The 111,557-nt window shown below is 73.2% G+C and carries 102 protein-coding genes (2 of these 102 cut by a window edge); 44 read left to right on the top strand and 58 right to left on the bottom strand.

From position 1 onward, the window contains the following. On the top strand, positions 1 to 152 hold the 3' portion of the coding sequence (locus ACZ6ZI_RS25360; protein WP_469524414.1) for a Uma2 family endonuclease. Its footprint begins 448 nt before the window's first position; only the last 152 of its 600 coding nucleotides appear in the window; the start codon falls outside the window, past its left edge; it ends in the stop codon at positions 150 to 152. Positions 153 to 219: 67 nt separating this feature from the next. On the opposite strand, the gene nuoN is transcribed toward ACZ6ZI_RS25360, so the two are convergent. From nuoN to ACZ6ZI_RS25290, 14 genes are read right to left on the bottom strand one after another with little or no spacing between them, the layout of a single operon-like run. Then, positions 220 to 1,878, bottom strand: a complete 1,659-nt coding sequence (gene nuoN / locus ACZ6ZI_RS25355; protein WP_469524413.1) for an NADH-quinone oxidoreductase subunit NuoN — start codon at positions 1,876 to 1,878, stop codon at positions 220 to 222. Next, a complete protein-coding gene (locus tag ACZ6ZI_RS25350; RefSeq protein WP_363060532.1) occupies positions 1,875 to 3,467 on the bottom strand; it encodes an NADH-quinone oxidoreductase subunit M in 1,593 nt (530 codons plus the stop codon). The genes nuoN and ACZ6ZI_RS25350 overlap by 4 nt, the downstream gene beginning before the upstream one ends. A 1-nt stretch (position 3,468) precedes the next feature. Then, positions 3,469 to 5,364, bottom strand: a complete 1,896-nt coding sequence (nuoL, locus tag ACZ6ZI_RS25345; RefSeq protein ID WP_469524410.1) for an NADH-quinone oxidoreductase subunit L — start codon at positions 5,362 to 5,364, stop codon at positions 3,469 to 3,471. 10 nt (positions 5,365 to 5,374) lie between these two features. After that, entirely contained in the window at positions 5,375 to 5,674 is a 300-nt protein-coding gene (gene nuoK / locus ACZ6ZI_RS25340) for an NADH-quinone oxidoreductase subunit NuoK (protein ID WP_030864698.1), read from the bottom strand. Continuing rightward, on the bottom strand, positions 5,671 to 6,486 hold the full coding sequence (locus tag ACZ6ZI_RS25335) for an NADH-quinone oxidoreductase subunit J (protein WP_363060528.1): 816 nt from the start codon (positions 6,484 to 6,486) through the stop codon (positions 5,671 to 5,673). Before ACZ6ZI_RS25335 ends, nuoK begins: the two co-directional genes overlap by 4 nt. Next, positions 6,483 to 7,031, bottom strand: coding sequence for an NADH-quinone oxidoreductase subunit NuoI (gene nuoI / locus ACZ6ZI_RS25330; protein WP_469524477.1), 549 nt, complete (start codon positions 7,029 to 7,031; stop codon positions 6,483 to 6,485). Before nuoI ends, ACZ6ZI_RS25335 begins: the two co-directional genes overlap by 4 nt. Before the next feature lie 60 nt (positions 7,032 to 7,091). After that, the gene (nuoH, locus tag ACZ6ZI_RS25325) at positions 7,092 to 8,450 is read right to left on the bottom strand and encodes an NADH-quinone oxidoreductase subunit NuoH (RefSeq protein ID WP_469524408.1); all 1,359 of its coding nucleotides are present in this window, start codon (positions 8,448 to 8,450) and stop codon (positions 7,092 to 7,094) included. Beyond that, entirely contained in the window at positions 8,447 to 10,957 is a 2,511-nt protein-coding gene (locus ACZ6ZI_RS25320) for an NADH-quinone oxidoreductase subunit G (protein WP_469524406.1), read from the bottom strand. The genes nuoH and ACZ6ZI_RS25320 overlap by 4 nt, the downstream gene beginning before the upstream one ends. Continuing rightward, complete coding sequence (gene nuoF, locus ACZ6ZI_RS25315; protein ID WP_469524404.1) at positions 10,954 to 12,303, bottom strand: NADH-quinone oxidoreductase subunit NuoF; 1,350 nt, start codon at positions 12,301 to 12,303, stop codon at positions 10,954 to 10,956. Before nuoF ends, ACZ6ZI_RS25320 begins: the two co-directional genes overlap by 4 nt. Then, on the bottom strand, positions 12,303 to 13,070 hold the full coding sequence (nuoE, locus tag ACZ6ZI_RS25310) for an NADH-quinone oxidoreductase subunit NuoE (protein ID WP_469524403.1): 768 nt from the start codon (positions 13,068 to 13,070) through the stop codon (positions 12,303 to 12,305). Before nuoE ends, nuoF begins: the two co-directional genes overlap by 1 nt. Next, positions 13,067 to 14,401 carry an NADH-quinone oxidoreductase subunit D gene (locus ACZ6ZI_RS25305; RefSeq protein ID WP_469524401.1) on the bottom strand — a complete coding sequence of 445 codons (1,335 nt, stop codon included), beginning with the start codon at positions 14,399 to 14,401 and terminating at the stop codon, positions 13,067 to 13,069. Before ACZ6ZI_RS25305 ends, nuoE begins: the two co-directional genes overlap by 4 nt. Further along, positions 14,401 to 15,123 (bottom strand): NADH-quinone oxidoreductase subunit C, encoded by a 723-nt coding sequence (locus ACZ6ZI_RS25300; RefSeq protein WP_469524399.1) that lies wholly within the window; start codon positions 15,121 to 15,123, stop codon positions 14,401 to 14,403. Before ACZ6ZI_RS25300 ends, ACZ6ZI_RS25305 begins: the two co-directional genes overlap by 1 nt. After that, entirely contained in the window at positions 15,120 to 15,674 is a 555-nt protein-coding gene (locus ACZ6ZI_RS25295; protein WP_030162005.1) for a NuoB/complex I 20 kDa subunit family protein, read from the bottom strand. The genes ACZ6ZI_RS25300 and ACZ6ZI_RS25295 overlap by 4 nt, the downstream gene beginning before the upstream one ends. 15 nt (positions 15,675 to 15,689) lie before the next feature. Further along, on the bottom strand, positions 15,690 to 16,049 hold the full coding sequence (locus ACZ6ZI_RS25290) for an NADH-quinone oxidoreductase subunit A (protein WP_249767272.1): 360 nt from the start codon (positions 16,047 to 16,049) through the stop codon (positions 15,690 to 15,692). An 859-nt stretch (positions 16,050 to 16,908) separates the two neighbouring features. Between ACZ6ZI_RS25290 and ACZ6ZI_RS25285 the strand changes: the two genes are divergently transcribed. After that, positions 16,909 to 17,784 (top strand): C40 family peptidase, encoded by an 876-nt coding sequence (locus ACZ6ZI_RS25285; RefSeq protein WP_363060511.1) that lies wholly within the window; start codon positions 16,909 to 16,911, stop codon positions 17,782 to 17,784. 311 nt (positions 17,785 to 18,095) lie between these two features. Then, on the top strand, positions 18,096 to 18,392 hold the full coding sequence (locus ACZ6ZI_RS25280) for a hypothetical protein (protein ID WP_469524398.1): 297 nt from the start codon (positions 18,096 to 18,098) through the stop codon (positions 18,390 to 18,392). 104 nt (positions 18,393 to 18,496) lie between these two features. Here ACZ6ZI_RS25280 and ACZ6ZI_RS25275 read toward each other — a convergent pair whose 3' ends face one another. Further along, a complete protein-coding gene (locus tag ACZ6ZI_RS25275; RefSeq protein WP_363060507.1) occupies positions 18,497 to 19,780 on the bottom strand; it encodes a geranylgeranyl reductase family protein in 1,284 nt (427 codons plus the stop codon). A gap of 99 nt (positions 19,781 to 19,879) precedes the next feature. Between ACZ6ZI_RS25275 and ACZ6ZI_RS25270 the strand changes: the two genes are divergently transcribed. Further along, positions 19,880 to 20,404 (top strand): GNAT family N-acetyltransferase, encoded by a 525-nt coding sequence (locus ACZ6ZI_RS25270; protein WP_469524396.1) that lies wholly within the window; start codon positions 19,880 to 19,882, stop codon positions 20,402 to 20,404. 165 nt (positions 20,405 to 20,569) lie between these two features. Here the strand turns inward: ACZ6ZI_RS25270 and ACZ6ZI_RS25265 are convergent, their stop codons facing one another. Together ACZ6ZI_RS25265 and ACZ6ZI_RS25260 are read right to left on the bottom strand one after the other, a co-directional pair. Beyond that, positions 20,570 to 21,481 carry a glutaminase gene (locus ACZ6ZI_RS25265; protein WP_469524394.1) on the bottom strand — a complete coding sequence of 304 codons (912 nt, stop codon included), beginning with the start codon at positions 21,479 to 21,481 and terminating at the stop codon, positions 20,570 to 20,572. Positions 21,482 to 21,486: 5 nt separating this feature from the next. Beyond that, on the bottom strand, positions 21,487 to 22,179 hold the full coding sequence (locus tag ACZ6ZI_RS25260) for a demethylmenaquinone methyltransferase (protein ID WP_363060502.1): 693 nt from the start codon (positions 22,177 to 22,179) through the stop codon (positions 21,487 to 21,489). 226 nt (positions 22,180 to 22,405) lie between these two features. On the opposite strand from ACZ6ZI_RS25260, the gene ACZ6ZI_RS25255 reads away from it, so the two are divergent. Beyond that, entirely contained in the window at positions 22,406 to 23,176 is a 771-nt protein-coding gene (locus ACZ6ZI_RS25255) for a DUF3152 domain-containing protein (RefSeq protein ID WP_469524392.1), read from the top strand. Positions 23,177 to 23,239: 63 nt separating this feature from the next. On the opposite strand, the gene ACZ6ZI_RS25250 is transcribed toward ACZ6ZI_RS25255, so the two are convergent. From ACZ6ZI_RS25250 to ACZ6ZI_RS25235, 4 genes are all read right to left on the bottom strand, one after another. Continuing rightward, positions 23,240 to 23,884, bottom strand: coding sequence for an imidazolonepropionase-like domain-containing protein (locus tag ACZ6ZI_RS25250; protein WP_469524391.1), 645 nt, complete (start codon positions 23,882 to 23,884; stop codon positions 23,240 to 23,242). 16 nt (positions 23,885 to 23,900) lie between these two features. Beyond that, positions 23,901 to 25,100 (bottom strand): cyclic dehypoxanthinyl futalosine synthase, encoded by a 1,200-nt coding sequence (gene mqnC, locus ACZ6ZI_RS25245; RefSeq protein ID WP_363060496.1) that lies wholly within the window; start codon positions 25,098 to 25,100, stop codon positions 23,901 to 23,903. Between the two features lie 106 nt (positions 25,101 to 25,206). Next, complete coding sequence (locus tag ACZ6ZI_RS25240; protein ID WP_469524388.1) at positions 25,207 to 27,033, bottom strand: serine/threonine-protein kinase; 1,827 nt, start codon at positions 27,031 to 27,033, stop codon at positions 25,207 to 25,209. 280 nt (positions 27,034 to 27,313) lie between these two features. Continuing rightward, on the bottom strand, positions 27,314 to 28,177 hold the full coding sequence (locus tag ACZ6ZI_RS25235) for a menaquinone biosynthetic enzyme MqnA/MqnD family protein (RefSeq protein WP_363060492.1): 864 nt from the start codon (positions 28,175 to 28,177) through the stop codon (positions 27,314 to 27,316). 237 nt (positions 28,178 to 28,414) lie between these two features. On the opposite strand from ACZ6ZI_RS25235, the gene ACZ6ZI_RS25230 reads away from it, so the two are divergent. Beyond that, a complete protein-coding gene (locus ACZ6ZI_RS25230) occupies positions 28,415 to 28,618 on the top strand; it encodes a cold-shock protein (RefSeq protein WP_007265804.1) in 204 nt (67 codons plus the stop codon). 330 nt (positions 28,619 to 28,948) lie between these two features. Here ACZ6ZI_RS25230 and ACZ6ZI_RS25225 read toward each other — a convergent pair whose 3' ends face one another. Next, complete coding sequence (locus ACZ6ZI_RS25225) at positions 28,949 to 30,673, bottom strand: lytic transglycosylase domain-containing protein (RefSeq protein WP_469524386.1); 1,725 nt, start codon at positions 30,671 to 30,673, stop codon at positions 28,949 to 28,951. Positions 30,674 to 30,962: 289 nt separating this feature from the next. Between ACZ6ZI_RS25225 and ACZ6ZI_RS25220 the strand changes: the two genes are divergently transcribed. From ACZ6ZI_RS25220 to ACZ6ZI_RS25205, 4 genes are all read left to right on the top strand, one after another. Continuing rightward, positions 30,963 to 31,766, top strand: coding sequence for a thioredoxin domain-containing protein (locus ACZ6ZI_RS25220; protein WP_469524384.1), 804 nt, complete (start codon positions 30,963 to 30,965; stop codon positions 31,764 to 31,766). A gap of 90 nt (positions 31,767 to 31,856) precedes the next feature. After that, entirely contained in the window at positions 31,857 to 32,579 is a 723-nt protein-coding gene (locus ACZ6ZI_RS25215) for a hypothetical protein (RefSeq protein ID WP_469524383.1), read from the top strand. A 216-nt stretch (positions 32,580 to 32,795) separates the two neighbouring features. Next, complete coding sequence (locus ACZ6ZI_RS25210; RefSeq protein ID WP_469524381.1) at positions 32,796 to 33,581, top strand: SDR family oxidoreductase; 786 nt, start codon at positions 32,796 to 32,798, stop codon at positions 33,579 to 33,581. A 40-nt stretch (positions 33,582 to 33,621) separates the two neighbouring features. Next, positions 33,622 to 36,198 carry a bifunctional FO biosynthesis protein CofGH gene (locus tag ACZ6ZI_RS25205; RefSeq protein ID WP_469524379.1) on the top strand — a complete coding sequence of 859 codons (2,577 nt, stop codon included), beginning with the start codon at positions 33,622 to 33,624 and terminating at the stop codon, positions 36,196 to 36,198. A gap of 60 nt (positions 36,199 to 36,258) precedes the next feature. Here the strand turns inward: ACZ6ZI_RS25205 and ACZ6ZI_RS25200 are convergent, their stop codons facing one another. Continuing rightward, a complete protein-coding gene (locus ACZ6ZI_RS25200; RefSeq protein WP_469524377.1) occupies positions 36,259 to 37,320 on the bottom strand; it encodes a tyrosine-protein phosphatase in 1,062 nt (353 codons plus the stop codon). Between the two features lie 657 nt (positions 37,321 to 37,977). Here ACZ6ZI_RS25200 and ACZ6ZI_RS25195 point away from each other — a divergent pair. Then, positions 37,978 to 39,093: an ADP-ribosylglycohydrolase family protein gene (locus ACZ6ZI_RS25195; RefSeq protein ID WP_469524475.1), complete on the top strand. Its 1,116-nt coding sequence runs from the start codon at positions 37,978 to 37,980 to the stop codon at positions 39,091 to 39,093. Between the two features lie 139 nt (positions 39,094 to 39,232). Here ACZ6ZI_RS25195 and ACZ6ZI_RS25190 read toward each other — a convergent pair whose 3' ends face one another. After that, on the bottom strand, positions 39,233 to 39,982 hold the full coding sequence (locus ACZ6ZI_RS25190; RefSeq protein WP_469524375.1) for a PaaI family thioesterase: 750 nt from the start codon (positions 39,980 to 39,982) through the stop codon (positions 39,233 to 39,235). Between the two features lie 86 nt (positions 39,983 to 40,068). On the opposite strand from ACZ6ZI_RS25190, the gene ACZ6ZI_RS25185 reads away from it, so the two are divergent. Then, the gene (locus ACZ6ZI_RS25185) at positions 40,069 to 40,929 is read left to right on the top strand and encodes a TIGR03619 family F420-dependent LLM class oxidoreductase (protein WP_469524373.1); all 861 of its coding nucleotides are present in this window, start codon (positions 40,069 to 40,071) and stop codon (positions 40,927 to 40,929) included. A 126-nt stretch (positions 40,930 to 41,055) separates the two neighbouring features. Further along, the gene (locus ACZ6ZI_RS25180) at positions 41,056 to 41,520 is read left to right on the top strand and encodes a hypothetical protein (protein WP_469524371.1); all 465 of its coding nucleotides are present in this window, start codon (positions 41,056 to 41,058) and stop codon (positions 41,518 to 41,520) included. Positions 41,521 to 41,524: 4 nt separating this feature from the next. Here ACZ6ZI_RS25180 and ACZ6ZI_RS25175 read toward each other — a convergent pair whose 3' ends face one another. Then, a complete protein-coding gene (locus ACZ6ZI_RS25175) occupies positions 41,525 to 41,974 on the bottom strand; it encodes an ATP-binding protein (protein ID WP_469524369.1) in 450 nt (149 codons plus the stop codon). Positions 41,975 to 42,101: 127 nt separating this feature from the next. Between ACZ6ZI_RS25175 and ACZ6ZI_RS25170 the strand changes: the two genes are divergently transcribed. Together ACZ6ZI_RS25170 and ACZ6ZI_RS25165 are read left to right on the top strand one after the other, a co-directional pair. After that, a complete protein-coding gene (locus ACZ6ZI_RS25170; RefSeq protein ID WP_469524368.1) occupies positions 42,102 to 42,947 on the top strand; it encodes a helix-turn-helix domain-containing protein in 846 nt (281 codons plus the stop codon). After that, entirely contained in the window at positions 42,944 to 43,186 is a 243-nt protein-coding gene (locus ACZ6ZI_RS25165; protein ID WP_469524367.1) for a DUF397 domain-containing protein, read from the top strand. The genes ACZ6ZI_RS25170 and ACZ6ZI_RS25165 overlap by 4 nt, the downstream gene beginning before the upstream one ends. Before the next feature lie 8 nt (positions 43,187 to 43,194). Here ACZ6ZI_RS25165 and ACZ6ZI_RS25160 read toward each other — a convergent pair whose 3' ends face one another. Both ACZ6ZI_RS25160 and ACZ6ZI_RS25155 read right to left on the bottom strand, forming a co-directional pair. Next, the gene (locus ACZ6ZI_RS25160) at positions 43,195 to 43,533 is read right to left on the bottom strand and encodes a hypothetical protein (RefSeq protein WP_363060467.1); all 339 of its coding nucleotides are present in this window, start codon (positions 43,531 to 43,533) and stop codon (positions 43,195 to 43,197) included. A gap of 576 nt (positions 43,534 to 44,109) precedes the next feature. Then, positions 44,110 to 44,703 carry a dihydrofolate reductase family protein gene (locus ACZ6ZI_RS25155; RefSeq protein WP_469524365.1) on the bottom strand — a complete coding sequence of 198 codons (594 nt, stop codon included), beginning with the start codon at positions 44,701 to 44,703 and terminating at the stop codon, positions 44,110 to 44,112. A 621-nt stretch (positions 44,704 to 45,324) separates the two neighbouring features. On the opposite strand from ACZ6ZI_RS25155, the gene ACZ6ZI_RS25150 reads away from it, so the two are divergent. Then, positions 45,325 to 45,723, top strand: a complete 399-nt coding sequence (locus tag ACZ6ZI_RS25150; RefSeq protein WP_469524363.1) for a VOC family protein — start codon at positions 45,325 to 45,327, stop codon at positions 45,721 to 45,723. A gap of 45 nt (positions 45,724 to 45,768) precedes the next feature. On the opposite strand, the gene ACZ6ZI_RS25145 is transcribed toward ACZ6ZI_RS25150, so the two are convergent. From ACZ6ZI_RS25145 to ACZ6ZI_RS25100, 10 genes are all read right to left on the bottom strand, one after another. Continuing rightward, positions 45,769 to 46,062, bottom strand: coding sequence for a hypothetical protein (locus ACZ6ZI_RS25145; RefSeq protein ID WP_363060462.1), 294 nt, complete (start codon positions 46,060 to 46,062; stop codon positions 45,769 to 45,771). A gap of 122 nt (positions 46,063 to 46,184) precedes the next feature. Beyond that, the gene (locus ACZ6ZI_RS25140) at positions 46,185 to 47,744 is read right to left on the bottom strand and encodes an APC family permease (protein WP_469524361.1); all 1,560 of its coding nucleotides are present in this window, start codon (positions 47,742 to 47,744) and stop codon (positions 46,185 to 46,187) included. A gap of 299 nt (positions 47,745 to 48,043) precedes the next feature. Further along, complete coding sequence (locus ACZ6ZI_RS25135; RefSeq protein WP_469524359.1) at positions 48,044 to 49,513, bottom strand: aldehyde dehydrogenase family protein; 1,470 nt, start codon at positions 49,511 to 49,513, stop codon at positions 48,044 to 48,046. Next, complete coding sequence (locus ACZ6ZI_RS25130; RefSeq protein WP_469524357.1) at positions 49,510 to 51,249, bottom strand: N-acyl-D-amino-acid deacylase family protein; 1,740 nt, start codon at positions 51,247 to 51,249, stop codon at positions 49,510 to 49,512. The genes ACZ6ZI_RS25135 and ACZ6ZI_RS25130 overlap by 4 nt, the downstream gene beginning before the upstream one ends. Positions 51,250 to 51,486: 237 nt before the next feature. Continuing rightward, positions 51,487 to 52,608 carry an LLM class flavin-dependent oxidoreductase gene (locus ACZ6ZI_RS25125; protein ID WP_469524355.1) on the bottom strand — a complete coding sequence of 374 codons (1,122 nt, stop codon included), beginning with the start codon at positions 52,606 to 52,608 and terminating at the stop codon, positions 51,487 to 51,489. Positions 52,609 to 52,714: 106 nt separating this feature from the next. After that, positions 52,715 to 53,500: an SDR family NAD(P)-dependent oxidoreductase gene (locus ACZ6ZI_RS25120; protein ID WP_469524353.1), complete on the bottom strand. Its 786-nt coding sequence runs from the start codon at positions 53,498 to 53,500 to the stop codon at positions 52,715 to 52,717. A 13-nt stretch (positions 53,501 to 53,513) separates the two neighbouring features. After that, positions 53,514 to 54,461 carry an LLM class F420-dependent oxidoreductase gene (locus ACZ6ZI_RS25115; protein ID WP_469524351.1) on the bottom strand — a complete coding sequence of 316 codons (948 nt, stop codon included), beginning with the start codon at positions 54,459 to 54,461 and terminating at the stop codon, positions 53,514 to 53,516. 419 nt (positions 54,462 to 54,880) lie between these two features. Then, on the bottom strand, positions 54,881 to 55,735 hold the full coding sequence (locus ACZ6ZI_RS25110; RefSeq protein ID WP_469524350.1) for a L,D-transpeptidase family protein: 855 nt from the start codon (positions 55,733 to 55,735) through the stop codon (positions 54,881 to 54,883). A gap of 58 nt (positions 55,736 to 55,793) precedes the next feature. Then, complete coding sequence (locus tag ACZ6ZI_RS25105; protein WP_469524349.1) at positions 55,794 to 57,173, bottom strand: ATP-binding protein; 1,380 nt, start codon at positions 57,171 to 57,173, stop codon at positions 55,794 to 55,796. Further along, a complete protein-coding gene (locus ACZ6ZI_RS25100; protein WP_469524348.1) occupies positions 57,170 to 57,874 on the bottom strand; it encodes a response regulator transcription factor in 705 nt (234 codons plus the stop codon). The genes ACZ6ZI_RS25105 and ACZ6ZI_RS25100 overlap by 4 nt, the downstream gene beginning before the upstream one ends. An 89-nt stretch (positions 57,875 to 57,963) precedes the next feature. Here ACZ6ZI_RS25100 and ACZ6ZI_RS25095 point away from each other — a divergent pair, with 89 nt between their 5' ends. The 6 genes from ACZ6ZI_RS25095 to ACZ6ZI_RS25070 all read left to right on the top strand — a co-directional run bounded on the left by ACZ6ZI_RS25095 (position 57,964) and on the right by ACZ6ZI_RS25070 (position 62,764). Beyond that, positions 57,964 to 58,434 carry a hypothetical protein gene (locus ACZ6ZI_RS25095; RefSeq protein WP_363060442.1) on the top strand — a complete coding sequence of 157 codons (471 nt, stop codon included), beginning with the start codon at positions 57,964 to 57,966 and terminating at the stop codon, positions 58,432 to 58,434. Then, entirely contained in the window at positions 58,419 to 59,720 is a 1,302-nt protein-coding gene (locus ACZ6ZI_RS25090; RefSeq protein WP_469524346.1) for an efflux RND transporter periplasmic adaptor subunit, read from the top strand. The genes ACZ6ZI_RS25095 and ACZ6ZI_RS25090 overlap by 16 nt, the downstream gene beginning before the upstream one ends. After that, positions 59,717 to 60,424, top strand: coding sequence for an ABC transporter ATP-binding protein (locus tag ACZ6ZI_RS25085; protein ID WP_469524344.1), 708 nt, complete (start codon positions 59,717 to 59,719; stop codon positions 60,422 to 60,424). Before ACZ6ZI_RS25090 ends, ACZ6ZI_RS25085 begins: the two co-directional genes overlap by 4 nt. Before the next feature lie 116 nt (positions 60,425 to 60,540). Further along, positions 60,541 to 61,692 (top strand): ABC transporter permease, encoded by a 1,152-nt coding sequence (locus tag ACZ6ZI_RS25080; RefSeq protein WP_469524473.1) that lies wholly within the window; start codon positions 60,541 to 60,543, stop codon positions 61,690 to 61,692. Between the two features lie 177 nt (positions 61,693 to 61,869). Further along, positions 61,870 to 62,313, top strand: coding sequence for an NUDIX hydrolase (locus ACZ6ZI_RS25075; protein ID WP_363060436.1), 444 nt, complete (start codon positions 61,870 to 61,872; stop codon positions 62,311 to 62,313). A 49-nt stretch (positions 62,314 to 62,362) separates the two neighbouring features. Then, positions 62,363 to 62,764: a Cif family virulence factor gene (locus tag ACZ6ZI_RS25070; RefSeq protein WP_363060434.1), complete on the top strand. Its 402-nt coding sequence runs from the start codon at positions 62,363 to 62,365 to the stop codon at positions 62,762 to 62,764. 34 nt (positions 62,765 to 62,798) lie between these two features. Here the strand turns inward: ACZ6ZI_RS25070 and ACZ6ZI_RS25065 are convergent, their stop codons facing one another. Together ACZ6ZI_RS25065 and ACZ6ZI_RS25060 are read right to left on the bottom strand one after the other, a co-directional pair. Beyond that, positions 62,799 to 63,635: a trypsin-like serine peptidase gene (locus ACZ6ZI_RS25065; protein WP_469524342.1), complete on the bottom strand. Its 837-nt coding sequence runs from the start codon at positions 63,633 to 63,635 to the stop codon at positions 62,799 to 62,801. A 131-nt stretch (positions 63,636 to 63,766) separates the two neighbouring features. Next, the gene (locus ACZ6ZI_RS25060) at positions 63,767 to 64,987 is read right to left on the bottom strand and encodes an amidohydrolase family protein (RefSeq protein ID WP_469524341.1); all 1,221 of its coding nucleotides are present in this window, start codon (positions 64,985 to 64,987) and stop codon (positions 63,767 to 63,769) included. 273 nt (positions 64,988 to 65,260) lie between these two features. Between ACZ6ZI_RS25060 and afsR the strand changes: the two genes are divergently transcribed. The 3 genes from afsR (at position 65,261) to ACZ6ZI_RS25045 (ending at position 69,833) form a co-directional block, all read left to right on the top strand. Continuing rightward, complete coding sequence (gene afsR, locus ACZ6ZI_RS25055; protein ID WP_469524340.1) at positions 65,261 to 68,347, top strand: SARP-family global regulator AfsR; 3,087 nt, start codon at positions 65,261 to 65,263, stop codon at positions 68,345 to 68,347. Between the two features lie 191 nt (positions 68,348 to 68,538). Beyond that, a complete protein-coding gene (locus tag ACZ6ZI_RS25050; RefSeq protein WP_363060427.1) occupies positions 68,539 to 68,739 on the top strand; it encodes a hypothetical protein in 201 nt (66 codons plus the stop codon). A gap of 365 nt (positions 68,740 to 69,104) precedes the next feature. Continuing rightward, on the top strand, positions 69,105 to 69,833 hold the full coding sequence (locus tag ACZ6ZI_RS25045) for a class I SAM-dependent DNA methyltransferase (RefSeq protein WP_363060425.1): 729 nt from the start codon (positions 69,105 to 69,107) through the stop codon (positions 69,831 to 69,833). Positions 69,834 to 69,852: 19 nt separating this feature from the next. On the opposite strand, the gene ACZ6ZI_RS25040 is transcribed toward ACZ6ZI_RS25045, so the two are convergent. From ACZ6ZI_RS25040 to ACZ6ZI_RS25030, 3 genes are all read right to left on the bottom strand, one after another. Beyond that, positions 69,853 to 71,784 (bottom strand): exo-alpha-sialidase, encoded by a 1,932-nt coding sequence (locus tag ACZ6ZI_RS25040; RefSeq protein WP_469524339.1) that lies wholly within the window; start codon positions 71,782 to 71,784, stop codon positions 69,853 to 69,855. A gap of 72 nt (positions 71,785 to 71,856) precedes the next feature. Then, a complete protein-coding gene (locus tag ACZ6ZI_RS25035; protein WP_469524338.1) occupies positions 71,857 to 72,615 on the bottom strand; it encodes a hypothetical protein in 759 nt (252 codons plus the stop codon). 101 nt (positions 72,616 to 72,716) lie between these two features. Continuing rightward, positions 72,717 to 74,420, bottom strand: a complete 1,704-nt coding sequence (locus tag ACZ6ZI_RS25030) for a FadD3 family acyl-CoA ligase (protein WP_469524337.1) — start codon at positions 74,418 to 74,420, stop codon at positions 72,717 to 72,719. 96 nt (positions 74,421 to 74,516) lie between these two features. Between ACZ6ZI_RS25030 and ACZ6ZI_RS25025 the strand changes: the two genes are divergently transcribed. The 6 genes from ACZ6ZI_RS25025 (at position 74,517) to ACZ6ZI_RS25000 (ending at position 78,961) form a co-directional block, all read left to right on the top strand. Further along, the gene (locus ACZ6ZI_RS25025; protein WP_469524334.1) at positions 74,517 to 75,668 is read left to right on the top strand and encodes a lipid-transfer protein; all 1,152 of its coding nucleotides are present in this window, start codon (positions 74,517 to 74,519) and stop codon (positions 75,666 to 75,668) included. 109 nt (positions 75,669 to 75,777) lie between these two features. Further along, positions 75,778 to 76,203 carry a Zn-ribbon domain-containing OB-fold protein gene (locus ACZ6ZI_RS25020; RefSeq protein ID WP_469524472.1) on the top strand — a complete coding sequence of 142 codons (426 nt, stop codon included), beginning with the start codon at positions 75,778 to 75,780 and terminating at the stop codon, positions 76,201 to 76,203. Further along, on the top strand, positions 76,200 to 76,976 hold the full coding sequence (locus ACZ6ZI_RS25015) for an enoyl-CoA hydratase/isomerase family protein (RefSeq protein WP_469524333.1): 777 nt from the start codon (positions 76,200 to 76,202) through the stop codon (positions 76,974 to 76,976). Before ACZ6ZI_RS25020 ends, ACZ6ZI_RS25015 begins: the two co-directional genes overlap by 4 nt. 59 nt (positions 76,977 to 77,035) lie before the next feature. Continuing rightward, the gene (locus ACZ6ZI_RS25010; RefSeq protein WP_469524331.1) at positions 77,036 to 77,611 is read left to right on the top strand and encodes an NADPH-dependent FMN reductase; all 576 of its coding nucleotides are present in this window, start codon (positions 77,036 to 77,038) and stop codon (positions 77,609 to 77,611) included. A 311-nt stretch (positions 77,612 to 77,922) separates the two neighbouring features. Continuing rightward, the gene (locus tag ACZ6ZI_RS25005; protein ID WP_469524329.1) at positions 77,923 to 78,366 is read left to right on the top strand and encodes an SRPBCC family protein; all 444 of its coding nucleotides are present in this window, start codon (positions 77,923 to 77,925) and stop codon (positions 78,364 to 78,366) included. Between the two features lie 73 nt (positions 78,367 to 78,439). Beyond that, positions 78,440 to 78,961 (top strand): hypothetical protein, encoded by a 522-nt coding sequence (locus ACZ6ZI_RS25000; protein ID WP_469524327.1) that lies wholly within the window; start codon positions 78,440 to 78,442, stop codon positions 78,959 to 78,961. A 121-nt stretch (positions 78,962 to 79,082) separates the two neighbouring features. On the opposite strand, the gene ACZ6ZI_RS24995 is transcribed toward ACZ6ZI_RS25000, so the two are convergent. The 3 genes from ACZ6ZI_RS24995 to ACZ6ZI_RS24985 all read right to left on the bottom strand — a co-directional run bounded on the left by ACZ6ZI_RS24995 (position 79,083) and on the right by ACZ6ZI_RS24985 (position 83,142). Beyond that, entirely contained in the window at positions 79,083 to 79,589 is a 507-nt protein-coding gene (locus ACZ6ZI_RS24995; RefSeq protein WP_469524325.1) for a peptidylprolyl isomerase, read from the bottom strand. Between the two features lie 136 nt (positions 79,590 to 79,725). After that, positions 79,726 to 82,152, bottom strand: a complete 2,427-nt coding sequence (gene afsK / locus ACZ6ZI_RS24990) for a protein serine/threonine kinase AfsK (RefSeq protein ID WP_469524323.1) — start codon at positions 82,150 to 82,152, stop codon at positions 79,726 to 79,728. A 189-nt stretch (positions 82,153 to 82,341) separates the two neighbouring features. After that, positions 82,342 to 83,142, bottom strand: a complete 801-nt coding sequence (locus ACZ6ZI_RS24985; protein WP_469524322.1) for a VOC family protein — start codon at positions 83,140 to 83,142, stop codon at positions 82,342 to 82,344. A gap of 262 nt (positions 83,143 to 83,404) precedes the next feature. On the opposite strand from ACZ6ZI_RS24985, the gene ACZ6ZI_RS24980 reads away from it, so the two are divergent. Further along, positions 83,405 to 84,052 (top strand): TetR family transcriptional regulator, encoded by a 648-nt coding sequence (locus ACZ6ZI_RS24980; protein ID WP_363060402.1) that lies wholly within the window; start codon positions 83,405 to 83,407, stop codon positions 84,050 to 84,052. Between the two features lie 66 nt (positions 84,053 to 84,118). Here ACZ6ZI_RS24980 and ACZ6ZI_RS24975 read toward each other — a convergent pair whose 3' ends face one another. Together ACZ6ZI_RS24975 and ACZ6ZI_RS24970 are read right to left on the bottom strand one after the other, a co-directional pair. Next, positions 84,119 to 84,571 carry a nitroreductase family deazaflavin-dependent oxidoreductase gene (locus tag ACZ6ZI_RS24975; protein ID WP_363060571.1) on the bottom strand — a complete coding sequence of 151 codons (453 nt, stop codon included), beginning with the start codon at positions 84,569 to 84,571 and terminating at the stop codon, positions 84,119 to 84,121. A 74-nt stretch (positions 84,572 to 84,645) separates the two neighbouring features. Further along, on the bottom strand, positions 84,646 to 85,938 hold the full coding sequence (locus tag ACZ6ZI_RS24970) for an acyl-CoA dehydrogenase family protein (protein WP_469524320.1): 1,293 nt from the start codon (positions 85,936 to 85,938) through the stop codon (positions 84,646 to 84,648). Positions 85,939 to 86,108: 170 nt separating this feature from the next. Between ACZ6ZI_RS24970 and ACZ6ZI_RS24965 the strand changes: the two genes are divergently transcribed. From ACZ6ZI_RS24965 to ACZ6ZI_RS24955, 3 genes are all read left to right on the top strand, one after another. Then, on the top strand, positions 86,109 to 87,317 hold the full coding sequence (locus ACZ6ZI_RS24965) for a thiolase C-terminal domain-containing protein (RefSeq protein WP_469524319.1): 1,209 nt from the start codon (positions 86,109 to 86,111) through the stop codon (positions 87,315 to 87,317). Positions 87,318 to 87,919: 602 nt separating this feature from the next. Then, positions 87,920 to 88,291, top strand: coding sequence for a DUF3052 domain-containing protein (locus tag ACZ6ZI_RS24960; protein ID WP_469524469.1), 372 nt, complete (start codon positions 87,920 to 87,922; stop codon positions 88,289 to 88,291). Between the two features lie 473 nt (positions 88,292 to 88,764). Next, positions 88,765 to 89,424: a pyridoxine/pyridoxamine 5'-phosphate oxidase gene (locus tag ACZ6ZI_RS24955; RefSeq protein ID WP_469524317.1), complete on the top strand. Its 660-nt coding sequence runs from the start codon at positions 88,765 to 88,767 to the stop codon at positions 89,422 to 89,424. Here the strand turns inward: ACZ6ZI_RS24955 and ACZ6ZI_RS24950 are convergent. The 3 genes from ACZ6ZI_RS24950 to ACZ6ZI_RS24940 form a co-directional block, all read right to left on the bottom strand. Then, the gene (locus ACZ6ZI_RS24950) at positions 89,421 to 89,960 is read right to left on the bottom strand and encodes a Zn-ribbon domain-containing OB-fold protein (RefSeq protein WP_469524315.1); all 540 of its coding nucleotides are present in this window, start codon (positions 89,958 to 89,960) and stop codon (positions 89,421 to 89,423) included. The two genes, ACZ6ZI_RS24955 and ACZ6ZI_RS24950, sit on opposite strands and share 4 nt — an antisense overlap. Next, positions 89,915 to 90,367, bottom strand: a complete 453-nt coding sequence (locus tag ACZ6ZI_RS24945; RefSeq protein WP_469524313.1) for a DoxX family membrane protein — start codon at positions 90,365 to 90,367, stop codon at positions 89,915 to 89,917. The genes ACZ6ZI_RS24950 and ACZ6ZI_RS24945 overlap by 46 nt, the downstream gene beginning before the upstream one ends. A gap of 79 nt (positions 90,368 to 90,446) precedes the next feature. Further along, positions 90,447 to 91,214 (bottom strand): maleate cis-trans isomerase family protein, encoded by a 768-nt coding sequence (locus tag ACZ6ZI_RS24940; protein ID WP_469524312.1) that lies wholly within the window; start codon positions 91,212 to 91,214, stop codon positions 90,447 to 90,449. Positions 91,215 to 91,446: 232 nt separating this feature from the next. Between ACZ6ZI_RS24940 and ACZ6ZI_RS24935 the strand changes: the two genes are divergently transcribed. The 6 genes from ACZ6ZI_RS24935 to ACZ6ZI_RS24910 all read left to right on the top strand — a co-directional run bounded on the left by ACZ6ZI_RS24935 (position 91,447) and on the right by ACZ6ZI_RS24910 (position 102,227). Further along, on the top strand, positions 91,447 to 92,643 hold the full coding sequence (locus ACZ6ZI_RS24935; protein ID WP_469524311.1) for a flavin-containing monooxygenase: 1,197 nt from the start codon (positions 91,447 to 91,449) through the stop codon (positions 92,641 to 92,643). Positions 92,644 to 93,012: 369 nt separating this feature from the next. Then, positions 93,013 to 95,256 carry an acetate--CoA ligase family protein gene (locus ACZ6ZI_RS24930; RefSeq protein ID WP_469524309.1) on the top strand — a complete coding sequence of 748 codons (2,244 nt, stop codon included), beginning with the start codon at positions 93,013 to 93,015 and terminating at the stop codon, positions 95,254 to 95,256. Positions 95,257 to 95,327: 71 nt separating this feature from the next. Continuing rightward, a complete protein-coding gene (locus tag ACZ6ZI_RS24925; protein WP_469524307.1) occupies positions 95,328 to 96,170 on the top strand; it encodes an enoyl-CoA hydratase/isomerase family protein in 843 nt (280 codons plus the stop codon). A gap of 190 nt (positions 96,171 to 96,360) precedes the next feature. Next, positions 96,361 to 97,827 carry a DUF11 domain-containing protein gene (locus ACZ6ZI_RS24920; protein WP_469524305.1) on the top strand — a complete coding sequence of 489 codons (1,467 nt, stop codon included), beginning with the start codon at positions 96,361 to 96,363 and terminating at the stop codon, positions 97,825 to 97,827. A gap of 66 nt (positions 97,828 to 97,893) precedes the next feature. Next, positions 97,894 to 99,999 (top strand): hypothetical protein, encoded by a 2,106-nt coding sequence (locus ACZ6ZI_RS24915; RefSeq protein WP_469524303.1) that lies wholly within the window; start codon positions 97,894 to 97,896, stop codon positions 99,997 to 99,999. Between the two features lie 80 nt (positions 100,000 to 100,079). Next, entirely contained in the window at positions 100,080 to 102,227 is a 2,148-nt protein-coding gene (locus tag ACZ6ZI_RS24910) for a DUF11 domain-containing protein (protein ID WP_469524301.1), read from the top strand. Between the two features lie 52 nt (positions 102,228 to 102,279). Here ACZ6ZI_RS24910 and ACZ6ZI_RS24905 read toward each other — a convergent pair whose 3' ends face one another. Then, on the bottom strand, positions 102,280 to 103,068 hold the full coding sequence (locus tag ACZ6ZI_RS24905; RefSeq protein ID WP_469524468.1) for a VOC family protein: 789 nt from the start codon (positions 103,066 to 103,068) through the stop codon (positions 102,280 to 102,282). A gap of 234 nt (positions 103,069 to 103,302) precedes the next feature. Here ACZ6ZI_RS24905 and ACZ6ZI_RS24900 point away from each other — a divergent pair, with 234 nt between their 5' ends. Then, positions 103,303 to 103,923, top strand: coding sequence for a flavin reductase family protein (locus ACZ6ZI_RS24900; RefSeq protein ID WP_469524466.1), 621 nt, complete (start codon positions 103,303 to 103,305; stop codon positions 103,921 to 103,923). 81 nt (positions 103,924 to 104,004) lie between these two features. Here ACZ6ZI_RS24900 and ACZ6ZI_RS24895 read toward each other — a convergent pair whose 3' ends face one another. From ACZ6ZI_RS24895 to ACZ6ZI_RS24885, 3 genes are read right to left on the bottom strand one after another with little or no spacing between them, the layout of a single operon-like run. Next, a complete protein-coding gene (locus tag ACZ6ZI_RS24895; RefSeq protein ID WP_469524299.1) occupies positions 104,005 to 105,072 on the bottom strand; it encodes a Zn-dependent alcohol dehydrogenase in 1,068 nt (355 codons plus the stop codon). Next, positions 105,069 to 106,268 (bottom strand): acyl-CoA dehydrogenase family protein, encoded by a 1,200-nt coding sequence (locus ACZ6ZI_RS24890; protein ID WP_469524297.1) that lies wholly within the window; start codon positions 106,266 to 106,268, stop codon positions 105,069 to 105,071. The genes ACZ6ZI_RS24895 and ACZ6ZI_RS24890 overlap by 4 nt, the downstream gene beginning before the upstream one ends. A gap of 9 nt (positions 106,269 to 106,277) precedes the next feature. Then, entirely contained in the window at positions 106,278 to 107,189 is a 912-nt protein-coding gene (locus ACZ6ZI_RS24885) for an SDR family oxidoreductase (RefSeq protein WP_469524295.1), read from the bottom strand. A 141-nt stretch (positions 107,190 to 107,330) separates the two neighbouring features. On the opposite strand from ACZ6ZI_RS24885, the gene ACZ6ZI_RS24880 reads away from it, so the two are divergent. Further along, positions 107,331 to 108,257 carry a cyclase family protein gene (locus ACZ6ZI_RS24880; RefSeq protein WP_469524464.1) on the top strand — a complete coding sequence of 309 codons (927 nt, stop codon included), beginning with the start codon at positions 107,331 to 107,333 and terminating at the stop codon, positions 108,255 to 108,257. Between the two features lie 356 nt (positions 108,258 to 108,613). Beyond that, complete coding sequence (locus tag ACZ6ZI_RS24875; protein ID WP_469524293.1) at positions 108,614 to 109,132, top strand: hypothetical protein; 519 nt, start codon at positions 108,614 to 108,616, stop codon at positions 109,130 to 109,132. A 155-nt stretch (positions 109,133 to 109,287) separates the two neighbouring features. On the opposite strand, the gene ACZ6ZI_RS24870 is transcribed toward ACZ6ZI_RS24875, so the two are convergent. The 4 genes from ACZ6ZI_RS24870 to ACZ6ZI_RS24855 form a co-directional block, all read right to left on the bottom strand. Then, complete coding sequence (locus ACZ6ZI_RS24870; RefSeq protein ID WP_363055419.1) at positions 109,288 to 109,530, bottom strand: hypothetical protein; 243 nt, start codon at positions 109,528 to 109,530, stop codon at positions 109,288 to 109,290. A gap of 192 nt (positions 109,531 to 109,722) precedes the next feature. Then, complete coding sequence (locus ACZ6ZI_RS24865; protein WP_469524290.1) at positions 109,723 to 110,232, bottom strand: hypothetical protein; 510 nt, start codon at positions 110,230 to 110,232, stop codon at positions 109,723 to 109,725. Positions 110,233 to 110,471: 239 nt separating this feature from the next. Continuing rightward, the gene (locus tag ACZ6ZI_RS24860) at positions 110,472 to 110,957 is read right to left on the bottom strand and encodes an ATP-binding protein (protein WP_469524288.1); all 486 of its coding nucleotides are present in this window, start codon (positions 110,955 to 110,957) and stop codon (positions 110,472 to 110,474) included. 331 nt (positions 110,958 to 111,288) lie between these two features. Further along, positions 111,289 to 111,557: the 3' end of an acyl-CoA dehydrogenase family protein gene (locus ACZ6ZI_RS24855; protein ID WP_469524286.1), read on the bottom strand. 652 nt of this gene lie beyond the right edge of the window; 269 of the gene's 921 nt are visible here — the last part of the coding sequence; the start codon falls outside the window, past its right edge — the gene reads right to left on this strand; its stop codon occupies positions 111,289 to 111,291.

The following is a 111,557-nucleotide window of genomic DNA, read 5'->3' as shown; positions in this document are numbered from 1 at the left end:
GTCGGGCGGTCGTCTACGTCTTCGAGCGGGAACCGATCAGTCGTGCCTACGTCGCGACCGGCATCTTCCACGACCGGCTGAAGGTCTCCGTCCCCTTCCCCGTCGACCTGGACCTCTCCGCCATCACGGCCAAGCGGAACCAGCCGGAGTAGTCCCCTGACGCGACCGGGCCCGGCCCCCCTTTCGGGGGCCGGGCCCGGTCGCGCGTCCGCGGGACGGTCAGCGCACGAACGTGCTCGCCTGTCCCGCCAGTTCCAGGAAGTACTGCGGGGCCAGGCCGAGGACCAGGGTGACCGCGACGCCGACCGCGATGGTCGTCATCGTCAGCGGCGAGGGGACGGCCACCGTCGGGCCGTCGGCCTTCGGCTCGCTGAAGAACATCAGGACGATCACCCGGATGTAGAAGAACGCGGCGATCGCGGACGAGATGACGCCGACCACGACCAGCGCTCCCGCGCCGCCCTCCGCCGCCGCCTTGAACACGGCGAACTTGCCCGCGAAGCCGGAGGTCAGCGGAATGCCGGCGAAGGCCAGCAGGAACACCGCGAACACGGCCGCCGTCAGCGGGGAGCGCCGCCCCAGTCCCGCCCACTCGGACAGGTGCGTGGCCTCGCCGCCCGCGTCGCGCACCAGCGTGACCACGGCGAAGGCGCCGATCGTCACGAAGGAGTACGCGGCCAGGTAGAACAGCACGGACTGGACGCCCTCCGCGGAAGTGGCGATCACACCGGCCAGGATGAAGCCGGCGTGCGCGATCGAGGAGTAGGCCAGGAGACGCTTCACGTCGGTCTGCGTCACGGCGATCACGGCGCCCGCGAGCATCGTGACGATCGCGACGCCCCACATCACCGGCCGCCAGTCCCAGCGCAGGCCCGGCAGGACCACGTAGAGCAGGCGCAGCAGGGCGCCGAAGGCGGCCACCTTCGTCGCGGCCGCCATGAAGCCGGTGATCGGCGTCGGGGCGCCCTGGTAGACGTCCGGGGTCCACATGTGGAAGGGGACGGCGCCGACCTTGAACAGCAGGCCCATCAGGATCAGCGCGCCGCCGATGAGGAGCAGGACGTCGTTGCCCATGGTGGCCGCGAGGGCCGGGTCGATCTGGGTGACGGTGCCGTCGACCACGTCGGCGATCTTCGCGTACGAGACGGAGCCCGCGTAGCCGTAGAGCAGCGCGATGCCGAAGAGGAGGAAGGCGGAGGAGAAGGCGCCGAGCAGGAAGTACTTCACCGCGGCCTCCTGCGACAGCAGCCGCCGGCGGCGGGCGAGGGCGCAGAGCAGGTACAGCGGGAGGGAGAAGACCTCCAGCGCGATGAACAGGGTCAGCAGGTCGTTGGCGGCCGGGAAGATGAGCATGCCGGCCACCGCGAACAGGGCCAGCGGGAACACCTCGGTGGTGGTGAACCCGGCCTTGACGGCGGCCTTCTCGCTGTCGCTGCCCGGTACGGACGCCGCCTGGGCGGCGAAGGAGTCCACCCGGTTGCCGTGGGCGGCCGGGTCCAGGCGCCGTTCGGCGAAGGTGAACACGGCCACGATCGAGGCCAGCAGGATGGTGCCCTGGAGGAACAGCGCGGGGCCGTCGACGGCGATGGCGCCCATGGCCGCGATGTGCGCCTTGGTGCCCGCGTACCCGCCGGCCGCGAGGGCGACGACCGCCGCGAAGGCGGAGGCCAGGGCGGCCACCGAGAGGAACAGCTGGGCGTGGTAGCGGGCCTTGCGCCCGACGAAGGCCTCGACGAGGACTCCGAGGATGGCCGCGCCCACCACGATCAGCGTGGGCGCGAGCTGCGCGTATTCGATGTGCGGGGTCGGGATCCGGTCGACCGGCCCCTCGGCCGCCAGTGTCAGCAGGCTGTGGGCCGCAGCAGTGGCCGTACTCACTTGGCCGCCTCCCCGTTCTTGGCTTCGACGGCGACCTCGGGCTTCGGGTCGGTCTGCTTGACGTCCGACAGGGTGTGCTCCACCGCCGGGTTGACGATCTCGGTGAGCGGCTTCGGGTAGACGCCCAGGCCGATCAGCAGGGCGATCAGCGGGGCGACCACCAGGACCTCCCGCAGGCGCAGGTCCGGCATGGTGCGGACCTCCTCCTTCACGGGGCCGGTCATGGTCCGCTGGTAGAGCACCAGCGTGTAGAGGGCGGCCAGCACGATGCCGACGGTGGCGATGACGCCGACGACCGGGTAGCGGGCGAAGGTGCCGACCAGGACGAGGAACTCGCTGACGAAGGGCGCGAGGCCGGGCAGGGAGAGGGTGGCGAGGCCGCCGATGAGGAAGGTGCCGGCGAGGACCGGGGCCACCTTCTGCACGCCGCCGTAGTCGGCGATGAGCCGCGAGCCGCGCCGGGAGATCAGGAATCCGGCGACGAGCATCAGCGCCGCGGTCGAGATCCCGTGGTTGACCATGTACAGCGTGGCGCCGGACTGGCCCTGGGAGGTCATCGCGAAGATGCCCATGACGATGAAGCCGAAGTGCGAGATGGACGCGTAGGCGACCAGCCGCTTGATGTCGCGCTGCCCGACGGCGACGAGCGCCCCGTAGACGATGCTGATCAGCGCGAGGACGAGGATGACGGGCGTGGCCCACTTGCTGGCGTCGGGGAACAGCCCGAGGCAGAAGCGGAGCATCGCGAAGGTGCCGACCTTGTCGACGACCGCGGTGATCAGCACGGCGACGGGCGCGGTGGCCTCGCCCATGGCGTTCGGCAGCCAGGTGTGCAGCGGCCACAGCGGCGCCTTCACCGCGAAGGCGAAGAAGAAGCCGAGGAACAGCAGCCGTTCGGTGTTGGTCGCCATGTCGAGCGTGCCCGCGGCGCGGGCGGCGGCGATCTCCTGGAGGGAGAAGTTCCCGGCGACCACGTACAGCCCGATGACGGCGGCGAGCATGATCAGGCCGCCGACCAGGTTGTAGAGGAGGAACTTGACCGCCGCGTAGGAGCGCTGCGCGGCGGCGTTCTCGTCGCTGCCCGCGTGGGCGCGGTCCCCGAAGCCACCGATGAGGAAGTACATCGGGATGAGCATGGCTTCGAAGAAGATGTAGAAGAGGAAGACGTCGGTGGCCTCGAAGGAGATGATCACCATCGCCTCGACCAGCAGGATCAGGGCGAAGAAGCCCTGCGTCGGCCGCCAGCGCCGGGAGTTGGTCTCCAGCGGGTCGGCGTCGTTCCAGCCGGCCGCGATCACGAAGGGGATGAGCAGCGCCGTGAGCGCGATGAGCGCGACCCCGATGCCGTCGACGCCCAGTTCGTAGCGGACCCCGAAGTCGGCGATCCACGGGCGGGACTCGGTGAGCTGGTAGCGCTCGCCACCGGGTTCGAAGCGGACCGCGATGAGCACGGCCAGGGCCAGGGTGGCCAGGGAGAACAGCAGCGCGAGCCACTTGGCGACGGTCCGGCGGGCGGCCGGGACGGCCGCCGTGAGGATCGCGCCGACCGCGGGTACGGCCGCCGTCACCGTCAGAAGCGGGAAATTCATCTCACACCGCCCTCATCAGCAGGGTCGCGGCGATCAGGATCGCCGTGCCCCCGAACATCGAGACCGCGTAGCTGCGGGCGTAGCCGTTCTGCAGCTTGCGCAGTCGGCCGGAGAGCCCGCCGACGGACGCGGCCGTGCCGTTGACCATCCCGTCGACCAGGCTGTGGTCGACGTAGACGAGCGAACGCGTCAGGTGCTCGCCGCCGCGTACGAGGACCACGTGGTTGAAGTCGTCCTGGAACAGGTCGCGCCGGGCCGCCCGGGTGAGGAACGAGCCGCGCGGGGCGACGACCGGGACGGGCCTGCGGCCGTACATCGACCAGGCGATGGCGACGCCGGCGACGAGGACCACCATGGTGGACGCGGTGACCGTGAGGGCGCTGACCGGCGGGTGGCCGTGCTCGTAGCCGGTGACCGGCTCCAGCCACTTCAGGAAGCGCTCGCCGATCTCGAAGAACCCGCCGGCGAAGACCGAGCCGAACGCCAGGATGATCATCGGGATGGTCATGGACTTCGGGGACTCGTGCGGGTGCGGCGCGTGGCCCTGCGCGTCCGGCTGCCAGCGCTTCTCGCCGAAGAAGGTGAGGAGCATGACGCGGGTCATGTAGAAGGCGGTGATGCCGGCGCCCAGGAGGGCCACCCCGCCGAGGATCCAGCCCTGGGTGCCGCCCTTGGCGAAGGCCGCCTCGATGATCATGTCCTTGGAGAAGAAGCCGGACAGGCCCGGGAAACCGATGATCGCGAGGTAGCCGAGGCCGAAGGTGACGAAGGTGACCGGCATGTACTTCCGCAGGGCGCCGTACTTGCGCATGTCGACCTCGTCGTTCATGCCGTGCATGACCGAACCGGCGCCGAGGAAGAGGCCGGCCTTGAAGAAGCCGTGCGTCACCAGGTGCATGATCGCGAACACGTAGCCGATCGGGCCGAGGCCGGCGGCCAGGATCATGTAGCCGATCTGCGACATCGTCGAGCCCGCGAGGGCCTTCTTGATGTCGTCCTTCGCGCAACCGACGATCGCACCGAACAGGAGCGTGACGGCGCCGACGACGGTGGTGACCAACTGGGCGTCGGGCGCCCCGTTGAAGATGGCCCCGGAACGGACGATCAGGTAGACGCCGGCGGTGACCATGGTGGCGGCGTGGATGAGGGCCGAGACCGGGGTCGGGCCCTCCATCGCGTCACCGAGCCAGGACTGCAACGGCACCTGCGCCGACTTGCCGCAGGCGGCGAGGAGCAGCATCAGGCCGATCGCCGTCAGCGTGCCCTCGCTCGTCTCGCCGACGGAGGACAGGACCGGGCCGAAGGCGAAGGTCCCGAACGTCGTGAACATCAGCATGATCGCGATCGACAGGCCGATGTCGCCGACGCGGTTGACGAGGAAGGCCTTCTTCGCGGCGGTGGCCGCGCTGGGCTTGTGCTGCCAGAAGCCGATCAGGAGGTAGGAGGCGAGGCCCACGCCCTCCCAGCCGAAGTACAGCAGCAGGTAGTTGTCGGCGAGGACGAGCAGGAGCATCGCCGCGACGAACAGGTTGAGGTAGCCGAAGAAGCGGCGACGGCGCTCGTCGTGCTCCATGTACCCGATCGAGTACACGTGGATGAGCGTGCCGACCCCGGAGATCAGCAGGACGAAGGTCATCGACAGCTGGTCGAGCTGGAAGGCGATGTCCGCCTGGAAGCCCTCCACCGGGATCCAGCTGAACAGCCGCTGGTGCAGGGTGCGGTCCTCGGCCCCCCGACCGAGCATGTCGGCGAAGAGGACCACGCCGATCCCGAAGGAGGCGGCGGCGAGCAGGGTGCCGAGCCAGTGCCCGACCTTGTCGAGGCGCCGGCCGCCGCACAGCAGCACCACCGCTCCGAACAGGGGCGCCGCGATCAGCAGCGCGATCAGATTTTCCACGGAGCGCCCCTTACAGCTTCATCAGGCTGGCGTCGTCGACCGAAGCCGAGTGGCGGGTACGGAACAGCGACACGATGATCGCGAGGCCCACCACGACCTCCGCGGCGGCGACGACCATCGTGAAGAAGGCGATGATCTGGCCGTCGAGGTTGCCGTGCATCCGGGAGAACGCCACGAAGGCGAGGTTGCAGGCGTTGAGCATCAGCTCGACGCACATGAACAGCACGATCGCGTTCTTGCGGATCAGGACCCCGGCCGCGCCGATGGTGAACAGCAGGGCGGCCAGGTACAGGTAGTTGACCGGATTCACTTGGAGGCCTCCTCACGGCCGAGGCGCTCCGAGGAGGCCTGTTCCAGCGCCTTGAGGTCCTCCATGGCCTCGGTGGAGACGTCGCGGATCTGGCCGCGGGCGCGCAGCGTCTTGTTGACGGTCAGCTCGGACGGGGTGCCGTCGGGCAGCAGACCGGCGATGTCCACGGCGTTGTGCCGGGCGTAGACGCCGGGCGCCGGCAGCGGCGGGAGCTGCACGCCCTCGCGCACGCGCTTCTCGGCGAGTTCGCGCTGGGTGGCGGCCCGCTCGGTGCGCTCGCGGTGGGTGAGCACCATCGCGCCGACGGCCGCGGTGATCAGCAGGGCGCCGGTGAGCTCGAAGGCGAAGATGTAGCGGGTGAAGATCAGTTCGGCCAGGCCCTCGACGTGTCCGGCGGAGTTGATCCGGCCCAGGCCGTTGAAGTGGTTCAGCCCGGCGTTGCCGATGCCGGCGATCAGCAGGATGCCGAAGCCGAGCCCGCACAGGGCGGCCAGCCAGCGCTGCCCCTTGATCGTCTCCTTCAGGGAGTCCGCCGCCGTGACGCCGACGAGCATGACCACGAAGAGGAACAGCATCATGATGGCGCCGGTGTAGACGACGATCTGGACGACGCCCAGGAAGTACGCCCCGTTGGCGAGGTAGAACACCGCCAGGATGATCATCGTCCCGGCCAGGCACAGGGCACTGTGGACGGCCTTCTTCATCAGGATCGTGCACAGCGCCCCGATGACAGCGACGGTGCCCAGGATCCAGAACTGCACGGCCTCACCGGTGGAGGTCAGCGTCGCGGCGCCCGCCGCGAGGGCGCTCACGCGTCCACCCCTTCGGCCGGCTCGACGCTCTCGTCCCGCTTCTCGTGCTCGCCCTTGGAGACGGCGACCTGCCGGACCGTGCCCGGGGCGGCCCCGGTCACCAGCCCCCGGTAGTAGTCCTGTTCGTCCGTCCCCGGGAAGATCGAGTGCGGGGCCTCGACCATGCCCTCGGTCAGCCCCGCGAGGAGCTGCTCCTTGGTGTAGATCAGCGATTCGCGGCTGGAGTCGGCCAGCTCGAACTCGTTCGTCATGGTCAGCGCCCGGGTGGGGCAGGCCTCGACGCACAGCCCGCACAGGATGCAGCGGGCGTAGTTGATCTGGTAGACGCGGCCGTAGCGCTCACCGGGCGAGTACCGCTCCTCCTCGGTGTTGTCCGCGCCCTCCACGTAGATCGCGTCGGCGGGACAGGCCCAGGCGCACAGCTCGCAGCCGATGCACTTCTCCAGGCCGTCGGGGTGGCGGTTGAGCTGGTGGCGGCCGTGGAAGCGCGGAGCGGTCGTCTTCGGCTGCTCCGGGTACTGCTCGGTGAGGCGCTTCTTGAACATGGCCTTGAAGGTCACGCCGAAGCCGGCGACCGGGTTCTGCCACTTTTCGTCGGACACGTCTCAACCCTCCTCTCGGTCGCTGTCGTGGTTCGTGCCGCCGCTGGCGATCAGCTCGCGCTCCGCGCGGGGCCGCCTGCGCGGTACGGGGGCCAGGTGCTGGCCGGGCTTGGGCGGTACGGGGAAGCCGCCCGCCATCGGGTCGAAGGGCGCCGCCGCCTCGGCCCGCTCGGTCTCGGCGGCGGCCTGCTTCTCGCGCCGGTCGCGGAAGTGGTCGGCGACGAAGGACAACAGCAGGACGGCGATGACCCCGCTGCCGACGTAGAGGACGATCTCGCTGAAGTCGTAGCGCTCGTTGCGCAGCGCCCGGACGGAGGCGACCAGCATCAGCCAGACCACCGAGACCGGGATCAGCACCTTCCAGCCGAGCTTCATCAGCTGGTCGTAGCGCACGCGGGGCAGCGTGCCGCGCAGCCAGATGAAGAAGAACAACAGCAGCTGCACCTTCAGCACGAACCAGAGCATCGGCCACCAGCCGTGGTTCGCGCCCTCCCAGTACGTGGAGATCGGCGCCGGCGCCCGCCAGCCGCCCAGGAAGAGGGTGACCGACACCGCCGAGACGGTGACCATGTTGACGTACTCGGCCAGCATGAACAGGGCGAACTTGATGGAGGAGTACTCGGTGTTGAAGCCGCCGACGAGGTCGCCCTCGGACTCGGGCATGTCGAAGGGGGCGCGGTTCGTCTCGCCGACCATCGTGATGACGTAGATGATGAAGGAGACCGGCAGCAGGATGATGTACCAGCGGTCCGCCTGCGCCTCTACGATCGCCGACGTCGACATCGACCCGGAGTAGAGGAAGACCGAGGCGAACGCCGCGCCCATCGCGATCTCGTAGGAGATCATCTGCGCGCAGGAGCGCAGGCCGCCGAGGAGCGGGTACGTCGAGCCGGAGGACCAGCCCGCCAGGACGATGCCGTAGATCCCGACGGAGGCCACGGCGAGGACGTACAACATCGCGATGGGCAGGTCGGTGAGCTGCATCGTGGTGCGCTGGCCGAAGATCGAGACCTCGTTGCCGGCCGGCCCGAAGGGGATCACGGCGATGGCCATGAACGCCGGGATCGCGGCGATGATCGGCGCGAGGACGTAGACGACCTTGTCGGCCCGCTTGACGACGACGTCTTCCTTCAGCATCAGCTTGACGCCGTCGGCGAGCGACTGGAGCAGGCCCCAGGGGCCGTGCCGGTTGGGGCCGATGCGCAGCTGCATCCAGGCGACGACCTTGCGCTCCCACACGATGGAGAACAGCACGGTCACCATCAGGAAGGCGAAGCAGAACACCGCCTTGAGCAGGACGAGCCACCAGACGTCCCTGCCGAACAGGGAGAGGTCCTCGGCGGCCAGCTGTACCGCGTTCACGCGCCCACCTCCGCAGTGGTGTCGCCGGGGGTGGCGGCCGGGGTCGCCGGGCCGATGCCCACGAGGGTCCCGGGCCGGGCTCCGGTGTCGGCGAGGACACCCGAGCCGGTGGAGTTCAGCGGGAGCCACACGACCCGGTCGGGCATGTCGGTGACCCTCAGCGGGAGTTCGACCCGGCCGGCCGGGCCGGTGACGGCGAGGACGTCGCCGTCCTTGACGCCGCTCTCGGCGGCGGTGGCCGCCGACAGGCGGGCGCTCGCCTCGTGCCGGGTGCCGGCCAGGGCCTCGTCGCCCTGCTGGAGCAGGCCCAGGTCGAGCAGGAGCCGGTGTCCGGCGAGGACGGCCTCGCCCGTGCCGGGGCGCGGCAGCGGCACCGGGTCGGTGGAGTGCTCCGCGGCGAGTTCGCCCTCCCAGGCCCCGAGCCGCTCCAGTTCGCGGCGTACGGCGTGCACGTCGGGCAGGGCGATGGGCCGGTCGGCGGCGTCGGCCAGCATGTGCAGCACGCGGGCGTCGGCCGGGGCGAGGCGGCGGGTCATCTGGTCGGGCTTGAGGGCGGCCTCGAAGGGACGCACCCGGCCCTCCCAGTTGACGAACGCGCCGGCCTTCTCGGCGACGGCCGCCACCGGCAGCACCACGTCGGCGTGGTCGGTGACCTCGCCGGGCCGCAGTTCGAGGGAGACCACGAAGGCCTCCCGCAGGGCGGTCCGGGCCCGCCGCGGGTCGGGCAGGTCGCCCACCTCGACGCCCGCCACCAGCAGCGCGGCCAGCTCGCCCGTGGCGGCGGCCTCCACGATCTGCCCGGTGTCGCGGCCGTAGCGGTGCGGGAGTTCGTCCAGCCCCCAGGCGGTGGCGACCTCGTCGCGGGCCCGCGGGTCGGTGGCCGGACGGCCTCCGGGCAGCAGGGACGGCAGCGCGCCCGCCTCGACGGCGGCCCGCTCCCCGGCCCGGCGCGGGATCCACACCAGGCGGGCCCCGGTGGCGGTGGCCGCCCGTACGGCCGCGGACAGCGCGCCGGGCACCCCGGCGAGGCGCTCGCCGACGACGATGACGGCCCCGCTCTCGCGCAGCGCCTCCGCCGCGGCGGCTCCGCCCGCCTCCAGCCCGGTGCGGGAGGCCAGCGCGGACAGCCACTCGGGCTCGGTGCCCGGGGCCGCCGCCAGCAGGGTGCCGCCGGCCTTGGCGAGGCCGCGGGTGGCGAAGGGGGCCAGGGCGAAGGTCCGCTGGCGGTGCTTGCGGTGCGCCTTGCGCAACCGCAGGAACACCCCGGGGGCCTCCTCCTCGGCCTCGATGCCGACGAGCAGGACGGCGGGCGCCGCCTCCAGGGAGGCGTAGGTGACGCCCGTTCCGTCGAGGTCCTTGCCGGTGCCGGCGACGGAGGCGGCCAGGAAGTCGGCCTCCTCGGCGCTGTGCACGCGGGCCCGGAAGTCGATGTCGTTGGTGTCGAGCACGACGCGGGCGAACTTGGCGTACGCGTACGCGTCCTCGACGGTCAGCCGGCCGCCGGTCAGGACGCCGGCCCGGCCGCGCGCGGCGGCGAGCCCGGCGGCGGCGACCTCCAGGGCCTCGGGCCAGCTCGCCGGGGCGAGGATCCCGTCCGCCCCGCGCACCAGCGGGGTGGTGAGCCGGTCGGGGCGCTGCGCGTAGCGGAACCCGAAGCGGCCCTTGTCGCAGATCCACTCCTCGTTGACCTCGGGGTCCTCGGCGGCGAGCCGACGCAGGACCTTGCCGCGGCGGTGGTCGGTACGGGTCGCGCACCCGCCGGCGCAGTGCTCGCACACGCTCGGGGAGGAGACGAGGTCGAAGGGGCGGGAGCGGAACCGGTAGGCGGCCGAGGTGAGGGCGCCGACCGGGCAGATCTGGATGGTGTTGCCGGAGAAGTAGGACTGGAAGGGGTCGCCCTCGCCGGTGCCGACCTGCTGGAGGGCGCCGCGCTCGACCAGTTCGATCATCGGGTCGCCCGCGACCTGGTTGGAGAAGCGGGTGCAGCGCGCGCACAGCACGCACCGCTCGCGGTCCAGGAGCACCTGCGTGGAGATGGGGACGGGCTTCTCGTAGGTGCGCTTGTGGCCCTCGAAGCGGGACTCGGCGTTGCCGTGGGACATCGCCTGGTTCTGCAGGGGGCATTCGCCGCCCTTGTCGCAGACGGGGCAGTCCAGCGGGTGGTTGATGAGCAGCAGCTCCATCACCCCGCGCTGGGCCTTGTCTGCGACCTCGGAGGTCAGCTGCGTACGGACGACCATGCCGTCGGTGCAGGTGATGGTGCAGGAGGCCATCGGCTTGCGCTGGCCCTCGACCTCGACGATGCACTGGCGGCAGGCGCCGGCCGGGTCGAGGAGGGGGTGGTCGCAGAAGCGGGGGATCTCGATGCCGAGCTGTTCGGCGGCCCGGATGACGAGGGTCCCCTTGGGAACGGACAGTTCGACGCCGTCGATCGTCAGGGACACCAGGTCCTCGGGCGGGACGGCCGCCCCTCCGCCACCGGCCGGGGCGTTCGTGGTGACGGTCATGCGTTCACCTCCGTGTCGGCCCAGAGGGTCGACTTCCTGGGGTCGAAGGGGCAGCCCTTGCCCGTGACGTGCTGCTCGTACTCCGCCCGGAAGTACTTCAGCGAGGAGAAGATCGGGCTGGCCGCGCCGTCGCCGAGGGCGCAGAAGGACTTGCCGTTGATGTTGTCGGCGATGTCGTGGAGCTTGTCGAGGTCGGACATGACGCCCTTGCCGGCCTCGATGTCGCGGAGCAACTGGACGAGCCAGTACGTGCCCTCGCGGCAGGGGGTGCACTTGCCGCAGGACTCGTGGGCGTAGAACTCGGTCCAGCGGGTGACGGCGCGCACCACGCAGGTGGTCTCGTCGAAGCACTGGAGGGCCTTGGTGCCGAGCATGGAGCCGGCGGCGCCGACGCCCTCGTAGTCCAGGGGTACGTCGAGGTGCTCGTCGGTGAACATCGGGGTGGAGGAGCCGCCGGGGGTCCAGAACTTCAGCCGGTGGCCGGGACGCATGCCGCCGCTCATGTCGAGGAGCTGGCGCAGGGTGATGCCGAGGGGGGCCTCGTACTGGCCGGGGCCGGCGACGTGTCCGGACAGCGAGTAGAGGGTGAAGCCGGGGGACTTCTCCGTGCCCATCGCCTTGAACCAGTCCTTGCCCCGCTGGAGGATCGCGGGGACCGAGGCGATGGACTCGACGTTGTTGACGACGGTGGGGCAGGCGTAGAGGCCCTCGACGGCGGGGAACGGCGGGCGCAGTCGGGGCTGGCCGCGGCGGCCTTCGAGGGAGTCGAGCAGGGCCGTCTCCTCGCCGCAGATGTACGCGCCGGCGCCGGCGTGCACGGTGATGTCGAGGTTGCGTCCGCTGCCGTCGATGTCGCGGCCGAGGTAGCCCGCCGCGTACGCCTCGCGCACCGCCTCGTGCAGGCGCCGCAGTACCGGGACGGTCTCGCCGCGCAGGTAGATGAAGGCGTGCTCGGAGCGGATCGCGTAGCAGGCGATGATCATTCCCTCGATGAGGGAGTGCGGGTTGGCGAACAGGAGGGGGATGTCCTTGCAGGTTCCCGGCTCCGACTCGTCGGCGTTGACGACGAGGTAGTGGGGCTTGCCGTCGCCCTGCGGGATGAACTGCCACTTCATCCCGGTGGGGAAGCCGGCGCCGCCGCGACCGCGCAGTCCGGAGTCCTTGACGTAGGCGATGACCTCGTCGGGGGTCATCGCGAGGGCCTTGCGCAGGCCCTCGTAGCCCTCGTGGCGCCGGTAGGTCTCCAGCGTCCAGGACTCCGGGTCGTCCCAGAAGGCCGACAGGACGGGCGCGAGGAGCTTCTCCGGGCTGGTGCCGTTCTTGATCGGTTCCGTCGACACGGACATCACTCCCCTCCCTCGGTGGCGGAGCCGCCGCGGGCCTCGCCGCGTGGGTGCACGATCGGGGCGTGGGGGGCCTCGCCGCGGGCCAGGCGCAGGCCGATCAGCGAGGCCGGGCCGGCTCCGCCGGTGGCGGCGACGGCGCCCTCGCGCTCGTCGGGGAAGCCCGCCAGGATCCGGGCGGTCTCCTTGTAGGTGCACAGCGGGGCGCCGCGGGTGGGTTCGACGGGGCGGCCGGCGAGCAGGTCGTCGACCATGGCCTTGGCGGACTCGGGGGTCTGGTTGTCGAAGAACTCCCAGTTGACCATCACCACGGGGGCGTAGTCGCAGGCCGCGTTGCACTCGATGTGTTCGAGGGTGACCTTGCCGTCGGCGGTGGTCTCGTTGTTGCCGACCCCCAGGTGCTCCTTGAGCTCCTCGAAGATGGCGTCGCCGCCCATGACCGCGCACAGGGTGTTCGTGCAGACGCCGACCTGGTAGTCCCCGGAGGGCCGGCGCCGGTACATCGTGTAGAAGGTGGCGACGGCGGTGACCTCGGCGGTGGTCAGGCCGAGCACCTCGGCGCAGAAGCGGATGCCGGTGCGCGAGACGTGGCCCTCCTCTGACTGCGTCAGGTGCAGCAGCGGCAGCAGCGCGGAGCGGCTGTCGGGGTAGCGGGCGATGACCCGGGCCGCGTCCGCCTCCAGTCGGGCCCGGACCTCGGGCGGGAAGTCGGGGGCGGGCAGCCCGGGCATCCCCAGGTTGACCCCTCCGCTCGGCGAAGTGGCGGTCATCGGTCGACGCCTCCCATCACGGGGTCGATGGAGGCGACGGCGACGATGACGTCGGCGACCTGGCCGCCCTCGCACATCGCGGCCATGGCCTGCAGGTTGGTGAAGGACGGGTCGCGGAAGTGGACCCGGAAGGGGCGGGTGCCCCCGTCGGAGACGACGTGGACGCCGAGTTCGCCCTTGGGGGACTCGACGGCGGCGTACGCCTGGCCGGCCGGCACCCGGAAGCCCTCGGTCACCAGCTTGAAGTGGTGGATGAGGGCCTCCATGGAGGTGCCCATGATGTTCTTGATGTGGTCGAGGGAGTTGCCGAGGCCGTCGGGGCCCATCGCGAGCTGGGCGGGCCAGGCGATCTTCTTGTCGGCGACCATGACCGGGCCGGGCTCCAGCCGGTCGAGGCACTGTTCGACGATCCGCAGGGACTGGCGCATCTCCTCCAGGCGGATCAGGAACCGCCCGTAGGAGTCGCAGGTCTCGGTGGTGGGGACGTCGAACTCGTAGTTCTCGTAACCGCAGTACGGGTCCGTCCTGCGCAGGTCGTGCGGCAGTCCGGCGGAGCGCAGGATCGGGCCGGTGGCGCCGAGGGCCATGCAGCCGGTGAGGTCGAGGTGGCCGACGTCCTGCATGCGGGCCTTGAAGATGGGGTTGCCGGTGGCGAGCTTGTCGTACTCCGGCAGGTTCCTCTTCATGGTCTTCACGAACTCGCGCAGCTGGTCGACCGCGCCGGGCGGCAGGTCCTGGGCGAGGCCGCCGGGGCGGACGAACGCGTGGTTCATGCGCAGTCCGGTGATCAGCTCGAAGACGTCGAGGATCAGCTCGCGGTCGCGGAAGCCGTAGATCATGATCGTGGTCGCGCCCAGCTCCATGCCGCCGGTGGCGATGCACACCAGGTGGGAGGAGAGCCGGTTCAGCTCCATCAGCAGGACGCGGATCACGGAGGCCCGGTCGGGGATCTGCTCGGTGATCCCGAGGAGCTTCTCGACGCCGAGGCAGTAGGCCGTCTCGTTGAAGAACGGCGTCAGGTAGTCCATGCGCGTGACGAAGGTGGTGCCCTGCGTCCAGTTGCGGAATTCGAGGTTCTTCTCGATGCCGGTGTGGAGGTAGCCGATGCCGCAGCGGGCCTCGGTGACGGTCTCGCCGTCGATCTCCAGGATCAGGCGGAGCACACCGTGGGTGGAGGGGTGCTGCGGACCCATGTTGACGACGATCCGCTCGTCGTCCGCCTTGGCCGCGGTCCGGACGACCTCGTCCCAGTCCCCGCCGGTGACGGTGTAGACCGTGCCTTCGGTGGTCTCGCGGGAGGCCGCGTGGTGCGACGCGTTCGGAGTGGACATCAGCTGTACGACCTCCGCTGGTCGGGAGCCGGGATCTGGGCGCCCTTGTACTCGATGGGGATGCCGCCGAGCGGGTAGTCCTTGCGCTGGGGGAAGCCCTGCCAGTCGTCCGGCATCATGATCCGCGTGAGGGCCGGGTGGCCGTCGAAGACCAGACCGAAGAAGTCGTAGGCCTCGCGCTCGTGCCAGTCGTTGGTCGGGTAGACGGTGACCAGCGACGGCAGGTGCGGGTCGGTGTCCGGCACGGACACCTCCAGGCGGACGATCCGGCCGTGGGTGAGCGAGCGCAGGTGGTAGACGGCGTGCAGCTCGCGGGCCTTGTCGCCGGGGAAGTGGACCCCGCTGACGCCGGTGCACAGCTCGAAGCGCAGCGCCGGGTCGTCGCGCAGGGTGGACGCCACCCGCACGAGGTGCTCGCGGGCGACGTGGAGGGTCAGTTCCCCCCGGTCGACGACGACCTTCTCGATGGCGTTGGCGGGCAGCAGGTCCTGCTCCTCCAGGGCGCCCTCCAGCTCGTCGACGACCTGGTCGAAGTACGAGCCGTAGGGGCGGACGCTCTCGCCGGGCAGGGCCACGGTGCGCACCAGGCCGCTGTAGCCGCTGGTGTCGCCGCCGTTGTTCGCGCCGAACATGCCCTTGCGAACGCCGATCACCTCGGGTCCCGCGTTGCCCCGGGGCGCGGGGACGTTGTTGCCGTTCTCGACGGCCGGGTCCTCGCTCACCGCAGGAGCCCCTTCATCTCGATGGTGGGCAGGGCCTTGAGGGCCGCCTCCTCCGCCTCGCGGGCCGCCTCCTCGCGGTTCACCCCGAGCTTTCCGCCCTGGATCTTCTGGTGGAGCTTGAGGATGGCGTCCATCAGCATCTCGGGGCGGGGCGGGCAGCCGGGGAGGTAGATGTCCACCGGAACGATGTGGTCGACGCCCTGCACGATCGCGTAGTTGTTGAACATGCCGCCCGAAGAGGCGCACACGCCCATGGAGATGACCCACTTGGGGGCGGGCATCTGGTCGTAGACCTGGCGGAGCACCGGCGCCATCTTCTGGCTGACGCGGCCGGCCACGATCATGAGGTCGGCCTGGCGCGGGGAGCCCCTGAAGACCTCCATGCCGAAGCGGGCCAGGTCGTAGCGGCCGGCGCCGGTGGTCATCATCTCGATGGCGCAGCACGCGAGGCCGAAGGTGGCGGGGAAGACGGATGACTTGCGCACCCAGCCCGCGGCCTGTTCGACGGTGGTCAGCAGAAAGCCGCTCGGCAGCTTCTCTTCCAGTCCCATGGAAAATTCAGCCCCTCAGTCCCATTCCAGGCCGCCGCGGCGCCACACGTAGGCGTAGGCGACGAAGACGGTGAGCACGAAGAGCAGCATCTCGACGAGCCCGAAGATCCCCAGGGCGTCGAAGGTGACGGCCCAGGGGTAGAGGAAGACGATCTCGATGTCGAAGACGATGAAGAGCATCGCCGTCAGGTAGTACTTGATGGGGAAGCGTCCGCCGCCGGCGGGCATCGGGGTCGGCTCGATGCCGCATTCGTAGGCCTCAAGCTTTGCCCGGTTGTACCGTTTTGGGCCGATCAGCGTGGCCATGACCACGGAGAAGATCGCAAACCCTGCGCCGATGGCGCCGAGCACGAGGATGGGCGCGTACGCATTCACGCTCCTCGCTCCTTCCAGTCGTCCTTGACCGTTGGACCGCTGCGCCGGCGCCGAGTGCTCCGCCTCGCGAGGACCGCCCCCCGAATCCGGGGGGCACGTGCATGTGAGGCAGTTCACAAGCCGGGCTGGTGCGCATCTTATGCCCGGCGGTCTGTGATCTGCGACACGGGTAACAACACCGAGTTTGTGATCTCCACCACCTGACGAACGATCATGAAGTCCGATGAGTGGTGATCTTCGTACGCAAGGCATCCACATGATCACCAAAGGTGACATCCGGGCCCGTTCACGCAGGTGGAAAGGGTGTCGCACTATCAAATGGTGGCCCTTGCAGGCAAATTGGCGGTGTTTCGGCCGGGGTGATAAAGGAATCCGCCTCCCCCGGCCGGGGGAAGGGTGGCGTACGGGAGTGGACGCGCCGGCCGGATCTCGCCCGCCACGCCGGGCGGGGGCCGATGCTGTGCATTCGTTCACGAACCCCCCGACGAACCCCCCGACGGACCGGCGCCGGATCACGGACGGGACACGACCGGATCGCGGCAACCTCACGGAGGCGGCACGAAGGCCGCACGGAGGCCTCACGAACGCGTTACGGCGCCAGGTAACTGTGACCTGCGACACACTCCGAGAGCCCCGCGAAAAGGGGGCTTGGCCATCTGTGCGGGTCGATGGTAGGCGGTGGATCAATTCGGACTTATTACTGAAACCCCATGATCACAGCCTTGTGAAGGCGTGTCCGTTACGTCCGTTACGGCGTCAATAAGACGCGCGACGCGCCCGGTTCGGCCGCTCGGCGCGCAACTGTGGCGCAGACCACGTTTCTTGAAGGGAACCCGGCACCCCTGATAGCGGTTGTCCCATGTCCCACACCGCTCACATACCCAGCCACCGGAAGCCCCGCCGTAGCGCCTCGAAGCTCGCGGTCCGCGCCGGAGTTGCCGGTGGCGTCCTCAGCACCCTGGCCATGGCCGGCACCGCGAGCGCGTCCCCCTCCGCCGAGCCCGTGGCCGAGACGACGCTGGAGATGCCGGTCCTCGACCTGGACCTCGGCACCGAGGTCTCCTCGGCCGTCACCACGGCAGCCGAGAACACCCGTGTCGCCGCCGTGGAAGCCGCCGTCGAAGGCGAGCTGAACGCCCTGGAGGAGACCGCCCGCACGGGCGCCGCCGCCGAGGCGAAGCAGGCCAAGGAAGACGCCACGAAGGCGGCCGAGCAGAAGGCCAAGCAGGAGGCCGACCGCAAGGCCGAGGCCGAGCGCGCGGGCCGCACCTCCGAGCGCGAGACCCTGACGACCGCCTCCGCGTCCAACGGCTCCAAGGGCACCACCGCCAAGGGCTCCGGCAGCGGCCAGGGCGTCGGCACCGTGACGGCCCCCGCCACCGGTTCCGCGTCCGCCATCATCAACTTCGCCCGCGCCCAGATCGGCAAGGCGTACGTCCTGGGCTCCACCGGCCCCTCGGCGTACGACTGCTCGGGTCTGGTGCAGGCCGCCTACCGCGCGGCGGGCATCAAGCTCGACCGCGTCTCCCAGGACCAGTCCATGGCCGGCCGCTCGGTCTCCCTGAGCGCGCTCCAGCCGGGCGACATCGTGTACTGGGGCGCCAAGGGCAGCGCCTACCACGTCGCCATCTACTCCGGCGGCGGCAAGTTCATCGGTGCGCAGAACCCCAGCACCGGCATCGTCGAGCGCAACATGAGCTACGACATGCCGACGGGCGCCGTCCGCGTCCTCTGAGTCGCCCGATCGAGCGCTCGATCCGGTTTCACACCGGAGGGCCGGTACTCCCCCGCTCGGGGGTGGAGTACCGGCCCTTCGGCGTGCCCTGACGGCCCTGAAGGGGCCCTGGGGCGCCGCGGGCGAGGCCGTGGCCCCCGAAGGTCCCGACGCGTCCCGGAGTCGGCCTGGGGCGCCCTGAAGCTTCCGCGCGCGTCCCGGTCGCGCACCGAGGGCCCTTTCGGCGACCACCGACCGGGCGCCTGCGGGGCGGCCGACCCTGCGAAGATGGCGGCGACGCGCCCGGCCGTCCGACCCAGGAGGTGGTTCCCGTGAGCAGACCGAGCCGAGGGCGACGGCAGCGGCCCGGGCCGCCGACCCCGCTCCCCGAACCGCGGGGCACCGACGCCGCCGCCCTCCCCGCCGCCGGCGGACTGGCGCTCCTCGCCTGCGGGGGCTGGGTGTTGACCACCTCCCGCCCCTGGCAGAAAGCGGGCGAAACCCTGGCGTTGGGGCTCGAATGGGTCGCTTCGGGCAGCCTGTTGCTGTCCGGCCTGGTCCTGCTCGCCCGCTGCGTCCGCGCCGTCCACGGCGCCGACCCGGACACGGCCCCGGACACCGACGGCTGAACCGCCGACGCACCGCGAACCGCCGACGGACACACCGCGAACCGCCCCCCGCGCACCGAACGGCGCGGCGGAGGACGGCTCGACGGAAGAGCGCGCGGCGGGGGTCAGGCCTTCGGGGCCACCTTCGACAGACCGTTGATGATCCGGTCCATGGCGTCGCCGCCCGTCGGATCCGTCAGGTTCGCCAGCATCTTCAACGTGAACCGCATCAGCACCGGGTGCGTCAGGCCCCGCTGCGCGGCGATCTTCATCACCGCCGGGTTGCCGATCAGCTTCACGAAGGCGCGGCCCAGCGTGTAGTAACCGCCGTACGTCTCCTTGAGCACCTTCGGGTAGCTGTGCAGCGCCAGTTCCCGCTGGGCCGGCGTCGCCCGGGCGTGCGCCTGCACGATGACGTCCGCCGCGATCTGCCCCGACTCCATCGCGTAGGCGATGCCCTCGCCGTTGAACGGGTTGACGAGGCCGCCCGCGTCACCGACCAGCAGCAGTCCCTTGGTGTAGTGCGGCTGCCGGTTGAAGGCCATCGGCAGTGCCGCGCCGCGGATCGGCTGCGTCATGTTCTCCGGGGTGTAGCCCCAGTCCTCCGGCATCGACGCGCACCACGCCTTGAGGACCTCGCGCCAGTCCAGCTCCTTGAAGGCGGAGGAGGAGTTGAGGATGCCGAGGCCGACGTTCGACGTACCGTCACCCATGCCGAAGATCCAGCCGTAGCCGGGCAGCAGACGGTCCTGCGTGCCGCGCCGGTCCCACAGCTCCAGCCACGACTCCAGGTAGTCGTCGTCGTGCCGGGGCGAGGTGAAGTACGTGCGCACCGCGACGCCCATCGGACGGTCCTCGCGACGGTGCAGGCCCATCGCCAGGGACAGCCGCGAGGAGTTGCCGTCGGCCGCGACGACCAGCGGGGCGCGGAAGGTGACCGGGGTCTTCTCCTCGCCCAGCTTGGCCTGCACGCCCGTGATGTGGCCGGTCCGCGGATCCCGTACGGGCTCGCCGACGTTGCAGCGCTCGTACAGCCGCGCGCCGGCCTTCTGCGCCTGACGGGCCAGGGTCTCGTCGAAGTCGTCGCGCTTGCGGACGAGTCCGTAGTCCGGGTAGGAGGCGAGTTCCGGCCAATCCAGCTGGAGGCGCTGACCGCCGCCGATGATCCGCAGACCCTTGTTCCGCAGCCAACCGGCCTCTTCGGAGATGTCGATGCCCATCGCCACCAGCTGCTTGGTGGCGCGCGGGGTCAGACCGTCGCCGCAGACCTTCTCGCGCGGGAACGCCGTCTTCTCCAGCAACAGGACGTCGAGTCCCGCCTTGGCGAGGTAGTAGGCGGTGGTGGAGCCGGCGGGGCCGGCACCGACGACGATCACATCCGCGGAGTGCTCGGTGAGGGGCTCGGTCACAGCGGGGTCTCCCGAAGGCTCGATAAAGGGTGCCCAACGGCACGGGACAAAGTGCAGTCTAAGCAGCGAGAGAGATCGCGATCCGAAGGGCTGCCCTCTATGACCACCTCGCCGACCCGACCGCTCCCCGACGTGACGCTGCGCGTGCCCACGCACGAGGACGCGCACGCCTGGCACGGCGTCTTCGACGACCCCGACGTCATGGAGTTCCTCGGCGGCCCCGCCGAACTGTCCTTCTACGTCGAGATCACGGCCCGGCAGCGGATGTACGACGCACGGCTCGGCTACTGCCTGTGGACCCTGCTGGACGCCGACGGCGGGGTCATCGGCTTCACCGGGGCCCAACCCTGGCCGGCGGAGCGGACGTGGGGCCCGGTCGGCGAGATCGAGATCGGCTGGCGGCTGGGACGCGCCGCCTGGGGCCACGGCTACGCCCACGCCGCCGCGCTGGCCACGCTGGAACGGCTGCGGGAGGCCGGGGTGGAGCGGGTGGTCGCGATGATCGACGACGCGAACGCGCGCTCGGTGGCCGTGGCGGAACGGCTCGGGATGACGCTCGCCGACACCTTCGCCCTGCCGGACGGCCGCCGCACGGCCCGCCGCTACGAACTGACGCTCGCCTGACCGGACGCCCGGGCACACCCGCCGACCCGCGACCCCTCCGACGCGCGGACCCCGCCCGGCCGCCACGGCGTTCGGGACGGTCTGGACGGTCTGGACGGCCGGGGTGGTCGGGGCGGCCGGGGTGGTCGGGGCGGCCGGGGTGGTCGGGGCGGAAGCGGTCGAGGGTCAGAACACGCTGAGGCCCGTCAGGGTCGTGAAGCGGTCCAGGGCCGCGACGCCGGCGACCGAGTTGCCGCGGGAGTCGAGGCCCGGGCTCCACACGGCGAGGGTGCAGCGGCCCGGAACGACCGCGACGATGCCGCCGCCGACGCCGCTCTTGCCCGGCAGGCCCACCCGGTAGGCGAACTCCCCCGCCGCGTCGTACGTCCCGCAGGTCAGCATCACCGCGTTGATCTGCTTCGCCTCGCTGCGCGTCAGCAGCCGCGAGCCGTCGGCGCGCAGCCCGTGCCGGGCCAGGAAGCCGGCGGCGAGGGCCATGTCGGCGCAGCTCATCTCGATGGAGCACTGCCAGAAGTAGTGGTCCAGCAGCGCCGGTACGGGGTTGTCCATGTTCCCGTAGGAGGCCATGAAGTGCGCGACGGCCGCGTTGCGGTCGCCGTGCTCGTGCTCCGAGGCGGCCACCTCCGCGTCGAAGGCGATCTCCGGGTTCCCGCTCTCCTGCCGCAGGAACTCCAGGAGTTCGCTGCTCGCGTCACCCGTGAGGGTCTGGAGCCGGTCGGTGACGACGAGCGCCCCCGCGTTGATGAACGGGTTGCGGGGGATGCCGTTCTCGTACTCCAACTGCACCAGCGAGTTGAAGGGGTTGCCGGACGGCTCCCGCCCCACCCGCTCCCACAGGCTGTCGCCGCCCTCGGCCAGCGCGAGGGCCAGCGCGAAGACCTTGGTGACGGACTGCGCGGAGAAGGGGACCCGCCAGTCCCCGATCCCGTGGACGTTGCCGTCGAGGTCCGCGATGGCCATCCCGAACCGGTTCGGGTCCACCGACGCCAGGGCCGGGATGTACTCGGCGGGCGTGCCGCTGCCCACCAACGGGGCGACGTCGGCGGCTATCCGCTCCAGGAGGGCTGCGTACTCCACGACGGTTACGCCTTGAAGCCCCGGTGCAGCGCGACGATGCCGCCGCTGAGGTCGCGCCAGGCGACCTTCGACCATCCGGCCTTCCCCAGCAGCGCCGCGAGCGCCGGCTGGTTCGGCCACTCGCGGATGGACTCGGCGAGGTAGACGTACGCGTCCGGGTTGGAGGACACCGCGCGGGCGACCGGGGGCAGCGCCCGCATCAGGTACTCGGTGTACACGGTGCGGAACGGCGCCCAGGTGGGCTGCGAGAACTCGCAGATGACGACCTTGCCGCCGGGCTTCGTCACCCGGTACAGCTCGCGCAGCGCGGCATCGGTGTCCTGGACGTTGCGCAGGCCGAAGGAGATGGTCACGGCGTCGAAGACGTCGTCCTTGAACGGCAGCCGCGTCGCGTCGCCGGCGGTCAGCGGCAGCCACGGGTTGCGCTTCTTGCCCTCGCGGAGCATGCCGAGGGAGAAGTCGCAGGGGACGACGTAGGCGCCGGTCGCGGCGAAGGGCAGCGAGGACGTCGCGGTCCCGGCGGCCAGGTCGAGGACCTTCTGGCCGGGGCGGGCGTCGACCGCCTTGGCGACCTCCTTGCGCCACACCCGGTCCTGGCCGAGGGACAGGACGTCGTTGGTGAGGTCGTAGTTCGCCGCGACCCTGTCGAACATGGAGGCTACTTCGTGCGGCTGCTTGTCCAGGGAAGCCCTAGTCACTGGCGTCGGCCCCTCGGTGTGCGGTTCGGCAGATACGGAAGCCATCCTCTCAGGCCGCCGCCACGGCGCCACGCGGCCCCTGCCGGTACCCCGACCGGCGGCCGGACGGCCACCCGGGCCGCCGTCCCGGCCGTCGGCCGACCCGCCGTCGGGGCTCGACGCGTGTCACCCGCCGAACGGGTGACCCGCCGGGCACACTGGGGGCACGACCTGAGGGGGGTCCGCGATGCCGGCCGGTCAGTACCACAGCGCCCGACGGGCCGAGCGACGCCGCAGGCTGCGTCGTACGGTCCTGTGCTCGACGGGGTTACTCGTGTTCGCGGTCGTCGTCTGGCAACGCGGCGGCGAGGACCCGCCCGCCGACGCCGCGCCCCCCGCGCCGCCCCCGGCCGCCGCGGCGCCCTCCCCGGCCGCCTCCCCGACCGGCGGCGCTTCCCCCGGCACCCCCGGCTTCGCCGCCTCCACCACCGCCGGACGGGCCCGCGGTCAGGGGCCCGCCCTGACCTGGCGGGTGGAGGTGGAGCGGGGCAGCGGCGTCGACCCCGACGGGGCGGCACGTGACATCGAGGCGATCCTCGGCGACCGCCGCGGCTGGATCCGCGACCCCGCGAACGGGTTCCGACTGGCCGGGCCGGGCGAGCCCGTCGACTTCACGGTGAAGATCGCGACCCCGGCGACCACCGACCGGCTGTGCGAGGTGGTCACGCCCGAGCTGGTCGGGGAGACCAACTGCCGGGTGGGCCACACCGTCGTGGTGAACCTCAAGCGCTGGCAGGAGGGATCGCCGCAGTTCCGCGGCCCCGTCAGGGAGTACCGGGCGTTGATCGTCAACCACGAGGTCGGGCACGAACTGGGCCACGCGCACGAGGGCTGCCCCGGCCCCGGCCGGCCGGCTCCCGCGATGATGCAGCAGATCAAGGGCCTGCACGGCTGCACCGCCAACGCCTGGCCCTACGCGGCCGACGGCACCTACCTCTCCGGCCCGCCGCTGCCCTGAGCGGTGCGGCCCCGCACGGTCCGGCCCGCACGGTTCGGCCCGCACGGTTCGGCCCCGCGCGGTTCAGCGCCGGCGGTGCAGCAGCCGTCCGGAGATCACCGTGGCCACGCAGGTGCTCGCCCCGCGCTCCATCAGCTCCGCCTCGTCGGCCACGGCGAACACCGCGAACCGGGCCGCCGCCCCCGCCTCCAGCACCCCGTGGAAGGCCTGCCCGGCCGACTCCCGCCCGGCGAGCGGATCCAGGGACGCCTCGCCCTCGTAGGGGGTCGGCGGCACCACGGCCAGGCCCGAGCGGACCACCGCCGTGCGCACCGACCCGATCGTGAAGCGCCCGGCCACCGCGACCACCCCGCGCGCGAGCAGCTTCTGCGTGCCGCGCCGCGCGCTGTGGCCCCAGCGGGCCTCGGTCATCTTCAGGGCCTCCAGCTCGCGGGCCCCGGTGATCGGGTCGCCGCCCAGCTCGGTGACCTCGTACGGGTCGTCCGGGTAGTACGTGCGCTCCAGCAGCGCGTCGGCTCCGCGCGCCAGCAGTCCCGGGGTCAGCACCCCGGGCCAGCGGCGGACCCGGGCGTGCGGGGCGTCCGCGCCCAGCTCCTCGTACGGGCCGGCGCGCAGGATCCGCTCGCCGTCGACCAGGACGGCGCCGCCCGCCAGCGGCGTCGATCCGGGGCCGGTGACGAGCAGGTCGGCGGTGTGCAGCGTCAGCATCGGGGACGGTCCGGGGTCAGTTCGTGGAGATGAGCTTCAGCTCGGGGTGGGCCGTGCCGCCCTCGATGGCGGTGGAGGAGATGTGCGAGACCACCCGCTCGTCGACCGGGTCGTTCGCCGGGTCCTCGTGGACCAGCAGGTGTTCGTACGTCGTCGCGCGCTGCGCGGGGACGCGGCCGGCCTTGCGGATCAGGTCGATGATCTCCTGGCGGTTGGAGCGGTGCTTGGCACCGGCCGAGGAGACCACGTTCTCCTCCAGCATGATCGAGCCGAGGTCGTCGGCGCCGTAGTGCAGGGAGAGCTGGCCGGCCTCCTTGCCGACGGTCAGCCAGGAGCCCTGGATGTGCGCGATGTTGTCGAGGAACAGGCGCGCGATGGCGATCATGCGCAGGTACTCGAAGATCGTCGCCTGGGTGCGGCCCTTGAGGTGGTTGTTCTCGGGCTGGTACGTGTACGGGATGAAGGCGCGGAAGCCGCCGGTGCGGTCCTGCGTGTCCCGGATCATCGCGATGTGCTCGATGCGCTCGGCGTTGGTCTCGCCCGTGCCCATCAGCATGGTGGAGGTGGACTCCACGCCGAGCCGGTGGGCGATCTCCATGATCTCCAGCCAGCGCTCGCCGGACTCCTTCAGCGGGGCGATGGCCTTGCGGGGGCGCTCCGGCAGGAGTTCGGCGCCGGCGCCCGCGAAGGAGTCGAGGCCGGCCGCGTGGATGCGGCGGATGGCCTCCTCCGCGTCGACGCCGGAGATGCGGGCCATGTGGTCGACCTCGGAGGCGCCCAGCGAATGGATGACCAGCTGCGGGAACGCCTTCTTGATCGCGGAGAAGTGCTCCTCGTAGTACTCCACCCCGTAGTCGGGGTGGTGCCCGCCCTGGAACATGATCTGCGTGCCGCCCAGCTCGACGGTCTCCGCGCAGCGGCGCAGGATGTCGTCGAGGTCGCGGGACCAGCCCTTCTTGGTGTCCTTGGGGGCCGCGTAGAAGGCGCAGAAACGGCACGCCGTGACGCACACGTTGGTGTAGTTGATGTTGCGCTCGATGATGTACGTCGCGATGTGCTCCGTACCCGCGTAGCGCAGGCGGCGCGCGGCGTCGGCGGCCTGGCCCAGCGCGTGCAGGGGGGCGTGCCGGTAGAGGTCGAGCGCCTCTTCCTTGGTGATCCGGCCCCCCGCGGCGGCACGGTCGAGGACAGACTGGAGAGCGGCCTGGTCGGTCACCGGTGCGTCACCTTTCGGCGGTGTGTCAAGGGTCCGGACCGATCCAGCCTACGCCAGGGCCGGTGCGCCTCGTTCAGGGGCCGGGGGCCGGGGTCAGGGGCCGGGGTCAGGGGCTGCGGGTGAGGTCGCCCTCCGGGTTGCCGGCCGGGACGTCCCCGGAGCGGTAGTGGAGGGTGCCGTCGGCGTTCAGGGTGAACCGTTCGTCGGCGGAACCGTTGGAGCACACGCCGGGGGCGGGGTTGGGGCCGCCGGAGGTGTCGAGGACCAGGGAGCGGTCGGTGGCGGAGGACAGCTTCCAGTCCCCGCTGCAGTCGGTGCCGAGGACGGGCAGGACGGACTTGTCGCGGCCCACGACCTCGCCGACCCGGCCGGCCCGGATGGTGATCTCGAAGTCGCTCGCCACGCCCATGCGGGCGGTGGTGACGGTCCCCTTCCAGGTGCCGACGAGTTCCTTGGGCACGTCGGCGCGCGACCCCTTGGGCGGACCCGCCGAGGCTCCGGGGCTCGCCGACGCGCCCGGGCTCGACGAACCGCCCGGACTCGACGGCGCCGAGGCCGCCGGCCGCGGGCCGGCCGAGGATTCGCCGGACGTGTCCGCGCCCGACGCCGCGTCCTTGCGGGCGCCCTGACCCGGCAACAGGTCCAGCCCGTACAGCCCGGCGGACAGCGCCGTGAGCACCGCCGCCGCGCCGAGCACGAGCGTGCAGCTGAAGCGGCGCCCGGCCGCGCTGAGCGTGACCCGCCGCCCCTCGGGTGCGCCGCGCGGGCCCGGCACGGCGCCGGAAGCGGAACCCGGAGCGGAGCCCGGGCCGGAACCCGAGCCGGCCGTCTCCGTCGGGGCTCCGTACACGCCGCCCGGGGGGCCGTACGGACCCGCGGGGGTGCCGGAGGCCGGGTAGGGGGTGCCGGCCGGGCCCCCGTAGGAGGGGTCGGGCGTACCGAAGCCGACGCCGACCGGGCCGCCGAGGGAGGCCGCCGTGAACGGAACCGGCCCGGAGGGGCCCTCACCGCCCGCCGCGGGCCCCGCGGGCCCCGCCGCGTCCGCCTCCGCGTCGAGGTCGAGCAGGGCCACCGCCGCCCGGCTGATCTCCTCCACCACCGGCGCCGGGAGCAGGCCCGAGAACCCCGCCGCCTCGCCCAGGGCCTCCGCGAGGTCCCGCGGCGTCGGACGGGCGCCCGCCTCCTTGGCCAGGCAGGCCCCGATCAGCTCGCGCAGCGTCCCCGCCGGCAGCCCGTCCAGCTCCGGCGGCTCGTGCACCACCTTGTAGAGGAGGGTCGCGGAGTTGTCCCCACTGAAGGGGGGCCGGCCGGTGGCCGCGAAGGCGAGGACCGCGCCGAGGGAGAACACGTCCGAGGCGCCGGTGACGCCCTTGCCGAGGATCTGCTCCGGCGACATGTACCCGGGCGAACCGATGGAGACCCCGGTGGAGGTGAGGGAGGCGGTGCCGTCCGTGGCCCGCGCGATCCCGAAGTCGATCAGCCGGGGCCCGTCCAGGGACAGCATCACGTTCGACGGCTTCACGTCCCGGTGGACCAGCCCCAGCGCGTGCACCGCCACCAGCGCCCGGGCCAGGCCCGCGCCGATCGCCCGCGCGGACGCCTCGGGCAGCGGCCCGTGCCCGGCGACCGCCCCGCCCAGCGAGGGGCCGGCCACGTAGCCGGTCGCCACCCACGGCACGGCCGCCTCCGGGTCGGCGTCCAACACCGGCGCGGTCCACTGCCCGCCGACGCGACGCGCGGCCTCGACCTCACGGCGGAAGCGGGCGCGGAACTCCCCGTCGGCGGCGAAGTGCGGGTGCACCACCTTGACGGCGACCGTCCGGCCGCCGGCGCTGCGCCCCAGATAGACCCGGCCCATGCCGCCGGCGCCGAGCCGGCCGAGCAGCCGGTACGCGCCGACGGTGCGCGGCTCACCCGCTTCGAGCGGCTGCATGACGTCCCCCGTCCCCGTCCCCGGGTCGTGGCGTCACCCGGACAGGCAGCACCTTAGGCGGTGCGCCCGGTCGGCCGGGAGGGATCACCCGTGCCGGTGACGGACACCGTCATGGTCATGGTCACGTCGGGCGCGGCCGGAAAGGGGAATGCGCGCTATCGATTGTGGGACGGGAACACGAAAGGGGAACGAATTCCCGGGAAACGGGCGTATTCGGTTTCCGGGATGCGGAACGTCTCCCCGGATCTCCTTTACCGGAGGCCTTCCCGTATAAGTCGCGCTAATGATCGTGGGTGACGGCGTCGAGGAGCTCGACGGCGACATCGGCGGGGTAGCCGGTGCCCTCTCCGGTCCGGCGCGCGAATTCCCGGACACCGGCCAGTTGATCGGGTCCGAAGCGGAAGTCGAGGGTGGTGAAGTAGCGCTCCAGCAGCTCGGCGTCGAAGGCCTCCCAGCGGGCCGCCTGGTCGGCGACCTTGGCGACCTCCTCCAGGGAGACGTCCCGGGAGGCGAGGAAGGCCCGGTGGACCTCGCGGACGGTGGCGGGCTCGCGCTCCAGGTAGTCCTTGCGGGCGGCCCAGACGGCGAACACGAACGGCAGTCCGGTCCAGTCCTTCCACATCTGCCCGAGGTCGTGGACGGTGAGGCCGAGCCGGGGCGCGTCGTGCAGGGAGGCGCGCAGCGCGGCGTCGCCGATCAGCACCGCCGCGTCGGCCTCCTGCATCATCAGCCCCAGGTCAGGAGGGCAGGTGTAGTAGTCGGGGCTGACTCCGTACCGCTCGGCGAGGAGCAGCTGGGCGAGCCGGACCGAGGTGCGGGAGGTCGAGCCGAGGGCGACGCGGGCGCCGTCCAGGTGCTCCAGCGGCACCTGGGAGACGATCACGCAGGACATGACGGGGCCGTCGCAGCCGACCGCCAGGTCGGGGAAGGCGACGAGCTCGTCGGCGTTGCGGAGGAACTCCACCAGGGTGATGGGGGCGATGTCGAGGTCACCCCGCACGAGGCTCTCGCTCAGCTTCTCGGGGGTGTCCTTGGTCAGTTCCAGGTCCAGCAGGGTGCCGGTTCGGGCCAGCCCCCAGTAGAGGGGGAGGCAGTTCAGGAACTGGATGTGGCCGACTCGGGGCCGGCTGCGATAGACGTCCACATCGCGAGACTAGCCCCCACCTCTCCGTCAGCGATCGGGCAGGTCTCAAACGTCCGAGTGACGTGATCTTTCCCTCTGGTCTCGCCCCGAGGGTGCGTGCTAGGCTCGACGCAAGTTGCAGTTTGGTTTCCCTTGCAGTACGAGGCCTGCGGAGCATGTAACCCGCAGGCTTTTGTAGTTTTCAGACTTCTTAGCAGGTTCTGGAGCAGGGCGACCCTTTGGCCCATAGGAGGGCTCATGGCTACCGGAACCGTGAAGTGGTTCAACGCTGAAAAGGGCTTCGGCTTCATCGCCCAGGACGGCGGCGGCCCGGATGTCTTCGTCCACTACTCCGCGATCAACGCCTCTGGCTTCCGCTCCCTCGAGGAGAACCAGCAGGTCAACTTCGACGTCACGCAGGGTCCGAAGGGCCCGCAGGCGGAGAACGTCACCCCGGCCTAGTCGCCTGGCCGACCGGATCGCGGTTGGATTAGCAGTACCCAAGGAGCCCCGCCTCCTCCGTGCGAACGGAGAAGGTGGGGCTCCTGCCTTTGGGGCCGGGCGGGAGCGGGCCGGGGGGTCTCCCGGCCGCCGACGGAAACGGCCGCCGACGGAAACGGCCGCGGGGGGGGGGGGGGGGGGGGGGGGCGCGCGCCGGGGGGGGGGGGGGGGGGGGGGGGGGGGGGGGGGGGGCCCCGCCCGCCCCCCGCGCCGGGCCCCCCCCCCCCCCCGGGGGGGGCGGCCCCCGGGGGGGGGCCCCCCGCCCGCGGCCGTTCGGGTCGGGGCGGCGGTTCAGGCCCGCGGAGCCGCGATCTCGATCTTCACGATCGCCTCGTGCTTGTCGGCCGTGATCACGCGCAGGTGGTACGTGCCCGCGGGCACCTCCGCGGTGAGCAGGTCCGGCAGGGCGATCCGGCCGTCGGCCTTGGTCTTGGGCAGCTCCAGGGCGAACACCTTCGCCTCGGCCGTGGCGCCCTTGAAGTACGGGCCCTTCGAGGTCTGGTCCACCAGGGCCCAGGTGCCCGGCCTGCCCGCGACCTCCTGGACCAGCTCGGCGCGGGCCTGTACGCCGGCCTCGGGCTTGTCGCCGCGGGCGGCCAGGAAGGTCAGGCCCTTGATCGGGGTGCCGCTCGTGGCCGCGACCGTCCCGGTGCCGTCCGTACGGGACAGCTCCACCGGCTTCTCCACCGGCTTGGCGGTGACCTTGCCGTTCAGCGCCAGCGTGAACTGGCCCTTGGTGTCGTAGGCCGTGGCCCGCAGGGTGAAGGTGCCCGCCTTGGGGCCGGCCTTCAGGCGGGGGGCGGTGGCGATGCCGTCGGCGTCGGTACGGATGACGACGCTCTTCTCGCTCCCGAAGACGAAGCCGGTGCCGTCCGTGCCGTCCTGCTCGATGGCCACCACGATGCGCTGGTCGGCGGCGGGCTTGCCGTCGCTGAGGACCGTCTTGAAGCGGACGCCCTCCGCGAACAGGCTGCCCGCCTCGGCCTCCAGGGTGACCCGGCCGTGCTGCTCCAGCTTGGCGAGCGTCGCGGGCGGCGGGGTGGGCTTCGTCGGCTCGGTCGGCTTGTTGGGCTCGGTCGGCTTGGTCGGCGTCGTGGGGTTCGTCGGGTTCGTCGGCGTGGTCGGCGTGGTCGGCGTCGTCGGCCGGGACGGGGTGACCGGCGTCGTCGGCGGCGTGTGGCGCGGCGGCTGCGGGGTGGGCAGCGACGGCGTGGGCGGCGTCGGGTAGTTGCCGACGGGCGGGTTCTCCACGCCGGTGGCGCCCTGCTGGTACTGGCGCATGTAGCCGAGGACCGTGTTCACGTACTCGCGCGAGGCGTTGTACGCGAGCAGGGCCTTGTCCAGGTCCGCCGGGAGGGTGAGGTCCTTGCCGCCCGAGCAGAGGTAGAGGCCGGTGCCCAGGGAGGCGTCGTAGATGTTGTTGGCGTCGCGCTTGCCGTCGCCGTTGCCGTCGGCCTTCCAGGTCGCCCAGGTCGTCGGGATGAACTGGAGGGGGCCGAAGGCGCGGTCGAACTCGGTGTCGCCGTCCCACTCGCCCTTGTCGGTGTCGGTGATCCGGGCGAAGCCGTTGCCGTCGAGGCGCGGGCCGCGGATCAGCCTCTCCGTGTACCCGTCGGACTTGAGCCCGTAGCCGGAGGCGTGGACGGACTCGACCCTGCCGATGCCCGCGATCAGCTGCCAGGGCAGCTTGCAGCCGGGCAGGGCCGCGGCGACCGCCACCTCGGCGCGCTTGTACGCGTCCAGGGCGGTGGCGGGGATGCCGGAGGCGCTCTCGGTCGCCACGTTGCCGGCTCCGGCGGCCGGCGGGACCTGCGGGTCCGCGACGGCGGGCGGCACGTCGAGGCGGGCGTCGCCGCGGTCGACGGCCTGCGGGCTGTCCGGGGTCGGCTCGGCCTCTCCCGCGCCGGCGACCGGGGCGTTGGTCACGACGGCGGCGGTGGTCAGGCTGGCCGCGAGGGCGGCCGTGCACAGGACCTTGCGCGAGGTGTTGACTACATGACGGTGAAGCGGCTTCACAGTGCGGCGATCCCCCCAAGGCGGCCGGCGAAGGCGTCGGCTGGTCGAGCCGTGATTCTTCTGTCTATCAGGTATTCGCATACGACTCGCCGTCGCCCCCCGAGATATGACGCACCATTCGTCTCGGCTTCACCGGCCGGTGGCCCAAGACGTCCAACGCGAGGACCCGTCCGACGGGGCCGGCCCGCGCCGGGCCCTAAGTCCCGTACCGGCACGGGCCCTTGGACCCTGACCGAAACACCCCAATGGCCCGGTCTGCCACCGCTCGCGGTTCTTTACCCTGGTATGCATGGCGAGTGGCAAGAGGGAACAACGTCGCGCGGCCCGTGAGCGGCTCGTGGCGCGGCGCGAGGCCGACGCCCGGCGCGCGCGGTGGCGGGGGCGGCTGCTCGTGGGGGGCGCGCTCGTCGCCGTCCTCGGCATCGCGGTCGGTGTGGGCGTGTACGCCTCGAAGTCGGCGGGTTCGGGTCCGAGCGAGGCGGCCGGCAAGCCGTTCGTACGGCCGGCGCACACGAGCGGCACGGACGGGGCGGTTGTCCCGTACGGCGGGGCCGGGGCGAAGGACGTGGTCTCGGTGTGGCTGGATCCGCGCTGTCCGTTCTGCGCGGGGGTGGAGACGGGACTCGGCGGGACCTTCAAGGAGCGGGCGGACGCGGGGGCGTACCGGGTCGAGTACCACTTCGCGACCTTCCTCGACGGTTCGCTCGGCGGCAAGGGGTCCAAGCGGGCCCTGAACGCGCTGGGCGCGGCGGTGAACGAGAGCCCGGAGAAGTTCATGGACTACCTCCAGGTGCTCTACCGCAACCACCCCCCGAAGGAGACGGACGACCGGTTCGGCTCGACGAGCACCCTGCTGGAGCTCGCGGACCGGGTGCCGGGACTGCGGAGCCCCGCCTTCGACCGCGCGGTCGAGGAGCTCACGTACATGCCGTGGGTGGACAAGGTCTCGCGGGCCTTCGAGGGCAGCGGGAAGAAGGGCACCCCGGTCGTCGAGATCAACGGCAAGGAGGTGAACGTCCTGACGGGCAGGGGACTCGACACCATCACCCCGGAGGCGTTCGACCGCCTGGTCGCGGAGAATCGCCGGCAGTGAGCATGTCATGGCCGGCTGGTACGTTCGGCCGTCCGAGCGCGCCGGTGGCCGAAATCCGGTGCGCGCAGACGCCGAAGGCACCACCACCCCATGACCCACACCCCGCCGCCCGGCCCGGACGCGAGCAACCCCTACGCGAGTTCCGCGGGCACCCCGCAGCAGGCCCCCTACGGACAGGCCCCGTACGGACAGAACCCGTACGGCCAGGCTCCCCGGCCGCAGGCCCCGTACGGACAGAACCCCTACGGCCAGGCCCCGCAGCCTCAGGCCCCGCAGGGCCAGAACCCGTACGGGCAGAACCCGCAGGGCCAGGCCCCGTACCCGCCGCAGGGGCAGCAGCACCCGCAGAGCCCCTACATACAGTCCCCGCAGCCCGGGTTCGCGGGCGCGCCCGGCCACGCCCACCCCGGCGGGCCCGGCTCCGGCTGCGTCGCCTGCGGGTCCCCGCACACGGTGGACATGTCGGTGCGGGCCCACGTCGGCGTGCTGATCTTGATGCGCTTCCTGCACCAGAAGGGCCCGTTCTGCCGCACCTGCGGTCGGGCCATGGTGCGGGCGATGACCACGAAGACCCTGTGCCAGGGCTGGTGGAGCCCCGTCTCCCTGGTGATCTTCACGCCGTTCACGCTGATCTGGAACCTGATCGCGGCCATCAGGTTCTCCAAGCTGCCGCCCTCCGAGCCCGCGCCGGGGCGACGGACGCTGGACGAGGGCCCGCCGGTCCACTCGCGCCCGCTCGCCTACGTCGCGATCGTGCCGCTGCTCTGGGCGGTGTGGGTCGTCAGCAACATCATCGCGGACGTCTCCTCGTGAGCCGGTGAGCCGGTGAGCCCGTAGGTCGGTGAGCCCGAGCCCGTAGGTCGGCGGGCCGGCGGGTCGGTGGGCCGGCGGGCCGGAACCGAGCCCCGGGGCGGGGTCGGCCCCCACCCTCCCCGCCCCGAAGCCCCGAGGCCCCGGCACCCTTCACAAGCCCGCTCCGCGCCCCTACCCTGACGGACCGTCAGATCTCTGGGTCGCCAGGAGGCGCACATGCTGCTGCGAGGCAAGACCGTCATCGTCTCCGGGGTCGGGGCCGGACTCGGGCACCAGGTGGCCGCGGCCGTGGTCCGCGACGGCGGCAACGCCGTCCTCGGGGCCCGCACCGAGGCCAACCTCGCCAAATCCGCCGCCGAGATCGACCCCGACGGCACCCACACCGCCCACCGCCCGACCGACATCACCGACGAGGACCAGTGCCGGGCCCTGGTGGAGCTGGCCCGCGAGCGCTTCGGCGGCGTGGACGCCGTCGTGCACGTCGCCGCCTGGGACTCGTACTTCGGCGGCCTCCAGGACGCCGACTTCGGCACCTGGCAGCAGATCCTCGACGTCAACCTGCTCGGCACCCTGCGCATGACCCGCGCCTGCCTGCCCGCGTTCAAGGAGGCCGGCGGCGGCTCCGTCGTCATCATCGGCACCCAGTCCGCCGTGGCCTCGCCCAACGAGGTCCAGCAGGCCGCCTACGCCGCCTCCAAGGGCGCGCTGACCTCCGCCATGTACTCCATGGCCCGCGAACTGGGCCCGCACCGCATCCGCGTCAACACCGTGCTCCCCGGCTGGATGTGGGGCCCTCCCGTGCAGGCCTTCGTCACCTTCACCGCCCACACCGAGGGCGTCCCCGAGGCCGAGGTCCACGCCCGCCTCACCGAGCGGATGGCCCTGCCCGACCTGGCCACCGACGGGGACGTCGCCGACGCCGTCGCCTTCCTCGCCAGCGACCGGGCGCGGGCGATAACCGGCCAGTCGCTGCTGGTCAACGCCGGTGAGCTGATGCGATGACGCCCTCCGCGCGGCGTCGAGCGGATCGTATGCTCGCCCCATGACCACTACCGGTGACGCTCCGACCGACAACGCGATGCGCCGAGCGCTCCGGCGCGCCCGCGACGGCGTCGCGCTGGACACGGCCGAGGCGGCCGTCCTGCTCCAGGCGCGCGGCGAGGCCCTGGAGGACCTGTGCGCCTCCGCCGCCCGCGTCAGGGACTCCGGGCTCGCCGCCGCGGGGCGGCCCGGAGTCATCACGTACTCGCGGAAGGTCTTCATCCCCCTCACCCGGCTGTGCCGCGACCGGTGCCACTACTGCACCTTCGTGACCGTCCCCGGCAAGCTCCGCAAGGCCGGCCACGGGATGTACCTCTCCCCCGACGAGGTCCTCGACATCGCGCGCGCCGGCGCCGCGATGGGCTGCAAGGAGGCCCTGTTCACCCTCGGCGACCGCCCCGAGGACCGCTGGCCCGAGGCCCGGGAGTGGCTGGACGCGCACGGCTACGACGACACCCTGGCCTACGTACGGGCCATGGCGATCCGCGTCCTGGAGGAGACGGGCCTGCTGCCCCACCTCAACCCCGGGGTGATGTCCTGGTCCGAGCTCCAGCGCCTGAAGCCCGTCGCACCCTCCATGGGCATGATGCTGGAGACGACCGCCGCCCGCCTGTGGTCCGAGCCCGGCGGCCCCCACCACGGCTCCCCCGACAAGGACCCTGCCGTACGGCTGCGCGTCCTGGAGGACGCGGGCCGCTCCAACGTGCCCTTCACCACCGGCGTCCTCATCGGCATCGGGGAGACCTACGAGGAGCGCGCCGAGGCCTTCTTCGAGCTGCGCCGCATCCAGCGCAGCTACCACGGGCTCCAGGAGTTCATCGTCCAGAACTTCCGGGCCAAGCCCGACACCGCCATGCGCGGCATGCCCGACGCGGAACTGGAGGAGCTGGCCGCCGCCATCGCGGTGGCCCGGCACGTCCTCGGCCCCGCCGCCCGCATCCAGGCCCCGCCGAACCTGGTGGACGCCGAGTACGCCCTGCTGATCGGCGCCGGCATCGACGACTGGGGCGGCGTCTCGCCGCTGACCCCGGACCACGTCAACCCGGAGCGCCCCTGGCCGCACATCGAGGAGCTGGCCGCGCGCACCGCCGCCGCCGGCTTCGAGCTGCGCGAACGCCTCACCATCTACCCCGAGTTCCTCCAGCGCGGCGAACCCTGGCTGGACCCCCGCCTGCTGCCGCACGTACGGGCGCTGGCCGATCCGCTGACCGGCCTGGCGAACGAGGCGGCGACGGTGGAGGGCCGGCCCTGGCAGGAGCCCGACGAGGGCTTCGCCGCGTACGGGCGCACCGACCTGCACACCGCCATCGACACCGAGGGCCGCACCGGCGACCGCCGCGAGGACTTCGACCACGTCTACGGCGACTGGGAGGCCCTGCGGGAGGCCGCCGCCCCCGGGATGGTGCCGCAGCGCATCGACACGGACGTACGGGCCGCCCTCGCCCAGGCGGCCGACGACCCGACGCGGCTCACCGACGACCAGGCCCTCGCCCTGCTGCACGCGGACGGCCCGGCGCTGGACGCCCTGTGCCGGATCGCGGACGAGCTGCGCAGGTCGGTGGTGGGCGACGAGGTCACGTACGTCGTCACCAGGAACATCAACTTCACCAACGTCTGCTACACCGGCTGCCGTTTCTGCGCCTTCGCGCAGCGCCGCACCGACGCCGACGCGTACACGCTCTCCCTGGAGCAGGTCGCCGACCGCGCGGCCCAGGCCTGGGACGTGGGCGCGGTGGAGGTGTGCATGCAGGGCGGCATCCACCCGGACCTGCCCGGGACGGCCTACTTCGACATCGCGCGGGCCGTGAAGGAGCGCGTGCCGGGCATGCACGTGCACGCCTTCTCCCCGATGGAGGTCGTCAACGGCGCCACCCGTACGGGCCTGTCGGTGCGGGAGTGGCTGAGCGCCGCCAAGGAGGCCGGGCTGGACTCCATCCCGGGGACGGCGGCGGAGATCCTCGACGACGAGGTGCGCTGGGTCCTGACGAAGGGCAAGCTGCCGACGGCGGACTGGATCGACGTGATCACCACCGCGCACGAGCTGGGCATCCGCTCCTCGTCCACGATGATGTACGGGCACGTGGACCAGCCCCGGCACTGGCTGGGCCACTTCCGCACCCTGGCCCGCATCCAGGAACGGACCGGTGGTTTCACGGAGTTCGTGACGCTGCCCTTCATCCACACGAACGCGCCCGTGTACCTGGCGGGCATCGCCCGGCCGGGCCCGACGGTGCGCGACAACCGGGCGGTGACGGCGATGGCCCGACTGCTGCTGCACCCGCACATCACCAACATCCAGACCAGCTGGGTGAAGCTGGGCGCGGAGGGCGCGGCCGAAATGCTGCGGTCGGGCGCCAACGACCTGGGCGGCACGCTGATGGAGGAGACCATCTCGCGGATGGCCGGTTCGAGCTACGGCTCGTACAAGTCGGTGCGGGACCTGGTCGCGGTCGCGGAGGCCGCCGGGCGGCCCGCGAAGCCCCGTACGACGCTGTACGGGGAGGTTCCGGCGGAGCGGCAGGAGGCGGCGCGCGCCTCGGACGGGCACCTGCCGGCGCTGCTGCCGGTACTGGACTGACCCCGACCGACCGCCGTTCGGCGGTCGGTCGGTCGGTCGGCGGGCGGCGGTCGGTCGGGGTCAGCCGACCAGGAGGTCCTTCTTGAGCCGCGCCAGCTCGTGGGCGTCGATGCCGAGGCCGTTCCTCAGGTAGCGGTCGAAGGAGCCGTAACGGGCCTCGACCTCGGCGTAGCCGGCGTTGAGGTACTCGGGGCGGACGTCGAGCAGCGGCTTGTAGACGGCGGCCTGCGGGGCGGGCAGGTGGGAGAGGATCGCGTCGTTCGCGGCCCTGCGGTAGTCGTTGCTGGCCAGGTAGTCGGCCATCACCGTCTCCTGCGGGACGCCGAGGGCGGTCAGCAGGGTGGCGTTCGCCCAGCCCGTGCGGTCCTTGCCGGCGGTGCAGTGGAAGAGGACGGAGCGGGCGCGGTCGTTCTCGATGCCCTCGAAGACCTGGGTGTAGGCCTTCTTGCCTCCCTCGCCGGAGACCATCGCCTTCTCGGCGTCGATCATGGCCTTGACGGCCTCGTCGGGGGTCTTGGGGAGGGTCTGGAAGGAGCCGGAGCCGGCGAAGACGTCGGCGACGACGTGGCGGGCGCCGGCCGGCACCCGGTCGGCGTCCTTGGTGCGCTCGTCCTGCGTGCGCAGGTCGAAGACCGTCTTGACGCTCAGGCGCCGGAGCTTGGCGAGGTCGTTCGCGGTCAGCTTGTTCAGGGCGTCGGAGCGGTAGACCTCGCCCATCCTGACCCACTTGCCGTCGGTGGTGCGGTAGCCGCCGGCGTCGCGGAAGTTGGCGGTGCCCTCCAGCGTGATCAGGCGGTCCGCGAGGCGCAGGCCCCGGCCGCGGTCGGCCTGGAAGTCGAACCACTGGCGGTCGGCGGCGGGCAGCCCCGTGACGACGGCCCGGCCCTGGGCGCCGCCCTGGGCGACGACCTTGCCGTTCGCCTTGATCGCGACGTGGCGGGTGCCCCGGGCGTTCCACCGGAGGGTGTACGAGCCGTCGGCGCCGGCGGTGACCGTGGCCTCGGTGAAGGGGATGGCGGAGCGGCCCTGGCGGGCGTCGGAGGCGGTGGCGGCGGGGGCGACGACCAGGGAGGCGGTGAGCGCGGAGGCGACGGCGGTCGCGGCGAGGAGAGCCTTCTTCATGCCCTTGAGGCTGTGGGCGCCCGGAGAACGGGACGTGAACGTCGCGTGGCCGAAACCGGCCCCTGCGAAGGCGAGTGGCAAAACGTGCCATCGGCCGGATCCGCGGCCGAAACCGTTCGGGATCCGGCCGTTCTCCGGTCAGTTACGGGCGTGGTGACCGACGCCTTCCGGATTTGACCGATGTCGTCCATTACAGTGCGCCAGAGCCTGGGGGGAAACGACATGGACACGACGACCAGAACGACCGCGGCCACGGACGCCGGCGCGCCGACCACACCGACGGCGGGCACGACCCCGCCCGCGGCACCCGAGCCGCCGCACGGCACACCCCCGACCGGAACCCCCGCCCACGGCGTCCAGGCGCAGGCGACGCCGGCGCACGGCACTCCCGCGCAGGTGACCCCGGCCCACGGCACTCCCACGCAGGTGACCCCGGCCCACGGCATCCCCGCGCAGGGAGCCCCGGCCCATGGTGCCCCGACCCAGGCGACCCCGGCCCACGGCATCCCCGCGCAGGGAGCCCCCGCGCAGGCGACCCCGGCGCACGGCGTTCCGGCCGCGGCGGCAGGCGCCGCCCACGGCATCCCCGCGCAGGCGCGGCCCGCCCACGCCACGCCGGCCCACGGTGTGGCCGCCGCGCGGTCCGCGCCCGGCGGGGTGGCCACCGCCCTGTGGGGCCGTGCCGAACAGCAGGACTTCCGCAGCCGGGTCCGCGGCACCCTCCTCGGCTCCGCCGTCGGCGACGCCCTCGGCGCCCCCGTCGCCGGCCTCACCCTGGACGCCATCCGACAGGCCCACGGCCCGGCCGGCCTCACCGAACCCGCCGCCCCCGCCCCCGGCCGCCGGGCCACCGTCACGGCCGCCACGCAGCTCACCCTGTTCACCGTCGACGGCCTCATACGGGCCCACGTACGCCGCGACACCGGCGCCTGGCACCCCCCGACCGACGTGCACCGCGCGTACCGCCGCTGGGCCGCGACCCAGTCCGACTGGGGCCCCGACGAGCGCCGCGCCGACAACGGCTGGCTCGCCCGGGAGGAATGGCTCTACGCCCGCCGCGCCCCCGAACGCTCCTGCCTGACCGGCTTCGCCGACGACACCCTGGGCACCCTCGACCAGCCGAAGAACCCCACCGCCCGGGACGCCGCCGCCACCGTCCGCTCGGCCCCGTTCGGGCTCCTCGTCGGCTGGGAACCGGGGCTCGTCCTGCAACTCGCCGTCGAATGCGCCGCCCAGAGCCACGGCCACCCCGACGCCCTCCTGTCCGCCGGCGCCCTCGCCGTGATCGTCCACGGCCTCGTCCGGGGCGAATCCCTGAACGCCGCCGTCCAGCGCGCCCTCGGCCTCCTCGGAGCCCGACCCGGGCACCAGCCGGTGACCGACGCCCTCCAGCGCGCCCTGGCCGCCGTCACCCGCGGCGCCCCCGGCCCCGCCTCCATCGAGGCCCTGACGACCGGCGACGGCCGCGGCGCCGCCGACACCCTCTCCATCGCCCTCTACTGCGCCCTGGTCGCGCAGGACATGACGCACGGGCTGCGACTCGCCGTCAACCACGGCGGCGACTCCAGCGCCACCGGCGCCCTGTGCGGGGCCCTGCTCGGCGCCCTGCACGGCGAGACCGCCCTGCCGGCCGGCTGGCTGACCGGGACCGAGGGCCGCGCCACCCTCCTCGAACTCTCCGACGACTTCGCGCTGGAGCTGACGCAGGGCCCCACCCTCCACGGCCCGAAGGGCTCCGCCCCCGGCTGGCTCGCCCGCTACCCCCGGGGCTGATCCGCCCCCGCCCCCTGCGGAGTCGGCAACACGCGGCTACCATGCGAGGAACCTCTTTCGAGGGGATCTGCACAGGCCGGCGGGGTTTGTCCACCGCCCCCGGGCGGCGGTCTTCGGACCGGGGCCCCGCCGGCCGCGCTCAGCCCCGCGGCCTGGGCCGGATCCACAGCGCCTCGGCGTACGCGCACAGCTCCCCCTCGGCCGTCGCCAGGGCCGTACCCACCCGGCACTTGCGGCCCTCCGAGCCGAGCAGCCAGGCGTACGAGACCAGCCCGCCGGAAGCCGGCACCGGCCGCAACAGCCGCCCCGTCAGCGAGGCCGTGACCGCACCCGCCGGGCCCCCGTCCAGCAGCCGACCCGCCGCGTTCCCCGGACAGTCCAGCGCACCCCACACCAGCTCCGACGGCAACACCCCGTCCGACCCGAGCAGTTCGGGCCCCGGCCGCCAGGCCGCCGCGACCAGGTCCCGCCCCGGGACCAGGCCGCAGTGCAACCGCAGCCCCGTCGCCGGGGTGCGCTCCAGCCCGCAGCCGAAGCAGCCCGCCTCACCACCCGGCGGGTCCGCCCGGTAGGCGTCGGCGGCCTTCGACGCCTCCGCCCAGGACGGCGGGTCCGGCACCTCCCCGGCGGGGACGGGCGCCGCCGTCGCGGAGGCGAGCAGCAGCCCCTCCCCGTCGAACAGGTCCGCTCCCCCGTCCGCGCCGGCCGCGACCCGCACCGCCACGCCCGTCGGCACCGGCCGCCGGAAGTCCACCCGTACGGCCCCCGGGACCGCCGGCGCCTCGGTCCGGGCGGCCAACAGGCCCGCCACGTAACCGCCGAAGGCCACCCCCGGGTAGCCGTGCAGCCGCTCCGCGACCGTGATCGTGCTCGTCTCCATGCCGTTCATGCCGCCCACCCCATCACACGCCCCTGCCCACTTCACGCGGAACGCTCTACCTTGGCCTCCCCCACCACGCGGAGGTGCCCTCGACCATGCGGATCGCCACGACCGTCTTCCTCACGGACCGCACCGTCTCCCCCACCCGACTGGCCCACCACCTGGAGGAACGCGGCTTCGCCGCCCTCTACCTCCCCGAACACACCCACATCCCGATCAGCCGCGTCACCCCGGCCCCCACCGGCGGCGAACTCCCCGAGCGCTACGGCCGCACCCTCGACCCCTTCGTCGGCCTCGCCCAGGCCGCCGCCGTCACCGAACGCCTGCGCCTGGGCACCGGCGTCACCCTCGTCGCCCAGCACGACCCCATCGGCCTCGCCAAGCAGGTCGCCACCCTCGACCACCTCAGCGGCGGCCGCCTGACCCTCGGCATCGGGTACGGCTGGAACGTCGAGGAAGCCGCCGACCACGGCGTCTCCTGGCCCACCCGCCGCGACCGCGTCCGCGACCACATGGCCCTGATGCGCGCCCTGTGGGCACCCGGACCCACCGCCCACGAGGGTCCGTACGGCTCCGTCCAGGCCAGCCACGCCCACCCCAAGCCGGTCCAGCCCCCGCGCGAACTCGCCCCCGGACGACCCCTGTACGGGCCGCGCACCCTCATCGGCGGCGCGGCCGGCCCCAAGCTGTTCGCCGCCATCGCCGACCACGCCGACGGCTGGCTCCCCATCGGCGGCGGAGGCCTCACAGAGACCCTGCCGGTGCTGCGCGCCGCCTGGGAGGACGCCGGACGCGACCCGAAGACCCTCCGCGTGGTCCCGTACGCCGTCCGACCCAACCCCGGCAAGCTCGCCCACTACGCCGACCTGGGCATCGAGGAGGTCGTCCTCCAACTCCCCTCGGCCCGCGAGGCGGAGATCCTGCGGGTGCTCGACGACTTCGCCCAGTACCTCTAGGACGGGCTGCCGGGGGAACCGGATGGGTGCCCGCACGCGTGTCTGAAGGTGCGCCAGGCGACCTGTGGGACAGGTACGTCGGCGCACTCTCGACCGTCCGCATTCCTTCCCTTGGGGGACCTTCCCGTGCTCTACCACCAGCGCCTCGCCGTCGCCGCCGCCACCGGGGTCGTCGCCACCCTGACCCTGACCGCCTGCGGCAGCGACCCGGCCCCGGCCACGGCGGACAAGAAGCCGGCCCCCGCCGCCTCCGCCCCGGCCGCGGGCACCACCCCCGACGCCGGCGGCGCCGCGGGCAGCCTGGACGGCGGCTGGATCGCGATGGCCAAGCCGGGCCAGGGCGTCGTCCTCACCGTCAAGGGCCAGATGGCGTTCGTCGTCGAGGCGGCCACCGGCCAGACCTGCGAGGGCACCACCAACGGCAAGACCTTCGACCTGAAGTGCCCGCCCGGCGCCACCCGCTCGAAGGGCAAGGTCGACTCCGCCGACGCCAACACCCTGAAGGTCACCTGGGAGGGCGCCGCCGGCACCGACACCTTCCAGAAGAGCGACGGCAAGCTCCCCTCCCTGCCGCCGCTGCCGAAGTCGTAACGGATCACCCACGGTCCGGGCGGGGAACGCGGCGCGCGCCGATCTCCGCCCAGACCGTCTTGCCGACGACCCGGTCCACCACGCCCCAGTCGGACGCCAGGGCGTCCACCAACCTCAGCCCGTAGCCGGACTCCGCCCCGTACGCGTGCGGTCGCACGACGGGCCGCCGCTCACGGCGCGCGTCGGACACCTCCACGCGCACGATCCCGGCCGGCAGCGTCAGGCGCAGCTCGAAGTCCCGCCCGGGAAGCCGCCCGTGCGCCACGGCGTTGGCGGCCAGCTCGGCGATGACCAACCCGGCACGGTCGGCCTGCTCCGTCCCCTCCGCCACGCCCCAGTCGTGCAGCTCCACGAGGGCCAGCCGCCGCGCGAGCCGAGCCCCGCGCGGGGTACTGCTGAAACGCTGAGTGAACACGCGTACGAGGCCGCGATGGGAACTGCGAGAGGTGGTCATGGACCGAAAATCCCCTGCGACAAGGGAAGTTCCCAGCACCTCGACTACTACCTTCGATCTGTAGCAGCCGACTCTCTGGACAGGCGCGGTCACCGAACGTGAGCATTGCGTCGGGGAGGTGACCTTGATGACGGCTGACGACGACAGCAGCGGCGGCAAGGGCGACAAGGCGGAACCCGATGCCGACCTGAAGAACTTCGGCGAGACCGTCAAGGCCTGCCGTAAACGCGCCGGCCTGACGCAGGAACAACTGCATCCGCTGGTCGGGTACTCGGTCCAGTACGTGGCCTCGGTGGAGCAGGGACGACGACATCCGTCGGTGAAGTTCGTCAACAAGGCGGAGGAGGTCCTGGACGCGTTCGGGGTGATCCAGATCGCGGCGCGGCAGCTCGACCGAAGGCGCGGGCTGGCGAAGTGGTTCCGGCGGTGGGCCGAGCTGGAAGCCGAAGCCATCGCCCTGAACACGTACGAATGCAGGTCCGTTCCCGGCCTCCTCCAGACCGAGGCCTACGCGCGCGCCCTCGTCGCGGACGTGCTGCCACCGCCCGCGCCCACGGAGGCGCAGGCACGCATCAAAGCCCGGCTGGAGCGGCAGGCGATCTTGTACCGCACTCCCTACACGGTCTTCAGCTTCATCATCGACGAAGCCGTGATCCTCCGGCAGACCGGCGGCCCGGAAGTGACCCGCGAGCTGATCGACCACCTGCTGACGGTGGCCGAGCTGCCCAACATAGACCTCCAGATCATGCCGCTGGTCAGCCCGCACCACGCGGGACTCGGGGGGCCCTTCCGTCTTCTCGAAACCCAGGAACATGAGTGGGTGGGATACAGCGAAGGTCAACAGTCGGGCCGGTTGCTGTACGACCCGAAGGACGTCAGCCTGCTCCACCAGCGGTATGCCAAACTTCGCATCCAGGCCCTCAACCCTGCGGACACCGTGGGTCTGTTGATGCGATTGCGAGGATCCCTGTGAATAGCTCCCGGCTCCAGTGGTTCAAGAGCAGCTACAGCGGTGGTCAGGGTGACGACTGCGTCGAGGTGGCCCTCTCCTGGCGCAAGTCCAGCTACAGCAGCGGCGACGGTGACGACTGCGTCGAGGTGGCGGCCTGCGCCGACACCGTGCACGTCCGGGACTCGAAGCTCGACGCGAGCCCCGAGCTGGCGGTGAGCCCCGCCGGGTGGACGGCCTTCCTCGGCACCGTCACCGCCTAGCGCCGCCCCTACGGGGGCGGTACGGGGCCGGGGGCCGGCACGCCCGGGGCCGGACGCCAAAAACGCCCGTCAGGCAGGGCCTGACGGGCGCCGAGGAAGTAGTCCGCGTCACGCTCGAACCGGACCCCCGGGACGGCGCTCCGCACCCGCGTCCAGATGCCCGGCGCGACGCGGTACTCGCCGGCCACCATCCACGGATCGTCGCCGAGCGCGAAGAGGTGACGTATCTCCAAGTACTGGTCACGGGACAGCGAGACGGACTCCACCAGCTCCTCGTCCGGACCACCGAAGCCGGTCAGATCCCAGACGAGGTTGTAGCCGTCGGCGAATGGATAGTCGCTGCTCATCGACGCCACGCTAGGCGGGGCCCTCCCGGCCCGCACCTGCTTTTACGGGCGGATCGGGGGTGGGGGGCGGTGTCTCCTGGGGCGGGGTCGGGTGAGTGTCGGGGGTTTCCCGCCAGTCCACTGTCCTTCCGTGCCGGGTCGGTCCCTCAAGGGCGCTCACTTCGTTCGCGTCGCTTCGCGATGGCCTTCGGCCACCCTTGACCGACCGCCCCGTCCCGGAACGCCAAAGACTGTCGGGAACCCCCCGAAGGAACGGGAGGGGGGATGCTTGCCCATGCGGGCTTGTCATGGATGCGACGACTCTGACTCCGATGGAGGGAGGACCCGCCACCCGCACGACCACCCCAGCCCCCTCCTCCCACCCGGCAAGGCCGGTACCGGAGCGAGACGATGCCCAGAGCGCCTTGCGGAACACCCAACGCCCCAGATCGCTACGCGCTCCTCATGGATCGGCGACCACCGGCCGCCATGGGTTGGACATAAGCCGCCCACGATCGCTACGCGCTCCTCATGGATTGGCGACTGCCGGCTGTTTGGGGTGAGGGGACGGGACTGAGGGGATGGGAGTGGGGTGGGTCAGGCGGCCTTCGGCCGGTAGGTGCAGACGTTCACACCGGTGCTGCTGGTGACCGTGGAGACGAGTTCGAGCGTCCGGAGGCCACCGTCCGACGGGAAGATGGACTTCCCACCACCGAGGAGGACGGGCATGACGATGAGCTGGAGCTCATCGACCAGTCCTTCGGCCAGCAGGGTGCGGACGAGGGTGGGGCTGCCCATGACGAGGAGGTCTCCGCCGTCCTTCTCCCGCAGGTCCCGGACGCCCGCCACGGCCTTGTCGCCGGGGATGAGGGTGGTGTTGTTCCAGGTGAGGTCGGCCGCGGTGAGGGTCTCGGAGACGACGTACTTGGCGATCGAGTTCATGCGGTCGGCGAAGGGGTCTCCCGCGCGGGCCGGCCACGCGCCCGCCATCGTCTGCCAGGTACGACGGCCGAAGAGCAGCGCCTCGGCCTTCGACGCGGCGTTGGCGAAGGCGCCACCGACCACCTCGGGGTCGAAGAAGGGGCCCGACCAACCACCGTGGGCGAAACCGCCGTCGTTGTCCTCACCCTGGCCGCCCGGGGCCTGCACGATGCCGTCGAGGCTGATGAACTCGGTGATGACAATGCGCATGGTGGCGTCTCCTGTGTGTCTCGAACGTCTACTGAAAGGAAGACTGCCGAGTCGTCCGAAACTCATCGCCCACACCCACGGAATGTGACCCGGATCACTCGCGCGGGGACCTCTTCACCCCAGACGGCCGGTGGTCGCCAATCCATCAGGAGCGCGTAGCGATCGTGGGCGGCCTATGTCCAACCCATGGTGGCCGGTGGTCGCCGATCCATGAGGAGCGCGTAGTGATCGTGGGCGGCTTATGTCCCACCCATGGCGGCCCGCAGACGCCAGTCCGTGGGCAGCGCGTAGCGATCTGGGGCGTTGGGTGCTCCGGGGGGTGGTTCGGACGGCCCGCATGTCCAAGGATCCCCCCTCCCGTTCCTTCGGGGGGTTCCCGACAGTCTTTGGCGTTCCGGGACGGGGCGGTCGGTCAAGGGTGGCCGAAGGCCATCGCGAAGCGACGCGAACGAAGTGAGCGCCCTTGAGGGACCGACCCGGCACGGAAGGACAGTGGACTGGCGGGAAACCCCCGACACTCACCCGACCCCGCCCCACGGCACACCGCCCCTACCCCCGACCATCTGACACATCCCGTCCCCGGCGCGCCCCGGGCGGGGGCCGGAGCCGTAGCCTCCGCGCATGATCGATTCACTGACCCACATCCGCGTCGCCCGGCCCTCCCTCGATCTGGACGCCGCCGAGCGGTTCTACGTAGACGGTCTCGGGCTCGACGTCCTGTGGCGCACCAGCGGGCACGTCTCCGGGGAGCACGACCTGCTCATGGTCGGGCCGGCCGGCGGCGGGTGGCACTTCGAGCTGACCCACGACCCCGAGGCCCCGCTGACCCCCACACCCACCGTCGACGACCTGTTCGTGGTCTACCTCGGCCAGGCCCCCGACGACGCGCTCGTGCGCCGTCTCATCGACCACGGCGGCACCCGCGTCTCCTCCCACAACCCCTACTGGGACGACTACGGCGTCACCGTCACCGACCCCGACGGCTACCGTCTCGTGCTCTGCTCCCGCACCTGGGGCTGAGCCCCCACCCCCGCCCCGCGGCGGGGGTGGTGGAACGTCCGTGCCTCAGCCGGCCTTCGGGGCCTGCGGCATGCCGGCGGAGAGGGCGGTGCCGGCTCCGGCCAGGGAGCTGTTGGTGGCCTTCGAGGCGCTGTCGGCGGCTCCGGCCGTGACCTCCAGGGCCGTCTTCGTGTCCTGGACGGTCTGCGCGGGGTGGTCGACCACGTCGGTGACGCGCTTGACGATCGGGGGCCCCTGGATGTCGGGGCCCTCGGCGGCGAGGGCGGCGCCGGGGGTGAGGGCGAGGGCGGCCCCGCCGGAGAGGACCAGGGCGGAGAGGGTGCGCTTCATGGCGTTCATGCCCCGCCCAACGACCTCGCCGCGCCGGCGGTCACTGCGCCGTCAGCGGGAACGGCCCGCGGCCCCGGATCGGGGGGATCCGGGGCCGCGGGATGACACAGCGGGTGGCAGGGGGTGTCGGGTCAGTCCTCGACCACCAGGGCCGGGGTGGACTTCGTCAGGACCTCGCCGCGGAAGAAGGCGGGGCTGCGGCGTTCGGTGACGACCATGATGACCAGGCCGAGGACGAGGAGGCCGACGCCGATGAAGAAGACGCTGCCGACGCCGAGGACGGCGGAGCCGGATCCGTAGGCCGGGTCCCAGGCGTCCATCAGGGTCTTGCAGAAGACCGCGGCGAGCAGCAGTCCGCCGAGGACGGGGAAGACGCCCTTGAAGAACAGGTCGCGGGTGGAGCGGCGCAGGTCTCCGCGGAAGTACCAGGCGCAGGCGAAGGCGGTCAGCGAGTAGTAGAAGCAGATCATGAGGCCGAGGGCGAAGATCGTGTCGGTGAGGACGTTCTCGCTGACCAGGGTCATGATCGTGTAGAAGCCGCCGGTGGCGACGCCCGCCATGACGGTGGCGCGGCCGGGGGTCTTGAAGCGCGGGTGGACCTTGGCGTAGGCGGGCGGCAGGGCCTCGTAGGTCGACATGGCGAGGACGGTGCGGGCGACCGGGATGAACGTGGTCTGGAGCGACGCGGCGGCGGAGGCCAGGACGGCGACGAAGAGCAGGATGCCGAGCATCGGGCCCATGACGGGGCCGGCGAGGGCGGCGAAGACGTTGCCGGAGGTCTCCGGGTTGCCGAGGCCGAGGCCGTTCTCTCCGGAGCCGACTGCCATCTGGGCGGCGATGCCGGTGGCGAGGTAGGAGCCGACGAGGACGACCATCGCGATGAGCGAGGCGCGGCCGGGGGTCTTGGCGGAGCCGGTGGTCTCCTCGTTGGTGGCCAGGCAGGCGTCCCAACCCCAGTACATGAAGATCGAGAGGGAGAGTCCGGCGGTGAAGGCGCCCATGGACTCGACCGCGAAGGGGTTCATCCACTGCCAGGTGAAGTCCAGGCCGGTGTCGAAGGTGCCGGCGGAGGCCTTCTGGAAGGCCATGGCCACGAAGAGGGCGAGGACGACGAGCTGGAGGCCGACCAGGGTGTACTGGACGCCCTTGGTGGCGGTCATGCCGCGGTAGCTGATGGCCGTGGCGACGGCGATGAGGCTCAGGCAGGTGAGGATGTGGACGAGTTTGTTGTCGTCCAGGGCGGCGATCGAGGGATTGCCGGTGATCTCGCCGGCCAGCAGCCAGAAGTACGAGGTGGCGACGCCGGCCAGGTTGGACAGGACGATGATCGTGGCGATCACCAGGCCCCAGCCGCACATCCAGCCGATCCGGGGGCCGAAGGCCTTGACGGTCCAGGTGAAGGAGGTGCCGCAGTCCGGCATGGCCTTGTTGAGCTCGCGGTACGCGAAGGCGACGAGGAGCATCGGGAGGAAGCCGGCGAGGAAGACCGCCGGCATCTGGACCCCGACCTCGCCGGCGGTGGAGCCGAGGGTCGAGGTGAGGCAGTAGACGGGGGCGACGGTGGAGATGCCGATGACGGCGCTGCCCATCAAACCGACGGACCCCTTGCCGAGGCCCTTGCCGCGGACGCCGCCCTCGGCGACGCCGCTTACCGTGTCTCCGACCCGAGGCCGAACGTCCAGCTGTGTCATGGGTCAGGACGTTAGACGGTGCGGTTTCCACATCTGGAGGGCTTAAGTCCGGATGCCTGCGGCCCGGATGACCTTTGATTCCCGAGCCGGGAGAGTTCACGGAACCGCAATACAAGGTTCACTCAGGCATCCATCCGGCCTTTGACAGGACCCGGACCGACGTTTCCGGAATACGGAAACCGCAGGAGTGCCCGTTTTGGGCGGTTCAAAACTTTCCCGTGCGAGTTTTCGACCGGCCGATCGGCGGTGCGGGGCAAGGCACGAGCGCCCCGCACCGCCCCGCCGACGGCGCCCCCGACCTACGTCGTCCAGACGATCGACTGGATTTCGCTGTACGCGTGCAGCGCGTACGAGCCCACGTCCCGCCCCACCCCGCTCCGCTTGAAGCCGCCGAACGGCGCCTCCATGTTCCGGCCGATCGTGTTCACGCCGACCCCGCCCGCCCGCAGCCGCCGCGCCACCCGGAAGGCGCGCGCCGGGTCCTTGGACCACACGTAGCTCAGCAGGCCGAAGTCGCTGTCGTTCGCCAGCCGGACCGCCTCCTCGTCGTCCCCCTCGTACGGGACCACCACCACGACCGGCCCGAAGATCTCCTCCCGGACCACCCGCATGTCGTGGGTGCAGTCCGCGAGCAGGGTCGGCGCCACGTAGAAGCCCCGTCCCTCGCCGACCACCGGGCGCTCGCCGCCGCGGACGATCCTGGCGCCCTCCTTGCGGCCCAGCTCCACGTACGACTCCACCCGGTCGCGGTGCGCGGCCGAGATCACCGGGCCGACCACCGTGCCCCGCTCGCCCGGGTCGCCGACCTTCATGAAGGCCAGGTAGCCGGTCAGCTTCTCCAGCAGTTCCGCGTACACCGAGCGGTGGACGACCACCCGGGTCGGGGCGGTGCAGATCTGACCGCTGTAGAAGGAGAAGGTGGTGCCGATGCCCATCACCGCGGCGTCGAGGTCGGCGTCCTCCAGGACCACCGCCGCGCCCTTGCCGCCCAGCTCCATCAGCTGCCGCTTCATGCCGCGCCCGCACACCTCGGCGATGCGCTGCCCCACCGCCGTGGAGCCGGTGAAGGACACCATGTCCACGTACGGGGAGTCCACGGCCGCCTCGCCGACCTCGACGGAGGCCCCCGAGACCACGTTCACCACCCCCGCCGGGGCCCCCGCCTCGTGCAGGGCCTCGGCCATCCGGAAGACCGACAGCGGGTCCTGCGGGGCCGGCTTGACCAGCACGGTGTTGCCCATGGCCAGGGCCGGGGCCACCTTGCCCGCCGGGTTCGCCCACGGGTTGTTGTACGAGGTCACGCAGGTGACGACGCCGACCGGCTGGCGCACCTCCAGGGCCCCGAGCACGCTCGCCCCGCCCATCGGGCCCGCCTCGGTGACCTGCGGGGGCAGCCCCCGCTCCACGGGTTCCAGGGCGCCCCGCGCGTACCGTCGGAAGCGGGACACCCCGACCCCGACCTGCATGCCGCGCGCGATGCCCGTCGGGGCGCCGGTCTCCGCCCGGGCCAGCTCCGCCCACGGTTCGAACTCCCGTTGCATGACGTCGGCCGCCCGGTCGAGGATCGCCGCCCGCTCCTCGGGGCTCGTGCGGGACCAGGTGTCGAAGGCCTCGGCGGCGGCGCGGGCCGCCTCCTCGACCTGGGCGCGCGAGGCCTCGGGGGCCAGGCCGACGACGGACTCGTCCGCCGGGTTGACCACCTCGTAGTGGCCGCCGTCCGGCTCCACCCACTCGCCGCCGATGTACAGCCTCTGCGGGGCCCGGCTCATCGGGTGCTCACCGTCCTCGTGTCCCGTCCCGAGCGGAGCACGATCCCCGGGATCGCCCCCGTCAGCTCGTCGTCGCGGACGGTCTCGACGCCGTTGACCCGTACGGACACGATCCCGATCGCCCGCGCGTCCAGCCGCGGGCTGTTCCCGGGCAGGTCGTGGACCAGGGTCGCGGGGCCGGCCTCGATGCGCTCCGGGTCGAACAGGACGAGGTCCGCGTGGTGGCCCTCGGCGATCAGGCCGCGCTCGCGCAGCCCGAACAGGCGGGCCGGCTCGTCCGTCAGCATCTGCACCGCCCGCTCCAGCGGCACCAGCCGGCGCCCGCGCAGGCAGTCGCCGAGGAACCGGGTCGTGTACGGGGCCCCGCACATCCGGTCCAGGTGCGCGCCGGCGTCCGAGCCGCCCAGCATGACGTCCTCGTGGCTCCAGGTCTCGGCGCGCAGGGCCCAGCTGGCGGGGTCGTTGTCGGTGGGCATGGGCCACAGGACGGTGCGCAGGTCGTCGTTGGCGCAGATCTCGACGAGGCAGTGGAAGGGGTCCTGGCCTCGTTCGGCGGCGATGTCGCCGACGACGCGGCCCGACAGGCCCTCGTTCGCCCCGCTGTAGGTGTCCCCGATGACGTAGCGCCGGAAGTCGGCCAAGCGCCGGAAGACGCCGGCCTCCTTGGCGGAGGCGCGGCGCAGCAGCTCGGCGCGGACCTCGGGGTCGCGCAGCCGCGCGACGCGTTCGGGGACGGGCAGGCCGAGGACCTCGCCCCAGCCGGGTATGAGGTTGAGGGCGCAGAAGGTCCCCAGGGACATGTTCATGGGGGTGAGGATCGGCATGGTCAGGGCGACGATGCGGCCTCCGGCCTTGCGGGCGCGTTCGCTGGGGATCAGTTGGCGGGGGACGCGTTCGGGGACGGCGGCGTCGATGGTGAGGACGTTCCAGTTCAGGGGGCGGCCGGCGGCGGCGCTCATGTCGACGAAGAGGTCGATCTCCTCGTCGGAGAACTGGTCGAGGCAGCCCGCGACGATCGCTTCGAGCTGGGTGCCCTCGTGTTCGCCGACGGCCCGGGAGAGGGCGAGGAGTTCGGCGGGGCCGGCGTGCCGGGAGGCGACGGGGGCGCCGTCCCCGTCGGAGTGGGTGGAGGACTGGGTGGTGGACAGGCCCCAGGCGCCGGCGTCCATGGCCTCGTGGACGAGGGCGACCATCCGGTCCAGTTGCTCGGGGGTGGGTTGTCCGCCCACGGCGTCCTCGCCCATGACGTGGCGGCGCAGGGCGCAGTGGCCGACCATGAAGCCGGCGTTGACGGCGATGCGGCCTTCGAGGGCGTCGAGGTACTGCCCGAAGGTGGACCAGGTCCAGTCGACGCCCTCCTCCAGGGCGGCGAGGGCCATGCCCTCGACCTTGCTCATCATGCGGCGGGTGTAGTCGGCGTCCTCGGGGCGGTCGGGGTTGAGGGGGGCCAGGGTGAAGCCGCAGTTGCCGCCGGCGACGGTGGTGACGCCGTGGTTCATGGAGGGGGTGGCGTAGGGGTCCCAGAAGAGCTGGGCGTCGTAGTGGGTGTGCGGGTCGATGAATCCGGGGGTCAGGACGAGTCCGGTGGCGTCCTCGCTCGTCCGGGCCTCTTCCGTGATCCCGCCCGGCTCGGCGATGACGGCGATCCGCCCGTCGCGCAGACCGACGTCAGCGACGCGTGGGGGTGTGCCGGTCCCGTCGACGACGGTCGCTCCCTTGATGAGGTGGTCGAGCATGACGTCCCTTCCTCCCGGTGTTCCCGGTCTTGCCGGAGTTCCCGGTCTTGCCGGTCTTCGCGGCTCGGCGGTTTCGACCCCCGCGCGGATCGGTGTGCGGGCGGGTCGGTGTGCGGCGGGGTCGGCGTACGCGGGTCCGGCCGGAGCGCGTGCGGCGGGCCGCCGCCCCGCGCGCTCCGGCCGGCTCCCGCACGGGGCGGCGGTCCGGGAAGACGCCGCCCCGGCTCCTCCCGCCGGTCAGGCGGACTGGCGGAAGCGGGTGGTGCGGTGCACCGGGTCGGTGTCGATGTGGGGGATGACGTGCTCGCCGATCAGCTTGATCGTGGTGAGCGTGTCCTCCTTGGAGACGCCCGTCGGCAGGCCGAAGGACAGCTGGTCCGCCCCCGCCTGCTCCCACCGCTTGCACTGGGCGCGGACCTCGGACGGGTCACCGCAGATCAGCAGCTCCTCGGCGATGAGCAGCTCGATGATCTCCGCGTTGTACTCCGGCAGCGTCTCGGGCCACTGCGGGATGGCCTCCGGGCGCGGGAAGGTGTCGTGGTAGCGGAAGACCAGCGACTGGAAGCGGTTCATGTTGGCGTTGACGGCGATCTCGACGGCCTTCTCGTGGGTCTCGGCGCAGATCGCGGTCGAGGTGACCATCACGTTGTCGTTGACGAAGGCGCCGATCGCCTTCGCCTCCCGGATCGCCGTCTTGTACTGCTCCAGCACCCACTCCATGTCGGAGACCTTCTGGACGCTGAACCCGAGGACGCCGAGCCCCTTCTTCGCCGCCATGGCGTACGAGGACGGGGAGCCGGCGGCGTACCACATGGCCGGGTGTGCCTTGCCGTACGGCTTGGGGAAGACCTTGCGCGGCGGCAGCGACCAGTGCTTGCCCTGGAACCCCTCGTACTCCTCCTGGAGGAACATCTTGGGGAACTCCGCGATGGTCTCCTCCCAGATCTCCTTCGTGTGGTTCATGTCCGTGATGCCGGGCATGAAGCCGAGGATCTCGTGACTGCCGGCGCCGCGCCCGGTGCCGAACTCGAAGCGGCCCTTGGAGAGGTGGTCCAGCATGGTGACCTTCTCGGCCACCTTCACGGGGTGGTTGACCGGGGCCAGCGGGTTGAAGATGCCGGAGCCGAGGTGGATCCGCTCGGTCGCGGCGGCCAGGTAGCCGAGGAAGACCTCGTTCGCCGAGAGGTGGGAGTACTCCTCCAGGAAGTGGTGTTCCGAGGCCCAGGCGTACTTGAAGCCGGACTGGTCGGCCTGGATGACGTACTCGGTCTCCTCCAGCAGCGCCTTGTGCTCCGCCTCGGGGTCGACCCTGGACCGCGCCTGGGGCACGTATCCCTGCACGAAGAGCCCGAATTCCAAGGGGGTTCACCGTCCTTAGGTTTCTGACGTGTCGTCAGATTCGATGGTCCGACTGTTCCACCGGCAGCGCCGGCCCGTCAATACCTGACGCTCCATCAGAAAGCGCTCAGAGGACGCTGACGCCCGCCATCCAGCCGCCGTCCACGACGAAGGGCTGACCGGTGATGTACGAGGAGTCCTCGCCGGTCAGGAACAGCGCCAGCCGGGCGATCTCCTCGGGCCGACCCACCCGCCCGAGCGGCACCACCCGCCGGTACAGCCCGTCCATCGCCCCGCGCGCCTCCTCGGTGACGCCGTCCGGGTCCAGCAGCCCCGGGTTGGCCATGGGCGTGTCCACCGCCCCCGGGCACATGGCGTTGACCCGGATCCCCTTGCCGGCCAGCTCCAGCGCGGCCACCCGGGTCAGGCCGAGGATCGCGGCCTTGGTCGCCGCGTACGCCCCGACGTAGGCCATGCCCGCCAGGCCGGTGTACGAGGAGGTGTTGACGATGGTCCCGCCGCCGGCGGCCTCGATCTCGGGGGCGATCGTCTTGATCCCGAGGAAGGCCCCGACCTGGTTGACCTCGATCAGCTGCCGGAACTCCTCCAGCGGGGTCGCGGTCAGCTCGTTGAACCGCAGGATGCCCGCGTTGTTGACCAGGCCGTCGATCCGACCGAAGGCCTCCCCCGCCACGGACACCGCCGCCGCCCAGTCCTCCTCCCGGGTCACGTCGAGCCGTACGTACCGGGCCCGGTCCTCGCCGATCTCCTTGGCGACGGCCGCGCCCCGCTCGTCCAGTACGTCGCCCAGCAGCACCCTCGCGCCCTCGGCCGCGAACAGTCGGGCCTCCTGCTCGCCCTGCCCGCGCGCCGCGCCGGTGATGACGACGACGCGCCCGTCCAGCTTGCCCATGGTCCGTCAGCCCCTAGTCGTTGAGGAGGGGGGCCACCTCGGCCCCGAAGGCGGTGATCTGGTCGACGAGTTCGGCCCGGTCGCGGCTGCGGAAACGGACCTGGATCTGGTCCACGCCCAGCGCCCGGTACTCCCGCAGCGACTCCGCGAGCGCCGCCGCCTTGCCGGTCAGGGCCCGGCGGCCGGTGTCCCAGCCCGGCTCGCCGACGTAGAGCGCCTCGGTGATCGCGCCGATCTCGATGGGGCGGGGGTTGCCGGCGGCCTCGCGCAGCTCGCGGATCCGGGCGATCTGCCCGGGGAGGCGCTCGCGCGGGTCGCCCTGCGGGAGCCAGCCGTCCCCCCGCACCGCGGCCCGGCGCACGGCGGCGGGCGAGGAGCCGCCGACCCAGACGGGGATCCGCGCCTGGGTCGGCCGGGGCAGTTGACCGAGGTCGCGGAAGGCGAAGCGCTCGCCCCGGAACTCCGGGTACTCCTCCGGCCCCAGCGCCGACCGCAGCGCGTCGAGCGTCTCGTCGAGGACCGCCCCGCGCCGCTCGAAGTCGACGCCGAGGACCTCGAACTCCTCCTGGACGTGACCGGCCCCGACCCCGAGGATCAGCCGGCCGCCGCTGAGGTGGTCGAGCGTCGCGTACTGCTTGGCGGTGACCAGGGGGTGGCGCAGGCCGACGATCGCCACGTGGCTCAGCAGCCGGACGTGCTCGGTGATCCCGGCCAGGAAGGCCAGCGTGGCCACCGGGTCGTACCAGACGGTGCTCATGGGGCCGGCGAGCCGGCGCGGGATGGCCACGTGGTCACAGGTGGCCACGTAGCCGAAGCCGGCCCGGTCGGCGGCCCGGGCCACCTCGGCGAGGTCGTCGGCGCCGGCCCGCGCCTCCCAGGGTTCGGCGTAGATGGTGCTCTGCGACTGGATCGGGAGCTGCATCCCGTACACCAGCCGGCCTTCGGGGAACACGCGTGCCATGACGGGCCCGCCTCGCCTTCGTCCGCCGGTCCGGCGCCGGTCCGACCCCGGCCGCCGATTCGTCATACCGGTGCCGGGCCATCGTCTTAGCTGACGGTCCGTCAGGCAAGGGGTGTGCGGGGCCTCGCGCGGGGCGCGCCGAGCGTGGGGGACGCGCGGGGAGGGGAGGCGCGGCGAGGGGCCGGACGGCGACGGGAGGCGCGGGCCGCTGTCCGCGGGAAGGCGGGCGGAGGCGCGGGCAGGCGGGGCCGGGCGCGGGACGCGCGGGGCCGGGGGCGGCGGCGCGGGCAGGCGGGGCCGGGCGCGGGACGCGCGGGGCCGGGGGCCGGGCGGCGGGGCCCAGGAGGGGCGGGCGGCGCGGGAGGTGGGCGGGTGCGGGGAGGCGGGGCCGGGGCCGGGGCCGGCGGCGGCCGGCGGGGTCAGAAGCCCGCGGGGCCCATCGCGATGACCGGGTTCGCGGCCGGGTCGAGGGTCTGGAGGAGCTGCTTCATGCCCTCCTTGGGGATGCCGACGCAACCCTGCGAGGGGCCGTCGTGGTCCACGTGGAGCCAGATGTAGCCGCCCTTGCCCTCGCCCTCCGGCTTGGCCGGGTCCAGCGGGGACATCCCCTGTCGGCGGTTGTAGTCGATGGCCACCACGTAGTCGAAGGAGCCCGCCAGGGACTCCCCGTTCACCCCCCGGCCCGACGGCACGAACGCCGCGTCACGGTCGTACGGGAGCCGGGTGCCGGGCGGGGGCGGCAGCAGGCCGCCCGCGTCGGTGAGGGAGAACACGCCCTCCGGGGAGGTGAGGTCCCCGTACGCGCGCTCGGTGGACCAGCCCTTGGCGCCGTTGCGCCCCGGCCACTGCGCGGTACGGGTCCAGTCGGCGCCGGGCGCGGCGCGCGTGTAGAGGGCGACGTCGGACTCCGAGGAGTCCTTCGCCTTGCCGGTGACCAGGACCAGTTGGCGGGAGTCCGCCGGGATCCGGGCGCGGGCCCCCTCGCTCAGCCCGGCCGGCAGCCCGTGCCGGGCGTCGGGTCGGGACGCTTCGGGGCGGGGGGTCTGCGGGCGGACGGCGTCGCGCGCGGCGCGGTCGGCGCTCTGGGGGCGGGAGTCCGAACGCGCGGGCGTGGTGGGGGCGCCGGGCGGCTCGTTCAGGGCGTGTACCCACCCCGCGACGAAGGCCAGCAACCCCAGGGCCGACACGATCAAGAGCGCCCGCGGCGGACGACCGCCCGCACGGGAGCGCGTACGGGTGCGGCCGCGGGAGCGGGATCGGGCGTGCTTGCTCATTGGACCGACCGTACATCAGCCGATCTTCGTTCCGGGCGAACACCCCTGCCCCGTCGCCTCACCCGCCCCCCGGGAAGCGGATCCGCACCCTCAGACCGCCGTCCGGGACGGGTCCGGCCTCGGCCCGCAGCTCCGCTCCGTGCGCGCGGGCGACGGAGGCGACGATGGACAGACCGAGCCCCGCGCCCTCGCCGGCCGTGTGGCGGCGTTCGGCGCGCCGGCGGAAGGGCTCCAGGAGCCGGGGCACCTCCCCCGGTTCGATGCGCGGGCCGGTGTTGGACACCGTCAGGTCGCCGTCGGAGGTGGTGGCGACGTGGATCCGGCCGCCCGCGCGGTTGTGGCGCACGGCGTTGTCGAGGAGGTTGCGCACGAGGTGGCCGAGGAGCGCGGCGTCGCCCTCCACGGTCAGCGGGGCGAGCGCGGTCGTGACGCTCGGCGTGTCGGCCCCCGTCGCGGGAACGGCCGCGGCGGCCTGGTCGCCGGCCGGCCCGGCGGCCCGTGCCCCGACGCCCGGCGGCCCGTCGGTCGGCGGCCCGTCGGTCGGCGCCGGGTGGGTCGGCGCCGGGTGGGTCGGCGTCAGGTCGGCCGCCGTCAGTTCCGCCGTCACCAGGGCCGTCAGGTCCACCGGCCGCGCCGATTGGAGGCCCTCCTCGGAGACCGCGAGCAGCAGCAGCGACTCGACGAGGTGCTCGCTGGACTCGGCCACCGTGATGAGCCGCTCCCGGATCCGTGCCACCTTCGCCGGATCAGGGTCCCCCGCCAGCCCGATCTCGGCGGCGGCCCGTTGCACGGCCAGCGGGGTGCGCAGCTCGTGCGCGGCGTTGGCGGCGAACCGGCGCTGGGCCCCCACCAGGTCCTCCATCCGGTCGAGCATCCCGTCGAAGGTGTCGGCCAGCCGCTTCAGCTCGCCGGGCGGGGCCTTGAGCCCGATGCGCTCGTGCAGGTTCGCCGCCGACAGCCGGCGGGCCGTCTCGGTGATCACGCCGACGGGGCGCAGCACGCGGCCCGCCATCCACCAGGCCAGCCAGAGGGACAGCACGGCGAACACGGCGAGGGCGATGAGGGAGACCAGCGTCAGTTCCCGTACGGCGGCCTGCTCGACGGCGTTGGAGAGGTTGGTGGTGGTCTTCCAGGCGGCGAGTTGTTCGGGGGTGGGGGCCGCGCCGGGCGGCAGCTCGCGGGCGGGGGCGAAGGACATCTCGGTGGCGGGGAGGCGAGTGGGGTGGGAGGGGTCGGCGGGACGGGCCGGGTCGACTCCGGCGCCGGCGTCGACGGCGATGCCGGGCATGACGGTGGTGACGGCCCCGCTGATGCGGGCGTAGAGCTGTTTGCGCAGCAGGACGTTGACCAGCGCGACCAGTCCGCCGCCCGCGAGGACGAGGAGGGTTCCGTAGAGGGCGGTGAGGCGGGCCCGCTCCGAGTGGAGCACCGCTCTCATCGCGGATCACCGCTCGGCGGGGCGCCGGCCGGGCGCCCGGTGTCGGGGTGGACCCGGTAGCCCGCTCCGGAGACCGTCTCGATCAGCGGGGGCTCGCCCAGCTTGGCGCGCAGCTTGCTGAGGGTGACGCGTACCGCGTTGGTGCGGTAGCCGGTGCCGTCCTCCCACACCCGCTCGACCAGGTCGTCGCTGCTCAGCACCGCGCCCTCGGCCCGCAGCAGGGCCTCCAGGACGGCGAACTCCTTGCGCGAGAGGGACAGGCGCCGCCCGTCGCGGGTCGCGGTGCGGCGGGCGGTGTCGAGGGCCAGCCCGGAACGTTCCAGCACGGGTGGCAGGGCGGGGTGGGCGCGGCGGCCGAGGGCGAGGACCCGGGCCAGCAGCTCGTCGTAGGCGAACGGCTTGGTGAGGTAGTCGTCGGCGCCGAGGCCGAGGCCCTCCACGCGGTCCCGCACCGTCCCGGAGGCCGTCAGCATGAGCACGCGGGTGTGGAGCCGCTCGCGGACCAGCTGCCGGCAGACCTCGTCGCCGTGCAGGCCGGGCAGGTCCCGGTCGAGGACGAGGACGTCGTACTCGCCCAGGCGCAGCCGGCGCAGCGCCTCCAGGCCGTCGCCCGCCTCGTCGACGGCCAGGGCGTCGCGGCGCAGGCCCTCGGCGATCATCTCCCGGAGGAACTCCTCGTCCTCCACCACCAGAACTCGCATCCGCCCTCTCTACAGGAGAAGGACATTTCGTCGTTGTAAGCGGAAGGCGAGAGGGAAGCGAAACCCCCCTTTCCCGCACGCTCGGGCCCATGAAGCGATCCCTGACCATGACCACGGCCGCCGCCCTGACCGGGCTGGCCCTCTTCGTCACCGCCTGCACGAACGGCGCCGGAGGCGGCGAGGACGGCGGCGGCGCCGGCGGCGGTGACGGCGCCGTCGCCGACAACGCGGTGAAGATGCGCAAGTGCCTGCGCGACCACGGGGTGGACGCCCCCGACCCGGAGCCGGGTCAGGACCCGCGCGGGATGACGGTGGGCGGCGGCGCCGACCCGCAGAAGATGCAGGAGGCCATGAAGGCCTGCGGGATGTCGACCGGGTCCGGCAAGGAGCCGACGCAGGAGGAGAAGGACAAGGAGCTGCGCTGGATCCGCTGCATGCGCGAGAACGGCGTGGAGCTCAAGGATCCCGAGTACGGCGGCGGCATGAAGTCCGCCACCGAGATCCCCAAGGGGCAGGAGAAGGCCTTCGAGGAGGCCCAGAAGAAGTGCGAAGCGGCCTGATGGGCGGCGCGGGCGACACGGACGCGGTCGACACCGGCGCGCGGTCGTACGCCGCGGCGGCGCCGGAGCCGTACACCGCCCGGGACGCGCACGCCGCACCGGAGCCGGACGCGCACGCCGCCGGCCCCGACCGGGCGCCCGGGACCGACCCGGCGCCCGGCCACGACACGGCGCCCGCGCCGCGCCGGCGGCGGCGGCGCCGGTGGCCGTGGGCCGCGCTGGCCGCCGTACTCGCCGTCTCGGGCGGCGGCTACGCCCTCCTCGCCCCGCCGCCCGAGGACGACGGGGGCCGGCGGCAGCGCTCCGACACGCTGCCGCCGGACACCGCCCCGGTCCAGCGCGGCGACCTGAGCACCGGCGTCCAGGTGGACGGCACCCTCGGCTACGCCGGGGAGCGGCGGCTGAGCGCCTCGGGTCCGGGCGTCCTCACCTGGATCGCGGCGGACGGGACGGCCGTCGAGCGCGACGGCCGGCTCTACGAGGTCAACGGCAGGCCCGTCCGCCTGATGTACGGGAGCACGCCCGTGTACCGGCCGATGAAGGCGGGCGACAAGGGCGAGGACGTCAGGCAGCTCAAGCGGAACCTGGTGGCGCTCGGGTACGGGACCGGCCTGGACGCGCAGGACCCCACCTTCACGGCGGGCACGACGGCGGCCGTCAAGCGGTGGCAGAAGGCCCACAAGGCGCCGGAGACGGGCGAGGTCGCCAGGGAGGACATCGCCTTCGCCTCCGGGCCGCAGCGGGTCGCGCGCGGTGAGGCCGCGGTCGGCGACGAGCCCGGTCCCGGCAAGCCGGTGCTGACGGTGACCGGGACCGAGCGCGTCGTCCGCTTCCGGCTGGAGGCGGCGAAGGCGGGGTCGGTCCGCACCGGCGACAAGGTCACGGTCCGCCTGCCGGACGGCTCCACCGCCCCGGGCCGCGTCGACGCGGTGGGCACCGCCGCCGACGAGGACCAGGGCGGCGCGGGCGGGGGCGGTGGCCCCGGCGGGGCCGACAAGAAGGCGAAGGTCGAGGTCGACGTGGTCTTCGAGCGGCCGGGCGAGGTCAAGGGACCCGACCGGGCACCGGTGTCGGTGAGCCTGCCGGGCGAGACCCGCACCGGGGTGTTGTCGGTGCCGGTGAACGCCCTCCTCGCGCTGCCCGGCGGCGGCTTCGGCGTGCAGGTCGTCGAGGGCGGCCGGGTCCGCGAGGTCCCCGTCCGGCTGGGCATGTTCGGAGCCGGCCGGGTCGAGGTGACCGGCGGCGACCTGCGGGAAGGCATGCGGGTGGGGGTGCCGAAGCTGTGAGGCGGTACGCGCGCCCCGTGGTCGAGCTGGCCGGGGTCACCAAGGAGTACCCGGGCGGGGTCGCGGCCCTGCGCGGGGTGGACCTGACCGTCATGAGCGGCGAACTCCTCGCCATCGTCGGCCCGTCGGGGTCGGGGAAGTCCACCCTGCTGCACATCGTCGGCACCCTGGACCGGCCGAGCGCCGGCGAGGTCCGCATCGCCGGCCACGACGTCGCCACCCTCTCCGACCGGGCGCTGTCGGCGCTGCGCTCGCGCCACGTCGGCTTCGTCTTCCAGTCCTTCCACCTGGTGCCCGGGATCAGCGCGCGGGCGAACGTGGCCGAGGGGCTGCTGTACTCGGGCCTCTCCCGGGCCGAGCGCGGCCGGCGGGCGACCCGGGCGCTGGAGCGGGTGGGCCTCGGCGACCGGGCGGAGCACCGGCCGCACGAGCTGTCGGGCGGCCAGAAGCAGCGGGTGGCGATCGCCCGGGCGGTCGCGGGCGAACCGGACCTGCTGCTGGCCGACGAACCGACCGGGGCCCTGGACACGGCCTCGGGCCGGTCGGTGATGGAGCTGTTGCACGAGCTGAACGAGGACGGGGCCACCATCGCCGTGATCACCCACGACAACGAGATCGCGACGAGCCTGCCCCGGCAGGTGCGCGTCCGTGACGGCGAGGTCGTGGCGGACGTGTGGAACCGCCGCGCGGCGGAGGCGTCGTGAGCGGCGCCGACCCGCGCGCCGCAGAGCGCGACACCGCCCCCGGCACGCACTCCCGTACGCGGACCCGCGCCCGCGCCCGGAACCCGGCTCCGCCCCGGCTCTCCCCCCGCGACGTCCTGCACGCCGGTTCGGCGGGGCTGCGCTCGCGCCCCGCGCGGGTGTTCCTCTCCGCGCTCGGGATCGCGATCGGCATCGCGACGATGATCGCGGTGGTCGGGATCTCCTCGTCCAGCCAGGCGAAACTGCTGCGCGAGCTCGACAAGCTGGGCACGAACATGCTGGTCGTCACCCCGGGCCAGGGCGTGTTCGACGGCCAGGACACCCGGCTGCCGCCCGAGGCGCCCGGCATGGTCGGCCGGATCGAGGGCGTCGAGTCGATCGGCACCACCGGCGACGTCCCGGTCTCCGTGCGCCGCTCCGAGAACATCCCGAAGGCGGAGACGGGCGGCATCACCGTCAAGGCCGTCAAGGACGACCTGCTCGGCACGCTGCGCGCCGGGGTCCGCAGCGGCGCCTGGCTGAACGGGGCCACCGCCCGCTACCCCTCGGTGGTGCTCGGGCACGTCGCCGCGCAGCGCCTGGGGATCACGGCACCGGGTCAACAGGTCTTCATCGGGGGCCGGTACTTCACGGTGACCGGCGTCCTGGACCCGGTCCCGCTGGCGCCGGAGATCGAACGCTCGGCGCTGGTCGGCTGGGAGGCGGCCGGCTCCCTGCTGGGCTTCGACGGCCACCCGACGGCCGTGTACGAGCGTTCGGCGGACGACCGGGTGGCGGACGTACGGGCCCTCCTGGCGCGGACGGCGAACCCCTCCACCCCGAGCGCGGTGTCGGTGAGCGACCCCTCGGCGGCGCTCCGGGCGAAGGCCGCCACGGAGGGCGCGTTCAGCACGCTGCTGCTGGGGCTGGGCGGGATCGCCCTTCTGGTGGGTGGGGTCGGGGTCGCCAACACCATGATCATCTCGGTGTTGGAGCGCCGCCACGAGATCGGGCTGCGCCGCTCGCTCGGGGCCACCAAGGGGCAGATCCGGATCCAGTTCGTCACGGAGTCGCTACTGCTGTCGGGGCTCGGCGGGATCGCGGGTGTCGCGCTGGGCGGCGCCGCGACGGGGGTGTACGCACGCGTCGGCGGCCTGCCGTGGGTGGTGCCGCCCTGGGCGGTGGCGGGCGGCTTCGCGGCCACCCTGGCCATCGGCACCCTGGCGGGCCTCTACCCGGCGGTGCGCGCGGCCCGGCTGTCGCCGACGCTGGCGCTCCAGGCGGCGTAGGGGCCGGCGGGGCGGTCGGCCCGGGCGACGCGGGCGCACGGCCGGGCGGCGCAGGAGCACGGCCCGGGCGGCGCAGGAGCACGGCCCGGGCGGCGCAGGGCGGCGGGCGGGGGCGGCGGCGATCACGTCGGCGTCGCCCTCTCCCGCACGCCCGGCGGGCGGACGTACCCTGCGTTGATGAAGAGAACTCCACGTCAGGCAGCCCGCATTGTGGTCCTCTCACCCGGCGGGTCCGTGTTCCTGTTCCGCGAGAACAACATCGAAGTCGGCATCCACTGGCTGCCCCCGGGCGGCGGCATCGACCCCGGCGAGACCCCCGAGGAGTGCGTGCGGCGCGAGCTGCGCGAGGAGACCGGCTGGACCGACCTGGAGCCGCAGCGGCTGCTGTGCACCTGGGAGCACGACTTCACCCACGAGGGCGTCCCGGTCCGCCAGCACGAGCACATCTACGTGACCACGGGCCCGCGCCGCGAGCCCACCCTCGAATCGCCGGACATCCACTGGCAGTGGCTCTCGCCGCGGCGCCTGGCCGCACTGGGCGAACCGCTGTGGCCCCCGCGGCTGCCCGCCCTCCTCGCCGAGGCCGCGACCGAGCCGGTCCACCTGGGCCTGGTGACGTAACCGGCGGGCCCCAACGACCGCACCGTGCCAGGGTGTTACCGTCACGGCCATGTCCAAGGCCGAGATCGACACCCTGACCGCCGAGTTCTTCGCCGCGTTCGACAACCGGGGCGGCAAGCCCGCCGACCTGGACCGCCTGCACCGGCTCATGCTGCCGGGCGGGCTGATCGTCCGCACCGGCCCGGAGTTCACGGCCTACACCGTGGAGGAGTTCGTCGAGCCCCGCCGGGAACTGTTGAACGGCGGCCGGCTGGTCGGGTTCGCCGAGTGGGAGACCTCGGAGAGGACCGAGATCACCGGCGACATCGCCTCCCGGTTCGGCACCTACCGCAAGTCCGGTCTCCTGGACGGCGAGCCCTACGAGGGGGGCGGGACGAAGACCATCCAGTTCGTCCGCGCCCCGGAAGGCTGGCGGATCGCCGCCTTCTCCTGGTACGACGACCCGGCCTGACCGCACCCGCGACCGGACGGCACCCGCGGCCGCCCTACCGACCGAGCGTGGCCTTCGCGTAGAGCCGCGCCGCGTAGTCGCCGAGGACCGTGCTGGTGGACACGTCGTCCGTGTCACCGCCGGTCAGAATGCCGATGATCTTCCCGTCGCGGCCTATCCAGGCGCTGCCGCTGGTGCCGCCCGGGAAGTCGGCGCAGTCGAAGCGCTGCTCCTTCTCGCTCAGCCGGACGGAGACCGCCGTGCAGGTCCGCGGGACCTTCCGGTCGGCGGGGTAGCCCGTCACCGTGACCTCCTCGCCGGCGCGGCCCGTGGTGTCGAGGGTCGCGGAGCCGACGACGTCCTCGACGCGGCGGCCCTTGTCGTCGGGGGCGAGGCGGGCGAAGGCGAGGTCGTAGTCGTCGTCGGTGTCCTCGGCCCAGCGGGAGTCCTCGTAGACCTCCTCCAGCTTCCACGTGCCGTACGGGGCGGCGCCGTTGGCGTACGCGGGGACGAAGACGGCGTTGCCGCGGGTCTGGTCGCCGGCCGCAAGGCAGTGGCCGGCGGTGATGATGAGGTCCTTGCCGGGGCTGCGGACGACGGTGGCCGTGCAGAAGTGGTCGCCGTCGAGGCCGCCGGTGAACAGCGCCCCGGTGAAGGCGGCGGGGCCGCCGGGCTGCGGGGTGACGGGCGCGGGCTGCGGGGTGGCGAGCTGCGCCTTGGGCGCGCCCGACCTGGGCGGGGTGCCCGGTGTGGCGGCCGGCGCGGCGGCCTTGGCCTTCGCGGGGGCGGTGCCTTCGGGTGGGGGTGCCAGCTCGGCCACCGCCGCCGACGCGCCCAGCGCCGCCAGGGCGCAGAGCACCACCGTCACCACGTTCCGCCTGTCCACCGCCATGATCCCTCCCCGGATCGCCCCGGCGAGCATGCCCCGCCGCACGCCCCGGTTGCAAGGCCGGGGCCTCGCGTCGGGCCCGGGTCGGCCCGGCTTGGCGGGATCCGGCCCCTGGCGGGATCCGGGCGGGCCCGTCAGGCGCCGGGCCAGAGCCCTTCGGGGGTGAGGCCCAGCAGGTCGATGGCGTTGCCCCGGACGATGCGGTCGACCACCTCGGGGTCGAGGTGGCCCATCTGGGCCTCGCCGACCTGGCGGGACCGGGGCCAGGTGGAGTCCGAGTGCGGGTAGTCGGTCTCGTAGAGGACGTTGCCCACGCCGATGGAGTCGAGGTTCCGCAGGCCGAAGGCGTCGTCGAAGAAGCAGCCGAAGACGTGTTCGGCGAACAGCTCGGAGGGCGGGCGCAGCACCTTGTCGGCGACTCCGCCCCAGCCGCGGTTCTCCTCCCAGACGACGTTCGCGCGCTCCAGGATGTAGGGGATCCATCCGATCTGACCCTCGGCGTACATGATCCGCAGGCCGGGGAAGCGTTCGAACTTGCCGCTCATCAGCCAGTCGACCATCGAGAAGCAGCAGTTGGCGAAGGTGATGGTGGAACCGACGGCGGGCGGGGCGTCCGCCGAGGTGGAGGGCATCCTCGACGAGGAGCCGATGTGCATGGCGATGACCGTGCCGGTCTCGTCGCAGGCCCGCAGGAAGGGGTCCCAGTCGTCGGTGTGGATGGACGGCAGGCCCAGGTGCGGGGGGATCTCGGAGAAGGCGACGGCGCGCACGCCGCGGGCGGCGTTGCGGCGGACCTCGGCGGCGGCGAGGTGGGGGTCCCACAGCGGGACGAGGGTGAGGGGGATCAGGCGGCCGTGGGCCTCGTGGCCGCACCACTCCTCCACCATCCAGTCGTTGTAGGCCCGTACGCCGAGCAGGCCCAGCTCCCGGTCCTTGGCCTCGGTGAAGGTCTGGCCGCAGAAGCGGGGGAAGGTCGGGAAGCAGAGGGCGGACTGGACGTGGTTGACGTCCATGTCGGCGAGGCGGTCGGGAACCGAGAAGGACCCGGGGCGCATCTGCTCGTAGGTGATGACTTCCAGCTTGATCTCGTCACGGTCGTACCCCACCGCGGTGTCGAGGCGGGTGAGCGGCCGGTGCAGGTCCTCGTACACCCACCAGTCGCCCACGGGGCCGTCGTCGCCCTTGGCGCCCATGACGGGGGCGAACTTCCCGCCGAGGAAGGTCATTTCCTTGAGGGGGGCGCGGACGATCCGGGGGCCGATGTCGCGGTAGCGGGACGGGAGCCGGTCCCGCCAGACGTGAGGGGGCTCCACCGTGTGGTCGTCCACCGAGATGATCTTCGGGAAAGTCTCCATGCTTTCACCGTAGCGCCGATCTGACGAACCGTCAGCTACTTGGACGGCAGGGAACCGCGGCGACCCGCCGTTCAGGAAGGGATCACTCCGCCGCGGACTGACGTGTACGAGCGAGACAGGGCAGACTGACCCTTGGAAACCGACGGAAGGCAGGGGGGACGCCAGATGGACGGCATACCGGCCATCCCGCACCAGCGGAACCGCCCCGGGGCGGACCGGTCCCGGACCGGCACCCACGCGCCTGAAGCGCCCGCGACGCACGGGACACCCTCGATGCACGAGACACCCACCCCGCCCGCAGCCCCCTCGACGACCACCGCACCCTCCGAGGCGCCCACCAAGGCGCCCACCGAGGCGCCTTCCGCCGCGCCCTCGGCACCCTTACCATCCGCGACCGGCGGGGCGGCGCGGACCGGCGGGGCACCGAAGGCCCCCGAGGACGCCGCGGCACCCGAACCGGCCCCCACCGAGAACCGGTTCGCCGTCCTCGGCCCCGTCCGGGCCCGGCGCGGCGGCGAGACCCTGCCCTCCGGCAGCCCCCAGCAGCGCGCCCTCCTCGCCGTGCTCCTGCTGCGCGACGGCCGCACCGCCACCGCACCCGAGCTGATCGACGCCATCTGGGGCGACGAACCCCCGCAGCAGGCCCTCGCCACGATCCGTACGTACGCCTCCCGGCTGCGCAAGATCCTCGACCCCGGCCTCCTCGTCACCGACGCCGGCGGCTACGCGATCCGGCTGCGCCGGCAGGAGGCCCTCGACCTCGGCGTCGCCCGCGGCCTCGCCGGCGACGCCGACAAGGCCCGCGCCGCCGGCGACCGCACCCTCGCCCGGACCCTGCTCGCCCGCGCCCTCGACCTCTGGGACGGCGAACCCCTCGCCGGGGTCCCCGGCCCGCACGCCGAGACCGAACGCACCCGCCTGGCCGAATGGCGCCTCCAGCTCCAGGAGACCCGCCTCGACCTCGACCTGGAGCTCGGCCACCACGCCGAGGCCGTCTCCGAACTCACCGCCCTCACCGCCGCCCACCCCCTGCGCGAACGCCTGCGCGAGCTGCTCATGCTCGCCCTCTACCGCAGCGGCCGGCAGGCCGAGGCCCTCGCCGTCTACGCCGACACCCGCCGCCTGCTCGCCGACGAACTCGGAGTCGACCCCCGCCCCGAGCTGTCCGCCCTCCAGCAGCGCATCCTGAACGCGGACACCGAGCTCGCCCACGCCGAAGACCCCACCCAGGCCGCCGCGCCCGTCCTCGTGAGGCCCGCCCAATTGCCCGCCACCGTCCCCGACTTCACCGGCCGCGCGCCCTTCGTCGCCGAACTCGGCGAGATCCTCTCCGACGCCGCCGGGCAGGTCATGGCCGTCTCCGCGCTCGCCGGCATCGGCGGCGTCGGCAAGACCACGCTCGCCGTGCACGTCGCCCACGCCGCCCGCCCCCACTTCCCCGACGGGCAGCTCTACGCCGACCTCCAGGGCACCGACCCGCGCCCCGCCCAGCCCGAAGCCGTCCTCGGTTCCTTCCTGCGCGCCCTCGGCACCCCCGACAGCGCCATCCCCGACTCCGCCGCCGACCGGGCCGCGCTCTACCGCTCCGTCCTCGACGGCCGCCGCGTCCTGGTCCTGCTCGACAACGCCCGCGACGCCGCCCAGGTCCGCCCGCTGCTGCCCGGCACCGCCGGCTGCGCCGCCCTCGTCACCAGTCGGGTCCGGATGTCGGGCCTCGCCGGGGCCCATCTCGTCGACCTCGACGTGATGAGCCCCGAGGAGGCCCTACAGCTGTTCACCCGCATCGTCGGAACCGAACGCGTCGGCGCCGAACGCCAGGCCGCCCTCGACGTCGTCGGCGCCTGCGGGTTCCTGCCCCTCGCCATCCGCATCGCCGCCTCCCGCCTCGCCGCCCGCCGCACCTGGACCGTCTCCGTCCTCGCCGCGAAGCTCGCCGACGAACGCCGCCGCCTCGACGAGCTCCAGGCCGGCGACCTCGCCGTCAAAGCCACCTTCGAACTCGGCTACGGACAGCTGGAACCCGCCCAGCAGCGCGCCTTCCGCCTCCTCGGCCTCGCCGACGGCCCCGACATCTCCCTGGCCGCCGCGGCGGCCGTCCTCGACCTGCCCGAGCACGACGCCGAGGACCTCCTCGAGGCTTTAGTCGACTGCTCCCTGCTGGAATCGGCCGCCCCCGGCCGCTACCGCTTCCACGACCTCGTACGCCTCTACGCGCGTGCGTGCGCCGAACGCGACGAACAGCCGGCCGCCGGACGCGAGGCCGCCCTCGACCGCCTCCTGGACTTCTACCTCGCCACCGCCGCCCGCGTGTACTCCCTGGAACGCCCCGGCGACCGCCTCCCCGCCCACCTGTCGACCACCGAACGCCCCGGGCTGCCGCTCGCCGAGCCCCGCGCCGCCCTCGACTGGCTGTTCGCCGAGGCCGACCCGCTGCTGGCCTGCGTACGCCAGTCCGCCGGCCGGCCCACCGCCCTGCGCCGGGCCGTCGACCTGCTGTGGGCGGCCAAGGACCTCGCCGAGTCCGGCGCCAACTCCAAGCAGTACGAGTCCGCCGCGCTGACCCTCCTCGACGCCGCCCGCACCGCCCGCGACCCGCGCGCCGAGGGTCGCACCCGCACCACGCTCACCATGGTCCACCTCTTCGCCGGCCGCTTCGCCGAGGCCGACGAGGAGGCCCGCCAGGCCATGGACCTGGCCCGGGAGGCCGAAGACCCGCTCCCCAGCTGCTGGGCCCCCAACGACCGCGGGATCATCGCCCTCTACCAGTCCCGGTACGCCGACGGCGAGCGCTACCTCCTGGAGGCCATCCAGAACTTCCGCGCCGACGCCAACCTCGTCGGCGAGGCCAGCGCCCTGTGCAACCTCTCGCGCATCCACGTCGCCCTGGGCCGGCTCGCCAGCGCCATAGACCTCGCCCAACAGGGCATCGCCATCTACGACCGGATGGGCCTGACCCTGCGCCTGGCCAACGGCCGCTACGCGCTGGGCATCGCCCTGACCCAGGCCGGCCGGCTCGGGGAGGCGCTGACACAGCTCGGCGAGGCCCTCTCCCTGTTCCACGACAACCGCCAGCCCCTGTGGGAGGGCGTCACCCACTTCCGGCTCGCCGAGGCCCACCTCGCCGCCCGCCGGCCCACCCTGGCCGCCCAACACGCCGAGCAGGCCATCGCCCTGCGCGGGATCGGCGGGGAGTGGCGCCGCGCCACCGTGCTGACCGTGCTGGGCAAGGCCCTGCGCCGGCTCGGGCAGCCCGACCGGGCCCGGGCCTGCTGGCAGGACGCGGAGACCGTCTTCACCCGCCTGGGATCGACGGAACTGGCCGAAGTGAAGGCCCTGTTGGCCTCGGAACTGGCCGCCTGAAACCGGCCGGAAGCCGCTGACCGGCGGCTTCGCGGAGATGGACGGCACGTTCATCGTTCGTTTATCGCCGCGCGCCATGATGAACGCATCGACCCGGCGCGTCGGGGGGCACCCGGGCCGTGGGAGGAGAACCCGTTCGGCGGTCCGCGGGGGAATCGCCGAACGGGCCCGACACACCATCAGGAGATCCGATGACGACGAACGAGAACAGCCTGCCGCTCGACGGAGACATCAGACCGCTCGACAACCACGCCTCGGGCATCGAGATCAAGCCCCTCGACCCGCAGGACCCGCCGGCGGACCCGCCGGCTCCGCAGACGCCGCTCGACAACCACGCCTCGGGCGAGGAGATCGTGACGCTGGACAACCACGCGTCCGGTACCCGCCCGTAGCGCGAGCGGCCACAACGGCACGGCGACAACCACCACGGGAACGTACGGGGGAAACGTACGGGGGACCCGCGGGCGGACGTACGGGGGAACCGCTCGCGGGACGTACGGGGGAACGTACGGGAAGAGGCCCGGGCACGCGTACGGGGGACGTACGGGTGGCCGGGCACGGGGGACCCGGGCACGGGGGAACGAGCACGGGGGAACGAGCACGGGGGAACGCATACGGGGGACGGCGGCCGCGGTGGCCAGGAGGGGGACCACCGCGGCCGCCGCACGTGCGTCCCCGACCACGCCCGACCACGGCCGCCGGACCCCGCGCCCCCGACCACGGCCCCGGCGGGGCGGCCGTCTCCTAGGCTGGGGGCGTGTTCACCTCACAGGGGCCCGGCCTGCGCGAGCTGGCCGTCCAGGCCCTCTCCTCCGTCGAGCGGGGCTACGACCTCCTCGCGCCCAAGTTCGACCTGACGCCGTTCCGCACCCCGGACCGGATGCTCGACGCCGTCGAGGAGACCCTCGCCGCGCGGGAGGGCTCCTTCGGCTCCGGCCTGGACCTGTGCTGCGGCACCGGCGCGGCCCTGCCGCTGCTGCGCCGGCTGTGCCGGGACCGGGTGACCGGGGTCGACCTCAGCGCGGGCATGCTGGCCGAGGCCGCGCGGGCGCACCCGGCCGGGGTGGACCTCGTACGGGCCGACGCGCGGGAGCTGCCGCCGCGGCTGGCGGACTCCTACGACCTCGCGGTGAGCTTCGGGGCCTTCGGGCACTTCCTGCCGGCGGAGCGGCCCGCGCTGTTCTCCGGCGTGCACCGGGCCCTGCGACCGGGCGGGCTGTTCGCCTTCCCGATCGGCGCCCCGATCCCGCCGTCCTCCCCGCTGTGGTGGGCGGTCGCCGGGTTCGACGCGACGATGCGGGTGCGCAACGCGGTGTGGCGCCCGCCGTTCGTCATGTACTACCGCACCTTCCCCTTCGGGCCGGTCCGGGCGGACCTGCGCGCGGCGGGCTTCCGGGTGGGGACGGCGCCGCTGGAGCACTTCGGGTACCGGCCGGACGGCAGCCCGCGGTGGCGGCTGGTGCTGGCCCGCAAGGACCCCGCGTAGGCGCGGCGCCCCGGGCGGCTCAGCGGAGCCGGTCGAAGGGCAGGTGGACGCGCAGCTGGTCGGTGACGTCGCTGCCGTCGCGCAGGCGGGCCCGGTCGTTGCCGGACAGGGGCCGCCCGTAGACGCGTACGTCGTCGAGGGCTCCGGCGTAGAAGGCCTTGAGGTCGGGGCGGGTGCCGAGGTGGATGGTGAAGGCCCCGGTGGGCCTGAAGTCCGTCTGTCCCAGGGTGGGGCGTACGGCGGCGGCCGGGCCGTCGTCGACGGTCAGGCGCAGTTCGTCTCCCTCGCGCTGGAGGACGACGTGGTGCCAGACGTCGTCGTCGGTGCGGGAGGCGGCGGCGAGGACGACGGGGCCGGCGTCGGTGCCGGCGTCGATCGTGGCTTCGAGCCGGCCGGTGTCGGGGTTCGCCTCGATGGCGAACCTTCGGGCCCCGGGCCCCTGCCCGTAGCCCCACACGAGGGGGGCGCGGACGCCGGCGTCGCGGTCCTGGCCGCGCGTCTTGTACTTGACCCAGGTGGCGACGGCGAAGTCCCCGTCGCCGAGTCGCAGCGCGTCGGGGCAGTTGATCAGCCGTACGAAGTCGTCGCGCCCGTCGAGGCGCAGGGTCTTGCCGCCGTCCGGGCGGTTGCCGGGGCGGGGTGCTCCGTGCACGACGGCCTGGACGCGGTGGGGGCCGGCGTCGGGGGTGAGGCGGGGGGTGAGGTCCTCGGCGGCGGCCCGGAGTTCGTGGGGGGTGAAGGCGGTGAACTTGACGTAGCCGTGCGGGGTGCCGTTGGCGGTCTCGTAGAGCATCCCGATCCGTCCGTCGCCGAGGACGGCCATGTCGGAGTAGCCGGCCCGTTCGCGCAGGACGACGGCCCCCTCCCGCGACCAGGTGCGGCCGGAGTCCGTGGAGGTCCGTACGGCCAGGGTCCACCGGTCGGAGAACTCTGCGCCGGGGCGGCTGGGCGCCGACAGCAGCAGTGTCCCGTCGGGGAGTTGGAGCAGGGAGCCGGAGGCGGGCGGGGCGGGGAGGTCGGCGACGGGCCGGAAGCCGGGTTCCGGGAAGGCGGGGGCGGCGACGTCGTCGAGGACGGCGGAGACGCGGTGGTCGGCGGTGCCGCAGGTGGCGGTGGAGCGGGCGTTGACGTAGATCCGCCCGTCGGGGAGTTGGGTCAGCGCGGGTTCGTTGGGGGCGGGGGTGCCCTCGGGGGCTCCCCAGCGGGCGCCGGCCTGCCAGGTCTGGCCGCCGTCGTCGCTGTAGAGGAGCTGGGCCCCGGATTCGTTGGACTCGGTGCGGTAGTCGGCGCTGACGACGAGCCGGCCGGGGCGGTCGGGGCGGGTGGGGGTGAGCTGGATGCCGTGGCCGGGGCCCACGGAGACCCAGGCCCAGTCGGCGCCCTTCAGGTGGGGTTGCGGGGCGGGGTCGGCGCTCCAGGCGACGCCGTCGTCGGTGCTGGAGGCCAGGCGCAGTTCGCGGGGGCCGCGCACCCGGTTGCCCTCGGCGTCGCGGGTCCAGGTGCTGTAGGCGTGCAGGAGGGTGACGCGGCCGGAGGCGGAGTCCACGACGGGGACCGGGTTGCCGTAGGCGCCGGGGTCGCCCGCGCCGCGCAGGACCCGCATCGGGCCCCAGGTGCGGCCGTTGTCGGTGGACCGCTTGAGGACGAGGTCGATGTCGCCGATGTCGTCGCAGCCGGCGGTGCGGGCCTCGGCGATGGCCAGGAGGGCGCCGTCCCTGGTGGTGGTGAGGGTGGGGATGCGGTAGCAGTCGTAGCCCTCGGTGAAGGCGCTGAACGGCGCGGAGACGGCGGCGGTCAGACCGGGCGGCCGTTTCGCCCCCGGCCGGCCGCCGTCGGCCGGAGGGGACGGGAGGACGAGGGACGACAGCCCGAGGGCGCCGGCGACGGCCAGCGCCGCGCCCGCGCCCCGGAGCGGCCACCAGATTCGGACACCTGACTGATTCGACCTCACCGGTGCAGGCTAGCGCGGCCGGTGGAGGCCTCCGCTCCGGGACACGGCGGGCGGATCACCCCGTGGGCGGGGTCACTTCCCCCAGACGACGACGTCGAAGGTGCCGTTGGCGGTCCCGCCCCCGCCGTCGAAGGTCTTGGTGGTCAGCCGCAGGACGCGGCCGTCGTCGGTGCGACCGCAGAAGATCCTGCCGGTCTTCAGGTCCAGGTCCTTCGTGGTCCCCAGCGTGTCGATCACGCCCGCGCAGTCCGCGTACGTGGGCACCTTCGAGGAGTCCTCCCACACCAGGGCCTTGGCCCCGCCCTGGGGGCGCAACCGCAGGTTGCCGAACGAGAAGACCATGAAGTCGTTCTCGCTGTTGATCTCGGACTGGGCCGGCGGCGAGGCGTCCAGGTCCTTGTCGTGCCCGTACTCGATCGCGAGGGCGCCCTCCCACTGGACGGTGCCGGCCGCCTTCCCCGCGGCCGGGGCGGAGGCGGAGGCCGAGGCCTGCGGGGCCGAAGGGCTCTGCGCGGGGGCGGAAGCCGACGGGGCGGCGGCGCCGCCCTGGGCCTGCGCACCGGTGGCGGGGGCCGATTCGGCCGCCGCCCGCTCGGGGGCCGGCGTGCCCTTCGAGCCGCCGCTCCCCGTCACCAGGTAGGTGCCGAGGACACCGATCACGGCGGCCACGAGAGTGGCGCCGGCGCCGATCCAGGCCGTGCGGTGCGAGCTCGACGCCGGGGCGGCGGGCGGCGGTCCGACGGGCGCCCCGTACGGCGGGGCGGACGGCGGACCGGACGGCGGGTACCCCGGAGGTGTCGGCCAATCCTGACGGGGTTGTTCGCTGCTCATCCTGCCCATCCTCATACGATGTGATCTACGAGGCGCACAGCCTACTGACGCGCCGCGGGCGGCCGGCACGCAGGGTTTTGGCACGTCAATTCCGTTGCGCCCTACAGCGATCCACCGGCTGCGGGGCGGGACCGCAACTGCGTCTTGAGGACCTTGCCGCTCGCGTTGCGCGGGAGCCCCGCCACGAACTCCACCTCGCGGGGCACCTTGTAGTTCGCCATCTCCCGGCGGGACCAGGCGATCAGGTCGTCGGCGGTGAGGGTGGACCCGGGCCGGCGGACGACGTAGGCCCTGCCCGCCTCGCCGAGCCGGGGGTCGGGGATCCCCACGACGGCCACGTCGGCGATGTCCGGGTGCAGGCCGAGGAGTTGCTCTATCTCGGCCGGGTAGGCGTTGAACCCGCCGACGATGAACATGTCCTTGATGCGGTCGGTGATGCGCAGGTTCCCGTGCGCGTCGAGGACGCCGATGTCGCCGGTGCGCAGCCAGCCGTCCGGGGTGACGGCGCGGGCGGTCTCCTCGGGGTCCTCGAAGTAGCCGCGCATCACGTGGTGGCCCCGCACCCGGACCTCGCCGGGGGCGCCCGCGGGCAGGACCGCCCCGTCGGGTCCGGTGACGCGGACCTCGGTGTCGGGGATGGCCCGGCCCGAGGTGGCGGCGATCAGCGCGTCGTCGTCGCCGCGCCGGCACATGGTGACGATGCCTCCGGCCTCGGAGAGCCCGTAGGCGGTCAGGACGGTGGCGACGCACAGTTCGCCGCGGAGCCGTTCGACGAGCCGCAGCGGTACGACGGCGGCGCCGGTGACGACCAGGCGCAGCGCGGAGAGGTCGTGGTGGTCGCGCTGGGGGTGGTCCAGGAGCGACTGGTGCAGGGTGGGCGGGCCGGGGAGGACGGAGATCCGCTCGGCGGCGATGTTGGCGAGCATGGTGTCCACGCCGGAGACGGACTGCGGGACCATCGTCGCGCCGCGCATCAGGCAGGCGATGATCCCGGCCTTGTAGCCGAAGGTGTGGAAGAAGGGGTTCACGATCAGGTAGCGGTCGCCCTCGCGCAGTCCGGCGAGCTCGCTCCAGACGGCGTAGCAGCGCAGGGTCTGGGCGTGGGTGATGACGGCGCCCTTGGGGCTGCCGGTGGTGCCGGAGGTGAAGATGATGTCCGAGGGGGCGTCGGGGGCGATGGCGGCGGCGCGGGCGCGGACGGCCCCGGCGGTGACGGCGTCCCCGCCGGCGAGGAAGTCCTTCCAGGTGCGGAAGGTGTCGGGGGCGTCGTCGGCGAGGACCACGACCTGTTCGAGGTGGGGCAGGCCGGGCAGCGGCCCGGTGCCGGGGCCCTCGGCGGTGGCGCGGCGCAGGGAGGCCACGTAGGAGGTGCCGAGGAAGGTGCCGGTGACGAAGAGCAGGCGGGCGCGACTGCGCCGCAGGACGTACGCGGCCTCCGCGCCCTTGAAGCGGGTGTTGAGGGGGACGAGGACGGCGCCCGCGGTGACGGCGCCGAGCGCGGAGACGATCCACTCCAGGGTGTTGGGGGCCCAGACGGCGACCCGGTCGCCGGGGCGCACACCGGCGGCGATGCAGGCGGCGGCGGCCCGTTCGACGCGCTCGCCGAGCTGCGCGTAGCCGACGCGGGTGCGGCCGTCGACGACGGCCTCGCGGTCGCCGAACCGGGCGGCGGCGTCACGGACGAGGCCGGCGACGGTCCCCCACCGGAGGTCCCCGCGCGGGTCGTCGCCACCGGCGCCCGCGTCGCTGGTCGCTCTGCCCGACCGGCCGGATCCGCCCCTGCCCGTGCCCGCGCCTTCGACCATCGCCCGCACCCCTCCCACGACCCAGTAGCTGACTATCCGTCAGATTAGCTGTAGCCTTCGCGGCTGTCAGCACTGGCGCATGCCCCGGAGGTGGCGATGGCGGCAACACTCAAGGACGCTACGGCGATAGTCGGCATCGGCCAGACCCCCTTCGCGAAACGACTGCCCCAATCCGAGAAGGAGTTGGCCTGCCGGGCCATCCTCGCCGCGCTCGACGACGCCGGGATCTCCCCGTCCGAGGTCGACGCCTTCGCCTCCTACACCATGGAGGAGACCGACGAGGTCGAGGTCGCCAAGGCCATCGGCGCCGGCGACGTCACCTTCTTCTCCAAGATCGGCTACGGAGGCGGCGGCTCGTGCGCCACCGTCGGCCACCTCGCCGCCGCCATAGCCACCGGGCAGGCCGACGTCGGCATCGCCTGGCGCTCGCGCAAACGCGGCTCCGGCCCCCGCCCCTGGAAGAACACCGCCGTCCAGCTCCCCACCCCCGGCCAGTGGACCCGCCCCTTCGGCCTGCTGCGCCCCGCCGACGAGATCGGCATGCTGGCCCGCCGCTACATGCACGAGTACGGGGCCACCCGCGACCACCTGTTCAACGTCGCGATGGCCTGCCGCAACCGGGCCAACGAGAACCCGGCCGCGATGATGTACGACCGCCCGCTGACCCGGGAGATGTACATGTCCTCCCGCATGATCAGCGACCCGCTCTGCCTGTTCGACAACTGCCTGGAAACCGACGGCGCCCTGGCCTGCGTGATCGTCTCCGCCGAACGCGCCCGCGACTGCCGCCAAAGACCCGTCTACGTGCACTCCGCGGCCCAGGGCCTGCCCTCCCAGCACCACGGGATGGTCAACTACTGGAACGACGACCCCCTGTCCGGCCCCGCCTGGACCGCCGCCCGCCACCTGTGGAAGCGGGCCGACTTCGGGCCCGAGGACGTCGACGTTGCCCAGATCTACGACGCCTTCACCCCCCTGATCCCGCTCTCCCTGGAGGGCTACGGCTTCTGCGGACGCGGCGAGGGCGCCGCGTTCACCGAGGGCGGCGCCCTGGAGATCGGCGGCCGGCTCCCCCTCAACACCGGCGGCGGCGGCCTCAGCGAGGCGTACGTCCACGGCTTCAACCTGATCAACGAGGGCGTCAGACAACTGCGCGGCACCTCCACCGCCCAGGTGCCCGACGCCGCCACCTGCCTGGTGACGGCGGGCGAAGGCGTCCCGACGTCCGCGATCCTGCTGCGCGCCTGAGGAGGCCGCCATGACCACCACGCACCGGCACCCGCAAGGCGCCGCCGACCCGGCCGGCCCGGCCGGGGCCCCCGACGCCACCGCGGAGGCCGCCGACGCCACGGCGACCCTGCTGCTCCCCGTACCCGACGAGGACGGCGCCCCCTTCTGGGAGTACGCCGCGCGCGGCGAACTGCGGGTGCAGGCCTGCGCCGCCTGCGGCCGACTGCGCTTCCCGCCCCGCCCCTGCTGCCCGCACTGCCGGTCCTTCGACAGCGAGTGGCGGCCGATGAGCGGACGCGGCCGCATCTGGTCCTGGGTGCGCCCGCACCCGCCGCTGCTGCCCGCGTACGCCGCGCAGGCCCCGTACAACGTGATCCTCGTGGAGCTCGCGGAGGACCCGCTGATCCGGCTGGTCGGGAACCTCGTGACCACCCCCGACGCGCCCCTCGACTCGATGGACCCGGCCCGGCTGCGGATCGGCGCCCGCGTCCAGGTCGCGTTCACCGAGATCGACGGGATGGCGGTGCCCCGCTGGATCCCGGAGAAGGCATGACGCTGAAGGTCGAACGGGACGCGGGCGCCGGGGTCGCGGTCGTCACCCTGAACCGGGAGCACCGCCACAACGCCATCGACCTCGACACCGCCGCCGACCTCGCCGCGCTGTGGCGGGACCTGCGGCACGACGAGGAGGTCCGGGCGGTGGTGGTGACGGGCGCCGGCACGGCCGCGTTCTGCACCGGGATCGACCGGTCGGTGGAGGTGGCCCAGCCGCCGTCCCCGTACTCGGTGGACGATCCGCTGATCGCCATCGGCCCGAAGGCCAACGACCTGTGGAAGCCGGTCATCGCCGCCGTCAACGGGATGGCCTGCGGCGGGGCCTTCTACCTGCTGGGCGAGTCGGAGTTCGTCGTGTCCTCCACGACGGCCACCTACTTCGACCCGCACACCTCCTACGGCATGGTCAGCGCCTACGAGGCCGTGTACATGGCGCAGCGGATGCCGTTCGGCGAGGTCGCCCGGATGTCCCTGATGGGCACGGCCGAACGGCTCTCCGCCCGGCGGGCGTACGAGATCGGGCTGGTCTCCGAGCTGGCGGAGCCCGGGGAACTGCCGGAGGCGGCGCTGCGGTCGGCGCGGACCCTGGCCGGCTTCCCGACGGAGGCGGTGCAGGGGACGGTACGGGCGCTGTGGTCGGCGAAGCGGGCGGCGCTCCAGCAAGCCTTGGACCAGGCTCCGGCGTTGATCGCTCTGGGGAACCTACCGTCGGAGCGGCAGGCGGAACTCTTCGGCGCGCGCCGCGCGGGGACGGAGTACCGCCTGCGTTGAGCACGGCGCGCCACCGGGGGCGCGCCGTCCGCACCGGCCCACCCAGGGGGAACACCACCGTGTCCGAGTTCAAGATCCTCGCCATCTCCGGCAGCCTGCGCGCCGACTCCCACAACTCCGCCCTGCTGCGCGCGGCGCACAAGCACCAGCCCGCCGGCCTGGACATCGAGATCTACGAGGGCCTGCGCGAGATCCCGCCCTACGACCTGGACCTCGACACCCCCCGGGACCGCCCGGCCCCCGTCGCCGACCTGCGCCGCCGCGTCACCGAGGCCGACGGCCTCCTCATCGCGACCCCGGAGTTCAACTACTCCGTCCCCGGGGTCCTGAAGAACGCCATCGACTGGGTCAGCACCGACTGGACGCAGCAGGAGGGCCTGCCCCTGCGGCGCAAGCCCGTCGCGATCCTCGGAGCGGCCCCGACGAACTTCGGCACCGTCCGCGCCCAGCTCGCGCTGCGCCAGGTGTTCGTCTGGACCGAGACCGACGTGGTCGTGAAGCCCGAGGTGCACCTCTTCCGCTCCCACGAGCGCTTCGACGAGCACGGCACCTTGACGGACGAGACCTCCATCGGCCTGGTCCGCGACCTCCTCGGCGCCCTGAAGGCCAGGATCGAGGGCCGGGCGGGCGCCTGACCCCGCGCACGCCCGCCACCGACCGCCTCCCGGCCCACCCTGGCCCGGAGGCGGTCCGCGCGGGGGGGGGCTGAGGGTTGGCTGCGGGGGGCTGGGCGGGGGGTGGGGTCCGCCCGCCCGACGTATCGCCATTCGCGACCCCACACCCGGAACACTCCCCTCCGTTCCGTCCGCCACCAGCGAAGACGCCCCGTACGCCCGCCCACGCGAGCGGAATCCGTGGTTGCATCCGAGCACCGAACCCGGCGGCCGAACCGCACAGCTCCGCGTCCCTTCGGCGAGCAGCCACCACACCGAGGAGCAGGGCACCAGTGCGCACCATCGCCACCGAGATCACCATCGACGCGACACCAGAGGAGGTCTGGGCGACCCTGGTCGACCTGCCCCGCCACTGCACGTGGAACCCGTTCATCCGGCAGGCGGCCGGCGAGGTGGCCGTCGGCGAACGGCTGACGCTGACCATGTACCCGCGGTCCGGGAAGCCGACCACCTTCCGCCCGACCGTCCGCATCGCCCGGCCCGCCGTCGAACTGCGCTGGGTCGGCCACTTCCTCGTGCGCGGCCTCTTCGACGGCGAGCACTACTTCCGCCTGGCCGAGGGCCCCGGGCGCACCACGCGCCTGGAACACGGCGAGCGCTTCCGCGGCCTGCTCGTCCCCTTCCTCGGCAGGATGCCGGCCGGCACCCACCGCGACTTCACCGCGATGAACGACGCCCTGCGCACCCGCGTCCAGGCGGCCCGCAGCTCCCGCTGACCCCGCCCCGCGATCCGCCCCGCACGCCCCGTCCGGCGTGCGGGGCCCCGGGGTGCGCCGTAGCGTCGGGACCGTGATCCGCAACGTGCTCGGCTCGCTGCTGGGACTGATCGGGGCCACCGCCGCCGTCTGGAGCCCCTTCCGGGCCTGGTACGACGACCGCCGGGGCCGCGACTACCGCATCGAGGAACTGTTCTCCGCCGCCGGCATCACCGCCGAGCCGGCCGCCCTGTTCGGCTCGCTCCTGCTGCCCTGCGCCTTCGCCGCGCTGCTCACCCTCGCGGCGATCGTGCTGCGCTCGCGGCTGCTCATGGGGCTCGCCGGAATCCTCGTCCTCGGCTTCGCCGTGCTGTGGATGGTCCGCCAGGGCCAGGCGGCCGGGGAACTGTCGGTCGGCGCCGACGGCCGGGGCCTGGGCGACGGCCTCGCCAATGCCTTCGGCGGCGGCGCCCTCCTCCTGCTGGCGGCGATCGTCATGCGCGGCCGCCCCCGCCGCCCCCGCGACCGCGACCTCCCGCTCCGCGACACCCCCGAACCCCAACCCACCCCCACCCACCCCGAAACCCCGCTCCCCCCACCCCACGAACACCCGTGACCCCGCTCGCGGGCCCCCGCACCACACCCGGAACGGGGCCCTGATCGCGGTCGGTCCGGACATGCGGCGGCCCCGCTCCCCCTCGGGGGGCGGGGCCGGGCTGCCGTGGTGGCGGGGTGGATCAGGCGGCGTCGACGACGCCGGAGGCGGCGATCTCGACCTTGCCCTTGGGGGCGCCGGACTGGGAGCCCAGGGCCTCGATCTGGTCGACGAGCTCCTGGCCGGAGACGACCTCGCCGAAGACGACGTGCTTGCCGTCGAGCCACGGGGTGAGGACGGTGGTGATGAAGAACTGCGAGCCGTTGGTGTTGCGGCCGGCGTTCGCCATCGACAGCAGGTACTTGCGGTCGTGCTTCAGGTCGAAGTTCTCGTCCTCGAACTTCTCGCCGTAGATGGACTTGCCACCGGTGCCGTTGTGGTTGGTGAAGTCGCCACCCTGCAGCATGAACTGGGGGATGACGCGGTGGAAGCCCGAGCCGGCGTAGCCGTAGCCGTTCTGGCCGGTGGCCAGCTCACGGAAGTTGCGCGCCGTCTTCGGGACGACCTCGTCGAAGAGGTTGAAGACGATGCGGCCCGCGGGGGCGCCGTTGATGTTGATGTCGAAGTAGACGTTGCTCATGGGGTCCATCCTGTCACTCCTGGTGCCGGACGCGACCTGGAGGGGGGCGGTGTCGTGCCACCGGCCCCCTCCCGAACCCACCCGAACCCGTCCCGAAGCGACATCGGCCCCGGTCCCGGTCCTGGCCCGGCCCCGCTGCCGCCGGTCAGGTCGCGTGCCGCGTCCCCGTGCCCTTCGCCGCGTCCAGCGCGTACACGCAGCGGTCCTTGCTGCACGCGTACACCACGCCCGCCTCCGCCACCGGGGCACCGGTGATCTCGCCGCCCGTGGCCAGCTTCCAGCGGAGCTGGCCGCCCGCCGCGTCCAGGGTGTAGAGGCAGTGGTCGGCGGACCCGAAGTGGACCCGGCCGTCCGCGACCGCCGGCGAGCCGGTGATCTCCCCGCCCGCCGCGAACCGCCACTTCGGGGTGCCCGTGACCGCGTCCAGCGTGTACAGGGCGCTGCCCGCGCCCAGGTGCACGTTGCCGCCGGCCACCAGCACCGGGTCGGCGGCCGGGCGCGGCTCGGTCGCGATGCGCCAGCGGTCCTTGCCGGTGGCCGCGTCCAGGGCGTAGACGGTCCCCAGGTAGTCGGCGAGGTAGACGCCGCCGCCGGTCACGGCCGCGCCCGGGGCGAAGGCGGGCGGCGCGAGGAACACCGCCGGGGCCTCGAAGTGCCAGCGGACCCGGCCCGAGGCCCGGTCCACGGACAGCACGCGGGTGCCGGCGCTGACGTAGACGTTGCCGTCGGGGGCCGGGGTGACCCGGACCGGGACGTTCCCGCAGGAGGCCGCGTCCCCGACCGGGTACGACCAGGCCTCGCGGCCGCTGCGGGCGTCCAGGGCGCGCAGCCGGGCGTCCTGCCAGACGTAGACGGTGCCGTCGTGCAGGACGGGGGCCGCCTCCGGGGTCTCGAAGTCGGTCTGCGCCCCGGTCAGCTCCCACAGCCTCTGCCCGTTGGAGGCCTCCCAGCCCTGTACGCCGCCCCCGCGCGTGGCGGTGACGACGGTGCCCCGCTCGGCGCGCAGCGCGTACACCCAGGCCTCGCTGGACAGCCGCCACCGCTCGGAGCCGTCGCCGGCGTCCAGCGCGTACAGGGACGGCCCGTCGGAGGCGTGGATGCGGCCGTCGGCGACGGCCATGGACCAGGCGACGTCCCGCGTCTTGAACTGGCGCCGACCGCTGCCGACGTCCAGGGCGTGCACCTCGAAGGAGGTCACGTACAGCAGGTCGCCGGCGACGGTCGGGGTGCCCCACACCTCGTTGGACATGCGGAAGCGCCACGGCCGCCAACGGCCGCTGTCCGGGGACGGCCCCGGCTGCGACAGGCCCGCCGTGGACGGCGAGGGCGAGGGCAGCGGCGTGCCGCGCGAACCGCCCGGCGGGCGCACCCAGCCGGTCGCCGAGTCGGCCGTGGAGTGCCCGACGGACGCGGACGCCGTGGCCCGCGGCCCGGGACCGATCGGCACCGCCGCACCGCCCGGCGTCACCGATCCCGAGGACGGGACCAGGACGGGCGCCGGAACCGGGGCCGGGGTCAGCGGGGGCCGGTCGGGACGCGGCGGAAGGGCCTGTCCCGTACGCGGGTCCACCCACGGGTCGGCCGCCCCGCGCGGCGGGCGCTGCGCGGAGTGGCCGTGCCGGCCCTGCGGCCCGGACGGCGGACCGGACGGCGACGGCAGGGGCGCCACGGGCGTACGGGTGCCCGCGCGCCGGGCCTCGATCATGGCGACGGCCCGCGCGGGCAGCCACGCGGAGGCCGTCCCGCTGTCGTCGCCGCCGTCGAACAGGTGCGGGGCGAGCTGCGCCTGGAGGTCGGCGGGCGTGGGGCGCCGGGTGGCGTCCATCTGCATGCACGAGTCGATCAACGGCCGCAGCTCGTCCGGGAGGCCCTCCAGGTTGGGCCCCTCGCGCAGCAGCATGAACACCGTCTCGACGGGGTTCGCCCCGTGGTACGGCGGGTGCCCGGTCGCGGCGAAGACGAGGGTGGAGCCGAGCGAGAACACGTCGCTGGCGCCCTTGACGCTGCGCGAGTCCTTCGCCTGCTCGGGCGACATGTAGGCCGGGGTGCCGACGGCGACGTTCGTCATCGTCAGACGGGTGTTGGACACACCGCTCGCGATGCCGAAGTCGATCACGCGCGGGCCGTCCTCGACGACGAGCACGTTCGACGGCTTCAAGTCGCGGTGGACCAGACCCGCACCGTGGATCGACTGGAGCGCCTCGGCGATACCGGCCGCGAGCCACCGCACGGCCTGCGCGGGCATCGGCCCGCACTCGTTGACGATCTCCTCCAGGGAGGGCGCCGGCACGTACGCGGTCGCCAGCCACGGCACGGCGGCGCGCGGATCGGCGTCGACGACGGCGGCGGTGTAGAAGCCGGACACGGCGCGCGCCGCCTCCACCTCGCGGGTGAAGCGGACCCGGAAGAGCTGGTCCTCGGCGAGTTCGGTGCGCACCGTCTTGATCGCGACGCGCCGTCCGGACGCCGACCGTGCGAGATAGACCAGCCCCATGCCGCCGGCGCCGAGCCGTCCCAGCACCTCGAAGGGGCCGATCCGTCTCGGGTCGTGCTGCGTCAGCTGCTCCACCACTCGCCTCCACACCTCCCCGTACGGGCCCCTGCCGGACCCGCTCTCCACCCGCGCGCACACCCGCACGCGCACCGGCACGCCGGCCGGTACGTCTCGTGCAGCGTCTCACCGCAAGCTGTGACCGCGGCCGCGCGCACCCCCGATTCTGTCAGGCCCGCGCCTGGTCCGGCCCCGGCTCCCGCCGTGGTTTCACGTGCCGCTCTTCACGCGGGGCTCGGAGAGCAGCCCGAAGACGGCCCCCTGGTTGTCGGCGACGACCGCGATCCGCCCGTACGGCGTGTCGAAGGGGTCGGCGGTGACGCGGCCTCCGAGCCGTGTGGCGGCGGCCACGCTCTGGTCGCAGTCGGGGACGGCGAAGTAGGCGAGGAAGTGCGCGGGCATGATCTCCGGGAAGGCGTCGGTGATCAGGCTGCGGCCCAGCACGGCGGAGTCGGGCCCGGGGGCGCTGCCGGGCGGGGACCACACGCGGTACTCGACGCCGCTGTCGTCGTCGTCCTGGTCCTGCGGGACGTAGCCGAAGACGTTGGCGTAGAAGACGTCCACGGCGTCGCGGGCGCGGGTGTAGACCTCGGACCAGCAGTACGTGTACGGCTCCCCCTGCGCGTCGAAACCGTGGTGGGTGCCGGGCTGCCAGAGGCCGAAGACGGCCCCGCCGGGGTCGGCGGCCATCGCGGCGGTGCCGTAGGGGCCGACGGGCTGCGGGTCCATGACCATCTGGCCGCCGGCGGCGCGGATGCGGGAGGCGCAGGCGTAGGCGTCGGAGGTGTAGAGGTAGACGCCCCAGACGGTCGGCATGCGGCCGTCGGGCTTGGGGGCGAGGGCGGCGACGTTGCGGCCGCGGCTGTAGGCCTGCGTGTAGTACCCGTACTCGGCGCCCGCGCTGTCGGCGAAGGTCCACCCGAAGAGCTCACCGTAGAAGCGCTTGCCCGCCTCGACGTCCGGGAGGGAGGCGTCGACCCAGCAGGGGGAGCCTTCCGCGAATGCGGCCATGAGCCGGGGTCCTTCCGTCGTCCGTCGCGGGTCTTTTGGCCATGATCCGCCCGAAAGACCGCGCACAGCCTGTTGATCAGACTATTCGGGGGATTCCGGCACGGTACGGGCACCCCCGCACACCCCGCGCGACCGCGCGAACACCGGCCGGAACCCTTCGCTCCGAACCCCGTACGGAGGCTTCCGCCCAGGTCGGGGGTCAGGTAACCCCATTTGCAGGCGGCCGAATAGCGCGCCGATCCCCCCTCGGTAAGCTGACGGCATGACAGGACAAGTACGCACCGTCGACGGGCGTGTCGCCGGCCGGCGCGGCCAGGCGACGCGGCAGAAGCTGCTCGACTGCCTCAGCGAGATGCTCAGCTCCTCGCCGTACCGCGACGTCAAGGTGATCGACGTCGCCCGAAAGGCCGGCACCTCCCCCGCGACCTTCTACCAGTACTTCCCGGACGTCGAGGGCGCCGTCCTGGAGATCGCCGAGCAAATGGCCACCGAAGGCGCCCAGTTGACAGCACTCGTCGAGGGCCGCAACTGGGTCGGCAAGGCCGGCTGGGCCGCCGCCGAGGAACTCGTCGAGGGCTTCCTGGACTTCTGGCGGCGCAACGACGCGATCCTGCGGGTCGTGGACCTCGGAGCGGCCGAAGGCGACAAGCGGTTCTACAAGATCCGCATGAAGATCCTGAACTCCGTCACCAACTCCCTCACGGAGTCGATGAAGGAGCTCCAGGCCAAGGGCAAGGTCGACAAGGACCTGAGCCCGGCGGCCATGGCGGGATCCCTGGTCGCGATGCTGGCCGCGGTCGCCTCGCACCAGAAGGGCTTCCAGACCTGGGGCGTCAAGCAGGCCGAACTCAAGCCGAACCTGGCGCTGCTCGTGCACCTGGGCATCACCGGGAAGAAGCCGACCCGGTAACGGCGGACCACCGCGGGTCCGCCGGGCACCACCTCCGACCGAAACCCCGACCATCCGGTCACCCGGTCACCGGCGCTCCAGCCGGAACAGCCTGATCTCGCGCTCGATGCGCGCCTGGTACGTCGCGTACGGCGGCCAGAACCTCAACACGGCCTGCCACGCCTCCGCGCGCTCGGCCCCCACCAGCAGCCGGGCCCGTACGGCGATGTCCCGCCCCTGCCAGTTCACGTCCGCGTCCGGGTGCTTGAGCAGGTTCCCGGTCCAGGCCGGGTGGCCGGGGCGGCCGAAGTTCGAGCCGATCAGCAGCCAGCTCGTGCCTCCGTCCTCCGGCATGCACGCGAGCGGGGTGGTGCGCGGCTCCCCCGTCCTGGCCCCCCGCGCGGTGAGGATCACCCCGGGCAGCATCCGGGCGCTGAGCAGCACCCGGCCCCGGGTCAGCCGGTGCACCGCCTTGTCCATCGCGGGGATGAAGTGCGGTGCGACGCGGGCGAACAGCATCGTCGACGAGACCTTCCGCATGATCCTGACGCCGAGGGTCGCGGGGGCCCCGGGCGTGGCGGGCGTGGCGGGGGTCGGGGGGTTCACGGGAGACATCAGACGGCCACCCTCTCCGGTGTGGTGCCCGCGGACGCGGCCGCGGACGTGGTGGTGTGCGCGGGCAGGGGCGGCGGCGCCGGGTCGAAGAGACCGGCGCGGTGCGCGGCGTGCCCGCGCAGCCGGTGGACGGGGCCGAAGAGGAGCTCGTCGGCCGCGGCGCGCTTGAAGTACAGGTGGGCGTCGTGCTCCCAGGTGAAGCCGAGGCCCCCGTGCAGCTGGATGGCCTCGCCCGCGGTGGTCCGCAGGGCCTCCAGGGCCTGGGCGAGCGCGAGGCCGCCCTGGTCCGGGTCCCAGGCCGCGTAGTAGGCGGCGGAGCGGGCCGCCTGGACCTGGACGTACAGGTCGGCGAGCCGGTGCTTCACGGCCTGGAAGGAGCCGACGGGCCGGCCGAACTGCTCGCGCCCCCGTACGTACTCCACCGTCCGGGCCAGCGCCCGGTCGGCCGCCCCGACCGCCTCGGCGGCGAGGAGGCAGGAGACGGTGCGCCCGGTGGCGGCGAGGGCCGCCAGGGGGTCGCCGGGACCCGCCCCGGCCCCTTCGCCCGCTCCCGCGACCGCACCCTCCGAAGCACCCGCCACGCCCAACAACTCAGCTTCCACGTACCGCAGTTCGATCCGCCCCTGCGGGCGGGTCTCGTCCAGGGCGGTCTGCCGGGTCCGTACGAGGCCGGGCGCGTCCCCCCGCACGAGGAACAGCAGGACGCGGCTGCGGACGAACCCGCCGGTGTGCGCGGCGACCAGCAGCAGCCCCGCGTCGTGGCCGTCGAGCACCTGGGCCACCTCCCCGTAGAGCCGCCAGCCCCCGTCGCCCCCACCACGGGCCTGGACCCCTCCCGCACGACCTCCGCCGGCCCAGTCGCCGGGGGCGTTGTCGCCCGTCAGGGCGAGGGCGACGGCCAGGGCGGGGCCGGGGACGGCGAGGGCCGCGGTCAGTTCCCCGGAGGCGAGCGCGGGCAGCAGGGCGGCGCGCTGGTCGGCGGTGCCGAGGGCGGTGACGAGCGGGATCGCCAGTCCGGCGGTGGAGAGCAGCGGCGAGGGCAGCAGCGCCCGGCCGGTCTCCTCGCAGGCCAGGGCCAGGTCGGCGGGGGTGCAGCCGACGCCGCCGTACTCCTCGGCGACGGCGAGGCCGGGCAGGCCGAGGCGTCGGGAGAGCTGCTGCCACAGCTCCGGATCGTGTCCGGCGTCGGTCCGCACGGCGGCCTTGACCTCGTCCGGCCCGCAGCGTTTGCCCAGGATCTCGCGCAGGGTGCGGCGCATCTCGTCCTGCTCCGCGGTGAAGGCGGCGTCCATCGTCGGGCTCCTCCCGGGGGCACTCCCGGCGGTGACCGGGGGTGGATCTGACGGGGCGTCATGTTAGGGCGGCGCGGACGAGAAGCACAGGGGTGGGATCGACCCGCCGGAGCGGCGGACGCGCCGACGGGGTCTAGCAACTGACGGAACGTCAGATGTACCGTCTCCCCATGCCCGGACCCCTCACCACACCCCCGCCCGGACCCGGAACCCGCCCGCGCCGCAGGGTCGCGGTGGCCGGCGTGGCCCTCTCCGACTGCGGCCGGGTCGACGGCCCGACCCCCTACGCCCTCCACGCCCAGGCCGCCCGCCGCGCCCTGGCCGACTCCGGCCTGGACCGGTCCGTCATCGACGGCTTCGCCTCGGCCGGCCTCGGCACCCTCGCCCCCGTGGAGGTCGCCGAGTACCTGGGGCTGCGCCCCACCTGGGTCGACTCCACCTCGGTCGGCGGCTCGACCTGGGAGGTCATGGCGGCCCACGCGGCCGACGCCATCGCCGCCGGCCACGCGAACGCCGTACTGCTCGTCTACGGCTCCACCGCCCGCGCCGACATCAAGGCCCGCCGGCGCACCTCGAACCTCTCGTTCGGGGCACGCGGACCGCTCCAGTTCGAGGTCCCGTACGGGCACACGCTGATCTCCAAGTACGCGATGGCCGCCCGCCGCCACATGCACGAGTACGGCACCACCCTCGAACAGCTCGCCTCGGTGGCCGTCCAGGCCCGCGCGAACGCCGCCGGCAACCCGGACGCGATGTTCCGCGACCCGATCACGGTCGAGGACGTGCTGTCCGGCGAGATGATCGCCGATCCCTTCACGAAGCTGCACTGCTGCATCCGCTCGGACGGCGGCTGCGCGGTGCTCCTGGTCGCGGAGGACCACGTACCGGACACGGCGAAGGCCCCGGTGTGGGTGTTGGGCACGGGCACGTCCGTCTCGCACACCACGATGTCGGAGTGGGAGGACTTCACCGTCTCCCCCGCCGCCGTATCGGGCCGCCTGGCCTTCGCCCGCGCGGGCCTGCGCCCCGCCGACGTGGACCTCGCGCAGATCTACGACGCGTTCACGTACATGACCCTGGTCACCCTGGAAGACCTCGGCTTCTGCGCCAAGGGCGAAGGCGGACCCTTCGTCGAGAAGGGCCGCCTGCTGCGCGACGGGGAACTGCCGGTCAATACGGACGGCGGCGGCCTGTCGGCCTGCCACCCGGGCATGCGGGGGCTGTTCCTCCTGGTCGAGGCGGTACGCCAACTGCGCGGCGAAGCGGGCCCGGACCGCCAGGTCGTCAAACGGGACGGCCGCCTCCCGGAGGTCGCCCTCGCCTCGGGCACGGGCGGCTGGTTCTGCTCCTCGGGAACGGTGATCCTGGGCCGGAACTAGGACCGGGGGCGGGGGCGGTGTCGGGGGACGGCGGTACTCCCCGGGGCGGTGTCAGGGAGGTGCTGGGGGTTTCCCGTCAGTCTCATCGTCTCTCCGGTGCGGGCCGGGCCCTCAAGGGCGCTCACTTCGTTCGCGTCGCTTCGCGATGGCCTTCGGCCACCCTTGACCGCCCGTCCCGCCCCGGACAAACGAAGACTGTCGGGAAACCCCCGAAAGAACGGCCACGGGGCAGGAGCAGGGACGACCCCGCATCAACGACCAGCGAGCGGCCATCCCACGGGCCCACCGGGCACCAGCCCCCTCACAGCCCCTTCCGGGACCAGCCGACGGCCTACCCGCACGAAAAGTCGACGAGACCATCCCCCGGAGCACCCAAGCGCGACAGATCGCTACGCGCTCCTCATCGCTTGGCGTCCGCCGGTCGTCTGGGGTTGATACCCGCATTCCAGGACGATCACAGAGGCCTGGGACAGGGCCAACAGCCGCACCGCCGGTTTCCGGTACTCCCGGTGACTGCTTAGCTACTCCTGTGCACCAAACGCGCACATCCCGAGGAGGAGACTGCGGTGACGACTGAGGAGCGAGCCAACCCGGTGGTTCGCATGGGCTTCCAGCCCGGCCAGGTGGTTCAGGAAATCGGTTACGACGACGACGTCGACCAAGACCTCCGCGAAGGCATCGAATCGGTGATCGGACAGGAGCTGGTCGACGAGGACTACGACGATGTCGCCGATGTCGTGCTCCTCTGGTTCCGCGACGACGACGGCGACCTGACGGACGCCCTGGTGGACGCCATCGGCATGCTGGAGGACGGCGGTCTGATCTGGCTGCTCACGCCGAAGACCGGAAGCGACGGGTACATCGAGCCCAGCGACGTCAGCGAGGCGGCGCAGACGGCGGGCCTGTCCCAGAGCCGTCCCATCAGCGCGGCGAAGGACTGGTCCGGCACCCGCCTGGTCGCCCCCAAGCGCTGATCGGAGCGAGGAGAGCGGCCACGGACGGCGGACGGACGCCGAGACCAGAGGAGCGCGTAGCGATCTGTCGCGCTCGGGTGCTCCGCAGGGCGGTCTCGTCGTCCTGCGGAGCGGGTAGGCCGTCGGCTGGTCCCGAAAGGGGCTGTGAGTGCCCGATGCCCGGTGGGCCCGTGGGATGGCCGCTCGCTGGTCGCTGATGCGGGGGCGTCCCTGTTCCTGCCCCGTGGCCGTTCTTTCGGGGGTTTCCCGACAGTCTTCGTTTGTCCGGGGCGGGACGGGCGGTCAAGGGTGGCCGAAGGCCATCACGCAGTGACGCGAACGAAGTGAGCGCCCTTGAGGGCCCGGCCCGCACCGGAGAGACGATGAGACTGACGGGAAACCCCCAGCACCTCCCTGACACCGCCCCGCGGTGTTCCGCCGTCCCCCGACCCCACCCCCGCCCCCGCCCCTCGATCCCCCTCTAGCCTGACCCCATGACCAGCGACTTCCACAGCACCCTGCACTCCCTGCGGGTCTGGGACACCCCGCTCCCCGGCTTCGACGTCGACGCCGCGCCCGACGAGCCCCTCCCCCTGTTCCGGCAGTGGTTCGTCGAGGCCGCCCGGGCGGGGCAGACCGAGCCGCACACCGTGAACCTGGCCACCGTGGACGCCGAGGGCCGACCCGATGTCCGCGTCCTGATGCTGCACGACGCGGACCCGCGCGGCTTCCACTTCGCCTCGCACGCCACCAGCGCCAAGGGGCGGCAGTTGGCCGGGCACCCGGACGCGGCGCTCTGCTTCTACTGGCCCTCGGTGGGGCGGCAGGTCCGGGTGCGGGGTCGGGTCGGCGCGTGCGGACCCGAGGAGAGCCGGGCGGACCTGGCCGTGCGTTCGCGCGGGGCGTTGGCGGCGGCCCTCACCGGGCGCCAGAGCGAGGTCCTGGATTCACCCGAGGAGTTGGCGCGGGCCTCGGCGGCGGCGTGGGAACGGGCCGGTGCCGAGCCGGAGGCGCCGGCGCCGACCTGGACGCGCTACGTCCTCGACCCCGCCGAGGTGGAGTTCTTCCAGGGCGACGCGGCCCGCCGTCACGTCCGGCTGCGCTACCGCCGCACGGGCCCCGCCGCCTGGCAGCGCGAACTGCTCTGGCCCTAGCGAGCCCCTTCCGCCTCTTCCGCCCCTGCTGCCCCTTCCACCCCGCCCGGCCCCCCGGCCCGGCGGAACACCGGGACGTGGACCGATTCGGCCGCCTCCCGGAAGGTGACCTCCAGCGGCATGCCGACGCGCAGCCCCTCGTGCGGGCAGTCGACGACCTCGGTCATCATCCGGGGTCCTTCCTCCAGGTCGACCACGGCCGCCACGTACGGGACGCGCGCGCCGAAGGGCGGGAGGTCGTTGCGGTGGACGACGGACCAGGTGTAGAGGGTCGCGCGGCCGGAGGCCGGCTCCCACGTCACCCGGTCCTCGCCCGCCCAGCAGTGGGGGCAGAACTCGCGCGGGTAGTGGTGGGCGCGGGCGCAGTCCGCACAGCGGCGCAGCAGCAGGCTGCCGCGGCCGGCGGCCTCCCAGTAGGGGCGGGTGAACTCGTCGACCTCGGGAAGGTCGAAGCGGGGGCCCGCGCCCGCGCCGTCGGCCGCGCCGGCGGTCACAGGAAGAGTCCGATCGCAGCGTCCAGGGACCAGGTCTGCCATCCCATGGCGAAGAGGGCGACGAGCGAGATCAGCGCCATCATGGCGTTCTGCCCCTGCTCGGCCCAGTCGTGGATCATGAGCACGAGGTAGAGCAGGTTCAGCAGGAGGCCGCCGATCAGGGCGATCGGGGTGAGGAAGCCGAGGACGAGGCCGAGTCCCAGGGCGAGTTCCGCGTAGACGACGACGTACGCCATGAGCCTGGGTCGTGGCTGGACGACCTTCGCGAACCCGGTCTTGACGAAGGGCCACCGGTGCTTGCCGGCGACGTCGGCGGCCCAGGCGATGCCCGTGCCGCGCTCGAACCAGCCCTTCTTGTCCTTGTGCCGCCAGCTCTCCAGCCACCACAGGCCCAGGCCCATGCGCAGCACGGCGAGCCATTCGGCACCGCTGAGCCAGATGGTCTGCATCGCCGCCCCTCCCACCCTCGATCTGACGGTACGTCAGTTCAGCGGATGTCGGCCGATCCCGCAAGGGGGGCGGCGCGGCCTACGCCCCGAACACCTCCCCGTACCCCCGCACCCCGTCCGTCGGGGTGCCCGTCGCGCGGAGGGCGGCCCACAGGAGCACCTGGTTCGCGGTGAGGACGGGGCGGCCCAGCGTGGCTTCGAGGGCCTCGATGACCCCGACGGCGCGGAAGCCGTTGCCGCCGATGACCACCGCCTCGGCGCTGTCGGGGACCTCGGCGGCCACCCAGGCGTGCAGGTCCTCGGGCCGGATCAGGACCTGCCCGCTGGGCAGGGAGCAGGGGGCGGCGTACGGGACCTCGAAGCCGACCTCCTCGTAGTAGCCGCGGCCGAGTTCGCTCAGGGTGGCCCCGAACCACGGGGGGTCGACGAGGGCGATGCGTTCGACGCCCAGGAGCCGCAGCGCCTCGACGGCGGCGGCGCAGGGGGCGACGACGGGCAGCCCGTGGGCCCGCTCCCGCAGCCGGTCGAGCATGTACGCCTCCCCGCGCGCGCCGATGACGTAGGCGGAGCTGGTGAAGGCGTAGGCGAGGGCGCCGACGGGGGCCGCCGCGAGCAGCGCGGCGGCGTCGTCGACGTGCGGGGGTTCGGCGAAGGCCCGTACGGGGGCCAGGGGGATGGTGTCGTCCATCGCCCCGCCGGCGCCCATCGCGCCGAACGGCACGCGCGCGACGTGCAGGCCCACGTCCGCGGGGGCCATGGCGCGCAGCTCCGACTCGGGGCCGACGTCGGCGTGGGGGGTGAGGATTCCGAGGCGGACGCGTACGTCCCACCCGTCGGGCTGCCACATCGCGCGTCCCTCTCCGCCTGGGTCCGGCCACGTCCGGACCCGTCCTGTCCTGCCCTGTTCTGCCCTGTCCGGTCGTGTCCGGTCGTGTCCGACCGCGTCCGGTTCCGGTTTCGGATCTCCACTGTGGCAGCGCGGGGGCCCTCGTCCGCGGGGCCGCGCCGTGATCGATCCGCAATCGATTCACTCCTTGTCCGAGACCCATCAACGCTGGGTGTCGATACGCTCACTCCTCATGCCCGCGACCGATGTGACCGCCGCCGACATGACCGCCACCCAGCCCCGCCCGGTGTACGTGATCGGCGGTGGACCCGGTGGCCTCGCGGTCGCCGCCGCGCTGCGTGCGCGCGGGGTCCGCGCCGTGGTCGTCGAGAAGTCCGGGTCCGTGGGTGCCTCCTGGCGCGGCCACTACGAGCGGCTGCGCCTGCACACGACGCGGCGCCTGTCGGCCCTGCCGGGGCTGGCGATCCCGCGCCGCTTCGGGCGGTGGGTCGCGCGGGCGGACGTGGTGCGGTACCTGGAGAAGTACGCCGAGTTCCACGAGCTGGAGGTGGTGACCGGTGTGGAGGTGACCCGCGTCGAGCGGGCCGCCGACGGGAGCGACGCCGCCCCCGGCGACGGCTGGGTCCTGCACGCGACCGGCGGTCGGCTGCTCGCGGCGCGGGCCGTGGTCGTGGCGACGGGCTTCAACCACACCCCGGCGGTGCCCGACTGGCCGGGCCGCGACACTTACACGGGCGAGCTGCTGCACGCGGCCCGCTACCGGGAGCCCGGGCCGTACGCCGGCCGGGACGTGCTCGTCGTCGGGGCCGGCAACACGGGCGCGGAGATAGCCGTGGACCTGGTCGAGGGCGGGGCGGCGCGGGTGCGGCTGGCCGTGCGCACGGCGCCGCACATCCTGCGCCGCTCGACGTGCGGATGGCCGGCGCAGCGTACGGGGATCCTCGTGCGGCGGCTGCCGGTGCGGCTCGTGGACCGGCTCGCGAAGCCGGTCGCGAAGGCCTCCGTCCCCGACCTGTCGGCGTACGGGCTGCCCCGCCCGACGACCGGTCTGTACAGCAGGGTGCGGCAGGGGGCGATCCCGGTGCAGGACGTCGGCCTGATCGCGGCGGTGCGCGCGGGACGGGTGGAGCCGGTCGCGGCCGTCGCCTCCTTCGACGGCGACGAGGTGGTGCTGTCCGACGGGACGCGGATCTCCCCGGACGTGGTGGTCGCGGCGACGGGCTACCGGCGGGGGCTGGAGGGGCTCGTGGGGCACCTGGGGGTCCTGGACGGGCGCGGCCGGCCGCTGGCGCACGGGGCGCGGACCGCTCCGGGGGCGCCGGGGCTGTACTTCACCGGGTACACCAACCCGATCAGCGGGATGCTGCGCGAGCTGGCCCGGGACGCGGAGAGGATCGCCCGGGCGCTGGCCCGGAAGAAGCGGGCGTAGCCGCGCCCGGGCCCGTGCGCCCACCCCGGTCGGGGGCGCCGGCGTCGGCGCCGGCGTCGGCCGGATCGGGTCTGGACCGTGTGCGGGGCGGCGTGCCACCGTGCAGGCGGGGGCGCGTACCACCGCGCGGCGGGGCCGCGCACCACCCCCGGCGGGCGGGTCCGCGCGCCGACGGCGTACGGGCGGCGCGTACACGGACGCGGACGCGGACACGCATACGCACGCGGACACGGACGCGGACACATCCGCACATCACCTCCACCACCTTTCCTGCGCATCCCTGTTCCTGACGGCTCGTCAGTTCAGTAACCTGACTAAGCGTCAGCTATTGATTCCATCGAGGTTCATCGAGCAGGAGCGGGCGAAGCGATGCTTGGATCAACTCACGGCACCCTGACCACCGACCTCCGCGCACGAGTCGAGGCCTGCGGGGAGACCCCCAGGACGGCCGTCCACTCCACGGCCGCCCTGTCCGGCGAGGACCCCGCCGCCCTGGACGTCAGCGGACGACCCCTGCACTCCGATGTGCCCGACCTCGACCGGTTCTTCCGGCCCGAGTCCGTGGCCGTCATCGGCGCCTCCGACGCCGAGGGCCGACCCAACACCGGGATCACCCGGCAGCTGATCGCCTGGGCCGAACGCGTCGGAGCCCGCGTCCACCCCGTGCACCCCACCCGGACCTCCGTTTTCGGCCTGCCCTGTCTGTCCTCCGTGGCCGACCTGGCCGAGCTGCCCGAACCGGTCGACCTCGCCGTCCTCCTCGTCGCCGACCCGGTCCCGGTGATCGAGGAACTCGCCGACACCAAGGTGAAGTTCGCCGTGGCCTTCGCCTCCGGCTTCGCCGAGACCGGGGACACCGGGGCCGCCGCGCAAGCCCGCCTCGCCACCGCCGTGCGCCGCTCCGGGCTGCGCCTGCTGGGTCCGAATACCAACCTCAACGCCTTCCAGGAGTTCCGCGAGGACCTCGACGGGCCGGCCATCGCCCTCATCACCCAGTCCGGCCACCAGGGCCGCCCCGTCTACACCCTCCAGGAACTGGGCATCCGCCTCTCGCACTGGGCGCCCACCGGCAACGAGGCCGACCTGGAGACCTCCGACTTCATCTCCTACTTCGCCGAGCAGCCCGAGGTGGGGGCCATCGCCTGCTACGTCGAGGGCCTCAAGGACGGCCGTTCCTTCCTGCTGGCCGCCGACCGGGCCGCCCGCAACGGGGTCCCCGTCGTCGCGGTCAAGGTCGGGCGCACCGAGACCGGCGCCCGCACGGCCGCCTCGCACACCGGGAAGCTGACGGGGGCCGACACCGTCGTGGACGCGGCCATGCGCCAGTTCGGGGTGATCCGCGTGGACGGCCTGGACGAACTCCAGGACACCGCCGCCCTCCTTGCCCGCGCCCGCGCGCCCCGCGCCGACGGGGTCGTCGTCTACTCCATCTCCGGCGGCACCGGCGCCCACTTCTCCGACCTGGCCACCGAGGCGGGCCTGAGCCTGCCGACCCTCTCCGCGGCCAAACAGGACGAGCTGCACCAGTGGATCCCGTCCTACCTCAACGTGGCCAACCCGGTGGACAACGGCGGGCACCCCGTCGGCGACTGGCGCGGCCGGAAGATCATCGACGCGATCCTGGCGGACCCCTCCGTGGGCGTCCTGATCTGTCCGATCACCGGCCCCTTCCCGCCGATGAGCGACCGCCTCGCCCAGGACCTCGTGGACGCGGCCGAGGCCACCGACAAGCTGATCTGCGTGATCTGGGGTTCCCCCGTCGGCACCGAGGAGGCCTACCGCACCACCCTGCTCGGCTCCTCCAAGGTGGCCACGTTCCGCACCTTCGGCAACTGCATCACCGCCGTGCGCGCCTACCTCGGTCACCACCGCTTCACCGCCTCCTACCGCTCCCCCTTCGACGAGGCCCCCCGCACCCCGTCCCCCTCGTACCGCAAGGCGCAGGCCCTGATGCGGCCCGGCCAGCAGCTCAGCGAGCACGCCGCCAAGCAGCTCCTGCGGGCGTACGGGATACGGGTCCCCCGCGAGCAGCTCGTGACCAGCGCGGCCGCCGCCGTGCGGGCGGCGGGCCTGGTGGGGTACCCGGTCGTGATGAAGGCCTCGGGGCCGCAGCTCGGGCACAAGACGGAGCTGGGCCTGGTGAAGATCGGGCTGACCTCCGCGAGCCAGATCCGTGACGCCTACCGGGAGCTCACCGACATCGCCCGCTACGAGAACGTCCCGCTGGACGGCATCCTCGTCTGCCAGATGGTGGAGCGGGGCGTCGAGATGGTCGTCGGCGTCACCCGCGACGACCTCTTCGGGCCGACGGTGACGGTGGGGCTCGGCGGGGTCCTGGTGGAGGTGCTGCGGGACGCGGCGGTGCGGGTGCCGCCCTTCGGGGAGGACCAGGCCCGCCACATGCTCACCGAACTGCGCGGGCACCCCCTGCTGGAGGGCGTCCGCGGGGCGCCGCCGGCGGACGTCGACGCGCTGGTCGAGGTGATCCTGCGCGTGCAGCGGATGGCGCTCGAACTGGGCGACGTGCTGTCCGAGCTGGACATCAACCCCTTGATGGTGCTGCCGCGCGGCCAGGGGGCGGTCGCCCTGGACGCCCTGGCCGTCTGCCGCTGACGCGCCGCACGCGCCCGGACCGTACCCGGACCGCGCCCCGTACCCTCGCCGTCGAGAAGGAGCCGCCCGCCATGTCCGCCACCCACCCGAACCCGGAACCCGCCCCGACCGCACCGCCCCGGGACCCCTCGGACGAGGTTCTGCACCGCGTCGAGGCCGGCGTCTCGTGGATCACCCTCAACCGCCCCGACGTGATGAACGCCGTCACCGGGGAGCAGCGCGAGCGGGTGATCGCCCTCCTCGACGCGGCATCGGCCGACCCCGAGGTGCGGGCCGTCGTCCTCACCGCGACCGGGAAGGGCTTCTGCGCCGGCGCCGATCTGCGCGGGGCGCCGGCGACCGGCGACCGGGTCGTCGGTGACGTCGCCCGCCTGATCCGGCTCGGGGCGCAGCGTCTGATCACGGCGGTCATGGACTGCGAGAAGCCGGTGATCGCCGCCGTCAACGGGACGGCCGCGGGCATCGGCGCCCACCTCGCCCTGGCATGCGACCTGGTGGTGGCGGCGGAGCCGGCCCGGTTCATCGAGGTGTTCGTGCGGCGCGGGCTCGTGCCGGACGGCGGCGGCGCGTACCTGTTGCCGCGGCTGGTGGGGCCGCGGAAGACGAAGGAGCTGATGTTCTTCGGGGACGCCGTGCCGGCGGCCGAGGCGGCCCGGCTGGGGCTGGTCAACGCGGTGGTGCCGGCGGCGGAGCTGGAGGCCACCGCCCGGGCCTGGGCCGAGCGGCTCGCGCAGGGGCCCACCCGGGCGCTGGCCCTGACGAAGCAGCTCGTGAACGCCTCGCTGGACGGGGACCGGGCGGCCGCCCTGGCCGCCGAGGCCACCGCCCAGGAGCTGAACATGGGCACCGCCGACGCGAACGAGGGCGTGGCCTCCTTCGTGGAGCGGCGGACCCCGAAGTACCTGGGCCGCTGAGCGCTCCCGGAGGGACGCGGGTGCGCCCGAGGGGCTGGGGTGCGTCCGAGGGGCTGGGGGGGCTGGGGTGCGTCCGAGGGGCTGAAAACGCTCACCCATGAGGCAGCAGAGATCAACTCGGCACGGCATGCGTGACCGATTTGTGTGAATAGCTGACCGCATGGGTCCTACCTGGCGAGTGAAAGGCCGCGTGCCGCGCGCGTTGTGCGCCGCGACGGCCTCCGTGTTCCTGACCGTGACGCCCGCCGCGGCCTCCGCCCCGACGGACCCGGGCCCGCGCACCACGGCCGGGCCGGCCACCGGACCGGACACCCGACCGGACGTCGGCCCGGACGTCGGCCCGGACCGGGCGGACCGGGCGGACCCCGGCGCGTCGGACCCCCTCGCCCCCGCCGCGCCCTCCCCCTCGGCATCGTCCGCGCCGCCGGACGGGGGCGACCGCGCGCCGAACCCGGGACGACCGGCCCCGTCCCCCACCCCCACCCCCTCCCTCCTCCCGGACCCGGACACCGGCCCGCGCACCGGCCCGCGCACCGGCCAGGGCATCGGCCCGGGCGCCGACCTCGCCGTCTCCGCCGACGTGCGCGCCCGCCCGGCCGCACCGGAGCGCGAGCGCCACGACGGCGGGGCCCTCGCCGCCACGGAGACGTACGACTACCTCGTGACGGTGACCAACCACGGCCCCTCCACCGCCCGTCAGGTCACCGTCACCGACCGGCTCCCGGCCGCCCTGGACTTCCTCTCCTCCCGCGACGGCTGCACCGCCGTCGGCAGGACGGTCACCTGCGGGCCGCTGCCCACCCTGGCGGTCGGCGCCTCGCACACCTGGGTGCTCACGGTGCGGCTCGCGCCCGGCTACCGGGGCGAGGGCGACGACATCGTCAACGAGGCGACCGTCGGCGCCCTCACCCCCGACCCCCACACCGGGAACAACTCCACCTCCCTGACGGGCCTGGTGCTCCCGCCCAGCGCCCGCCTCGCGGACCTCTCCCTGCGCAAGACCGCCCTGCTCGCGAAGGGCCGCGAGGACGTACGGCCGGGGGAGAAGTTCACGTACCTGATCTCGGTGCACAACGCGGGCCCGGCGACGGCCCGCGCCGTCGAGGTCTTCGACCGGCTCCCGGCCACGCTGACCCTGCTCTCCTCCCCCGACGACTGCGCGCTCGCCCCGAGCGGGGAACGCCTCGTCGTGTGCCCCGCCCTGGACCGGCTCGCGCCGGGCGCCACGGCGGCGTTCCGGATCACCGTACGGGCCGCCCCGCGCGACCGGGCCAACCCCCCGCGCGGGCGCTGCACCCCGATCGAGAACGTCGCCCGGGTCTCCTCCGCCGTGCGCGACCCCGACCCCTCCGACAACGCCAACGCCCCGGACGCCACGGGGCCGAACGGCGGCCGGCTGTGCCTGGTGTCCGACGGCGGCAAGGACCACCACGGCGACCACGACCACCCCGCCAGGCCGGACCACCACGACGGTCACCACGGCAAGGGCGATCACGGCAAGCCCGGTCGGGACGACGGCAAGGACCACCACCCGGGCCGCGGCGACCTGGCCGACTCCGGGGCCCGCGTACCGGCCTGGCTCGGGTGGACCTCGGCCGCCCTGCTGGCCTGCGGGGCCGCGCTCCGCGTGGCCGCGCGACGACGCCCCCGCCCCTGACCGCCCCCGCACCACCACGACGACCACCACGATGACGACGACCACGATGACGAGGTACGCACCGGCATGAGAGCGCGTTGGACCGCCCGGTGGCGCAGGGCCGCCGTCCCCCTGCTGTGCGCGGCGGCGCTCACGGCGCCCGCGACCGGCCCCGCCGCCGGCGCGGACGGCCCGGCCGCCGCCCCGCGGCCGCTGCCCCGCGCGATCAGCTTCCCGGTGAACGAGACGTTCGACAGCGCGACCAACCTGGGCACGACCAGCGGCAACGCGAGCTACCCCGGGGGCGGCTGGCTGCGGCTGACGTCCACGAGCACCAACCAGGCCGGCACCTGGAAGATGAAGGAGGCCTTCTCCACCACCCTCGGCATCGTCGCCGAGTTCCGCTACGCCACCTACGGCGGCACCGCCTACGACGGCAAGCGCGGCGACGGCCTGTCCTTCTACCTGACCGACGGGACCGCCTCCGACGGCGTCGGCCCCTCCGGCGGCAGCCTCGGGTACGCCTGCTCGGGCGCGGCCTCCCGCTGCCTGACCTCGGGCGTACCGGGCGCCTACCTCGGCATCGGCCTCGACGAGTTCGGGAACTTCTCCTCCACGGGGGTCGGCAACGGCGGTCCGGGCACCCAGGCCAACAAGGTCGTGGTGCGCGGCGGCGGCAGCGGCACAACGGGCTACCGCTACGCGACGGCCGTCGACGGGCCGGGTTCGACGGTGGAGACGGGCAGCCGCGCCAAGGAACGCAAGGTGCGGGTCTCGCTGCTGCCCAGCGGTTCCAAGATGCTGCTGTCGGTGTGGTCGGACAGCGGCCCGGACACCGCGATGACGCAGCTCGTCACCGACCACGACGTCACGACGATCACCAATCAGCCCGCGCTGCCCTCCACCCTGAAGGTGGGTTTCTCCGCCGGTACGGGCGGCGCCACGAACAACCACGAGATCGACGACCTGACGATCAACGTGCCCGCCGACCTGAAGGTCGTGAAGTCGACCGCCCAGTCGACGGTGCCGGCCGGCGATCCGGTGACGTACACGGTCACCGTCTCCAACAGTCAGGCCAACGACGTGACGGGCGCCGTCGTGCGCGACACCGTGCCCGAGCTGACCGGCGTGACCTGGACCTGCAAGGCAGGCACCGGCGGCACCTGCGGGGCGGCCTCCGGGAGCGGCAACGTCCTGGACACGAGGGCCGACCTCAAACGCGGCGGCTCCGTCACGTACACGATCACCGGCAACGCCCCGGCCCAACCGTCCTCCCTGTCCAACACCGCGACGGTGACGGCTCCGACGGACCGTACGGACACCAACCCGGCGGACAACACCTCCACCGCCTCCGCCGTCACGGTGACGGCGCGCGCCGACCTGGCCGCCGAGAAGGAGGGGGTCGGGGCGGGGCCGGTGGCGCCGGGCGAGGAGTTCGAGTACCGGATCACCGCCCGGAACCTGGGGCCGTCCCACACGCAGACGGCGTTGATGTCCGACACCCTGCCCGGCCCGCTGCGGTTCGTGTCCTCGGTCAGCGGCTGCACGGCCACCGGTCAGCAACTGTCGTGCCCGCCCCGCGGTCCGGTGAACGCGGGCGCGAGCGTCGCGTGGCAGGTGCGCGTGCGGCTGGACCCGGCGTACGCGGGGGACGGCACCGACCTCGGCAACGTGGCGTCGGTCCGGCACGGCCTGCCCGACCCGCAGCCGGCGAACAACACCAGCGCGGCGGCCGGTCCGCCGGGCGGTCTGGCGGCGGCGCGGGCGAACCTGTCGCTGACCAAGGCGGCGCAGGACCGTACGCCGGTCGCGCCCGGGGAGACCTTCGCGTACACGGTGACGGTGCGCAACGCGGGGCCGTCGGTGGCCCGGCGGGTGCGGGTCACCGATCCGCTGCCGGCGGGCCTGGTGTTCGTCTCCGGGGCGGACGGGTGCACCGCCTCGGGCAGGGACGTGACCTGCGGGACGGAGGCGGTCGTGGACCCGGGCGGCTCGCGGTCGTGGACGTTCACCGTGCGGGTGGATCCGGCGTACGCGGGTGACGGGGTGGCGCTGCGCAACACGGCGACCGCCGCGTCGGACACCGCCGATCCCGACCCGGCCGACAACAGCGGTTCGGCGGGCGTCCCGGGCGGGCGGATCGCCCCGGCGAGCGCCGACATCGAGCTGGCCAAGGACGTGCGCGCGGGCTGATGCCCGCGCCGGTGTCCTTCCCCGAACTCCCGTACAGCGCTCTGTACGGTCTCTCACGCACGAAACGGAAACGATGCGCGATGACGACGACACCGGGCCGGCGGTCGGTGGCGCGGGCCTTGGCCCCGCTGCTCTGCGCGGCCGCACTGTGGGCCGTACCGGCCCCGGCGGCCGCACAGCCCACGACCGTACGGGCCATCACCACGGCACCGGCCTCGACGGCCCGGGGCGCCCATTCCGTCGAGGTGACGGTCCTGCGGGCGAAGGCGAACGCGAAGGCCAAGGCGCCGGGTGACCTGATCACGTACACCCTGACGGCGCGGAACCGGGGTCCCTCGGTCGCCCGGAACGTGACGGCGCGGGACCGGCTGCCCGACGGGATCACCTACGTGGGTTCCTCGGACGGCTGCACGGCCGTCGGCCAGACCGTCACCTGCGGGCCGGAGCCGCAGTTGGCGGCCGGGCAGAGCCGCAGTTGGAGCTTCCAGGCCCGGCTGAGCGCCTCGTACCAGGGCGACGGTTCGGACCTCGGCAACAGCGCGAACGGCACCTCGGACGCCACGGACCCCGACCCCGGCAACAACAAGCCGGATCCGGTGCTGCCGCCGGGGCCGTTCGGGCCGGTCTCGGACCTGGCGACCGTGAAGACCCCGTTGGGGACGGGGCCGACCGTGCCGGGCCAGGAGTTCGAGTACGAGGTCCGCACGTCCAACAAGGGGCCCTCCGACGCGCGCAACGTGGTGGTGACGGACACCCTGCCCGACGGGCTGACGTACGTCTCCTCCGCGGACCCGTGCTCGGTGTCCGGCCGGACGGTCACCTGCGGCCCGCTGGCGCGGATGGCGCCGGGCGGGGACGTGACGTGGACGTTCAAGGTGAAGCTGGACCCGGCCTACGCCGGTGATGGCTCCGACCTGCGCAACACGGCGACGTCCTCGTCGGCCTCGAAGGAGCCCGAGCCCGCCGACAACACCTCGCAGCCGGTGCTGCCGCCCGGTGGGGTCACCGAGCCGCAGGCCGACGTGTGGACGGCGAAGCGGACCGCGAACGACACCCCGATCGCTCCCGGGCAGACGTTCGACTACGTGGTGACGGCCACGAACGACGGCCCGTCGCGCGCCGTGAACACCACGATCACCGACAGGCTGCCGGCGCAGCTCGCGTTCGTGTCCTCGCCCGACGGCTGCTCGGCCACGGACGGTACGGTCTCCTGCGGCCCTCTGGCCGTACTGGAGCCGGGGGCCTCGCGGACGTGGCGCTTCACCGTCCGCCTGGACAGCGAGTACACGGGCAACGGCTCGGACATCCGCAACACGGCGACCGCGACCGCGCGGACCAAGGACCCGAAGCCGGAGAACAACACCAGCAGTCCGGCCGGCCTGCCGGGCAGCACCGTCACCAAGCCGACCGCGGACCTCGGGGTCACCAAGGAGGCCGTCGGCAGCCGGCCGCCGGTCCCGGGCGAGAACTTCGACTACCGGATCAGGATCACCAACAAGGGCCCGTCGGCCGACGCGTTCAACGTGAAGCTGACCGACAACCTGCCCGAGGGCCTGTCGTACGTGGCCTCCTCGCCGGCGGGCTGCACCGTCGCGGGCCGGCTGGTGTCGTGCAAGCGGGCCACCCCGCTGAAGGTCGGCGAGACCGTCGAGTACCTGCTGACGGTGAAGGTCGACCCCGCCTACAAGGGCGACGGCTCCGACCTGCGGAACACCGCCGAGGTGACGGCGGACAACATCGACCCCGCGTCGGAGAACGACAAGAGCACGGCGACCGTCCCCGGCGGGCACGTCGCCGAACCGTCGGCCGACCTGGCGATCACGAAGAAGCCCGTGCAGAGCGCCCCGGTCGCCCCGGGCGAGACCTTCGACTACGCGATGACCGTCGTCAACAACGGCCCCTCGCAGGCCGACCAGGTCACGGTCACCGACGTCCTGCCGACCGCGCTGAGCTTCGTCTCGGGCGACCCGACCTGCACCTCGGGCCGGACCATCACCTGCGGCCCGCTGGCGCACCTGGCCCCGGGCGCCTCGATGACCTGGGTGATCAAGGTGAAGCTGGACCCGGAGTACACCGGCAACGGTTCCGACATCCGCAACACCGCGACGGTCGACTCCCTCACCCCCGACCCGCGCCCGGCGAACAACACGAGCGCGGCGGCCGGCCCGCCCGGAGGCACCGTCAAGGAGCCGACGGCCGACCTGGAGGTGGGCAAGACGACCCCGTGAAACCGGTCCGGTCGGCGGGGCGCGCGTCCCGCCGACCGGAGCCCGCCGCGCCCTACGCCCCGGGGTTCGGCTTGAGCAGGGCGAACACCGCGCCGGCCGGATCGGCGACCCAGCCGATCCGGCCGACGTCCGGTACGTCGGCGGCCGGCATCAGCACGCTCCCGCCGGCCTCCCGCACCGTCCGGACGGTGGCGTCCACGTCCGGCACGTGGAAGTAGGGCACCCAACGCACGGCCCCGCCGTCGCCGGCGCCCTCGCCGAGCGGCGCGACCCCGCCGAAGGAGCCGTCCTCCTGGTCCCCGTCGGCGACGCTCAGGACGCGGTACGTCATCCCGGGCGTGCTCATCTCGGCGTGGCGCCAGCCGAACAGTCCGGCGTAGAAGGCGATGGCCGCCTGAGGGTCGGGGGCGTGCAGTTCCACCCACACGAGGGTGTTCTCGACGGAGGCGGCCTCCAGCCCGACGGTCCTGCCCGGCTGCCAACAGGCGAACTCGGCGCCCTGCGGGTCGGTGAACGCGGCGAGCCGGCCCTCCTCCATCACGTCCCCGGGTTCCATGCGCACCCGCCCGCCCCCGGCGGTCACGGCCCGGGCGGTGGCGTCGACGTCGTCGCTGCGGAAGTACACCGTCCAGGCGGACGAGGCCCCCTCCTCGGTCAGCGGCCCGAGCGCGGCGACCGTCCGGCCGCCGAGCCGGAAGAATCCGTACCCGCCGACCTCGGGTCCGGCGGAGACGTGCTCCCACCCGAAGACGCGGGTGTAGAAGTCGGCGGCGGCCGCCGTGTCGGGGCTGCCGAGGTCCAGCCAGTTGGGCGATCCGGTGTGGAAGTCGGTGCCGAGCATGAGGTCCTCCTGGGGGCCGTGGTGACGGCGGCGGACGAGCACCGCCTCGTTTCCGCCCGCCACGATGCCCACCGCCCGACGGGCGGGCCCCCGTACGGCCCACCGACCCCGTGCGTTTCACCCGTACGGGCGGCGGCGCCCCCGGCGCGGGGCGTTCGCGTGCCCGCGTTCCTCCACCCCTTCACATCTGACGATCCGTCAGCTTCAATCGGGAGGGTGATGGGACACGCAGGGATGGCGGCCACCGTCGTCCGATACCTCAGGTCGGTCGGCTCCCCCACCTCGGGCGGGCCGGATCCCGCGGGCGCGGGCATCGACGCGCTCCCCCGGCCCGACCTGCGGGCCGTCGGGGAGGACGAACGGGCGCCCGTGAGCCCCGCCGAGTTCCGCGCCGTACTGGGCAACTTCGCGAGCGGGGTCACGGTCATCACCGCCCCGCCCGGCGAGGACGACGACGGGCCGGCCGGCTTCGCCTGCCAGTCCTTCGCCTCGCTCTCCCTCGACCCGCCCCTGGTCACGTTCATGGTGGCGCGCACGTCGACCACCTGGCCGCGCATCGCCCGCGCCGGGGTGTTCTGCGTGAACGTCCTCGGCGCCGACCAGGGCGCACTGTGCCGCGCCTTCGCGATCAGCGGCGCCGACAAGTTCGCCGGCGTCGGCCACCGGCCCGCCCCCGCGACCGGATCGCCACAGCTCGACGACGTACCCGCGTGGATCGACTGCCGCGTCCACGCCGTGCACACCGGCGGCGACCACCTGATCGTCGTCGGCCGCGTCGAGGCGATGGGCGCACGGGGAGAGGGCGACCCCCTCCTCTTCCACAAGGGCCGCTTCGGCCGCCTGGCCACCGACTGAGCCCGACCGGAGAGCGGCCCACCCCGGAGCGCGCGAGCCCGGCCCGTCGTCCCACCGGGCCGGGCTCGCGCGCGTGCGCCGTCAGAAGGTGAGCACCCCCCGGGCCACCCGACCGTGGTGGGCGTCGTCCACGGCCTTCGCGAAGTCCTCCACCGGGTAGACCTCCGTCACCAGCTCGTCCAGCAGCAGCCTCCCCTGCCGGTACAGGTCGGCGTACAGGGCGATGTCGCGCTGGGGGCGCGAGGACCCGTACCGACAACCCATGATCGTCTTGTCCAGGTACATGGACGACACGAGGAAGGACGCCTCCTCCTTGAAGCCCGGCACGCCCAGCAGGACCGCCTGCCCGTGCCGGTCCAGGAGGTCGACCGCCTGCCGGATCAGCCGGACGTCGCCGACGCACTCGAAGGCGTGGTCCGCACCCGTCGGCAGGATCTCGCGCACCGCCGCCGAGGTGTCGGCCACGGCCGAGGCGTCCACGAAGTGGGTCGCGCCGAACTGCCGGGCCACCGCCTCCTTCGCCGGGTTCGCGTCCACCGCCACGACGGTGGACGCCCCCGCGATCCGCGCGCCCTGGAGCACGTTGAGCCCGATGCCACCGGTGCCGATGACCACCACCGTCTCGCCCCGGTCCACCTTGGCCCGGTTCAGTACGGCCCCCACCCCCGTCAGCACCCCGCAGCCGATGAGCGCCGCCGACGTCAGCGGGATGTCCTCGGGTATCCGCACCGCCTGCACGGCCTTGACGATCGTCCGCTCCGCGAACGCCGAGTTGGAGGCGAACTGGAACAGCTCCCGCCCGCCCCGCGAGAACGGCCGCGCCGGCATCCCGATCGCCTTGCGGCACATCGTCGGCCGCCCCCGGTCGCAGTCCGCGCACGCCCCGCAGTTCGCGAGGGTCGACAGGGCCACGTGATCGCCGGGCGCCACGTGGGACACCCCCGCGCCGACCGCCTCCACCACCCCCGCGCCCTCGTGCCCGAGCACCACCGGGGGCGGGAAGGGGATCGTCCCGTCGATCACCGACAGGTCGCTGTGGCACAGCCCGGCCGCGCGGATCGCGACCAGCACCTCCCCCGGCCCCGGCTCCCGGATCTCCAGGTCCGCGACCACCCGGGCCTGCTTGCCGTCGAACACGACGCCTCTCACCTGGACTCCTTAGGCAGGCCGAGCACCCGCTCGGCGATGATGTTCCGCTGGATCTCGTCCGAGCCGCCGTAGATCGTGTCGGCGCGGGTGAACAGGAAGAGCCTCTGCGCCTCGTCGAGCCCCGCCCCGTACGGGACCTCCGCCGACCAGGGGTCCGGCCCCACCGTCGCCGCCGCCCCGCGCACGGCCACGGCCAGCTCCCCGAGCCGCCGGTGCCAGCGCCCCCACAGCAGCTTGGCCACGCTCGGCGCCCCCGCGTCCCCGGCACGACCCAGGGTGCGCAGGGCGTTCCAGCGCATGGCGCGCAGCTCGGCCCACTGCCGTACGAGTTCCTCGCGCAGCACCGGGTCCGGGGCGGGGGAGGCGGCGTGGGCGGCGAGGACCCGCTCCAGTTCGGCGGCGAAGCCGATCTGCTGGACGAGGGTGGACACGCCGCGTTCCAGGGCGAGCAGTCCCATCGCGACGGTCCAACCGTTGCCCTCGCCGCCGACCACGTCGGTGGCGACGGCCCCGTCGAAGAAGACCTCGTTGAACTCGGCCGTGCCCGACATCTGGCGGATCGGCCGGACCTCGACGCGGCCCGGCTGGTCCATCGGTACGAGCAGGAAGGACAGGCCCCGGTGGCGGCGCGAGCCGGCTTCGGTGCGGGCCAGGACGAAGCACCAGTCGGCCTCGCGGGCCAGCGAGGTCCAGATCTTCTGTCCGGTGACGCGCGGCAGCCCGTCGCCCCGGTCGCGCACGGCGCTCGTGCGGACGCCGGCCAGGTCGGACCCGGCGTCCGGTTCGCTGTAGCCCTGGCACCACAGTTCCTCGCCGCGGGCGATGCCGGGCAGGTGGCGGGCCCGCTGCTCGGGGCTGCCGTAGGCGATCAGGGTGGGGGCGAGGAGGTTCTCGCCGATGTGACCGACCCGGCCGGGTGCGCGCGCCGCCGCGTACTCCTCGGCCCACACGACCTGGCCGGTCAGGGAGAGCCGCTGCCTGCCGTACGTTCCGTCGGGCAGGTCCCAGCCCTGACCGATCCAGCCGCCGCGGCCCAGCTCGCGCTCCCAGGCGCGCCGGACGGCCACCTCCTGGTGTTCGCCGCCGGGTCCGCCGAGGCCGACGGCGCGCGCGTAGGGGCCCACGAGGTGCTCCGCGAGCCACGCGCGGGCGCGGGGGCGCAGTTCCTCGGCCTCGGGGCCGAAGCTGAAGTCCACCGGGTCCCCCTACGCGTTGGGGCGGTCCTTGGCGGCCGCCGCCTTGGCCATGGCTTCGAGCTGCGTGAGCATCGGCATGGGGTCGGTGCCGACGGTCCCGGGCAGGAAGTCGGCGATCCGCTCGGGGGTCCAGGGGCCCTCGGCGTAGCCGGCGCGCAGTTCGCGGGGCTGCGCCCAGACGGCGATCTTGGGTCCGGCGATCGTGTAGACCTGACCGGTGATGCCCTCGCCCCGGGCGCGGTCGCTGAGGAGGTAGGTGACGAGGGCGGCGACGTCCTCGGGCTCGCCGATCTCCTTGAGCTCCATGGGCACGTTGGCGGACATCCGGGTGCGGGCGACGGGGGCGACGGCGTTGGCGGTGACCCCGTACTTGTGCAGGCCGAGGGCGGCGCTGCGGACGAGGGAGATGATCCCGCCCTTGGCGGCGCTGTAGTTGGCCTGGGCGACGGATCCCTGGTGGTTGCCGCTGGTGAAGCCGATGAGGGTGCCGGCGCCCTGGCGGCGCATGACGGCGGAGGCGGCCCGGAAGAGGGTGAAGGTGCCCTTGAGGTGGGTGGCGAGGACCGGGTCCCATTCCTCCTCGGACATGTTGAAGAGCATCCGTTCGCGCAGGATGCCGGCCACGCAGACGACCCCGTCGACGCGGCCGTAGTGGGCGAGCGCGGTGTCGACGACGCGTTGGCCGCCGGCCATGGTGGAGATGTCGTCGGCGACGGCGACGGCCTGTCCTCCGGCGGCGAGGATCTCCTTGACCACCGCGTCGGCGACCTCGCTGCTGGGCGCGTTGCCCTCCATCCCGACGCCGTAGTCGTTGACGACGACCTTGGCGCCCTCGGCGGCGGCGGCGAGTGCCACCGCGCGGCCGATGCCCCGGCCGGCGCCGGTGACGGCGACGACCTTGTCTGCCAAGAAGTTCCCCACGTCCGGCCCCTTCCCGCGTTTTCTGACGGTCCGTTAGATTCTATGACCAGTCGGATGCCGCGGCACAAGCCCCGGTCGGCATCGGTTGTCGGCATCGACCGTCGACAGCGGCCCTCGCACACACAGGAGTTGATGGGAACCGTGTCCCTGCCCCCCGAGTTCCACGACATCGCCAAACGCGTCAACAACTGGGGTCGTTGGGGTGCCGACGACGAGATCGGGACCCTGAACCTGATCACGCCGGAGGTGGTCCGGGCCGCCGCCGCCGAGGTCCGCGACGGCCTGCGGATCCCCCTGGCACTGCCCCTGAAGGAGGACGGGGTGCAGGCGGGGCTGATCCCCGGGCGGATCAACCCGCTGCACACGATGGTGCAGATCAACCAGGAGCTGTTCGGCCCGGGGACGGTGGCGTGCAGCGACGACGCCGTGACGATGGGCCTCCAGTCGGGCACCCACTGGGACGCCCTGACGCACGTCTCCCACTCGGGCCGCATCTACAACGGCCGCCCCGCCTCAACGATCACCGCGCACGGGCGCGCCCGGTTCAGCGGCATCGACAAGGCCACCCCCGTCGTGTCGCGGGGCGTCCTGCTGGACGTGGCCCGCGCCAAGGGCCTGGACCGGCTCCCGGGCGACCACGCGGTGACCCCGGAGGACCTGGCGGAGGCGGAGGAGTTCGGCCGGGTCACGGTCCGGGCGGGCGACGTCGTCCTGGTCCGCACCGGCCAGGTCCAGGTCTACCTGGCGGGCGACCGGCACGGCTACGGCTTCCCGTCACCGGGCCTGTCGGTGCGCACCCCGCAGTGGTTCCACGCCCGCGACGTCGCCGCCGTCGCGAACGACACCCTCACCTTCGAGATCTTCCCGCCGGAGATCGAGAACCTGTGGCTCCCCGTACACGCGCTGGACCTCGTCGAGATGGGCATGCACCAGGGCCAGAACTGGAACCTGGAGGCGCTGTCCACAGCCTGTGCGGAAGCGGGCCGCCACTCCTTCCTGCTGTCCGCGATGCCGGAACCCTTCGTGGGCGCCACGGGCACCCCGGTCTCCCCGGTGGCCCTCCTCTGACCCCCGCGGACGGCGGCCGTTCCCGACCCCTTCGCCCTGTTTCGCGCCACTCGGGCGGGATGGGCGGGTAGGGAGGGGTGGGGGACGGGGGAACGCGCACGCCAGGGCCGCAAAACCGTTGCCCCTTACACCGAGGCACGCGCACAGACGTGCGAGACGCGTGGGGCTGGTGGGGTGGGACGGTATGGGTGGTAAGCCCAGAAGGCCCCCATCGCGACCGATTACGCCCTTCATGTGCCGCGCCGCCTTCGAAAGGATGGGCCGCGACACCGGGCCGGCGCACGTCGCGCACGAAGGCCCTCCGGTCGCCGACGCAGAGGGGAACCACCATGTCAGCGCGCAAGACCCTGGCGATCATGACCGCTACAGCGGCCCTGATCGCGGGCCCCGTCCTGTCCGCCCACGCCTCGACCGCCACCCCGACCGACCAGCGGATCGCCTACGCGGAGCAGGCGCGGGCCGCGGGTCTCACCGACCGCCAGGCCGGACAACTCCAGGAGCGGGTCGACGCCTTCCTCACCGAGGACCCCCAGGCCCGCCAGGTCTCCGCCAACAGGCTCGCCACCGCCGGCGGCACCGTGACCCTCGCCGTCCCGGGCCGCGCCGAAACCCGCGACCTGGCCTCCCCCGACACCGCCCTGGCCTGTAACAACGGCCACCTGTGCATCGTGGACGGGCGTGGCGTCAACTACGACTACTACCGGTGCGGTTACTACGACTTCAACGGCATCGGCAACGGCACCTTCAACAACAACCAGACCTCCGGCACCCGGGCCCGCTTCTACAACTCGGACGGCAGCGAACGCTGGTCCAACGTCGCCAAGGACTCCGGAACCGCCTCCTGGACCCCGGTCTTCCACATCCGGCCCTGCTGACCCGTACCCACGACCACCCCTGACCGCCCCTGACCGCCCTCCCCGACCGGTGCCCCCGACCCCCACCCCCCGGGCCGGGGGCACCCCCGTGCCCCCACCCGGCACGAAGGGGCGGTCGACGCGAACGTCGACCGCCCCTTCGCGTGGCGCGGTCGTCAGGCGCCGAGGTGGTAGGCCTTCGCCCACTCCTTCTCGCCCTCGCCGGCGCAGGTCGAGGTCCAGACCGGGCCGACCTGCCGCGGGATGGCCGCGGCCGCGGAGCAGGTGTGCGCGAACTGCGCGTGCCCACCGGCGAACTTGCCGATCTCGACACCACCGTCGGCCAGCGCGGCGCCGGCACCGCCCAGCAGGATGCCGGCGGCCAGGACAGAGGACGTCAGGGCAGAACGGATACGCATGACTCTCCTAGGAATCTCGTCGACGCGCCGGGAAACGAGCGCGTGACCGCTTCAACCCCGCACGCGGCACCCGGGGAACGGCCCTTCACTCCGATGGCGCCCGGCAAGACCCTCCTACGGTGAATGGTCATATGACCGACATGCCCGCACCGCGCCGCCCGCGGTGCCGCCCTCGGCGCCGCCCCGGGGTCCTCAGGGCAGCCGGATGCCGCCCTCGGCGTCCAGGACGAGCGGGCGCGCCTCGTCGTTCTCGTACCAGCGCAGCCCGCCGACGGGGCCCGTCAGGGAGACCACGTGCGGAGCCAGCAGCGCGAGGAGGGCCCGCACCTCCGGGCGGTTCTCGGCGTGGAACTCCTGGCGGGCGGTCAGGCGCAGGCCGCGCTCCGTCGGCTCCAGCGCGGCGTGCAGCGTCCCGCCGACCTTGTACGCCTCCCCGCGCAGGGCGAGCACCCGGTAGTCCGGGTCGTACGCGTCCTCGAACGCCTCGTCGTCCGCGTCGAACTCCGCGAGCGGGTGGGGCGGGACGCCGTCCCCATCGAACCCGTCCCCGTCGAACCCGTCCCCGTCGAACCCGTCCCCGTCGAACTCGTCCCCGTCGATCTCGGGCCACGGCGTGAGGTGGGTGCGGAGCCGCGCGAGCACCGGTTCGGGGGTGGACGCGTCGAGGTCCAGGGCGAGTTCCAGCTCGTAGATGTCTGCCATGGCGATCATCGTACGAACGGGCACCGACAGCGCCGCCGGTCCGTCGTTCGTCGCCGATCCGGACCGGGCCGGACCGGGGACCTGCGGGTGGCGGCGTGCGTTCGTGCACACCCCGAGCGCGGCACGGCAGCCGCCACCCCACGACCCGCACTCGTCAAGGCACAGGACCCTTGGCGTCCCCTCGCGACGAATCGCTCACCACCAGGGTGATCAACATGTGACGAACCGTCAACACCTCGTTAGAGGTACACCCGCGGTTCCCGGTACCGGGCAAAGTTTTCCTCCGGGTCGGTCGCGAGCCCCGCGACCGCCGCGACCGCCGCCGGGGCCTGGGGGGCCGCCGCCCGGTCGACCTCGCACCAGATGCGTTTGCCCGCACCCTCGCGCTGCCACCCCCACCGGTCCGCGAGACCGTCCACCAGCTCCAGCCCCCGCCCGCCCGTGTCGTCCCCGGCGGCCTGCCGCCTCGCCGGGGCCCGGTCGCTCGCGTCGGCGACCTCGACCCGCACGCCCGGCCCGCCGAACAGCATCCGCAGCACGGCCGGACAGCCCGTGTGCACGACCGCGTTCGTGACCAGCTCGGAGATCAGCAGGATGAGCGTCTCCGCGAGCGGCTCGTCCTCCCCCACCCCCGACCCCGCCAGCCTGGAGCGGGCCCATCGCCGGGCCCGACCGACCTCGGCGGGGTCCGGTCCTACCTCAAGCTGCACCTGAAGCACCTGCACCGCTCACACCATCCGAACCGGCGGACACTTCGCCTCGCGACAGGATGGGATCACCGACCGTGACCCCCTTGCCGAGCAGCATGGTTGACATACAGTCACCACAACAAGCGCTTCGGGCATATTCCAGCGCGAAGGAGTAGGCGTGGTGCATACTGTGCGACGCTCGCGCCGCTCAACCGCTCGCATTCGTGGGAGCGTACCGGAGCACACCCCTGCCTCCGGCCCGGATCGAGGCGCGCGAAGGACACAAAGCGATATCAACTCTCTGTAATCGGACATGCGTCCCACGTCGTCCCTCCCGTGCCTTCTCGTAACAGGCTGCTACCCCTCCTCACCCACCCTCCGGGGCGATCAGCGCCTGCGCCAACGCCTCTTCCGCCTGCGCCGCCGTACGCCACTGCCGCGCCCGCACCCACGCGCGCTTCAGGTGCAGGTGGACGTCCGCCTCCCAGGTGAAGCCCATCCCGCCGTGCACCTGGAGGCAGTCCCGGGCACCTTCCACGGCCGCCCCGTCGGCGAGGAGCTTGGCCGCCGCGATCTCCGCCGGGTCCGCCGTGACCGCCGCCGCGTACACCGCCGTACGCGCCAGCTCCGCCCGCA

It is taken from the genome of Streptomyces sp. NPDC103540 (genome assembly GCF_055584445.1).
Note: the sequence above shows the minus strand (reverse complement) of the source record. Positions and strands in the feature narration are given on the sequence as shown.

Excerpts from the sequence above, each read along its gene's own strand:
- ACZ6ZI_RS25350 (WP_363060532.1), bottom strand. The coding sequence starts at position 3,467 with ATGAATTTCCCGCTTCTGACGGTGACGGCGGCCGTACCCGCGGTCGGC.
- nuoI (WP_469524477.1), bottom strand. The coding sequence starts at position 7,031 with ATGTTCAAGAAGCGCCTCACCGAGCAGTACCCGGAGCAGCCGAAGACG.
- ACZ6ZI_RS25320 (WP_469524406.1), bottom strand. The coding sequence starts at position 10,957 with ATGACCGTCACCACGAACGCCCCGGCCGGTGGCGGAGGGGCGGCCGTC.
- nuoF (WP_469524404.1), bottom strand. The coding sequence starts at position 12,303 with ATGTCCGTGTCGACGGAACCGATCAAGAACGGCACCAGCCCGGAGAAG.
- nuoE (WP_469524403.1), bottom strand. The coding sequence starts at position 13,070 with ATGACCGCCACTTCGCCGAGCGGAGGGGTCAACCTGGGGATGCCCGGG.
- ACZ6ZI_RS25305 (WP_469524401.1), bottom strand. The coding sequence starts at position 14,401 with ATGTCCACTCCGAACGCGTCGCACCACGCGGCCTCCCGCGAGACCACC.
- ACZ6ZI_RS25295 (WP_030162005.1), bottom strand. The coding sequence starts at position 15,674 with ATGGGACTGGAAGAGAAGCTGCCGAGCGGCTTTCTGCTGACCACCGTC.
- ACZ6ZI_RS25285 (WP_363060511.1), top strand. The coding sequence starts at position 16,909 with ATGTCCCACACCGCTCACATACCCAGCCACCGGAAGCCCCGCCGTAGC.
- ACZ6ZI_RS25270 (WP_469524396.1), top strand. The coding sequence starts at position 19,880 with ATGACCACCTCGCCGACCCGACCGCTCCCCGACGTGACGCTGCGCGTG.
- ACZ6ZI_RS25255 (WP_469524392.1), top strand. The coding sequence starts at position 22,406 with ATGCCGGCCGGTCAGTACCACAGCGCCCGACGGGCCGAGCGACGCCGC.
- ACZ6ZI_RS25250 (WP_469524391.1), bottom strand. The coding sequence starts at position 23,884 with ATGCTGACGCTGCACACCGCCGACCTGCTCGTCACCGGCCCCGGATCG.
- ACZ6ZI_RS25240 (WP_469524388.1), bottom strand. The coding sequence starts at position 27,033 with ATGCAGCCGCTCGAAGCGGGTGAGCCGCGCACCGTCGGCGCGTACCGG.
- ACZ6ZI_RS25230 (WP_007265804.1), top strand. The coding sequence starts at position 28,415 with ATGGCTACCGGAACCGTGAAGTGGTTCAACGCTGAAAAGGGCTTCGGC.
- ACZ6ZI_RS25220 (WP_469524384.1), top strand. The coding sequence starts at position 30,963 with ATGGCGAGTGGCAAGAGGGAACAACGTCGCGCGGCCCGTGAGCGGCTC.
- ACZ6ZI_RS25215 (WP_469524383.1), top strand. The coding sequence starts at position 31,857 with ATGACCCACACCCCGCCGCCCGGCCCGGACGCGAGCAACCCCTACGCG.
- ACZ6ZI_RS25210 (WP_469524381.1), top strand. The coding sequence starts at position 32,796 with ATGCTGCTGCGAGGCAAGACCGTCATCGTCTCCGGGGTCGGGGCCGGA.
- ACZ6ZI_RS25205 (WP_469524379.1), top strand. The coding sequence starts at position 33,622 with ATGACCACTACCGGTGACGCTCCGACCGACAACGCGATGCGCCGAGCG.
- ACZ6ZI_RS25200 (WP_469524377.1), bottom strand. The coding sequence starts at position 37,320 with ATGAAGAAGGCTCTCCTCGCCGCGACCGCCGTCGCCTCCGCGCTCACC.
- ACZ6ZI_RS25190 (WP_469524375.1), bottom strand. The coding sequence starts at position 39,982 with ATGAACGGCATGGAGACGAGCACGATCACGGTCGCGGAGCGGCTGCAC.
- ACZ6ZI_RS25185 (WP_469524373.1), top strand. The coding sequence starts at position 40,069 with ATGCGGATCGCCACGACCGTCTTCCTCACGGACCGCACCGTCTCCCCC.
- ACZ6ZI_RS25175 (WP_469524369.1), bottom strand. The coding sequence starts at position 41,974 with ATGACCACCTCTCGCAGTTCCCATCGCGGCCTCGTACGCGTGTTCACT.
- ACZ6ZI_RS25170 (WP_469524368.1), top strand. The coding sequence starts at position 42,102 with ATGACGGCTGACGACGACAGCAGCGGCGGCAAGGGCGACAAGGCGGAA.
- ACZ6ZI_RS25160 (WP_363060467.1), bottom strand. The coding sequence starts at position 43,533 with ATGAGCAGCGACTATCCATTCGCCGACGGCTACAACCTCGTCTGGGAT.
- ACZ6ZI_RS25155 (WP_469524365.1), bottom strand. The coding sequence starts at position 44,703 with ATGCGCATTGTCATCACCGAGTTCATCAGCCTCGACGGCATCGTGCAG.
- ACZ6ZI_RS25150 (WP_469524363.1), top strand. The coding sequence starts at position 45,325 with ATGATCGATTCACTGACCCACATCCGCGTCGCCCGGCCCTCCCTCGAT.
- ACZ6ZI_RS25145 (WP_363060462.1), bottom strand. The coding sequence starts at position 46,062 with ATGAACGCCATGAAGCGCACCCTCTCCGCCCTGGTCCTCTCCGGCGGG.
- ACZ6ZI_RS25140 (WP_469524361.1), bottom strand. The coding sequence starts at position 47,744 with ATGACACAGCTGGACGTTCGGCCTCGGGTCGGAGACACGGTAAGCGGC.
- ACZ6ZI_RS25135 (WP_469524359.1), bottom strand. The coding sequence starts at position 49,513 with ATGAGCCGGGCCCCGCAGAGGCTGTACATCGGCGGCGAGTGGGTGGAG.
- ACZ6ZI_RS25130 (WP_469524357.1), bottom strand. The coding sequence starts at position 51,249 with ATGCTCGACCACCTCATCAAGGGAGCGACCGTCGTCGACGGGACCGGC.
- ACZ6ZI_RS25120 (WP_469524353.1), bottom strand. The coding sequence starts at position 53,500 with ATGGGCAAGCTGGACGGGCGCGTCGTCGTCATCACCGGCGCGGCGCGC.
- ACZ6ZI_RS25115 (WP_469524351.1), bottom strand. The coding sequence starts at position 54,461 with ATGGCACGCGTGTTCCCCGAAGGCCGGCTGGTGTACGGGATGCAGCTC.
- ACZ6ZI_RS25110 (WP_469524350.1), bottom strand. The coding sequence starts at position 55,735 with ATGAGCAAGCACGCCCGATCCCGCTCCCGCGGCCGCACCCGTACGCGC.
- ACZ6ZI_RS25105 (WP_469524349.1), bottom strand. The coding sequence starts at position 57,173 with ATGAGAGCGGTGCTCCACTCGGAGCGGGCCCGCCTCACCGCCCTCTAC.
- ACZ6ZI_RS25100 (WP_469524348.1), bottom strand. The coding sequence starts at position 57,874 with ATGCGAGTTCTGGTGGTGGAGGACGAGGAGTTCCTCCGGGAGATGATC.
- ACZ6ZI_RS25095 (WP_363060442.1), top strand. The coding sequence starts at position 57,964 with ATGAAGCGATCCCTGACCATGACCACGGCCGCCGCCCTGACCGGGCTG.
- ACZ6ZI_RS25075 (WP_363060436.1), top strand. The coding sequence starts at position 61,870 with ATGAAGAGAACTCCACGTCAGGCAGCCCGCATTGTGGTCCTCTCACCC.
- ACZ6ZI_RS25070 (WP_363060434.1), top strand. The coding sequence starts at position 62,363 with ATGTCCAAGGCCGAGATCGACACCCTGACCGCCGAGTTCTTCGCCGCG.
- ACZ6ZI_RS25065 (WP_469524342.1), bottom strand. The coding sequence starts at position 63,635 with ATGGCGGTGGACAGGCGGAACGTGGTGACGGTGGTGCTCTGCGCCCTG.
- ACZ6ZI_RS25060 (WP_469524341.1), bottom strand. The coding sequence starts at position 64,987 with ATGGAGACTTTCCCGAAGATCATCTCGGTGGACGACCACACGGTGGAG.
- afsR (WP_469524340.1), top strand. The coding sequence starts at position 65,261 with ATGCACGAGACACCCACCCCGCCCGCAGCCCCCTCGACGACCACCGCA.
- ACZ6ZI_RS25050 (WP_363060427.1), top strand. The coding sequence starts at position 68,539 with ATGACGACGAACGAGAACAGCCTGCCGCTCGACGGAGACATCAGACCG.
- ACZ6ZI_RS25035 (WP_469524338.1), bottom strand. The coding sequence starts at position 72,615 with ATGAGCAGCGAACAACCCCGTCAGGATTGGCCGACACCTCCGGGGTAC.
- ACZ6ZI_RS25030 (WP_469524337.1), bottom strand. The coding sequence starts at position 74,420 with ATGGTCGAAGGCGCGGGCACGGGCAGGGGCGGATCCGGCCGGTCGGGC.
- ACZ6ZI_RS25025 (WP_469524334.1), top strand. The coding sequence starts at position 74,517 with ATGGCGGCAACACTCAAGGACGCTACGGCGATAGTCGGCATCGGCCAG.
- ACZ6ZI_RS25015 (WP_469524333.1), top strand. The coding sequence starts at position 76,200 with ATGACGCTGAAGGTCGAACGGGACGCGGGCGCCGGGGTCGCGGTCGTC.
- ACZ6ZI_RS24995 (WP_469524325.1), bottom strand. The coding sequence starts at position 79,589 with ATGGACCCCATGAGCAACGTCTACTTCGACATCAACATCAACGGCGCC.
- ACZ6ZI_RS24985 (WP_469524322.1), bottom strand. The coding sequence starts at position 83,142 with ATGGCCGCATTCGCGGAAGGCTCCCCCTGCTGGGTCGACGCCTCCCTC.
- ACZ6ZI_RS24980 (WP_363060402.1), top strand. The coding sequence starts at position 83,405 with ATGACAGGACAAGTACGCACCGTCGACGGGCGTGTCGCCGGCCGGCGC.
- ACZ6ZI_RS24975 (WP_363060571.1), bottom strand. The coding sequence starts at position 84,571 with ATGCGGAAGGTCTCGTCGACGATGCTGTTCGCCCGCGTCGCACCGCAC.
- ACZ6ZI_RS24970 (WP_469524320.1), bottom strand. The coding sequence starts at position 85,938 with ATGGACGCCGCCTTCACCGCGGAGCAGGACGAGATGCGCCGCACCCTG.
- ACZ6ZI_RS24965 (WP_469524319.1), top strand. The coding sequence starts at position 86,109 with ATGCCCGGACCCCTCACCACACCCCCGCCCGGACCCGGAACCCGCCCG.
- ACZ6ZI_RS24960 (WP_469524469.1), top strand. The coding sequence starts at position 87,920 with ATGGGCTTCCAGCCCGGCCAGGTGGTTCAGGAAATCGGTTACGACGAC.
- ACZ6ZI_RS24955 (WP_469524317.1), top strand. The coding sequence starts at position 88,765 with ATGACCAGCGACTTCCACAGCACCCTGCACTCCCTGCGGGTCTGGGAC.
- ACZ6ZI_RS24950 (WP_469524315.1), bottom strand. The coding sequence starts at position 89,960 with ATGGCAGACCTGGTCCCTGGACGCTGCGATCGGACTCTTCCTGTGACC.
- ACZ6ZI_RS24945 (WP_469524313.1), bottom strand. The coding sequence starts at position 90,367 with ATGCAGACCATCTGGCTCAGCGGTGCCGAATGGCTCGCCGTGCTGCGC.
- ACZ6ZI_RS24940 (WP_469524312.1), bottom strand. The coding sequence starts at position 91,214 with ATGTGGCAGCCCGACGGGTGGGACGTACGCGTCCGCCTCGGAATCCTC.
- ACZ6ZI_RS24935 (WP_469524311.1), top strand. The coding sequence starts at position 91,447 with ATGCCCGCGACCGATGTGACCGCCGCCGACATGACCGCCACCCAGCCC.
- ACZ6ZI_RS24930 (WP_469524309.1), top strand. The coding sequence starts at position 93,013 with ATGCTTGGATCAACTCACGGCACCCTGACCACCGACCTCCGCGCACGA.
- ACZ6ZI_RS24925 (WP_469524307.1), top strand. The coding sequence starts at position 95,328 with ATGTCCGCCACCCACCCGAACCCGGAACCCGCCCCGACCGCACCGCCC.
- ACZ6ZI_RS24915 (WP_469524303.1), top strand. The coding sequence starts at position 97,894 with ATGAGAGCGCGTTGGACCGCCCGGTGGCGCAGGGCCGCCGTCCCCCTG.
- ACZ6ZI_RS24910 (WP_469524301.1), top strand. The coding sequence starts at position 100,080 with ATGACGACGACACCGGGCCGGCGGTCGGTGGCGCGGGCCTTGGCCCCG.
- ACZ6ZI_RS24905 (WP_469524468.1), bottom strand. The coding sequence starts at position 103,068 with ATGCTCGGCACCGACTTCCACACCGGATCGCCCAACTGGCTGGACCTC.
- ACZ6ZI_RS24900 (WP_469524466.1), top strand. The coding sequence starts at position 103,303 with ATGGCGGCCACCGTCGTCCGATACCTCAGGTCGGTCGGCTCCCCCACC.
- ACZ6ZI_RS24875 (WP_469524293.1), top strand. The coding sequence starts at position 108,614 with ATGACCGCTACAGCGGCCCTGATCGCGGGCCCCGTCCTGTCCGCCCAC.
- ACZ6ZI_RS24870 (WP_363055419.1), bottom strand. The coding sequence starts at position 109,530 with ATGCGTATCCGTTCTGCCCTGACGTCCTCTGTCCTGGCCGCCGGCATC.
- ACZ6ZI_RS24865 (WP_469524290.1), bottom strand. The coding sequence starts at position 110,232 with ATGGCAGACATCTACGAGCTGGAACTCGCCCTGGACCTCGACGCGTCC.